This window comes from Pseudomonas sp. BIOMIG1BAC (genome assembly GCF_001705995.2).
GTDB lineage: Bacteria > Pseudomonadota > Gammaproteobacteria > Pseudomonadales > Pseudomonadaceae > Aquipseudomonas > Aquipseudomonas sessilinigenes.
On the sequence record NZ_CP049045.1, the window covers coordinates 1,371,505 to 1,486,268 of the forward strand.

Below are 114,764 nucleotides of genomic sequence, written 5' to 3' on the forward strand. Positions count from 1 at the left end.
CACGGTGTTGATCGCCGCGTCAGGCACGTAGAAGGTGTCGTAGCCCAGGCGCATCAGGCTGAACCAGCTGGACTTGTCGTCGCCGGTGAGGAACTTGAAGCGGCCCAGGCGCCAGTGTTGCAGGGAGTCGCTCTCGACGTCGGCGATGAAGTCCGGGTCGGTGACCACGGTGGCGCGAAACACCGACATGCGTCCGGTCATGGTCAGCACCCGCTTGGACAGGGCCATGGAGCACATGTTGATGTGCCGCTGGGCGAAGCGCAGCTTGTGCCACTCGCTCATGATGTAGCCGCCGCGCACTTCGCAGAATTCGTTGGTGGTCAGGCCGCCGACATTGCCGAACAACTGGAACCAGGGCACGGTCTTGCGGACCACGCCTTCGGCCAGCACGGTGTCGCCGTCGATCACCGCGACCACGGCACGTTCGTCCGGCAGGTGGCGGGAGATGGCGCGGAAGCCAAAGGCCAGGCCGTCGCGCTTGCCTGTGCCGGGAATGCGCACGAAGTCCAGCTTGACCCGCTCGGGCGGGTTCATCCGCGCCCACAGGCTCTTGATCAGCAGCTCGTCGGACATCTCCACGATCGAGCAGACCACGGTGGTGGGAAAACTGCAGTCGATGGCTTCGCGGATCACCGAGCCGTAGACCTGGGCGGTGGTCAGCGCCTCGATGCGAAAGCTGGTGACCATCAGGTACACATGGGACGGGTCGGCCGCCTTGCCGAGCTTGCGCACTTTGCGCCGCAGGTGCGGGTAGACCACGTAGAGGAACAGCATGCCGCGCACAAAATGCGTGGCGCCCATGGAGTAGCGCCAGATGCCCACGGCACCGATCAGGAAGATGAAGTCCTTGGACTGCGAGTCGAAGGTCGAGGCGGGCAACAGCAGGGCCATCCCCATCAACAGACTCAGGTAGAACAGCCAACCGGCGGCCTGGAGCAGGCAGTGTTTTAGCCTGTGCATAATCAACGTCCTAAAATCAGTTGCAAGCTCCAAGCTGCAAGCGCGGTGCTCATACTTGCGGCTTGACGCTCGGAGCTTGCCGCTGCCGTTACCAGCAAATGCCTTCGGTACGGCCCTGGGTGCAGGTGCCCTTGGACATGAAGCCCACCAGGTCGATGACCTGCTTGCCGTGGGGGACGTCCTCGACCAGGGCGCGGAACTTCTCGTCGCGGTTGCCCAGGATGATCAGATCGGAATGGTCGATCACCGCGTCGAAGTCCGAATTGAGCAGGGACGAGACGTGGGGGATCTTCGATTCGATGTAGTCCTTGTTGGCGCCGTGGACCCTGGCGTACTCGACGTTGCTGTCGTAGATGCGCAGGTCGAAGCCCTTGCCGATGAGCATTTCCGCCAGCTCCACCAGCGGGCTTTCCCGCAGGTCGTCGGTACCGGCCTTGAAGCTCAGGCCGAGCAGGGCGACCTTGCGCTTGTCGTGGCTTTCGACGATGTCGAAGGCGTTCTGCACCTGGGATTCGTTGCTGCGCATCAGCGAGTTGAGCAGTGGCGCCTGTACGTCCAGGGCACCGGCGCGGTAGGTCAGGGCGCGCACGTCCTTGGGCAGGCACGAGCCGCCGAAAGCGAAGCCCGGGCGCATGTAGTACTGGGACAGGTTGAGGGTCTTGTCCTGGCAGACCACGTTCATCACATCGCGGCCATCGACGCCCACCGCCTTGGCGATGTTGCCGATCTCGTTGGCGAAGGTGACCTTGGTCGCGTGCCAGACGTTGCAGGTGTACTTGATCATCTCGGCGACCTCGATGTCCTTGCGGATGATCGGCGCGTCGAGTTCTTCGTAGAGCGCTTGCAGCACATCGCCGGAGGCCTGGTCGAGCTGGCCGATGACGGTCATGGGCGGGAAGTCGTAGTCCTTGATCGCGGTACTCTCGCGCAGGAACTCGGGGTTGACCGCGACGCCGAAGTCGACGCCGGCCTTCTTGCCCGAGCAGTCCTCGAGGATCGGGATCACCACGTTCTTCACGGTGCCCGGTAGCACCGTGCTGCGTACCACCACCGTGTGGCGGGTGGCTTTATCGCGCAGGACGAGACCGATTTCGCGGCACACCGATTCGATGTAGTCCAGTTCCAGGTCGCCGTTCTTCTTGCTCGGGGTACCGACGCAGATCATTGACAGGTCGGTATCGCGGATGGCTTCGGCGAAGTTGGTGGTGCCGCGCAGGCGGGCCGTGCGGATTCCCTGCTCCAGGAGTTCACCCAGGCCCGGCTCGACGATCGGCGACTTGCCGGCGTTGATCAGGTCGATCTTGTCTTTGGAGATATCTACGCCAACCACTTCATGGCCCCGGGCGGACAGGCAACCGGCACAGACTGCACCGACGTAACCCAAACCAAATATGCTGATGCGCATCGCATTTACCTCTGTGTTATTCACGCCATTAGATGGCCGGAGTTAATGTTTGCCAGCTGTAGTTGTGCACTGGGAAGTACGGCGAAATACGCGGTAGTATCCTGTGCGGGCAGACTAAGTTCCGAGTGACTTAATATTTGCACTCATGTTGTGCGCAACTGATCCTTGTTGTTTGGATGTGCCCTTGAATGTTGCCGACGGCTCCTGCTGCAGGACTCCCGAAAAACCATTCGTGTTCCTGTGGATGGCTGGATGCCACGTGGTTCGTGATCTCCAATTGCTTGTTGGGAGGCCTTGAAGGCCAGCTGCTCCTTGGCTTGTTAGGGGATAGTTAGGGGTCTTATCTCCTGTTGTTATTCGGTTAGTTCAAGTTTTCGTTACGCCGCTATAAGCGGTTTCATAACTTGCTTAGTTTTTAAGCTGTCCATGTAAGTCATCTCGTACAACGTCGTTGAGAATCGTTACCGGTGGTATGAACGGTCTCCGCAGGCATAGTTCCGGTCCGCTCATCCTGTTTTCTGAAATTTCTTTGAATATTGAAAAAGATGGCACTGCTCGCAATTTGATAGCACTAAGGGTTTCGCCCTTTAGTTATGGGGAGTTAAAGCAGTGGGATATTTTTGTGCCACTACCGGATAAAAAAAGTGGTGCCACTACTGAAAAAAATCACTCTTGTCGAGTGAAAGAAAAGTCATGGAATTACATGAAATTTTTATGGCGTCATTAAAATGACGATTTTTAGCGGGGAAATGTGTACATGATCACATTCTGGCGCGCTCGCCAGGAGCCGGCGAGCGCGGTAGGGGACGCGCTTTACTCCGGTGCGTGGTCGCGCAGGAACACCAGGTTGTCGGCCTTGGATTGTTCGGCGCTGAAACGGTAGCCCTGGACGTCGAACTGCTTGAGTTGGGCCGGGTCGTTAATGCGTTCCTGGATCACGAAGCGGCTCATCATGCCCCGGGCCTTCTTGGCATAGAAGCTGATGATCTTGTACTGGCCGTTCTTCAGGTCCTTGAACTCGGTATTGATGATCCGCGCCTGGAGGGCTGTGCGCTTGACCGCCGAGAAGTATTCGTTGGACGCCAGGTTGAGCAACAGGTCGTCGCCTTGCTCGGCCAGGGCTTCGTTGAGCCATTGGCTGATGCGAGTTCCCCAGAACGCATACAGGTCCTTGCCCCGGGCGTTGGCCAGCTTGGTGCCCATTTCCAGGCGATAGGGTTGCATCAGGTCCAGGGGGCGCAGCAGGCCATAGAGGCCGGAGAGCATGCGCAGGTGCTGCTGGGCGTAGTCGAAGTCCGCCTCGCCAAGGGTCTGGGCATCGAGCCCGGTATAGACGTCGCCCTTGAACGCCAGCAGGGCCTGCTTGGCGTTGGCGGGGGTGAAGGCCGGGGTCCAGCTGCCGAAGCGTGCGGCGTTGAGGCCGCCGATCTTGTCGGAGACGTGCATCAGCTCGCTGATCTGCGCCGGGGTCAGTTCCCGCAGTTGCTGGATCAGTTCCTGGGAGTGGTCGAGGTATTGCGGCTGGGTAAAGCGCTGGGTTACCGGCGGGGTCTCGTAGTCGAGGGTCTTGGCGGGTGAAATCACCATCAGCATGGGGCGTCTCCTTTAAGCGTCGGGGGATTCTAGGGGCTCGGGCCGTCGGACTCCACCTATCGAGGCAATAGCTGACGCGTGGCGCAGGTGGGGATCGGCTATAGTGCCGCGCGGGTTCTGTTCTGGAGGCATCCCTTTTGCGTATCGCGTTTTTCTTTTCGGCCTGGCTTTTGAGTGTGAGTGCGCTGGCGACGCCCAATGATGTGGCGACCCTGGACCGCAGCACCTGGCCGGAAAAGCTCGACAGTCCGACCCTGTTCGACGTTGCCTCGCGAGCGGAGATCCTCACGTTCGCCCGTGCCTTGCTGGTCAGCGAGTCCTGGGACGAGGCCTCGTTGAAGCAGCGCCTGGGGCTGCGCATGATCAACATGGAGGCCATCGGCAGCCTGCGTGAACAGCTGTGGAAGCGCCTGTTGGAGAACTACGACTTCGCCCAGCAGAGCTGCGACCAGGACGCCTCCTTCTGTTTCCTGGTGGAGAACATGCAGCAGCTGCGCAAGCAGGCCGGTAAGTTCCAGCTGGGCGAGGATTCCTATTACGCCCGCTGGGGCGAACCGAGCCGGACCTTCCATGAACAGTACCTGGACGAATTGTTGCGCAAGGCCGCCCTGGCCCCGCAGACCAGCAGCGAGGTCTTGCGCCTGGGCGAATACGAGCGCAATGGCGACGAACTCCATGACCGGATGTTCCTGCTGACTTTCGACAGTGCCGCCAACCTGGCGCCGGACAACACCGCCTGGCTCACCGAGTACCTGCGCAAGTCCAACCTCAACGGTACCTTCTTCGTCCTGGGCAACGATGTCCAGAGCCGCCTGAACCTGGCTTCGGTGGCCAGCCTGCAGTCCTTGTATTCGCGTCAGTGCGTTGGCGTCCAGGGCTGGGAGTTCCGCTCCCATAGCCATTGGCAGGATTGGCAGTACTCGATCCAGCGCAGTGCCGACCTGGTCAAGGGCAAGCTGCCGGAAAACTACGTGCCGCTGTTCCGCCCACCCATGGGCCAGCGCCGGGCAGACGCCCAGGCCTTCTTCAATGCCCAGGGCATGCAGGTGGCGTTGTGGGACATCGATGCCCAGGACGGCCCGGGCAAGCTCAAGGCCCAGGAGAGCGGCCAGCGGGTACTGACCCTGATGCTGTTGTGGCGCCGCGGAGTGATTGCCTTCAATGCCAAGCAGGATGGGGTCAAGGTCAGCCTGCCCTGGTTGCTGGGACAGACCGCGCAAAGCGGGATCGGTTGGGAAGACTGCCAGGATGCGTTTCGCTGAAAAACGCAAAATGCCCGTAAATACGGGACAAGGGCAGGAAAACCAGGGGAAAAGGGCAAATCCGCAAGGGATTTCGAGGCAGGCGGACTTCCGACTTTAGCGGCGCCCGGGCCGCTCGCCAAGGGCTATTCGTCACTCTGAAAAATAAACATCAAAAAAGCGTCAAAGTGCTTTTTCCTGTCACGCTTTTTGGAGTATTACGGACTCAGACCGCCGAAACCTGCGACACAGGTGGCGTCTCCCAAGACTCCTTGTGTGTGCGGCTCACCTCCAACCCGGATGGGTGGATTTCGGTGGTTCTTCGAGGCGCGATACCCGATGGTATGGCGTCGACTGGCTCCCACATAAGGTGACCGAGTATGGATGACCGCGGACGCAGCCCTTCCTCCAACCAGCCAATCCTTTACGTACTCGATACCAATGTATTGATTCACGATCCCAACGCCCTGCTGAATTTCGAAGAACACCATGTCGTGATCCCGATGACCGTCCTGGAGGAGCTGGACAAGCTCAAGAGCGGGCATCACAGCGTGGCCGCCGAGTGCCGCCAGGCGATTCGCCTGATCGACAAGACCCTGGGCGAGGCCTCGCCCGAGGATGTCGAGCTGGGGGTGCCGATCCAGCGTGGCAAGGGCGATCCGAAGGGCTTGCTGTCGATCCTGATGAGCAAGCGCAACGAGCCCAACAGCCTGCTGCCGGACAACCTCAACGACAACATCATCATCAACCAGTTGGTCGATCTGCACGCGCGCAACAAGGACTTGTCCGTGGTGCTGGTGACCAAGGACATCAACATGCGCCTCAAGGCGCGGGCCTGCGGGATCGCCGCCGAGGACTACAGCACCGACCAGCTGGTGGACGACGTGGAGCTGTTGCCCAACGGCTTCCACAACATGAGCGGTTCGTTCTGGGACCGGGTGAGCAAGGTCGAGACCCGCCAGGATCACGGTCGGACCTGGCACCAGGTGCAGTTGAACGACGAGCTGCCGGTGGTGCACATCAATGAGTTCATCATCGACGAGCAGGGCTTCGTCGGCTGGGTCAAGGAAATCCGCGACGGTGTGATGCTGATCCTCGACCTGCACCAGGAGCCCCTGCTGCACCAGGAGGCCTGGGGCCTGAAGCCCCGTGATATCTACCAGGCCCTGGCCTTGTACGCGCTGCTCGATCCGGACATCCACCTGGTCAACCTGTCCGGCGCTGCCGGCTCCGGCAAGACCATCCTGGCCCTGGCCGCTGCCATCGAGCAGACCATGGTCAGCAAGCGCTACCGGCGCATCATCGCCACCCGCAGCGTGCAGGGGCTGGACCAGGAGATCGGCTTCCTGCCGGGCACCGAGGCGGAGAAGATGGAGCCCTGGCTCGGCGCGATCACCGACAACCTCGAGGCCCTGCACATGGATGACGAGAGCACCCATGGCAGCGTCGACTACATCCTCAGCAAGGTGCCGTTGCAGTTCAAATCCCTGAACTACATTCGCGGTCGCAGTTTCCAACAGAGCCTGATCCTGATCGACGAATGCCAGAACCTCACCCCGCACCAGATGAAGACCATCATCACCCGTGCCGGCGCCGGTTCCAAAGTGGTGTGCCTGGGCAACCTGGCGCAGATCGATACCCCTTACCTGTCGGCCACCAGCTCCGGGCTGACCTACCTCACCGAACGCTTCAAGGACTTCCCCAACGGCGTGCACATCACCCTGCAAGGGGTGCCGCGCTCGATCCTGGCCGAATACGCCGAAAGCCACCTGTAGTTTCCTCCCACACCTGCCACGGGCGGCCTTTGGGCCGCCCGTTTTGCATTCGCCTGCGGGGCCTGGGGTATCCTGCGTTCCCGCCGTGAACCTGGAACGCCCGGATGGCCACTGTTTCCCTGCGCAATATCGACCTGAACCTGTTGGTGGTGCTCGATGCACTGCTGACGGAGAAGCACGTGACCCGCACCGGCGAGCGCCTGCACCTGAGCCAGCCGGCCATCAGCCACTCCCTGGGCAAGTTGCGCTCGCTCCTGGACGACCCGCTGCTGATCCGCCAGGGCAACGATGTGTTGCTCAGCCCACTGGCCCGCAGCCTGCAAGCGCCGCTCAAGGAAATCCTCAGCCAGATAGAGACCCTGCTGGGCAAGTCCATCGACTTCGACCCGGCCGCTTCCCAGCGCATCTTCCACCTGGCGATGTCCGACTACGGCGCGGCGATCGTGCTGCCCCGGTTGCTGGTGCGCCTGCGCCAGGAGGCTCCGCTGATGCGGGTGGTGGTGACCCAGGGCAGCCGCCACGAAATGTTCGAGCAAGTGGTGCAGGGCAAGCTGGACCTGGCCCTGGGGGTGTTTCCCGACCTGTCGGAGGAGGTGGTCAAGGAGGTGCTGTTCGAGGAGACCTTCAGCTGCCTGCTGGATCGCACGACCCTGGGCCCCGATGGCACCCTGGACCTGGCGCAGTACCTGGCCCGGCCGCATTTGCAGGTGTCGATGGATGGCTGTTTCAACGGCGAAGTCGATCATCGCCTGCGGGATAAGGGCTTGCAGCGCCAGATCGTGGTCAGCGTGCCCCATTGGGGCACGGCGCCGGGAATGATCCGTGGCACCGACCTGATCCTCACGGTGGCCAGTCGTACCCTGGATGAGCTGGCGCTGGAGGATGGCCTGGTGCGCCTGGCGCCGCCGATGCAGGTGCCGGCGTTCAATTTTGTCCAGGTCTGGCATGGGCGCTCCCGTGACGACCCGGCCCATGCCTGGCTGCGCGAGCAGATCCGCCTTGCCAGCGTGGCCGGACCCTGAGGAGGCGTCAGCCGCGGACGGTGATCACGAAACCGCCGATCACCACCAGCACGCCGAAGAGCTTCTGCAGGCTGATGTCCTTTTGCGGCAGGCCCACCAGGCCGAAGTAATCGATGATCAGCGAGATCAGTAGCTGGCCGATGATCACCGCCATGATGAAGTTGAGCGCTCCCAGGCGTGGCGCCATCAGCAGCGCCACGGTGATGTAGAGCACCCCGGCCAGGCCCCCGAGCCAGATCCACCAGGGCCCCTGGGCGGCGGCCAGCAGGTTGGGCCGAGGCACCTTGATGAACAGCAGCAGCACGCCCAGGGCCAGCAGGCTCACCAGCAGCGAGATGCCGGTGGCCCAGAGTGGATGCCCCAGCAGGCTGCCCAGCCGGGCGTTGGTTCCAGCCTGCAGGGGCACGGCGAAACCGGCGAGCAGGCTGAGCAGGATCGGGATGAGCAAGGCCATGAAGAAGTTCCTCTGTGTCGTTGCCTGACCTTGTACGCGGATGCTGGCAGCGGCTCCAATTCGCTGTTCTGATGTGGGCCATTCGTCGGGTCGATTCCGGGCCGCAGGGCCCTGGTGGCGGCAGATTGTCCCGTGCGGAAAACTGACCGGCGGGTTTACAATCGCCCCACCTGATCAGGAGTAACGCCGTGCTGACTCATCTCGATTCCCAAGGGCGCGCCAATATGGTCGACGTCACCGACAAGGCCGTGACGTTTCGCGAAGCGACGGCCGAAGCCCGGGTGCGCATGCTCCCGCAAACCTTGCAGATGATCGTCAGCGGCGGTCATCCCAAGGGCGATGTGTTCGCCGTGGCGCGGATCGCCGGGATCCAGGCCGCGAAGAAGACCAGCGACCTGATTCCCCTGTGCCATCCGTTGATGCTCACCAGCGTCAAGGTCGAGCTGCGCGCCGAGGGCGAGGACAGCGTGCACATCGTGGCGCGCTGCAAGTTGTCGGGGCAGACCGGGGTGGAGATGGAGGCGCTGACCGCCGCCAGTGTCGCCGCGCTGACGATCTACGACATGTGCAAGGCCGTGGACCGGGGCATGATCATCGAGGGCGTGCGGGTGCTGGAGAAACTCGGCGGCAAGAGCGGCCACTACCAGGCGGAGCCGGCATGAAGATCAAGGTGAAATTCTTTGCCCGTTATCGCGAGGCCATCGGCCTGGATGAAACCCTGGTCGACGGCGAGTTCCGTACCGTCGAGGATGTGCGCCAGCACCTGCTGCAAGGCGTGGGCGCCCCGGTGCTGGGGGAGCAGAACCTGATGTGCGCGCGCAACGAGGAGTTGTGCCCGTTGGCCGAACCCCTGGCCGACGGCGATGAAGTGGCGTTCTTTCCCACCGTGACCGGAGGCTGACATGGGCATTCGGGTACAGGACGCGGCATTCGATCCCGGTGCCGAACTCAATGCCATGCACGCGGCCAATGTCGGCGTTGGCGCGGTGGTGGGCTTCGTCGGCTACGTGCGTGATTTCAACGATGGCCAGGATGTCCACGGGATGTTCCTCGAGCACTATCCGGGCATGACCGAGAAGGCCCTGGCCAAGATCGCCGAGGAGGCCGGGCTGCGCTGGCCGTTGCTCAAGCTGGAGATCCTGCACCGCATCGGCGCCCTGGCCCCGGGCGAGCCGATCGTCTTCGTCGCCGCGGCCAGCGCCCATCGCCAGGCGGCCTTCGACGCGTGTGCCTTCGTGATGGATTACCTCAAGACCCGGGCGCCGTTCTGGAAGAAGGAGCAGACCGCCGATGGCCCGCGCTGGGTCGAGGGCCGGCACAGTGACCAGGCCGCCGCCGAGCGCTGGGAAGACTGATCCAGTACACGCCTTGGCGCATTCCTGCGCCTTGCGCAACACCTGCCAAGCCGCGCGCCTGTTCCTGGTGATCACCAGGTGCAGGCGTTGCTGTGCCCCGTTGACGATGTGTACATTAAAGTCCAGTATGGATTTCAAAGTACAAAACAGCTCTGCCGTTCCACCTCTTCTTTCTGTCTTGCCAAACCAACAACAATTCGCGAGAGAACGAACATGAAAAAACTCCCCCTCATCAGCGGCCTGGTCCTGGGCCTGTTGGCGTGCACCCAGCTCTCGGCCGCCGAGAAGACCCTGCGCTTCGGGATCGAGGCCGCCTATCCACCCTTCGCCTTCAAGACCGCCGAAGGCAAGATCGGGGGCTTCGACTACGACATCGGCAATGCCCTGTGCGCGCAGATGCAGGTCAAGTGCGAGTGGACCGAGGTCGAGTTCGATGGGCTGATTCCATCGCTGAAGGTGAAGAAGATCGATGCCGCGCTGTCGTCCATGACCATCACTGCCGAGCGCCGCAAGTCGGTGGATTTCACCCACAGGTACTACTTCACCTCGTCGCGCCTGGTGATGAAGAAAGGCGCCGTGGTGGACGACCAGTACCAGAGCCTCAAGGGCAAGACCATCGGTGTGCAGCGTTCCACCACCACCGACCGCTACGCCACCGAGGTCCTGGAGCCCAAGGGCATCAAGGTAGTGCGCTACAGCAATAACGAAGAGATCTACATGGACCTGGCGGCGGGGCGCCTGGATGCGATCTTCGCTGACACCATTCCGCTGGAGGATTTCCTGTCGATGCCCCGCGGCGCCGACTATGCCTTCGTCGGCCCGGAGCTCAAGGATCCGAAGTACGTCGGCGAGGGCGCCGGGATCGCTGTGCGCAAGGGTAACGAGCAACTGGTGGGCGAGCTGGACAAGGCCATCGCCGGCATCCGCGCCAACGGCGAGTATCAGAAGATCCAGGCCAAGTACTTCAAGTCGGATATCTACGGCGACTGATGCCGCAGGCGTTTGCGAGCGATCGCTCCCAGGGGCGCTCGCTCGCCGAGGATCACTGTTCCTTGAGTTCCTTGAGGTGCTTGTACACCGTCGCCCGGCCCATGTTCAGCACGTTGGCCACATAGTTGGCGGCACTCTTGCCCTTGAATGCGCCTTCGGCGTGCAGCGCCAGCACCAGTTCACGCTTGTGGTCGCGGGTCAGCAGGTTCAGGCCCAGCTGGCGCTCGCGCAGCCAGTTGTGCAGGAAGGTGTTGATCCGTTCCTGCCAGTCATCGCGAAACAGTGAGTCCGGCTGCGGGATCAGCTTGCTCGGAGACAGGAACAGGTCCAGCGCGGCCTTGGCATTCTCGAACAGCGAGATGTTCAGGTTGATGCACAGCACCGCCAGCGGCTGGCCCTTGGTGTCGCGCAGCACGGTGCTCAGGCTGCGGATCTTCTGGCCGTCCCAGTTGAGCTTTTCGTAGGGGCCGATGTTCCGTTCATCGCTGTCGCCGCTGAGCATGTCTTCCAGGGCCGCATCGTCACCCACTTCACGCTTGGACAGATTGTTGGCGATGTAGTCGACCTTCTGCGTGCGCAAGTCGTGGAGCACCACTTCGGCGTGGGGAAAGAACAGGGTGGCAATGGCGTCGGCGATCGCCCGGAAATTGTCCAGGACAGGGTCCTTGGCGGGTGTAGTCATGGGTGTACTCCTGGCGGCTTCAGCGCCCGCCGCTGGCGGGCGCTGGGAGTGTGCCGCAATCGTCCGGGCGCGTCATCCCGGGGTGTCAGCCCAGGCGGGCAGGGGACAGCATGGCGGTGTCCAGGCCGAAATCAGCCAACTCTTGCGGCAGTGCTGCGCCACGCACCAGGGCGGCGCTGGCCTGGCCCATGGCCGGTGAGGTCTGGATGCCGTAGCCGCCTTGGCCGGCCACCCAGAACAGCCCGGGCACTTGCGGGTCGAACCCGGCCAGCAGGTCGCCATCGCTGACGAAGCTGCGCAGGCCGGCCCAGGTCCGGGTCGGCCGGCGGATGCTCAAGGTGGTGGCTTCTTCGATCTGGTGGATGCCCAGGGCGATGTCCAGCTCTTCGGGCTGTACATCGTGGGGCGGCACCGGGTCGGCATTGGCCGGTGAGCCGAGGAACATGCCGGCATCGGGTTTCATGTAGAAGGATTCGTCGAGGCTGACCAGCATCGGCCAGTGCTGGCAGTCCGGGTCTTGCGGGCCGGCGAAGATGAACGCGGCGCGGCGCTTGGGCTGCAGGCCCAGTGGCCGGGCACCGGCGAGGACGCCGACCTGATCGGCCCAGGCACCGGCGGCGTTGATCAACACCGGGGCGCTGAAGGTCTGGCCGCTGGTGCGTACCAGCCAGTGGCCCTGGGCATCGCGCTCCAGCCCCAGGACTTCGCAATCGGTATGCAGTTGGCCCTGGTTGCGCCGGATGCCACGCAGGTAGCCCTGGTGCAGGGCATCGGTGTCGATGTCGCTGGCAGTCGGGTCGTAGAGGGCGCCGTGGACCTTTTCACGGCGCAGGATCGGCAGGCGCGCGCAAGCTTCGTCGGCGTCGAGCAGTTGCATCTGCGGCACGCTGGCCTTGGCGCTCAGGTACTGGCGCTGCAACTCGTCGGGATCGTTGTCGAAGTCCACGGTCATTTCGCCTCGCGGGCTCAACAGCGGATGCTCGCAGAAGCCTTCGGGCGGTTGGTCGAAGAACGCCCGGCTGGCCAGGGTCAGGGCGCGGACCTGGGGCGTGCCATAGGCGGCGGTGTAGAGGGCGGCGGAGCGGCCGGTGGAGTGATAGCCCGGATGAGACTCGCGCTCCAGCACCAGGACCCGACCATGGGGCGACAGCCAGTAACCGGTGGAGGCTCCGGCGATTCCGCCGCCGATGATGATGAAATCTGCCTGGATCATGCAAAACTCCGAAAAATACCCATGGGCTGTTACGACTGGCGCTGCAAGTGGTACAGGGCATTGGCCAGGGCGATGTCTTCCAGGCCCAGCCCGATGGAGCGGAAGAACACATGGCGCTCGCCGTGCGGACGCTTGGCCTGGCCGCTGAGCAGTTCCGGCAGGTCGCCAAGGATCATGTCGCTGTCCCAGCCGTGCTGCTCGCTGGCGACCAGCATCTCGCCGGCCGAGCCTGGGGTGGTGCGCCGATAGTCGCAGTACACCTGCATGTCTGGCAGCGCGGCGGGTGGGACCTCATGGGCACGTGGCGCATTGGTGCTGATGGAGGTGATCAGCGCTGGCTTGTCGAGTTGGCTGGGGTCGATTACCGGCCCGGCGGATGAGGTGCAGAGCAGGATCACGTCGGCCTGCTCCAGGGCTTTGTCGCGCTGGCGGGTTATTTCAAGGCGGGGGTCGAGGGCCTTCCAGCGGGCGGAGTCTGCCTCGGACTTGTGCGCCAGGTTCGGTGAATAGACGCGGATGCTCTGCCAATCTCGCAGGCCTTGTACATAGCGCAGGTGGGCCTGGGCCACGGGGCCGCTGCCGATGATCGCCAGGCGCCGGGCCGTGGCGTCGGCCAGGGCGTCCACCGCGACTGCCGTAGTGGCCGCGGTGCGTGCGGTGGTCAGTTCGCCCGCATCGCACAACAGCAGCGGTTGGCCGCTGTCCATGGACATCAGCAAGGTCCAGGCGGTGACCAACGGGCCTTCGGCGCGAACGATATAGGGGGAGGTCTTGACCCCATAGACCCGGTCTTCGGCCATGACCCCGAGATAGTTGATGAAGTCCCCGGCGCCCTGGGGGAATTCCACCCGTTGCTGGGCGGGTTGTACGGCGTGACCGGCGGCCAGGTCGCGGAACATCTTGCGCAGGATCTGCGGCACGTCGAGCTGCTCCAGCAACTGGCGGGCCTGGGGCTGGGCAATCACGAATGGCGTACTGGACATCGCGGAACTCCGTTTTTATAAACTTATTTGTCCATTATGGACTTTTAGTTTATTCGGGCAATATCCAGGCGAAAAAAAACGCAGCCCCAAGGCTGCGTCTTTACTGGGCCAGGTCCGCTTGGACTCAGGCTTGCGGGCGCTTGCGCTCCACGGCGCGCAGCAGCTCGGTGGGCGGCATTTCGCAACTGATCTTGCGCCCCAGCAGCTCCTCGATCGCTGGCAGTTGGTAGGAGTCGTCTTCGCCGGCGAAGCTGATGGATACGCCGTCGGCACCGGCCCGGCCGGTCCGGCCGATGCGGTGCACGTAGTCGTCGGGGACTTCCGGCAGGGTGAAGTTGATCACGTGGCTGATGCCGTCGATGTGGATGCCGCGGCCGGCGACGTCAGTGGCCACCAGGACCCGGATCTTGCCTTCGCGGAAGCCTTCCAGGGTCTTGATCCTTTTGTGCTGCGGCACGTCGCCGGAGAGCTGGGCGGCGTTGACGCCGTCACGCACCAGGCGTTCCTCGATGCGCCGCACTTCATCCTTGCGGTTGGCGAAGACCATCACCCGCTCCCAGCCGTTGTCGTTGACCAGGTTGTACAGCAGCTTGTACTTGTCGGCACCGGCCACGGCGTAGATGTGCTGCTCGACGTTGGCGTTGGCGACGTTCTCGGCTTCGATCTCGACGATCGCCGGGTCGGTGGTCCACTGCTTGGCCAGGTTCATCACGTCGTCGGTGAAGGTGGCGGAGAACAGCAGGGTCTGGCGTTCGCTCTTGGGCGGGGTCTGGCGGATGATCTGCCGCACCTGGGGGATGAAGCCCATGTCGAGCATGCGGTCGGCTTCGTCCAGCACCATCACCTCGACCATGTCCAGGTGCACGTCGCCGCGCTGGTTGAAGTCCAGCAGGCGGCCAGGGGTGGCTACCAGGATGTCGCAGTGGCGGGCTTCGAGCTGCTTGAGCTGCTTGTCGAAGTCCATGCCGCCGACGAAGGTCATCACGTTCAGGCCGGTGTACTTGGTCAGGGCCGCGGCGTCCTTGGCGATCTGCACCACCAGTTCCCGGGTCGGCGCGATGACCAGCGCCCGCGGCTCGCCCATGTAGCGTTCCTTGGGCGGCGGGGTCTGCAGCAGCTGGGTGATGATCGAGATCAGGAACGCGGCGGTCTTGCCGGTGCCGGTCTGGGCGCGACCGATGGCGTCCTTGCCCGCCAGGGTGAAGCCCAGTACCTGGGCCTGGATCGGCGTGCAGTAGGGGAAACCCAGGTCGTGGATGGCGTGCATCAGTTCCGGGGTGAGCTTGAAGTCGTGGAAGCGGGTCTTGCCTTCCTGGGGCTCGACCACGAAGTCTTCCAGCTTCCAGGTGCTCACCGGCGGTTTTGGGGCGCGTGGACGACGCTGCTCGGCCTTGGGTTTTTCCGCGCGCGGCGCCTTGGGAGTGGAAGGGGCGGCCGGTGTGGTCACCGGTTCTTTATTAGTGGCGGTAGCGGGCGCGCTCCGTTCCGGCTGATGGCCGTCATGGCGGCTGCTGGAGGGGGTGATGGGGGCGCTGGGGCTTGGCGCGCTTGGCTCTGCCTCGCTTTTACCGAAGATTTTCTTGAGTGCTTTGAGCACGGTCATCTCATCAATTGGTTAAGGAATGTACGCCGGCCAGTGTAATGCAAGAAACGGGCGCGGCGTAGTCTGTTGCTCGCCATGTGAACGACGGGCGGTTTTTTAGCGCAGACGCTCGCTCAACCAGGTGCCGATGTCGCGGATTTCCTCGGGCAACACTTCATGTTCCATCGGGTATTCCTGCCAGGTGGCGCTCACGCCGTGCTGCTTGAGGTATTCATAGGCCGTGCGTCCCATGGCGTTCTGCACCACTTCGTCATATTGGCCGTGCAGCGCCAGTACCGGAATCCGTTGCTGGCTGGCCGACAGGTGCAGTTCGTCGCTGAACGTCGGGGCATAGGTCGAGAGTGCCAACACCCCGCCCAGTGGACCTTGCCATCTGAGGAAGGCGGTGTGCAGCACCACTGCGCCGCCCTGGGAGAAGCCGGCGAGGAAGATTCGCGAGGCATCGATGCCGCTGGCCCGTTGCTCCTCGATCAGGCGGATGACTTCGTCGGCGGACTCTTCGAGTTGCTCGCGGCTGATGGCCCGGGCCGGGTTCATGGCCAGGATGTCGTACCAGCTGGGCATGGCGTAGCCGCCATTGATGGTCACGGCCCGCGTGGGGGCCTGGGGCAGGACGAAGCGGGTGCTCAGCAGTGTCTCTTGCAGCGCCTCGGCCACCGGCAGGAAGTCGTAGCGATCCGCGCCCAGGCCGTGAAGCCAGATCACGCAGGCATCGGCAGGCTTGCTGGGCTGAAGAATCAGGGGCTGGGTCATGGTTGCTCCAATTGTGTGCGTACGCGCCGGCCCGGGCATGGTCCAGGGGCGCGGCTAGTTGATCGGTGAGGGTGGCGCCAGGGCCAGCGGTTGCTGGCGTAACACTAACAGGCTGGCGCCGGCCTGGGGATAGCCAGCTATGTCCTTCAACTTGCAGGATGAGGTACAGGAGGAATTGCAAGACAGAACATTGAACTCCGAGAAAAGCCTGAATACCATGTCGGGCAATTCGTCCAATGATTGGATGATACGAGTAAATGCCATGAGTGAAATGCCTCCTTTGATCAAGCGTTCCCTGGTCGACCAAGCCCTGGAGCAGTTGCGCCTGCGGATCACCCAGGGCGCCTGGGCCATCGGCCAGCGCCTGCCCACCGAGCCGGAACTGGCGGCCGAGCTGGGCATCAGCCGCAACACGGTGCGCGAGGCGATGCGGGTCCTGGCGTTTTCCGGGTTGATCGACGTGCGCCAGGGCGACGGCAGTTACCTGCGGGCGGTGGCCGATCCCCTGGATATGCTCCAGGCCTTGTCCCAGTGCTCCCTGGAGCATGCCCGGGAAACCCGGCAGATCCTCGAGGTGGAGGCGGTAGGGCTGGCGGCCCTGCGTCGTACCGAACAGGACCTCAAGGAGCTGGCCATCGCCCTGGATGACAGCAGCGGGCACTTTCATGGCGACCTGGATCGCTACATCGCCTGCGACCTGGTGTTTCACCAGCGCCTGGTGGATGCCGCGCACAACCCGACGCTCAGCCAGCTGTACCGCTATTTCTCCAGCGTGGTGGGGGCGCAGTTGCGCCAGACCCTGAATGTCACGCCTCGGCGCCAGGATATCTTCGACCGGCATCAGCACCTGCTCGATGCCATCGAACAAGGCGATGCCGAACGCGCCAAGAACATTTCCCGCCAAATGATCAACGAATCCTGAAGCCGAGACTGACCATGTCCAACCACCAGGCATCCGCCCATACCCCGCCGCCTCCGGAACTGCTGATCGACGCCGAGGCCGACGATGAAGAAGTGCAGCAGGCTCCCCCGGTGCTGCGTCGCCCCTGGCTGTTGCTGCTGGGGTTGATCCTGGTGGCGCTGAACCTGCGGCCGGCGCTGTCGAGCATGGCGCCGCTGCTCAGTGATGTATCGCAGCACCTGGGGCTGTCGGCAGCCAAGGCCGGTTTGCTGACCACCCTGCCAGTGTTGTGCCTGGGGCTGTTCGCGCCGCTGGCGCCTGTGCTGGCCCGGCGTTTCGGCGCCGAGCGGGTGGTGCTGGGGATCTTGCTGACCCTGGCCCTGGGCATCGTCGTGCGCAGTTCTTTCGGTGAGGTCGGGGTGTTCGCCGGGAGCATCCTGGCGGGCGCCAGCATCGGGGTGATCGGCGTGTTGCTGCCGGGTATCGTCAAGCGTGATTTCGCGCGCCATGCCGGGACCATGACCGGGGTCTACACCATGGCCCTGTGCCTGGGCGCCGCCATGGCCGCGGGGGCTACCGTGCCCTTGAGCCATGCCTTTGGCGACAGCTGGGCCATGGGCCTGGGTTTCTGGGTGGTGCCGGCGCTGGTGGCGGGGGTGTTCTGGCTGCCCCAGGTCGGGCAGAAGCACGGCGCCCATCATGTGGCTTTTCGTGTACGCGGTCTGTTGCGTGATCGTCTGGCCTGGCAGGTGACCCTGTACATGGGCCTGCAGTCTTCCCTGGCCTACATCGTGTTCGGCTGGTTGCCGTCGATTCTCATCGGTCGCGGCCTGAGCCCGACCCAGGCGGGACTTGTGCTGTCGGGCTCGGTGATCGTGCAGTTGATCAGCTCCCTGGCCGCTCCCTGGCTGGCGACCCGGGGCAAGGACCAGCGCCTGGCCATCGTGATCGTCATGCTGATGACCCTGGGCGGCCTGTTCGGTTGCCTGTATGCGCCGCTCGATGGCCTGTGGGGCTGGGCGATCCTGCTGGGCCTGGGCCAGGGCGGTACCTTCAGCCTGGCCCTGACCCTGATCGTGCTGCGCTCGCGTGATCCTCATGTGGCCGCCAATCTGTCGAGCATGGCCCAGGGCATCGGCTACACCCTGGCCTCCATGGGGCCGTTCGCGGTGGGCCTGGTGCACGACTGGACCGGGGGCTGGAACGCCGTGGGCTGGATTTTCGCGGTGTTGGGGAGCGGAGCCATCATCGCCGGGCTGGGTGCTGGTCGCGCACTTTATGTACAGGTGCAGAGCGAAAGAATCTGACTGGCCTCACTACCGGTATTTACAGGGTAAATGCCGGTAGTGTTCCAGCGGCTTGCGGATTATCGTGCAGGCATTCCACGTCCCTTCGGAGTCTGTCCATGAGTGATGCCCATCGCGCCCTGATCAGCGAGTTCTACCAGGCTTTCCAGCGCCTGGATGCCGAGGCCATGAGCGCCTGCTACACCGAGGATGTGCTGTTCAGCGATCCGGCCTTTGGCGAGCTGCGCGGGCGTGATGCCGGTGATATGTGGCGCATGCTGGCCTCGCGGGCCAAGGATTTTTCCCTGACATTCGACAGCGTGCGTGCCGATGAGCGCAGCGGTGGCGCGCACTGGGTGGCGACCTACCTGTTCAGTCAGACCGGGCGCACCGTGGTCAATGATATCCAGGCGCGTTTCGTGTTTCGCGACGGCAAGATCTGCGAGCACCACGATCATTTCGACATGTGGCGCTGGGCCCGCCAGGCCCTGGGCACCCAAGGCCTTCTGCTGGGCTGGACACCGCTGCTCAAGAATGCCGTGCGCGCCCAGGCGCGCAAGGGTTTGAAGGCCTTCCAGAGCGGTCGCTGAATCCATCCTCTGTTAAGATCGCGGCTTGTTATCCACAAGCCCGATGCCTTTCGTGACCAGCCCCGATCCGTCCTCCGTCGCTTGCGCCGTGCCACCGGCGCCGGCCAGCAAACCCTGGTTCGTCTACCTGGTGCGGGCGGCCAATGGCGCCTTGTACTGCGGTATCAGCGACGATCCACAGCGGCGTTTTGCCAAGCATCAAAGCGGCAAGGGCGCGCGCTTCTTCCTCTCCAGCCCGGCGGTCGCGCTGGTCTACACCGAGGCCTGTCGCGACAAGAGCGAAGCCCTGCGCCAGGAGCGGCTGATCAAGAAGCTCAAGAAGAGTGCCAAGGAGTGCCTGGTGGCGGGGGCGGCTGCATCATCAATCTGACTGATGGTTTCCCATCAGTCGAATTCGTAGGTCATCGACTGATTGCGCGCTAAGCTCAAGCCTCTTTTTCTCATGGCGGAGCCTGGTATGTCAGAGTTGATCCTTCATCACTACTCGACCTCACCCTTTGCGGAGAAAGCCCGCTTGCTGTTGGGTTTCAAGGGGCTTTCCTGGCGCTCGGTGAAGATCGCCCCGGTGATGCCCAAGCCCGACCTGACCGCGTTGACCGGTGGCTATCGCAAGACTCCGGTGCTGCAGGTCGGGGCCGACGTCTATTGCGATACGGCCATGATCGCCCGGCGCCTGGAGCAGGAAAAAGCCAGCCCGGCGCTGTTTCCCGAGGGCCAGGAGCTGACTAGCGCGACCTTCGCCGCCTGGGCCGACTCGACGGTGTTCCAGCATGCGGTGACCCTGGTGTTCCAGCCTGAATCGGCCGCGGTGCGTTTCGGCAAGCTGCCGCCGGAGGCGCGCAAGGCGTTCATGGCCGACCGGGCCGGGCTGTTCAGTGGCGGCAGTGCCAGCCGGGTACCCCTGGAGCAGGCCAGGCACCAATGGCCGACCTTCATGGCGCGCCTGGAGCAGCAGTTGCAACGCGAACCGGGGGACTTCCTGTTTGGCCAGCCGTCGATCGCCGACATTGCCATGGCCCACCCCCTGTGGTTCCTCAAGGGCACCCCGGTGACTGCGCCGCTGGTGGATGAATACCCGGCGGTCGCCGCCTGGCTGGCGCGGGTGCTGGATTTCGGCCACGGCGCCTCCAGCGAGATGAGCGCCGAAGAGGCCCTGGCGGTGGCGCACGCCGCCACACCGGCACCGCTGCCCCAGGAGGCTTTCGTCGATCCCAATGGTTTCAAGGCCGGCCAGCAGGTGGTGATTGCCGCGACCGACTATGGGGTCGATCCGGTGGCCGGGGAGTTGCTGTTCGCCGGGAGCGAAGAGCTGATCCTGCGTCGCGAGGACCCGCGCGCCGGTGTGGTGCACGTGCACTTCCCGCGTCTGGGGTTTGGCATCCAGGCCCAGTGACCTGCTGCCAAGGCCGCTACTTGGGCAGGGCGGCCATGATGGCGTCGGGGTCGTAGGTGCGGATCAGGGTACCGTTGACGTCCAGGATCGGAATCCCGGCGCCGCCCAGGTCGATGTAGGCCTGGCGCGCGCTGGGGTCTTTCTCGATATCGAACTCCCGATAGGGAATGCCCTTCTGGTCGAGAAAGCGCCGGGTGGCCTTGCAGTAGCCGCACCAGTCGGTGGCGTACAGCACCACCCTGGCCTGGCTGCGGGTGGTCTCGGAGACCGCCGCGCCAGGATCGAACAATCGCTCGATCTTGCCCCAATGCTGGTAGAGCACCACCACCAGCAGGATCAGCAGGAACTTCTTCAAGACCCCCTGGAGCATCAGTTGCGACGCTTGAGCTGGTCGGTCAACTGAGTGGGCAGGCCCTTGATGATCAGGGTCCCGGCTTCTTCGTCGTACTCGATCTTCGAACCCAGCAGGTGGGCCTCGAAGCTGATGGACAGGCCTTCGGCGCGGCCGGTGAAGCGGCGGAACTGGTTGAGGGTGCGCTTGTCTGCCGGGATTTCCGGTGACAGGCCGTAGTCCTTGTTGCGGATGTGGTCGTAGAACGCCTTCGGCCGGTCTTCGTCGATCAACTCCGACAGCTCTTCCAGGCCCACCGGTTCGCCGAGCTTGGCCTGGCTGCTGGCGTAGTCCACCAGGGCCTTGGTCTTCTCCCGCGCCGAATCTTCGGGCAGGTCCTCGCTTTCGACGAAGTCGCTGAAGGCCTTGAGCAGGGTACGGGTTTCGCCCGGGCCGTCGACACCTTCCTGGCAACCGATGAAGTCGCGGAAGTATTCCGAGACCTTCTTGCCGTTCTTGCCCTTGATGAACGAGATGTACTGCTTGGACTGCTTGTTGTTCTGCCACTCGGAGACGTTGATCCGCGCCGCCAGGTGCAGTTGGCCCAGATCCAGGTGACGGGAGGGCGTCACGTCCAGCTGGTCGGTCACCGCCACGCCTTCGCTGTGGTGCAGCAAGGCGATGGCCAGGTAGTCGGTCATGCCTTGTTGATAGTGGGCGAACAGCACGTGACCGCCCACCGACAGGTTGGATTCTTCCATCAGCTTTTGCAGGTGCTCCACCGCCACCCGGCTGAAGGCGGTGAAGTCCTGGCCGCCATCGAGGTACTCCTTCAGCCAGCCGCTGAAGGGAAAGGCACCGGATTCCGGATGGAACAGACCCCAGGCCTTGCCCTGCTTGGCGTTATAGCTTTCGTTGAGGTCGGCGAGCATGTTTTCGATGGCCGCGGACTCTGCCAGCTCCGAGTCGCGGGCGTGCAGGACGGCGGGGCTGCCGTCGGGTTTCTTGTCGATCAGGTGGACGATGCAATGACGGATCGGCATGGGCTTCTCGGCTGGTTTGAGGGGGAGGGCGGGCTCCCCGAAAAAGTGCCCAGTGTACCGCACCCACTGGTTTTGGCGGGGCTCGCCGGGCGATGAACGGCTTGTCGGTGCAGCTTATGCACTTTTTTACCGATTTAGAGCAATAAAGCTGACCAAATGGCTAGGTAGAGGCGGATATTTCCCCGTCTGTGTGCTAGTTTTGCCCCGTCTTACGCGGTGTCTCTGCGTTAAGCGTGCAGTCAGCATTTGTCGGGTCGAACCAAACCCAGATTTCGGTATCTATAACCCCGATCCGTCGTGGTTGTAACCGGGGTGCCAGATCCACAAGATCTGGCTCGATGGCTGACACTGCACTCTGCAATCCAAATGAATTTGATAGGGAAGGAACACCATAATGGCTATTACTAAAGACCAACTGATCGCCGATATCGCTGAAGCTATCGACGCGCCGAAAACCACCGCGCGTAACGCCCTGGATCAACTGGCCCAGATCGTTGCTGATCAATTGGAAAATGGCGGCGAAATCACTCTGCCAGGTATCGGCAAGCTGAAAGTGACCGAGCGTCCTGCCCGTACTGGCCGTAACCCATCGACTGGCGCTGCCATCGAAATCGCTGCCAAGAAAGTGATCAAGCTGGTTGTGGCTAAAGGCCTGACCGACGCTGTGAACAAGTAATACTTGCAGTGAAACCGTGCTCAGAGTCTTCCGGGCACGGTTTGTGTGATACCGACTCACGCAAGGTGAGTTGTCGCTGAATCCCCCGCCTCCTTCAGTTTTTCCTCGTCCAGCGTTCTTCAGCCCAGGCTTGCTGCTGTGCCTTGTCCTTGAAAGTCCAGGCAACGAAGCGGCTTTGTTTCTGTCCCTGGGACATCTCCACGACCCGACTTTCCAGGGCGCCGGCTTTTTGCAGTGCGGTTTCGATTGCTGGCAGGTTCGAGGCTTTTGACACCAGGGTGCTGAACCACAGCACTTGTTGGCCGACACCGGTGCTCTCGCTGATCAGTTGGCTGACAAAGCGGATCTCGCCGCCTTCACACCACAGTTCCCGGGCCTGGCCGCCGAAGTTCAACACTGGCAGCTTGCGCTTGGGATCGGCCTTGCCCAGGGCGCGCCATTTGCGCTGGCTGCCACGGGTGGCTTCTTCCAGGGAAGAATGGAAGGGTGGGTTGCACAGGGTCAGGTCGAAGCGCTCGGCGCTGTCGAGAAGGCCGTTCAATATCTGCTTTGGATTACCTTGTTGGCGCAGGCTGATGGCCTTGTTCAAGCCATTGGCCTGGACGATGGCCTTGGCGGCTGCCAGGGCGGTGCTATCAATGTCCGAGCCAAGGAAATGCCAGCGATAGTCGCTGTAGCCGATCAGCGGATAGATGCAGTTGGCACCAACGCCGACATCCAGTACCCGCACTGCAGCGCCCCGGGGAATCTCGCCCTGGTTGTGGTCGGCCAGCAGGTCGGCGAGAAAGTGCACGTAGTCGGCGCGACCAGGCACAGGCGGGCAGAGGAAGTCCGCTGGAATATCCCAGTGGGCGATGCCGTAGAAGGCCTTGAGCAAGGCGCGGTTGAACACCCGCACGGCGGCCGGGTCGGCGAAGTCGATGCTTTCCTTGCCGTAGGGGTTGAGGATCACGAACTGGCCCAGTTCCGGGGTGCCCTTGATCAGTTGCGGGAAGTCGTAGCGCCCCTGGTGGCGGTTGCGCGGGTGCAGGCTGGCTTTTTCCCGGGGTGCGGTGGCCTTGGCAACAATGGCGGGTTTGGGCTTCTTGCGCGGCGGCTTGGGGGTATTGGGGGCGGTCATGGAGGAATGGATTCGGGGCTGGCTCAAATTGGCGGGCATTGTCCCACAAGAGCAGCGGCAAGTTTCAAGCGGTGAGCGACAAGAGAGGAGCGGACAAGCGCCATAAAAAAGGGAGGCCCTGTGGGCCTCCCTGTTTGTCTTGCGCTGATCGCCGTTACAGGCTGGAGATCCGCGCGTGCTGCTCGGCCAGCTTGCCCAGGGCCTGTTCGGCCTCGGCCAGCTTGGCGCGTTCCTTCTCGATCACCTCGGCAGGGGCCTTGTCGACGAACGAGGCGTTGGACAGCTTGCCGCCCACACGCTGCACTTCGCCTTGCAGGCGCTGGATTTCCTTGTCCAGGCGAGCCAGTTCCGCGCCTTTGTCGATCAGGCCGGCCATTGGCACCAGCACTTCCATCTCGCCGACCAGGGCGGTGGCCGACAGCGGTGCTTCGTCGCCGGCACCCAGCACGGTGATGGACTCGAGCTTGGCCAGCTTCTTCAGCAGGGCCTCGTTCTCGGCCAGGCGGCGCTGGTCTTCGGCTCCGGCGTTCTTCAGGAACAGGGTCAGGGGCTTGCCTGGGCCGATGTTCATTTCTGCACGGATATTGCGGGTACCGAGCATCAGGCCCTTGAGCCATTCGATATCGTCTTCGGCGGCCTGGTCGATGCGTGCTTCATTGGCCACTGGCCAAGGCTGCAGCATGATGGTCTTGCCCGTGCTGCCCGCCAGCGGCGCCAGGCGCTGCCAGATTTCCTCGGTGATGAACGGCATGAACGGGTGGGCCAGGCGCAGGGCTACTTCCAGCACGCGCACCAGGGTGCGACGGGTGCCGCGCTGGCGTTCGACCGGCGAGTTCTCGTCCCACAATACGGGCTTGGACAGCTCCAGGTACCAGTCGCAGTACTGGTTCCAGATGAACTCGTACAGCGCTTGGGCAGCCAGGTCGAAGCGGAACTGGTCGAGTTGGCGAGTGACTTCGGCTTCGGTGCGCTGCAGTTGCGAGATGATCCAGCGGTCTGCCAGGGACAGCTCGTAAGCCTCGCCGTTCTGGCCGCAGTCCTCGCCCTTGTCCAGCACGTAGCGCGCAGCGTTCCAGATCTTGTTGCAGAAGTTGCGGTAACCCTCGACGCGGCCCATGTCGAACTTGATGTCGCGACCGGTGGTGGCCAGGGAGCAGAAGGTGAAGCGCAGGGCGTCGGTGCCGTAGCTGGCGATGCCGTCGGCGAATTCGGCGCGGGTCTGCTTCTCGATGGCTTTCTGCAGCTTTGGCTGCATCAGGCCGGTGGTGCGTTTTTGCACCAGGGTCTCGAGGTCGATACCGTCGATGATGTCCAGCGGGTCAAGGACGTTGCCCTTGGACTTGGACATCTTCTGGCCCTGGCCGTCGCGGACCAGACCGTGGACGTAGACAGTCTTGAACGGAACCTGCGGCGTGCCGTCCTCGTTCTTCACCAGGTGCATGGTGAGCATGATCATCCGGGCGACCCAGAAGAAAATGATGTCGAAGCCGGTGACCAGCACGTCGGTGGGGTGGAAGGCCTTGAGGAATTCGGTCTGCTCCGGCCAGCCCAGGGTGGAGAAGGTCCACAGGCCCGAACTGAACCAGGTGTCGAGCACGTCGTTGTCCTGCTGCAGGGCAACGTCCGGGCCGAGGTTGTGCTTGGCCCGTACTTCGGCTTCGCTGCGACCGACATAGACCTTGCCGGACTCGTCGTACCAGGCCGGGATGCGGTGGCCCCACCACAGCTGGCGGCTGATGCACCAGTCCTGGATATCGCGCATCCAGGAGAAGTACATGTTTTCGTACTGCTTGGGCACGAACTGGATGCGGCCATCTTCCACGGCAGCGATGGCAGGTTCGGCCAGGGGCTTGGTGGAGACGTACCACTGGTCGGTCAGCCACGGCTCGATGACGGTGCCGGAGCGGTCGCCTTTCGGTACTTTCAGGGCGTGGTCGTCGACGCTGACCAGCAGGCCGGCGGCGTCGAAGGCGGCGACGATCTGCTTGCGCGCCTCGAAACGGTCCAGGCCGGCGTATTCGGCCGGGATCTTGCCGTCGATGCTGTCGTTCAGGCTGCCGTCCAGGTTGAATACCTGGCAGGCGGGCAGGACGCTGGCGTTCTTGTCGAAGATGTTCAGCAGCGGCAGGTTGTGGCGCTTGCCGACTTCGTAGTCGTTGAAGTCGTGGGCCGGGGTGATCTTCACGCAGCCAGTGCCGAATTCGGGGTCGCAGTAATCATCGGCGATGATCGGGATGCGCCGGCCCACCAGGGGCAGCTCGACGAATTTGCCGATCAGGGCCTTGTAGCGCTCGTCTTCAGGGTTCACCGCGACGGCGGAGTCACCGAGCATGGTTTCCGGGCGAGTGGTGGCGACGATCAGGTAGTCGTTGTCTTCGGCAGTCTTGGCGCCGTCGGCCAGCGGGTACTTCAGGTTCCACAGGAATCCCTTCTCGTCGTGGTTTTCCACTTCGAGGTCGGAGATCGCGGTGTGCAGCTTGGTGTCCCAGTTGACCAGGCGCTTGCCGCGGTAGATCAGGCCGTCTTCATGCAGGCGTACGAAGGCTTCCTTCACCGCTTCCGAGAGGCCGTCGTCCATGGTGAAGCGCTCGCGGCTCCAGTCCACGGAAGAGCCCAGGCGGCGGATCTGGCGGCTGATGTTGCCACCGGATTGATCCTTCCATTCCCAGACCTTCTCCAGGAACTTCTCCCGGCCCAGGTCGTGGCGGTTCTGGCCTTGGGCTTCGATCTGGCGCTCCACCAGCATCTGGGTGGCGATACCGGCGTGGTCGGTACCCGGCTGCCACAGGGTGTTGCGACCCTGCATGCGGCGGAAACGGATCAGGGCGTCCATGATCGCGTTGTTGAAGCCGTGGCCCATGTGCAGGCTGCCGGTGACGTTCGGCGGCGGGATCATGATGGTGTAGGAGTCGCCCGCGCCTTGCGGGGCGAAATAGTTCTCTGACTCCCAGGTCTGGTACCAGGAAGTTTCAATGGCGTGCGGCTGGTAGGTCTTATCCATGCGCGGCGGGACCCTATTGGCATTTATTCAGGAAAAGCCGGGAAGTATAGCGGAGGGGGGCGGCTGCAAGCCACAAGCGGCAAGCGACAAGATGGCCAGGCCCGGCTTTTGGTCGTGGCTTACGGCTTACGGCTTACGGCTTACGGCTTGCCGCTGGTGGCTGCTGCGAGCAGGCGTTCCAGGCGGGCGTCGAGGCGGCGCTTGATCTCGGTCTCGATATGCGGGGCGAAATCGTCGATCACGTCCTGCATGATCAGTTGTGCAGCGGCGCGCAGCTCGCTGTCCAGGTGGAGCAAGGCATCACCGTTGTTGCCGGCAGGCGCAGGCTGGGCGACGGGAGCAGGAGCAGGGGCGGGTGTTTTTGCCGGAGCAGGCGCAGGTTGCGGTTTGGCTTGTGCCGCAGGGGGCGCTTGAGGGGTAGCGGGTTGCGGGTTGCCTTCAAGGTCGAACAGCAGGGGGATCTGTCCTTCGCTGGTAACGGTCTCGGTCAGCAGTGGCGGTTGCAGGTTCTCGTCGCCGAGCAGTTGACGGATGGACTCTAGGTCATCCAGCAGATGCACGGACTTTTGTAGCGGGTTGGGAGTGTCCATCGGATGCTCAGAGTCGTTGTAAGCGGTGATCTTGCAGAGAATAGCCCTGTTCGCGATAGAAACGGAAACTCTCGCGGGCGGCCTGACGAATAGTGGGTTCTTCCACCACCACTTCGGCAATCCGGGCAAAGCGCTGGGCAAAGGCGGGGACCTTCAGGTCCAGGTTCACCAGCAGGTCGTTGTGCTCGCCAGGGTCTTGGCCCAGGCCAAGGACGATCAGTCCCTCGGGCTCGCTTTCGGCTGGGCCGTGGGGCACGAAGGCCTCTCCCTTGAAGCGCCAGAGGCGGGCATCGAGCTCGTCCCGTTGTGTCGCGTCGCTACAATGCAGGTAGATGCGGTGGCCCATGCGCCAGGCCTTGTCGGTGAGCTTGCAGGCGAAATCCAGGCGCGCTGTCGGGTCCGCGCTGGGAAGGATATAGAAGTCGACTTTGGTCATCGGGGTTCCTGAACCGGGAAGGGCGCGATGTCGCGCCCTTCCGCAGTCATGGTCTTCAGGCTTTGGCGCGGTCCAGCAGGTACTGGGTCAGGAGAGGAACGGGACGGCCAGTGGCGCCCTTGTCCTTGCCGCCGCTGGTCCAGGCCGTGCCGGCGATGTCCAGGTGAGCCCAGTTCATGTTCTTGGTGAAGCGCGACAGGAAGCAGGCGGCGGTGATGGTCCCGGCTTTCGGCCCGCCAATGTTGGCGATGTCGGCGAACGGGCTGTCCAGTTGCTCCTGGTACTCGTCGAACAGCGGCAGTTGCCAGGCACGGTCGTCGGCTTGCTGGCCGGCGCTGAGCAGTTGGCCGATCAGTTCGTCGTTGTTGCCCAGCAGGCCCGAGGTGTGGGCGCCCAGGGCTACCACGCAGGCGCCGGTCAGGGTCGCGATGTCGATCACGGCCTGGGGCTTGAAGCGTTCGGCGTAGGTCAGGGCATCGCACAGTACCAGGCGGCCTTCGGCGTCGGTATTGAGGATCTCCACGGTCTGGCCGCTCATGGTGGTGACGATGTCGCCTGGGCGCGAGGCGCCGCCGCTGGGCATGTTCTCGGCGCAGGCCAGGATGCACACCAGGTTGATCGGCAGCTTGAGCTCGAGCACCGCACGCAGGGTGCCGAAGACGCTGGCGGCGCCGCCCATGTCGTACTTCATCTCGTCCATGCCGGCGCCCGGCTTGAGGCTGATGCCGCCGGTATCGAAGGTGATGCCCTTGCCTACCAGTGCAAATGGCTTCTCGGATTTCTTGCCGCCGTTGTACTGCATGACGATCAGCCGTGGTGGCTGCTCGCTGCCCTGGCCTACGGCGTAGAACGAGCCCATGCCCAGTTCCTTGATCTTCTTCTCGTCGAAGACCTCGACCTTCAGTGCCTTGAACTCCTTGCCCAGGGCCTTGGCTTGCTCGCCCAGGTAGCTTGGGTGGCAGACGTTTGGCGGCAGGTTGCCCAGGTCGCGGGTGAACGCCATGCCGCTGGCGATGGCCTGGGCGTGGGTCACGGCGCGCTCCACTTCAGCCTGGGCGGCCTTGATGGTCAGCAGGGTGATCTTCTTCAGTGGACGGGCTTCGGTCTTCTGGCTCTTGTAGCGATCGAAGACATAGCCGGCGTCCAGCAGGGTCTCGGCCAGCAGGCGGGTCTTGCCATAGCTGTCGCGGCCCTTGACCGCTACTTCGTCCAGGGCCAGCACTGCATCACCGCCGCCCAGGCCCTTGAGGGTGCCCAGCACGCCGCTGATGATCTTGCGGAACGGACGGTCGCCCAGTTCTTCATCCTTGCCGGTGCCAACCAGCAGCAGGCGTTCGGCCTTGAGCTTGGCCACGCCGTGCAGCAGCAGGCTCTGGCCCACTTTGCCCGCCAGGTCGCCACGCTTGAGCACGGCGCTGATGGCGCCACCGCTGAGTTCGTCGAGTTGCTTGGCGACGTTGCCGAGTTTGCGGCCTTCGCCGACGGCGACCACCAGGGTGGCGGTCTTCAACGTTTCCGGGCTAACGCTTTTTACAACCAGTTCCATGTCCGGGTCCCTGAATGAATGGTCAAAGCGCGCAGGAAAGACTCCAGCGCGGGGCTTATCTATATATAAGAAGGCGTCGCGTGCTGCCGACGACAAAGCCGCCAGTTTGAACCTCGGCGCTTGCGGCTGACAACCCTCGTTTGCGGCAAGTCGGGTGCTTTGCAGCACAGGGTGAGCATCCACCGTGACAGGCGCACGCATTCACAGGATAATGCGCCATCCTTTTTCGGCGTCCCTGCATCCTGGGGCCGCTCGATCGTTTGCTTGTTCGGCCGCCTTAGCCTGACAACCCTGGAGTGTCTGGTTTGATCGTCTTTCGTTATCTATCCCGCGAAGTCCTGCTGACCCTGAGTGCCGTGAGTGCGGTGCTGTTGGTCATCATCATGAGCGGACGCTTCGTCAAGTTTCTCGCGCAAGCCGCCTCGGGCGCCCTGGATCCGGGATCGTTGTTCCTGATCATGGGCTTTCGCATGCCGGGCTTTTTGCAGTTGATCCTGCCCCTGGGCCTGTTTCTGGGCATCCTCCTGGCCTACGGGCGGCTCTATCTTGAAAGCGAGATGACCGTGTTGTCGGCTACCGGCATGAGCCAGCAGCGCCTGCTGGGCATGACCATGATCCCGGCGACCCTGGTGGCGCTGCTGGTGGCCTGGCTGAGCCTGAGCCTGGCGCCGCAAGGTGCCAACCAGTTCCAGCTGCTGCTGAACAAGCAGGACGCCCTGACCGAGTTCGATACCCTGGTGGCCGGACGCTTCCAGGCGCTCAACGACGGCACCCGGGTGACCTATACCGAGCAACTGTCCGAGGATCGCACCAAGCTTGGCGGGGTGTTCATCTCCGAAAAACGCCTGAACCAGGAGAAAAAGGACCAGGGGATCTCGGTGCTGGTGGCCGAGAAGGGGCACCAGGATATCCGTCCTGACGGCAACCGCTACCTGATCCTGGAGAACGGCTACCGCTATGACGGCAACCCGGGCGAGGCCAACTACCGGGTGATCAAGTACGACACCTATGGTGTGCTGCTGGAACGGCCGGATGTCAGCGAGGAGGTCACCGACCGTGACGCCATGCCGACTGCCGACTTGATCGGCAAGGACGACCTGCGCGCCCGTGCCGAGCTGCAATGGCGTCTTTCCCTGCCGTTGCTGGTCTTCATCGTGACCCTGATGGCGGTGCCGCTGTCCCGGGTCAACCCGCGCCAGGGTCGCTTCCTCAAGTTGATCCCGGCGATCCTTCTGTACATGGCCTACCTGACGATCCTGATCTCGGTGCGAGGCGCCTTGGAGAAGGGCAAGATTTCTCCCACCCTCGGCCTGTGGTGGGTTCACGGCTTGTTCCTGGCCATCGGCCTGGGGCTGATGTACTGGGAGCCGTTGCGCTTGAAAATGGCGAGTCGTCGCAGCATGAAGGAGATGGCTCGTGGTTAAGCTCGATCGCTACATCGGTAGCAGTGTATTGATGGCCATCCTGGCGGTCCTGTTGATCATCCTGGGCCTGGCTTCGCTGTTCGCCTTCATCGATGAGATGGGCGCCGTCAGCGATACCTATACCGTGATGGATGTGTTGAGCTACGTAGTGCTCACGGCGCCGCGCCGGGTCTATGAAATGCTGCCGATGGCCGCCCTGATCGGCTGCCTGATCGGCCTGGGAACCCTGGCCAGCAACAGCGAGCTGACCATCATGCGCGCCGCTGGCGTGTCGGTGGGGCGTATCGTCTGGGCGGTGATGAAGCCGATGCTGGTGCTGATGATGGTCGGCCTGCTGGTGGGCGAGTACCTGGCCCCCGCGACCGAGACCCAGGCCCAGGCGAGCCGCGCCCTGGCCCAAGGCTCTGGCGATGCCCAGAGCTCCAAGCACGGTCTCTGGCATCGCCAGGGCGACGAGTTCATTCATATCAACGCCGTGCAGCCCAACGGCCTGTTGTACGGGGTGACTCGCTATCATTTCGACGATCAGCGCCACATGTTGTCCTCGAGCTTCGCTCGCCAGGCGCGTTTCCACGAGAACTACTGGCAGCTGACCGAAGTCACCACCACGTATTTCCGTGATGGGCATACCGAAGTCATCAATGCCCCCGAAGAGCGCTGGGATGTGGCTTTGAGCCCGCAGTTGCTGAGTACCGTGGTGATGGCGCCGGAGTCCCTGTCCATCAGCGGCCTGTGGGGCTACATCCATTACCTGGCCGACCAGGGGCTGAACAATGGCCGTTACTGGCTGGCGTTCTGGGTCAAGATCCTGCAGCCATTGGTCACTGCCGCCCTGGTGCTGATGGCGATTTCCTTCATTTTTGGTCCGTTGCGCTCCGTGACCCTGGGGCAGCGGGTGTTTACCGGGGTGCTGGTGGGCTTCACCTTCCGTATCGCCCAGGATCTCTTGGGGCCTTCGAGCCTGGTGTTCGGTTTCTCGCCCCTGTTCGCGGTGTTGGTTCCGGCCGGGATCTGCGCACTCGCCGGATTCTGGCTGTTGCGCCGGGCGGGTTGATCCGGCGTTTCTGCCTCGTTTTGGTGCAACGCCCCGGCCAGCAAGCCGGGGCGTTTTTGTGTGGGCGGGGCTGACCGGCGAGCGTGACGCTCGTGCCGAGTATCAGGTACAATTCCCGGCTATTTTTCGGCGGGCCTTGCCTGCAGCCTTTTTGAGTGTTCATCCGTGAGTGATTTGAGTCATATCCGCAATTTCTCCATCATCGCCCACATTGACCATGGCAAGTCGACTCTGGCCGATCGCTTTATCCAGATGTGCGGCGGCCTGGCCGATCGCGAAATGGAAGCCCAGGTCCTGGACTCCATGGATCTCGAGCGTGAGCGCGGGATCACCATCAAGGCCCATAGCGTCACCCTCTACTACAAGGCACGCGATGGCGTGACCTACCAGCTGAACTTCATCGATACCCCGGGCCACGTGGACTTCACCTACGAAGTCAGCCGTTCCCTGGCCGCCTGCGAGGGCGCGCTGCTGGTGGTGGATGCCGGCCAGGGCGTCGAGGCCCAGTCGGTCGCCAACTGCTACACCGCCATCGAGCAGGGCCTGGAGGTCATGCCGGTCCTGAACAAGATCGACCTGCCCCAGGCCGAGCCGGAGCGGGTCAAGGAAGAGATCGAGAAGATCATCGGCATCGATGCCGCCGACGCCGTGACTTGCAGCGCCAAGACCGGCCTGGGCGTGGACGAGGTGCTCGAGCGCCTGGTGACCACTATCCCGGCACCGACCGGCAATATCGAAGACCCGCTGCAAGCGCTGATCATCGACTCCTGGTTCGACAACTACCTGGGCGTCGTGTCCCTGGTACGCGTACGTCATGGCCGGGTGAAGAAGGGTGACAAGATCCTGGTCAAGTCCACCGGCAAGATCCACCTGGTGGACAGCGTCGGTGTCTTCAATCCGAAACACACCGCTACCGCCGACCTCAAGGCCGGTGAAGTGGGCTTCATCATCGCCGGCATCAAGGACATCCATGGTGCGCCGGTGGGCGATACCCTGACCCTGAGCTCCACCCCCGACGTGGAAGTGCTGCCAGGCTTCAAGCGTATCCAGCCGCAGGTCTATGCTGGCCTGTTCCCAGTCAGCTCCGACGACTTCGAGGATTTCCGCGAAGCCCTGCAGAAGCTCACCCTGAACGACTCCTCGCTGCAGTACACCCCGGAAAGCTCCGACGCCCTGGGCTTCGGCTTCCGTTGCGGGTTCCTCGGCATGCTGCACATGGAGATCATCCAGGAGCGCCTGGAGCGCGAATACGACCTGGACCTGATCACCACCGCGCCGACGGTAATCTTCGAGCTGCTGCTCAAGACCGGTGAAACCATCTACGTCGACAACCCGTCCAAGCTTCCGGACCTGTCCTCCATCGAGGACATGCGCGAGCCGATCGTGCGGGCCAATATCCTTGTGCCCCAGGAGCACCTGGGCAACGTCATAACCCTGTGCATCGAAAAGCGCGGCGTACAGCGCGACATGCTGTTCCTCGGCTCGCAGGTCCAGGTGACCTACGACCTGCCGATGAACGAGGTGGTACTGGACTTCTTCGACCGCTTGAAGTCCACCAGTCGTGGTTATGCTTCGCTGGATTACCACTTCGACCGCTACCAGTCGGCTAATCTGGTGAAGCTGGACGTGCTGATCAACGGTGACCGGGTCGATGCCCTGGCCCTGATCGTGCACCGCGACAATGCCCACTACAAAGGGCGTGCGTTGACCGAGAAGATGAAAGAACTGATTCCTCGGCAGATGTTCGACGTGGCAATCCAGGCCGCCATCGGCGGGCAGATTATCGCGCGGACAACCGTCAAGGCCCTCAGAAAGAACGTACTGGCCAAATGCTACGGTGGTGACGTAAGCCGTAAGCGCAAGCTGTTGGAAAAGCAGAAAGCCGGTAAGAAACGCATGAAGCAAGTGGGTAACGTGGAGATTCCACAGGATGCCTTCCTTGCTGTGCTCAGGTTGGATAGTTAGGTCCTATGTCACTAAATTTCCCGCTGTTGCTGGTCATCGCTGTCTTCGTATGCGGTTTCCTGGCGTTGCTCGACCTGGTGTTCCTGGCTCCGCGTCGTCGCGCGGCCATTGCCAACTATCAGGGCAGCGTCAGCCAGCCGGATGGGCTGGTGGTCGAGAAGCTGAACAAGGAACCGCTGCTGGTTGAATATGGCAAGTCGTTCTTCCCGGTACTGTTCATCGTCCTGGTGCTGCGTTCGTTCCTGGTGGAGCCGTTCCAGATTCCGTCGGGCTCGATGAAACCGACCCTGGATGTGGGCGACTTCATCCTGGTGAACAAGTTCTCCTATGGCATTCGCCTGCCGGTGATCGACAAGAAGGTCATCGAGGTCGGTGACCCGCAGCGCGGCGATGTGATGGTGTTCCGCTACCCGAGCGATCCGAACGTCAACTACATCAAGCGTGTGGTCGGTCTGCCGGGCGACGAGGTGCGCTACACCAGCGACAAGCACCTGTTCGTCAACGGCCAGCCGGTGGCGGAGCAGTTGGTAGGGGCCGAGCCAGGCACCCTGGGCAGCGCGGAGCTGTACAAGGAGAAACTCGGCGCCGCCGAGCACCTGATCCGCAAGGAAATGAGTCGTTACCGGGCCACCCCGGACGGTCGTTGGGTAGTTCCTGCCGGGCACTACTTCATGATGGGCGACAACCGCGACAACTCCAACGACAGTCGCTACTGGGACGATCCAAGCATTCCCAAGGATCTGCTGGGCATGGTTCCCGACAAGAACATCGTCGGCAAGGCCTTCGCAGTCTGGATGAGCTGGCCCGAACCGAAACTCAGCCACCTGCCGAACTTCTCGCGGGTTGGCCTGATCAAGTAATCACCCACGGCGCTGTTGAACACAGCGCCGAATGCTTTTCTGGCTCTTGCATAAAACGGTCGTACCCTCAGGCGACCCCTGGCCCGAAGCATGCAATCAACGATATTCAGGATGTGGATTTGAACACAGCGTTAATTGCCACCCGCACCTTGTGCGCGGCCCATAGGATGGCGAGTTTCGGTGACGAAACCAGCGTGGGTAAATCGTGAGCGTTTCTTTGAGTCGTCTCGAGCGCCAGCTCGGTTATTCCTTCAAGGACCAGGAACTGATGCTCCTGGCCCTCACTCACCGCAGTTTTGCCGGGCGCAATAACGAGCGCCTTGAGTTCCTGGGTGATGCGATCCTCAACTTCGTGGCCGGCGAGGCGTTGTTCGAGCGTTTCCCCCAGGCCCGCGAAGGCCAGCTGTCGCGTTTGCGTGCACGGCTGGTGAAAGGTGAGACCCTGGCGGTATTGGCCCGTGGTTTCGATCTGGGTGAATACCTGCGCCTGGGTTCCGGCGAGCTGAAAAGCGGTGGCTTCCGGCGCGAGTCGATCCTGGCCGATGCACTGGAGGCCCTGATCGGCGCGATCTACCTGGACGCCGGCATGGAAACTGCCCGTGACCGCGTGCTGTCCTGGCTGGCCTCGGAATTCGACAGCCTGACCCTGGTGGACACCAATAAGGACCCCAAGACCCGGCTGCAGGAGTTCCTCCAGTCCCGGGCCTGTGAACTGCCACGCTACGAAGTGGTGGATATCCAGGGCGAACCCCATTGCCGGACCTTTTTCGTGGAATGCGAAGTCACCTTACTGAATGAAAAAAGCCGGGGACAGGGCGTGAGCCGTCGCATTGCCGAACAGGTAGCGGCCGCCGCAGCACTGATTGCCCTGGGCGTGGAGAATGGCCATGACTGATTCAACTGCAACACGCTGTGGCTATGTCGCCATTGTAGGCCGCCCCAACGTGGGCAAGTCGACGCTGCTCAACCACATCCTCGGTCAGAAGCTGGCGATCACCTCGCGCAAGCCGCAGACCACTCGCCACAACATGCTGGGGATCAAGACCGAAGGTGCCATCCAGGCGATCTACGTCGATACGCCCGGCATGCACAAGAGCAACGAAAAAGCCCTGAACCGCTACATGAACAAGACTGCCTCGGCAGCCTTGAAAGATGTGGACGTGGTGATCTTCGTGGTCGATCGCACCAAGTGGACCGACGAGGACCAACTGGTCCTGGAACGCGTCCAGTACGTGCAGGGCCCGGTGATCCTGGCGATCAACAAGACCGACCGGATCGAGGACAAGGCCGAGCTGATGCCGCACCTGACCTGGTTGCAGGAGCAGTTGCCCAACGCCGAGATCGTTCCGGTATCGGCCCAACAAGGGCATAACCTGGATGCCCTGGAAGGCCTGATCGCCAAGCACCTGCCGGAAAACGACCATTTCTTCCCGGAAGACCAGATCACCGATCGCAGCAGCCGTTTCCTCGCGGCCGAGCTGGTGCGCGAGAAGATCATGCGCCAGCTGGGTGCCGAGCTGCCGTACCAGATCACCGTTGAAATCGAAGAGTTCAAGCAGCAGGGCCACACCCTGCATATCCATGCCCTGATCCTCGTCGAGCGCGATGGTCAGAAGAAAATCATCATTGGCGACAAGGGTGAGCGCATCAAGCGCATCGGCATGGAGGCGCGCAAGGACATGGAGCTGCTGTTCGACTCCAAGGTCATGCTCAACCTCTGGGTCAAGGTCAAGGGCGGCTGGTCCGACGACGAGCGTGCCCTGCGCTCCCTGGGTTACGGCGACCTGTAACCCTGCCGGCTCTTGTGTAGCGAGGGAGTTGCCGCCCTCGCCACATCCCACCTGAGAGTTGGACACCAATGCCTAGTAGCACTCCCTCTGGCCAACTTGCCTACGTCCTGCACAGCCGTGCCTATCGCGAGAGCAGTGCGCTGGTGGACTTTCTCACCCCTCAAGGTCGCTTGCGTGCGGTGCTGCGTGGTGCCCGCGGCAAGGCCGGGACGCTGGCCCGGCCTTTCGTTCCCCTGGATGTCGAGTTTCGCGGGCGGGGCGAATTGAAGAATGTCGGGCGTATGGAGAGTGCCGGAGTCGCTGCCTGGCTCAACGGCGAGGCGCTGTTCAGCGGCCTTTACCTGAATGAACTGCTGATCCGCCTGCTGCCGGCGGAAGACCCCCATCCGGCAGTGTTCGACCACTACGCTGCAACCTTGCAGGCCCTGGCCGAGGGGCGTCCGCTGGAGCCTTTGCTGCGAGCCTTCGAATGGCGCTTGCTGGACGATCTGGGTTACGGCTTCGCCCTTGACCAGGATATCCATGGCGCTCCCATCGCCGCCGACGGCTTGTATCGCCTGCAAGTGGATGCCGGGTTGGAGCAGGTGTTCCTCTTGCAGCCGGGGTTGTTCAACGGGGCGGAGCTGCTGGCCATGGCAGAGGCCGACTGGACTTCCCCAGGGGCACTGGCGGCGGCCAAGCGCCTGATGCGCCAGGCCCTGGCGGTTCATCTTGGGGGGCGTCCCCTGGTTAGCCGCGAGTTGTTCCGCAAGCCTTGAGTCCTTTCGTTAGATGGCTCGATGACCTGAGCGTTATCGGCAAATGGCAACGGACCCCGTTCTGCCCGTATGCTGTGCGCCGAATCTTCATTTATTCAGGAGCGCTTTCGTGACCACCAGCAATCGCATTCTTCTTGGCGTGAACATCGACCACGTTGCTACCCTGCGCCAGGCCCGGGGTACTCGCTATCCTGACCCGGTCAAGGCGGCGCTGGATGCGGAAGAGGCGGGTGCCGACGGGATCACCGTGCACCTGCGCGAAGACCGCCGGCATATCCAGGAGCGCGATGTGCTGCTGCTCAAGGACGTGCTGCAGACCCGCATGAACTTCGAGATGGGGGTCACCGAAGAAATGATGGTCTTTGCCGAGCGCATCCGTCCGGCGCATATCTGCCTGGTTCCGGAAACCCGCCAGGAACTGACCACAGAGGGTGGCCTGGATGTAGCGGGGCAAGAGGAGCGGATCAAGGCGGCAGTACAGCGCCTGTCGAAAATCGGCTCCGAGGTTTCGTTGTTCATCGACGCCGACGAGCGCCAGATCGAAGCCTCCAAGCGGGTCGGCGCGCCGGCCATCGAGCTGCATACCGGGCGCTACGCCGATGCCCAGACCCCTGGCGAGGTGGCGCAAGAGCTGCAGCGTATCGTCGATGGAGTGGCGGTAGGCCTGGCCCAGGGCTTGATCGTCAATGCCGGTCACGGCCTGCATTATCACAACGTCGAGGCCGTAGCGGCGATCAAGGGCATCAATGAGCTGAACATCGGCCACGCCCTGGTTGCCCATGCATTGTTCGTCGGCTTCAAGGGAGCGGTGGCGGAAATGAAGGCGCTGATCCTGGCGGCTGCCAAGGGCTGACCCACTGGCGCCCGGAGGCTGCGGCAAGGTCCGCATGACCTTCAGCGATCAGGCTATCGCCGCAGCCTCGCTGCTGTGTCGGTAGCCGATCGCTTCAGAGCGGCGGGTTCTCTTCCGGCGGCTTGGCCTTGTTGACTCCCGGCACATGCAGGTTGCCCTCGGCGACCTGGTCGCCCTCCAGCTGTGGCTGGGTCACCCAGGTGAGAATGTCGTAGTAGCGGCGGATGTTGGCCACGAAATGCACCGGTTCGCCACCCCGGGCGTAACCATAGCGGGTCTTGCTGTACCACTGCTTCTGCGACAGGCGCGGCAGCATCTTCTTCACATCCAGCCACTTGTTCGGGTTGAGCTTTTCCCGTTCGGCCAGCTTGCGCGCGTCGTCCAGATGGCCGGTGCCGACGTTATAGGCGGCGAGGGCGAACCAGGTCCGATCCGGCTCCTCGATCTTGTCGTCCAGCTGGTCCTTGATATAGGCCAGGTACTTGGCGCCGCCGCTGATGCTCTGCTTCGGGTCCAGGCGGTTGGAGACGCCCATGGCCTGGGCGGTGTTCTGGGTCAGCATCATCAGCCCGCGCACGCCGGTCTTGGAGGTCACCTCGGCCTGCCACATCGACTCCTGGTAGCCCACGGCCGCCAGCAGGCGCCAGTCGAGCTTCTCTTGCTTGGCCGAGGCCTTGAAGTGCTTCTCGTACTTGGGCAGGCGCTGCTGCAGGTGCTGGGCGAAGGTATAGGCACCGACATAGCCGAGTACGTCTACATGGCCGTAGTAACGATCCTTGAGGCGCTGCAGGGTGCCGTTCTTCTCCACCTTGTCGAGAAAGGCGTTGATCTCGTTGAGCAGGCTGTTGTCGTCGCCAGCGGCCACGGCCCAGCTCTGGCTGCGAGCGTCGCCGAGGTCGAAGGCCACTCGCACGTTGGGGAAGTACACCTGGTTCATTGCCAGCTCGTTGGAGTCCACCAGGGTCAGGTCGATCTGCCCTTCGTCCACCATGCGCAGCAGGTCCACCACTTCCACGGCGTCCGATTCTTCGTACTCGAGGCTGGGGTACTTGAGCTTGAGCTCAGCCAATTGTTCGGCATGGCTGCTGCCCTTGAGCACCATGATGTGCTTGCCCACCAGGTCCTGGGCGGTGGTGGGGCGGGATTGGCCGTTGCGATAGATGATCTGCGGCGTGACTTGCAGATACGGGTGGGAAAACCGCACTTGCTGCTTGCGCTGCTCGCTGCCCACCAGGCCTGCGGCCGCCAGGACCGGCCCCTTGGGCTGGCCCAACTGGTCGAACAGGTCGTCGAGGTTGTCGGCGGTCTCGATCTTCAGCTCGACCCCCAGATCGTCGGCGAAACGTTTCACCAGCTCGTACTCGAAGCCGGTTTCACCATTGCGATCCTGAAAGTAGGTGGCAGGACTGTTCCGGGTGATCACCCGCAGTACACCATCCTCCTTTACGCGCTCCAGGGTACTGGGTTTTTCAACACAGGCACCGAGCATCAGGAAGAGTCCGGTAACGATGAGCCACTTGGCGCAGCGCGGACGTAAAGCCATAGGGGAAAACATTGGCGCAGTATACGCAAAGCGCAACGAGCGCCATATCTCGACAGCGAGTGGCGTGTCTGCTAGCGATGGCCGACCCGTGCTGGAACCCTCAGGAATGGGGCTTTCGCGGTCTGTGTGACAATTCAAATAACCCTTGGCGATGATGTCGATCAGCCTTTGTTATAGGGCTGTAGCCCCTGGCCGACATCCGGAGGGGCGAGGGCATAGTGTTTCGGATGCCGATGCCGACGGTTTAAGTTAGAATGCACGGCCTCAAAGCACACCCCCTTCCCGAGGCTGTCCCGAAGATGTTGATCCTGCGCGGCGCTCCTGCCCTTTCTGCCTTTCGCCACAGCAAACTCCTTGAGCAACTGAGCCAGAAAGTACCGGCTGTCAGTGGCTTGTATGCTGAATTCGCTCACTTCGCCGAGGTTACCGGCGTCCTGACCGGCGACGAACAGCAGGTGCTTGCGCGCCTTCTGAAGTACGGCCCCAGCGTTCCGGTACAAGAGCCGACCGGCCGACTGTTCCTGGTCCTGCCACGCTTGGGCACCATCTCGCCCTGGTCGAGCAAGGCCAGCGACATCGCCCGCAACTGCGGCCTGGCGAAAGTCCAGCGCCTGGAACGGGGTATTGCCTTCTATGTAGCGGGCGAGTTCAGCGAGGCCGACGCCCAGCTGATCGCCAGCGCCCTGCACGACCGCATGACCCAGATCGTCGTGGCCAACCTCGAAGAGGCCGGCGGCCTGTTCAGCCATGCCGAACCCAAGCCGTTGACCGCCGTGGACATCCTCGGTGGTGGTCGCGCCGCCCTGGAAAAGGCCAACAGCGAGCTGGGCCTGGCCCTGGCCGAAGATGAAATCGACTACCTGATGACGGCCTTCCAGGGCCTGGCACGCAACCCCCACGACATCGAACTGATGATGTTCGCCCAGGCCAACTCCGAGCACTGCCGCCACAAGATCTTCAACGCCAGTTGGGACATTGACGGCCAGGCCCAGGAAAAAAGCCTGTTCGGCATGATCAAGAACACCTACCAGATGCACAACGAAGGTGTGCTCTCGGCCTACAAGGACAATGCCGCGGTGATCGTCGGCTCCGTCGCCGGGCGCTTCTTCCCGAATCCCGAGACCCGCCAGTACGGCGCGGTGCAGGAGCCGGTGCATATCCTGATGAAGGTCGAGACCCACAACCACCCGACCGCGATCGCTCCGTTCCCTGGCGCATCCACCGGCTCCGGTGGCGAGATCCGCGACGAAGGTGCCACCGGCCGTGGCGCCAAGCCCAAGGCCGGCCTCACCGGTTTCACCGTTTCCAACCTGCAGATCCCTGGCTTCGAACAGCCTTGGGAAGTGCCGTACGGCAAGCCCGAGCGCATCGTCGACGCCCTGGACATCATGATCGAGGGCCCGCTGGGTGGCGCGGCGTTCAACAACGAATTCGGCCGTCCGGCCCTGACCGGCTACTTCCGGACTTTCGAGCAGTCCATCACCACCCCCCGTGGTGAGGAAGTGCGTGGCTACCACAAGCCGATCATGCTGGCTGGCGGCATGGGCAACATCCGTGACGAACACGTGCAGAAGGGCGAGATCACCGTTGGCTCCAAGCTGATCGTCCTTGGCGGCCCGGCGATGCTCATCGGCCTGGGCGGCGGCGCCGCTTCCTCCATGGCCACCGGCACCAGCTCGGCGGACCTGGATTTTGCCTCGGTACAGCGCGAGAACCCGGAAATGGAGCGCCGTTGCCAGGAGGTCATCGACCGTTGCTGGCAGCTGGGCGACAAGAACCCCATCAGCTTCATCCACGACGTCGGTGCCGGCGGCCTGTCCAACGCCTTCCCCGAGCTGGTCAACGACGGCGGCCGTGGCGGTCGCTTCGAGTTGCGCAACATTCCCAATGACGAGCCGGGCATGGCCCCGCACGAGATCTGGTCCAACGAATCCCAGGAACGTTATGTCCTGGCAGTGGGTGCCGAGGATTTCGAGCGCTTCAAGGCCATCTGCGAGCGCGAGCGCTGCCCGTTCGCGGTGGTCGGCGAAGCCACTGCCGAGCCGCAGCTGACCGTGACCGACAGCCACTTCGGCAACAGCCCGGTGGACATGCCCCTGGAAGTGCTGCTGGGCAAGGCCCCGCGCATGCACCGTTCGGCCGTTCGCGAAGCCGAGCTGGGTGATGATTTCGATCCGAGCACCCTGGACGTCGCCGAGAGCATCGAGCGTGTCCTGCATCACCCGGCTGTGGCCAGCAAGAGCTTCCTGATCACCATTGGCGACCGCACCATCACCGGCCTCGTGGCCCGCGACCAGATGGTCGGCCCGTGGCAGGTACCGGTGGCTGACGTGGCGGTCACCGCCACCAGCTTCGATGTCTACACCGGCGAAGCCATGGCCATGGGCGAGCGCACTCCGCTGGCCCTGCTGGATGCCCCGGCGTCCGGGCGCATGGCCATCGGCGAGACCCTGACCAACCTCGCGGCCTCGCGCATCGGCAAGATCAGCGACATCAAGCTCTCCGCCAACTGGATGTCCGCTGCCGGCCACCCGGGCGAAGACGCGCGCCTGTACGACACCGTCAAGGCTGTCGGCATGGAGCTGTGCCCGGAGCTGGGCATCACCATCCCGGTGGGCAAGGACTCCATGTCCATGGCCACCCGCTGGAACGAAGAGGGCGTGGACAAGAGCGTCACCGCGCCGCTGTCGCTGATCGTCACCGGCTTCGCCCCGGTCACCGACATTCGCCAGACCCTGACCCCGCAACTGCGCATGGACAAGGGCACCACCGACCTGGTCCTGATCGACCTGGGTCGCGGCCAGAACCGCATGGGCGCCTCGATCCTCGCCCAGACCCACGGCAAGATCGGCAAGCAGGCTCCGGACGTCGATGACGCCGAAGACCTGAAGGCCTTCTTCGCGGTGATCCAGGGCCTCAATGCCGACGGCCACCTGCTGGCCTACCACGACCGTTCCGACGGCGGCCTGCTGACCAGCGCCGTGGAAATGGCCTTCGCCGGCCACTGCGGCCTGAACCTGAACCTGGATGCGCTGGCTGCCAGCGCGGCCGATATCCCGGCCATCCTGTTCAACGAGGAATTGGGTGCGCTGATCCAGGTTCGCCAGGACGCCACTCCGGGCGTGCTCGCTCAGTTCAGCGCCGCTGGCCTGGGCGACTGCGTGGCGGTGATCGGCCAGCCGGTCAACAACGGCCACATCAACATCTCCTTCAACGGCGAGAAGGTGTTCGCCGGCGAGCGTCGTCTGCTGCAGCGCCAGTGGGCCGAGACCAGCTACCAGATCCAGCGCCTGCGCGACAACGCCGACTGCGCCGAGCAGGAGTTCGACGTGGTGCTGGAGGAAGACAACCCGGGCCTGAGCGTCAAGCTGAGTTTCGACGTCAACCAGGACGTCGCCGCGCCTTACATCAAGAAGGGTGTGCGTCCCCAGGTGGCAGTGCTGCGCGAGCAGGGCGTCAACGGCCAGGTGGAAATGGCCGCGGCGTTCGACCGCGCCGGCTTCAACGCCATCGACGTGCACATGAGCGATATCCTCGCCGGTCGTGTCGATCTCAACGAGTTCAAGGGCATGGTCGCCTGCGGCGGCTTCTCCTACGGTGACGTACTGGGCGCCGGTGAAGGCTGGGCCAAGTCGGCATTGTTCAACAGCCGTGCCCGCGATGCGTTCCAGGGCTTCTTCGAGCGCAACGACACCTTCACCCTCGGTGTGTGCAACGGTTGCCAGATGATGTCCAACCTGCACGAGCTGGTCCCGGGCAGCGAGTTCTGGCCGCACTTCGTGCGCAACCGCTCCGAGCAATTCGAAGGCCGCGTGGCCATGGTCCAGGTACAGGAGTCGAACTCGATCTTCCTGCAGGGCATGGCCGGTTCGCGGATGCCGATCGCCATCGCCCACGGCGAAGGCCATGCCGAGTTCGAAAGCGAAGAAGCGCTGCTGGAAGCCGACCTGTCCGGTTGCGTGGCCCTGCGCTTCGTCGACAACCACGGCAAGGTCACCGAGCGCTACCCGGCCAACCCCAACGGTTCGCCGCGCGGGATCACCGGCCTTACCAGCCGCGACGGTCGCGTCACCATCATGATGCCGCACCCTGAGCGGGTATTCCGTGCTGTGCAGAACTCCTGGCGTCCTGACGACTGGAACGAAGATGCAGGCTGGATGCGCATGTTCCGCAACGCTCGCGTCTGGGTGAACTGAGGCAATGTACAAGCTCAGCTTCTTCGTGCCTCCCAGCCATGTGGAGCAGGTCAAGAGCGCCGTGTTCGCCGCAGGTGGCGGACGCATCGGCGCCTACGACCAGTGCGCCTGGCAGGTGCTCGGCCAGGGCCAGTTCCGCCCCCTGGATGGCAGCCAGCCATTCCTCGGGCAGACCGGCCTGGTGGAGCGGGTGGAGGAATGGAAAGTCGAGCTGGTGGTGGCCGATGAACTGATCCGCGACGTGGTGATGGCGCTCAAGCAGAGCCATCCCTACGAGACTCCGGCCTACGAGGTCTGGCGTCTGGAACAGTTCTGAGGTTATCCACAGACAAAAAGCCCGCTGAGCCGGAAACGGCCAGCGGGCTTTTTTATGGGCGTGCAGGCAAGTCCTTCAGGCGCCGGCACCCACCTTGCGAGGTATCAGCGCTTGCATGGCAGCCTGCAAACCGAGTGCTTTCTCGCCAATCAATACATGCCAGACATCCCCTTCCAGGCGCCGAGTGCCCTGGCAGCCCAGGCCTCTGAGCGCCGCCTCCGACAGGCCCTGGCTGTTGCTCAGTTGGACCCGCAGGCGGGTCAGGGCCACGCAGTCCAGTTGCAACAGGTTATCGCGGCCACCCAGGGCGTTGAGCCATTGTTGGGCTTCTTGTGCAGGAACCGGGGTTGGCGCGGGGGCCGATTCGGGGGCGGTGGATGGAGCCACCACGGGCGCCGTTGGCAGGGCCTGGCGGATTTCATCGGCGATGCTATCGGCGGTCGGGCCGACCACCACTTGCAGGCTGCAGCCCTTGCCGGGGCGTACCACGGCCATGGCACCCAGGGCCTTGAGCTCGGCGTCACGGGCCAGGTCGCGGTCGGCCAGTTCCAGGCGCAGGCGGGTGGTGCAGGCGCCCACGGTGATCAGGTTAGCGGCGCCGCCCAGGGCCTTGATGTAGGCGCTGGCGCGCTGGTCTTTGGCCAGCTCGCTCTTGCCGGCGGAGGGGCTGTCCTCGCGACCCGGGGTCTTGAGGTTGAAGCGACGAATGCAGAAATCGAACACCAGGTAGTAGATCACCGCATACAGCAAGCCTACCGGCAGCACCTTCCAGCCATTGGTGGAGCGCCCCCAGCCCAGGGCCATGTCGATGGCGCCGCCGGAGAAGGTGAAGCCCAGGTGGATATCCAGCAGGTTGGTCAGGGCCATGGACATCCCGGTGAGCAGCGCATGCACCAGGTACAGCAGCGGTGCCAGGAACATGAAGGCGAACTCGATGGGTTCGGTGACCCCGGTGAGGAACGAGGTCAGGGCCATGGACAGGAAGATCCCGCCCATCACCTTGCGCCGCTCCGGCAGGGCATTGCGGTACATGGCCAGGCAGGCGGCGGGCAGGCCGAACAGCATCATCGGGAACATCCCGGTCATGAACTGGCCGCCGTTGGGGTCGCCGGCAAAATAGCGGGTCAGGTCGCCGGTGACCACGGCGCCGGTGTTCGGATCGGTGAAGCTGCCGAAGATGAACCAGGCCATGTTGTTGAGGATGTGGTGCAGGCCGGTGACGATCAGCAGGCGGTTGAACACGCCGAAGACAAAGGCGCCGAAGCTGCCGCTTTCCAGCAGCAGTTGGCCGAAGCCGTTGATGCCATGCTGGATCGGCGGCCAGATCAGGCCGAACACCACCCCCAGGCCCACGGCGGTGAAGCCGGTGACGATGGGCACGAAGCGCCGGCCACCGAAGAACGCCAGGTACTCCGGCAGCTTGATGTCCTTGAAGCGGTTGTACAGCGCACCGGCCGTCAGCCCGCTGATGATCCCGGCGAGCATGCCCATGTTGATGCTGGCGTCCAGCACCTTGAGGGTCGAGATCATCACTAGGTAACCGATCGCTCCGGCCAGGCCGGCGGTGCCGTTGTTGTCCTTGGCGAAACCCACGGCGATCCCGATGGCGAAGATCAGCGCCAGGTTGCCGAAGATCGACTGGCCAGCATCGTGGATGATGGCGATGTCCAGCAGGTCGGTGTCACCCAGGCGCAGCAGCAGGCCGGCGATGGGCAGGATGGCGATGGGCAGCATCAATGCCCGGCCGAGGCGCTGCAGGCCCTCGATGAAGTACTGGTACATGGCGTCTCTCCTGGATTCTTATGGTTGTAGAGGCCAATGCTGCGCGCAGGCCTGGCGGACCGCGGCAGCACCCGGCAGGTCGAGCAACGTCGGGCTGAGCTGGCGGCACCGGCTGATCTCCAGCTGGCGTACCCGGTCCTTGATTTCCCCGACCTGCGGCGGGCTGACCGACAGTTCGCTGACGCCCAGGCCAATCAGCACCGGGGTCGCGAGCGGATCGCTGGCCAGGGCGCCGCAGACCCCGACCCAGCGACCGTGGCGTGCAGCCCCGGCGCAGGTCTGGGCGATCAGGCGCAGCAGGGCCGGATGCAGGGCGTCGACCCGGGCGGCCAATCCAGCGTGGTCGCGGTCCATGGCCAGGGTGTATTGGGACAGGTCATTGGTGCCGATGGACAGGAAGTCGGCGTGTTCGGCCAGTTGTTCGGCCATCAGCGCCGCAGCTGGCACTTCGATCATCACCCCCAGCTCCGGGTGCTGGCTGACTCCCAGTTCGCTGGCCAGGGTCTCAAGGCGCTGGCGGATGTGCAGCAGCTCGGCCACCTCGGTGACCATTGGCAGCATGATCCGGCAGCGTGCCACCGGCGAGACTTGCAACAGGGCCCGCAGTTGCTGGTCCAGTAGTTCGGGGCGGGCCTGGGCCAGGCGGATGCCGCGCAGGCCCAGCACCGGGTTGGCCTCGGCCGGCAGTGGCAGGTAGTCCAGCTGCTTGTCGCCGCCCACATCGATGGTGCGGATGATCACCGGTTTGTCGCCCATGGCATCCAGCACGTCCTGATAGGCCTGGCGCTGTTCCGCTTCGTTTGGTGCGTGCTGGCGGTCGACGAACAGGAATTCGGTGCGCAGCAGGCCGATGCCGTCGGCACCGCCCTGGCAGGCCTCCCGAGCCTCGTCGCTGGAGGCCACGTTGGCCGCGACCTCTATCGCCGTGCCGTCACGGGTTAGGGCCGGCTGTGCGGCCTGCTGTTGCTGCAAGGCGCGACGTTGCAAGCGGGCCCGATGGGCCTCCTGTACCTGTTGCAGGCGTTGCGGATCGGGCACAAGTTCCAGGCGCCCGCCGTCGGCATCCAGCACCACCTGACGACCGTTTTCCAGGTGCAGGACTTCCTGGCCCAGGGCCACCAGGCACGGCAGGCCCTTGCCCCGGGCCAGGATCGCCACATGGGAGGTCGCGCCGCCGGCAGCCATGCACAGGCCGGCTACGCCCTGGGCGCTCAGTTGCAGCAGGTCCGAGGGGGTCAGTTCTTCGGCGGCGACCAGCGCCCCGGGCGGCAGGTCGTAGTGCCAGGTTTCGCCCAGCAAGGCCCGCAGCACCCGCTGTTGCAGGTCGCGCAGATCGTTGGTGCGCTCAGCCAGCAAGGGGTTATCCAGGCTTTGCAGCACCTGGCACTGCTCGGCGATCGCCGCGCTCCAGGCATGGGTGGCGGCCCGGCCCTGGGCGATGGCGGCGTGGGCGGCGTCCAGCAGGGTCGGGTCTTCCAGCAGGGCCAGGTGGGCGTTGAAGATGTCCTGTTCTTCCTGGTCCCGACGCTGGCGGGCCTGATCCAGGGTCTGGCGGATATCGGCGCGTACCTGGTCCAGGGCTTTCTCCAAGGCTTGGCGCTGTTCATCAGGCTGGTGCTGGCCAAGGTCTTCCGGCAACTGCATGGCCTTAAGCCGCAGCAACGGGCCGGCGATCAGCCCTGGCGCGGCACAGACCCCATGCAATACGCCATCTTCAGCGGGGCGCCGAATGCTGGACGCGAGTGCGACAGGCGCCGGGTGGGCGTCGCTCTCCAGCGCCGTGCCCAGGGTCTTGAGCAGCGCCTGTAAGGCGGCCTGGCAATCGGCGCCCTGGCAGCTGACCTGCACTTCATCCTGTTCGCCGATGCCCAGGCCCATCAGGGCTACCAGGCTGGTGCAGGGGGCACTCTTGTCCTTGAAGCTCAGCTGCGATTGGCTGGCGAAGCCGGCGGCGCATTGACGGACCAGGGCCGCGGGACGCGCATGCAGGCCGCCGCGGTGGGCAACCCGGACCCGGGCGCTGGCCTGTTCTGCCGAGCCCGGGGCGGCAGTTGCGTGTGTAGGGGCCTGGTTGCGCTGTGTGATATGCAGCAGCGGTTCGCCGACCTTGACGGTACCCAGGCTCAGCGGACGCTGGTCGAAACCCTCGCTGTTGGTCAGGATCAGCACGCTGATCAGGCTCCGGCAGTGCTGCGCGACATAGTCCAGGTCGAAGCGCAGCAGGGGTTGGCCGGCGTTGACGCGCTGACCCTCCTGGACCAGCAACTCGAAGCCTTCGCCTTGTAGCTCGACGGTGTCCAGGCCCAGGTGCAGCAGTAACTGTGCGCCGTTGTCGGCGCGCAGGGTCACGGCGTGCCCGGTCCGGGCGACCTGGATTACCACGCCAGGGCACGGGGCGTGCAGGGTGTCGTTGAGCGGGTCGATGGCGATCCCGTCGCCCATGGCTCCGCTGGCGAACACCGGGTCGGGAACGCTACGCAGTGGCAGTACGGGCCCACTGAGTGGGGCACTGAGCGTCAGGTCATTATTGTTGTTGTGCATGGCGCAGTACTCATCGATCAAGGGGGGCTTAGTGAGTGCGGGTCACTTTGCTCAGGTGCCGTGGCTGGTCGGGGTCCATGCGGCGGGCCTCGGCCAGGCCAGCGGCCATGACATAGAAACTCTGGATCGCCAGGATCGGGTCCAGCGCCGGGTGGTTCGCCAGGCACAGCGGCAGGTCCCGTTCCTGGATATCGTCCGGTGCGGCCAGCAGTACCTTGGCGCCGCGCTGGCGCATGTCGGCGGCCAGGCTTAGCAGGCCGCCCTGTTCCGCCCCGCGTGGGGCGAACACCAACAGCGGGTAGTCGTGCTCGATCAGGGCCATCGGGCCATGGCGGACTTCGGCGCTGCTGAAGGCTTCGGCCTGGATCGCCGAGGTTTCCTTGAGCTTGAGCGCGGCCTCCTGGGCGATGGCAAAGCCTGCTCCGCGGCCGATCACCATCAGCCGCTGGCAGTCGCGCAGGGCCGCGATGGCCGGGCTCCAGTCCTGGGTGGCAGCCTGCTCCAGGCCTTCGGGCAGGGCCAGCCCGGCTTCCAGCAGGTGTGCGTCCTCATTCCAGTGGCCGATCAGGCGCGCGCTGGCGCTGAGGGTGGCGATGAAGCTCTTGGTGGCGGCGACACTCTGTTCGGTGCCGGCATACAGCGGCAGGGCGAATTCGCTGGCCGCTTCCAGTGGGCTGTTCGGCGCATTGACCAGGCCGACGGTGAGGGCGCCGCGCTTGCGCAGCAGGCGCACGCTGTTCACCAGGTCCGGGCTTTGGCCCGACTGGGAGAAGGCGAAGACCGCCTGGCCGCTGACCCGCAGTGGCGCTTGCTGCATGGTGACCACCGACATCGGCAGTGACGCCACCGGGATGCCCGCGTGCTGCATGGTCAGGTAGGCGAAATAACTGGCGGCATGGTCGGAGCTGCCCCGGGCCACGGTCATCGCCACTTGCGGCGGTTGGCGTCGCAGGCGACCGGCCACCTCCACCAGCGACGGCTCCAGGTGCTGTAGCTGGTTGCTCACGGCGGTGTGCGAGGACAGCGCCTCTTCAAGCATCTTGGAAGTCAAGCTCTTCTCCTTCGACCATGACGGCGGTCAGTTTGAGTGCGCGGTCCAGGCGCACGCTGTCGGCCCAACTGCCAGGTTGCAGGCGGCCGCGTTCGGGGAGGCCGAGGTAGTCGGCGGGAAATTGCGACAGGCGCTGCGAGGCGTCCGCCAGGGGCAGGCCGATCTTCACCAGGTTGCGTAGCGCCTGGTCCATGGTCAGGGTGCTACCGGCCAGGGTGCCATCCGGCAGGCGCACGCCACCCAGGCACTTGGTCACGGTGTGGCTGCCCAGCTTGTACTCGCCGTCGGGCATGCCCGCGGCGGCGGTGGAATCGGTGACGCAGTACAGGCATGGGATCGAGCGCAGGGCCACGCGCATTGCCCCGGGATGTACATGCAAGAGGTCGGGGATCAGCTCGGCGTACTGGGCATGGGCCAGGGCCGCACCGACGATCCCCGGCTCGCGGTGATGCAGCGGGCTCATGGCGTTGTACAGGTGGGTGAAGCTGGTGGCGCCGGCGGCCATGGCGGCCACGCCTTCTTCATAGCTGCCCAGGGTGTGGCCGATCTGCATGCGTATCCCGCGTGCGCTCAGGGCCCGGATCAGATCGTTGTGGCCCGCTACTTCCGGCGCGATGGTGATCACCCGGATCGGTGCCAGTTCCAGGTACTGCTCGATTTCGCTCAACAGCGCGGTATGGGCGAAGTTCGGCTGGGCGCCCAGCTTGCCGGGGTTGATGTAGGGACCTTCCAGATGCACGCCCAGGACTCGGGCGGACCCAGCCGGCCGCTGCCGGGCATACCGGCCGAGCTGTTCCAGCACATCGCGGATTTCCGCACTGGGCGCGGTCATGGTGGTGGCCAGCAACGAAGTGGTGCCGAAGCGCACATGGGTGCGGGCGATGGTCTCGAAGGCTTCGCTGCCCTGCATGATGTCCTTGCCGCCACCGCCGTGCACATGCAGGTCGATAAAACCGGGCAGCAGGTAGGGCAGGTCGTTGTCCGCCGGATCGCAGGGGCTGCCATCGATGGCAGTCACCTTGCCTTCATGGTGGATCAGGTGGCCGCGGATCCAGCCTTGGGGCGTGAGTATGTTGGCTTCGGACATGGGCGTTTCTCGGATTCCTGGAGACTGGTTCAGCGTCGCAGTTCGGCGACGAAGTCGTAGTAGTCGTTGCGGCAGTAGGTATCGGTGACCTCGATCGGGGTGTTGTCCTCCAGGTAGCCGACCCGGGTCATCAGCAGCATGGCGGTGCCGGGGGCGATGCCCACCAGGCTGGCGAACTCGTCCGAGGCATTGATCGCCTGGATGTGCTGCAGCGCCCGTACCACGGGGCGCTTGATGCCATCGAGGTATTCGTACAGGGAGTCGCCCACCGCTTCCGGGCGGGCAATGATGCTGGCCGGCAGGGTGCTCATCTCGATCGCCATCACCACGTCGTCGGCTTTGCGCAGGCGCTTGAGGCGCGCCACCTTGTCGTTGGGCGACAGGCCGAGGCGAATCAGTTCTTCGTGGGTGGGGGGCGTGATGGTGCGTTCCAGCCATTGGGAGCCGGGCACGAAGCCCTTGAGGCGCAGCATTTCACTGAAGCCGGAAAGCCGCGACAGCGGTTGTTCCAGGCGTGGGGTGATAAAGGTCCCCGAACCCTGGTTGCGTCGGATCAGCCCCTGCTCGAAGAGCACTTCCAGGGCCTTGCGCGCAGTCACTCGGGAAATGCCCAGCAGTTCGCTGAGGTTGCGCTCGGAGGGAAGGGCCTGCTCGGCTTTCCACTGGCCAGCATGAATCGCCGCTTCCAGGTTGCGGGCCAGTTGCAGGTACAGCGGGGTGGGTTGGGTGTCGTCCGGGCGCAGGTTCAGCAGCTGGTTCATGATCAGGTTTCCGATGCGGTTATAGGTTGTTGTCGCTCGGTAGTGCCGAAAAACTAATACCACTTAAATACCATGTCAACGCCACTGGTCCGCTGTGAGCGCACTGTGGCGGGCACTGTCGAGGTGCTGGCGAGCATAAAGGATCGAAGTGGTATTAGGCAGGTCTGGCAGCAAGGGCCAAAAGCCAGGGGGCGACCCGGGGCGGGTCGCGAAGTGGTATGGGCGTGCGGTTTTTACGTGCGGGGGAAAATATTTTTTGCAGGAGGCGGGTTAAGGGCGAATCTCGATCATGGTGCCGTCCTTGACCAGGCCCCAGATCTCGCGCATGTCGACGTTACGCATGGCGATGCAGCCGTCGGTCCAGTCCAGGGTATGGAAGTACTGCTCGGGGAATTCTTCGGTGTCCGGGGTGCCGTGGATCATGATCATGCCGCCGGGAGGCACGCCCTCGCGCCGGGAGCGGGCGGCGTCGCTGATGTTCGGGTAGGAGATGTGCATGGCCAGGTAATAACGGTCGCTGGTCTTGCGCCAGTCGAGCCAGTACAGGCCTTCGGGCGTGCGCTTGTCGCCTTCCATGAGCTTGGGCCCCTTGGGTTTCTTGCCCAGGGAGATGCGATAGGTCTTCAGCGGTTTGCCGTCATTGATCAACTGCAGTTGATGGGCGGACTTGAGTACCAGGACTTTCTCGATGACCTTGCCGTCGAGGGTTTCCACCGTGGAGGCCTGGGAAACAGCGACAAAGGAACAGCACAGCAGGGCAAGCAACCAGCGCATTGACACGATATCCCCAGGCGCGCACGGGGTCCCGTGCACGATTATTGTTTAACTGATGGCAGGCTGGGCCAGCGGCGGGATGGATTCGGTGCGCACTTGGAAGGTGCCGGCCTGCCGGTCAGCGAAGAAGCATTCTAAGGTACGGCTGACAGTGCGAAAAGCCAGCTCGGACCAAGGGATGTCGGTTTCATCGAACAAGCGCACTTCAAGGCTCTCGGGGCCGGCGGCAAAATCCAGGTCGGCCAGCTCTGCGCGAAAGAACACATGCACCTGGCTGATATGCGGGACGTCGATCAGGGTATAGAAGCTCAAGTCGCGCACACGGGCGCAGGCTTCCTCGTAGGTTTCACGCACGGCTCCCTGCTCCACGGTCTCGCCGTTCTCCATGAAGCCGGCCGGCAGGGTCCAGTAGCCAAGTCGCGGCTCGATGGCCCGGCGGCACAGCAAGACCTTGCCTTCCCAGGTGGCCAGGCAGCCGGCGACGATATTGGGGTTCTGGTAATGGATGGTCTGGCAGTGATCGCAGACAAAGCGCAGGCGCGAGTCGCCTTCGGGAATGCGCTGGGTCACCGGGTTGCCGCACTGGCTGCAAAATTTCATCGAGGCTGTCCGGAAAAGGCTGCGGCTATCTTGGCGCGCGAGGCCTGTCGTCGGCAAGTTGTCGTTCCGCGACATGCCCCAGGAACGGGGGTTGGGCCGTTGCCGGGATTGGTGCATGATGCTCGGTAGCCAACAGATCGAGATGCCTCATGCTGGACGAGCTACTTCATCGGGTAAGTCATTACACGCCGCGTACATTGGAGACCGATCGACGTTTTCCCGAGGCTGCCGTGCTGGTGCCCATCACCCGCAGCGATGAGCCGGAGCTGGTGCTGACCCTGCGCGCCAGCGGGCTTTCGACCCATGGCGGAGAGGTGGCGTTTCCCGGCGGGCGACGCGATCCGGAGGACCCGGACCTGGTGTTCACCGCCCTGCGTGAGGCGGAGGAAGAGATCGGATTGCCCCCAGGCCTGGTGGAGATCATCGGCCCCCTGAGCCCGCTGATCTCCAAGCATGGGCTCAAGGTTACGCCGTATGTCGGAGTGATCCCCGATTTCGTCGAGTACCGCGCCAACGACGCCGAGATCGCTGCGGTCTTCAATGTCCCCCTGGAATTCTTTCGCCAGGACCCTCGGGAGCATACCCATCGCATCGACTACCAGGGACGCAGCTGGTACGTTCCCAGCTATCGTTTCGGCGACTTCAAGATCTGGGGGCTGACCGCGATCATGATCGTCGAGCTGGTCAACCTGTTGTATGACGCCGGGATCAGCCTGCGTCACCCACCGAAGAACTCCGTCACCCTCTGAAGCCATCGCACGTATGGCACTCACCCACGGCTGCCTGAGCCATGAGGACAACAAGATGAAATATCGCCTGGGCGATGCCCGAGTAGAAACCCATCCACAGAGCTGGGTCGCCCCGAACGCAACGCTGGTGGGCAAGGTCAAGCTGGAGGAGGGGGCCAACGTGTGGTTCAACGCCGTGCTGCGTGGCGATAACGAGCTGATCCTGATCGGCAAGCACAGCAACGTCCAGGACGGCACCGTGATGCACACCGACATGGGGTTCCCGCTGACCATCGGCACCGGAGTGACCATCGGCCACAACGCCATGCTGCATGGCTGCACCGTGGGCGACTACAGCCTGATCGGTATCAACGCAGTGGTCCTCAACGGCGCGAAGATCGGCAAGAACTGCATCATCGGCGCCAACTCGCTGATCGGCGAGGGCAAGGAGATTCCCGATGGATCGCTGGTCATGGGGTCGCCGGGCAAGGTGGTGCGCGAACTCACCGAGCCGCAGAAGCGCATGCTCGAGGCCAGCGCCGCCCATTACGTACACAATGCCCAGCGCTATGCTCGGGACCTGGTCGAGCAGGAATCATGAGCCTTGCGGAGAAACCCGTCGCCTCGCCCTGCGTGAATATTTGCGCCCTGGACGAGCAGGACATCTGCATCGGTTGCCAGCGCACAGTGGACGAGATTACCCGTTGGGGCCGCATGGACAATACCGAGCGGTGTAGCGTATTGGCCCGCTGCCATGAGCGGGCCAAGGACAGCGGGTTGTTGTGGCTGGCGGGGGCCGAGGCAGGCAACTGATCGGTTGCGCAAGCCTTGTCGGGAGTCGAGGACTTTCTTGGCCCAATCCCCGAGCCTGAAGTAACCTGTACACCTTCCTGACAGCGACTTCTTGGCCCCCATGCTCTATCTGATCGCCTATATCAGCAGTGTCGTGCTGATCAACTACGCCTTTTCCACCGCCCCGCACCTGGACATCATTTGGTCGGCCTGGGGTGGACTGGTGTTCGTCCTGCGCGACATGGTGCAGACCCGCTTCGGCCACGGCGCCATCATCGCCATGCTGGCGGCCCTGGTGTTGTCCTATGTGACTTCCGACCCCGCCATCGCCCTGGCCAGCGCCACGGCATTCGCGGTCTCCGAATGCATCGACTGGCTGGTGTTCAGCATCACCAAGCGTCCCCTACACGATCGGCTGTGGATCAGCTCGGCGCTGAGCATCCCCCTGGATACCTTCATTTTCTTCGGTTTGATCGATGCCCTGACCCCAGGGGTGATCCTCACTGCCCTGGCCTCGAAGTTCGCCGGGGTCACGGTGGTGTGGCTGGCCATGGCCTGGCGTTTGCGCAAAGCGGCGTGCGCCGGCTGAGCCAAAGGCCACGGTTCATGTAAAATGCCGCGCTTTCCCGGGTTGCCAGCCTGGCGCTCGGCCTTCGATGATCCGCTTCCTTGAGGACCTTCAGATGACTCGTATCGGAACTCCATTGTCGCCAACCGCGACCCGCGTCTTGCTTTGTGGCTGTGGTGAGTTGGGCAAGGAGGTGGTGATCGAGCTGCAGCGCCTGGGCGTCGAAGTGATTGCCGTGGACCGCTACGCCAATGCCCCGGCGATGCAGGTGGCCCATCGCAGCCACGTGATCAACATGCTCGACGGCGCAGCCCTGCGTGCCGTGATCGAGGCGGAAAAGCCGCACTTCATCGTGCCGGAAATCGAAGCCATCGCCACGGCGACCCTGGTGGAGCTGGAAGCCGAAGGCTTCACCGTGATTCCGACCGCCCGGGCCACCCAGCTGACCATGAACCGCGAAGGCATCCGGCGCCTGGCCGCTGAAGAGCTGGACCTGCCGACCTCGCCATACCACTTCGCCGATACCTTCGAGGACTACAGCAAGGCCGTGCAGGACCTGGGTTTCCCGTGCGTGGTCAAGCCGGTAATGAGCTCCTCGGGCAAGGGCCAGAGCCTGCTGCGCAGCGCCGATGATGTGCAGAAGGCCTGGGACTATGCCCAGGAAGGCGGTCGGGCCGGCAAGGGCCGGGTGATCATCGAGGGCTTCATCGACTTCGACTACGAAATCACCCTGCTGACCGTACGTCATGTGGGCGGCACCACGTTCTGCGCGCCCGTGGGCCATCGCCAGGAGAAGGGCGATTACCAGGAGTCCTGGCAGCCCCAGGCCATGAGCCCGAAGGCCCTGGCCGAGTCCGAGCGGGTTGCCAAGGCCGTGACCGAGGCCCTGGGTGGGCGCGGGTTGTTCGGTGTGGAGCTGTTCATCAAGGGCGACCAGGTGTGGTTCAGCGAAGTGTCGCCACGGCCCCATGACACTGGCCTGGTGACCCTGATCTCCCAGGACCTGTCGCAGTTCGCCCTGCACGCACGGGCCATCCTCGGCCTGCCGATCCCGCTGATTCGTCAGTTCGGCCCCTCGGCCTCGGCGGTGATCCTGGTGGAGGGCAAGTCCACCCAAACCGCATTCGCCAACCTGGGCGTTGCCCTGAGCGAGCCGGATACCGCGCTGCGCCTGTTCGGCAAGCCGGAAGTCAACGGTCAGCGGCGCATGGGCGTGGCCCTGGCTCGTGATGAGTCCATCGAAGCTGCCCGCGCCAAGGCAACCCGCGCCTCCCAGGCAGTCGTTGTAGAACTGTAAAAACATCCGCGGGCAAGCCTCGCTCCTGCCAGGTTGCGCCGACCTGCAGGAGCGAGCGGTGATCCGACTTGCCCGCGATGATGCTCCGTCAGCCGACCTGATTCAGGTCGTTGTTACGGGTTTCCTTCAGGCACAACACCGCGATCAGGCTCAGGATCGCCGCCCCCGAGACATATCCCCCGACCCAGCTCAAGCCGCCCATCGCCACCAGTTTCTGGGCGAAGAACGGAGCGGCCGAGGCGCCGACGATTCCTCCCAGGTTGTAAGCCGCCGAAGCGCCGGTGTAGCGCACATGGGTGGGGAACAGTTCCGGCAGCAGGGCGCCCATCGGCGCGAAGGTCACCCCCATCAGGAACAGCTCGATGCACAGGAACAGCGCCACCCCGGCGGTGGAGCCCTGGGTCAGCAGCGGTTCCATGGCGAAGCCCGAGAGGATCGCCAGGATGCCGCCGACGACCAGCACGGGCTTGCGCCCGAAGCGATCGCTGGCCCAGGCCGCCAGGGGCGTAGCGGCAGCCATGAACAGTACGGCGAAGCACAGCAGGCCGAGGAAAGTTTCTCGGCTGTAGCCCAGGGTCGATACGCCGTAGCTCAGGGAAAACACTGTGGAGATATAGAACAGCGCGTAGCACACCACCATGGCGGCGGCGCCCAGCAGCACCGGCAGCCAGTATTGGCTGAAGAGCTCGATCAGTGGCAGCTTCACCCGTTCCTGGCGGGCCACGGCGTTGGCGAAGACCGGGGTTTCATGCAGCTTGAGGCGCACATAGAGCCCGACCATCACCAGCGCCGCGCTGAGCAGGAACGGAATGCGCCAGCCCCAGGCCCGGAACTGCTGGTCGTCCAGGCCCATGGCCAGGCCCAGGAACAACCCGTTGGCGGCCAGGAAACCAATGGACGGCCCCAGTTGCGGGAACATGCCGAACCAGGCGCGCTTGCCAGGTGGGGCGTTTTCGGTAGCCAGCAGCGCCGCGCCGCCCCATTCGCCACCCAAGCCCAGGCCCTGGCCGAAGCGCAGCAGGCACAGCAGGATCGGGGCCCAGGCGCCGATGCTGTCGTAGCCCGGCAGCACGCCGATCAGGGTGGTGCAGATGCCCATCAGCAGCAGCGAGGCCACCAGGGTCGACTTGCGGCCGATCCGGTCGCCGAAGTGGCCGAACAGTGCCGAGCCCAGGGGGCGGGCCAGGAAGGCGATACCGAAGGTGAGGAATGCCGAGAGCATCTGGGCGGTACCGGAGCTCTGGGGAAAGAACACCGGGCCAATCACCAGCGCGGCGGCGGTGGCGTAGACATAGAAGTCGTAGAACTCGATGGCGGTGCCGATGAAGCTGGCCGTGGCCACCCGGCTGGCGGAGTTGCCGGGATGGTCGGTCGCGCCGGTGCTGTAGGTCGTGCTGGTCGTCATGCGGATATCCCTGACAGTCATTGCTCCAGTGGAGCGAATTATTATGGTCGAGCACCCAGGGATGTGGGTTTGGTGCGGGCGTGCTCGGGATGGGAGCGACGTCGAACGGTATGCGGGTATGTGCAGGATCTCGCAGGGTGCGGGTAGCACGCGGGGCTGCGGGGCTTGGGTAAGCGTTACGATTATAGAAAGGCTGCTAACGATCCAACAAGGACTTGTCGCGGGTGTTTCCGGCTGGACAGGCCTGCCCTGAAGGCGGGCTCGGTGGCGCTTGGTGCAGTGTTCAGCGAATGGAGGGAACGCTGCTGGTGTGCCAGATCAGTACCCGGCTGATACGGTTTTCCTCGGTCTCGAGGATTTCCAGGCGGTAGCGGCCGATCTTCAGGCACACGGCGCTGTCGGGAATGGTTTCCAGGGCTTCGGTGACCAGGCCGTTGAGGGTCTTGGGGCCATCGCTGGGCAGGTGCCAGCCCAGGCTCTTGTTCAGCTCACGGATCGAGGCGGCGCCCTCCACCACATAGCGGCCATCGGCCTGGGGGTGGATGTGCGGGTTGTCGAGGCTGTGCTCGCTTTCGAATTCGCCGACGATCTCTTCCAGGATGTCTTCCAGGGTCACGATGCCCTGCACTTCGCCGTATTCGTCCACCACCATGCCCAGGCGTCGCTGCTGCTTGTGGAAGTTGAGCAGCTGCAATTGCAGCGGGGTGCTTTCGGGAACGAAATAGGGTTCGTGGCAGGCCGCCAGCAGCGCTTCCTTGGTCAGGCTGGCGTCGGGCAGCAAGTGGCGGATCTGGCGGGTATTGAGCACCGCCTCGACCTGGTTGATATCGCTGTGGAACACCGGCAGGCGGGTACGCCGGTTCAGGCGCAGCTGGGTGATGATCTGCTCGATCGGCTCGTCCAGGTTGATGCCGTCGACTTCGCTGCGGGGCACCAGGATGTCGTTGACGGTGATGTTGTCCAGGGCGTGGATGCCGGGCAGTGCGTGCTGTTCCTGGGGAGCCGGCTCGTCGTCCAGCAGGGTGGGGTCGTCATCGCTGTGCTTGACCACACTGGCCTTGCTGGCGAAGGGACGCAGCAGCAGTTGGCCAATGGCGTCGAGCAGCCAGGCCAGGGGGTAGACGAACTTCATGGGGATGGCGAGCAGGCCGTTGCCGAAGCTCAGGGTGCCCTCCGGATAGCGCACGGCCACGGCTCGCGGCAGGTACTCGGCCAATACCAGCAGGCCGCAGGTGCTGGCCAGGCAGGCTAGCCACGGGCCGTTCTCTGTCCAGTAAAACAGGGCCAGCAAGGTACTGATGATGACCGCCAGCACCCGGCACAGGGTGTTGCACAGGATCAGGCTTTCCTTGGGGAAGGCCAGTCGGGCTGCTGCTTTGTCACCCGAGCGCGAGCTGCTGCGCAGGGCCAGCAGGTGCAGCTGGGCGGCATCGATGGCGGTGAACAGTCCCGACCAGACGATCAGCAGGGCGATTACCGCGAGCATCGGGCCGGTGGGCAGGGAGTCGGTCATGGCCGGTGGTCAGATATGCAGGATGTATTCGCGGACCAGCTTGCTGCCGAAGTACGCCAGCATCAGCAGGCAGAAGCCCGCCAGGGTCCAGCGGATCGCCTTGTGCCCGCGCCAGCCCAGGCGGGTGCGACCCCAGAGCAATACGCTGAACACCACCCAGGCCAGGCAGGCAAGCAAGGTCTTGTGGACCAGGTGTTGGGCGAACAGGTTTTCGACGAACAGCCAGCCGGATATCAGTGATAGCGACAGCAGGGTCCACCCGGCCCAGAGGAAACCGAACAGCAGGCTCTCCATGGTCTGCAGGGGAGGGAAATTCTTGATCAGCCCGGAAGGGTGCTTGTTCTTCAGTTGATGGTCCTGGACCAGCAGGAGCAAGGCCTGGAACACCGCGATGGTGAACATGCCGTAGGCCAGAATCGAGAGCAGGATATGGGCCAGGATGCCCGGTTCTTCGTCGATCACCGGCACTGTGCCGGTCGGTACGAACTGCGCCAGCAGGGCTGTCAGGGCGCCCAGGGGGAACAGCAGTACCAGCAGGTTCTCCACGGGAATCCGCCAGCAGGCCAGCAAGGTCAGGGCAATGACGGCCGCGGCGATCAGGCTGGCGGCGCTGAAGAAGTCCAGGCCCAGGCCGACCGGGGTCAGCAAGTGGGTCAGCAGGCTGACGCCATGGGCCACCAGGGCCAGGACGCCAAGCGTAACCAGCAGGCGCTTGTTCGCCTTGGCGCCTGTGGCCAGGCGGGAGCCTTGATAGAGGGTCGCAGCGGCATAAAGGATGGCGGCGGCGAGGGTGGGTAGCAAGCTGGGTGACAAGGGGAGCATAAATCCTGTTAGGCAAGCCCGAAAGTCGTTGAGTTTGGCATAGAACCCAGAGCCCTGAAAGACCACGCGAGCAGACGGCGAGGTGTGCGCCACGCACAGTCTTCGCTATAATCCGCGACCTGCCCACGCCGCGGGCTCATCGAGCACCTGTTTATCACGCTCTGGGCCGCCATTACCCCGGTCTACCCTGGGCCTGAAAGGATCGAGCATGTTTGAAAACCTAACCGAACGTCTCTCGCAGACGCTGCGCCATGTCACCGGCAAGGCCAAGCTGACCGAGGACAACATCAAAGACACCCTGCGCGAAGTGCGCATGGCGTTGCTCGAGGCCGACGTCGCCCTGCCGGTGGTCAAGGATTTCGTCAACTCGGTGAAGGAGCGTGCGGTCGGCACTGAAGTGTCGCGCAGCCTGACCCCGGGCCAGGCCTTCGTGAAGATCGTCCAGGCCGAGCTGGAAAGCCTGATGGGCGCAGCCAACGAAGACCTGAACCTCAGCGCGGTGCCTCCAGCGGTGGTGCTGATGGCCGGTCTGCAGGGTGCGGGTAAGACCACGACTGCCGGCAAGCTGGCGCGCTTCCTTAAAGAGCGCAAGAAAAAGAGCGTGATGGTGGTGTCCGCGGACATCTACCGTCCTGCGGCGATCAAGCAGCTGGAAACCCTGGCCAACGATATCGGCGTGACCTTCTTCCCGTCGGACCTGAGTCAGAAGCCGGTCGCTATCGCTGAAGCAGCTATAAAGGAAGCCAAGCTCAAGTTCATCGACGTGGTGATCGTCGATACCGCCGGTCGCCTGCACGTCGACAGCGAGATGATGGACGAGATCCAGGCGCTGCACGCGGCCATCAAGCCGGTGGAAACCCTGTTCGTGGTCGACGCGATGACCGGCCAGGACGCGGCCAATACCGCCAAGGCCTTTGGCGATGCGCTGCCGCTGACCGGCGTGATCCTGACCAAGGTCGACGGTGATGCCCGGGGCGGTGCCGCACTGTCGGTGCGGGCCATTACTGGCAAGCCGATCAAGTTCATCGGCATGGGCGAGAAGACCGAGGCCCTGGATCCTTTCCACCCTGAGCGTGTCGCCTCGCGGATCCTGGGCATGGGCGACGTGCTCAGCCTGATCGAGCAGGCCGAGCAGACCCTCGATAAGGAAAAGGCCGACAAGCTGGCCAAGAAGCTGAAGAAGGGCAAGGGCTTCGACCTCGAGGACTTCCGCGACCAGCTGCAACAGATGAAGAACATGGGCGGTCTGGGTGGCCTGATGGACAAACTGCCGAATATCGGTGGGGTCAACCTGTCCCAGATGGGTAACGCCCAGAACGCTGCGGAAAAGCAGTTCAAGCAGATGGAAGCCATCATCAATTCCATGACTCCGGCCGAGCGTCGCGATCCCGAGATGATCAGCGGTTCGCGCAAGCGCCGGATCGCCATGGGCTCCGGTACCCAGGTGCAGGACATCGGCCGCTTGATCAAGCAGCACAAGCAGATGCAGAAGATGATGAAGAAGTTCTCCGCCAAGGGCGGGATGGCCAAGATGATGCGCGGCATGGGCGGTATGTTGCCCGGCGGCGGTATGCCGAAGATCTGAGAATCCGCGCCGGCCATCATGCCGGCGCTCTTTTCCACGGGGACGTGGAAGCGGGCAGGCCTCCGATAGAAGCCTGTCCTTCCTGCTGCCGCTTGCGGCAGCTCCATGGCGAATCTGGATGGCAGCCGACGGGCGCCGGAAAAAGTCATTTGCAAAAGTCCGGATATTCCTTAGAATATGCGGCCTTTCGGGCACCCATGCCCGCTGTGCATTTAGATTTGCAGCACCGACTACAGGAACGATGTTCACATGCTAACAATCCGTCTTGCCCTTGGCGGCTCCAAAAAGCGCCCGTTTTACCACCTGACTGTGACCGACAGCCGTAACCCACGCGACGGTTCGCACAAAGAACAAGTTGGCTTCTTCAACCCGATCGCTCGTGGTCAAGAAGTTCGCCTGTCCGTGAACCAAGAGCGCGTAGCCTACTGGCTGAGCGTTGGTGCACAGCCATCTGAGCGTGTTGCTCAGCTGCTGAAGGAATCGGCTAAGGCTGCAGCCTGAACCTATGAACGCGACGCCAGCCCCTGCTGATGATTTGATCGTTGTCGGCAAAATTTATTCTGTTCATGGCGTTCGCGGCGAAGTGAAGGTCTTTTCCTTTACTGATCCGATTAAAAACCTGTTGCAGTACAAGGCCTGGACGCTCAAGCGCGAAGGCAGTGTGAAGCAGGTTGAGCTGGTCAGCGGACGAGGGAACGATAAGTTCCTGGTCGCAAAGCTCAAGGGTCTTGATGATCGCGAAGAAGCACGTCTTCTGGCCGGTTACGAGATCTGCGTGCCGCGCAACCAATTCCCCGAACTGACCGACGGCGAGTACTACTGGTACCAGCTGCAAGGTCTCAAGGTCATCGACACCCTCGGGCAATTGCTCGGGCAGATCGATCACCTGCTGGAGACCGGCTCGAACGATGTAATGGTGGTCAAGCCTTGCGCTGGCAGCCTGGATGATCGCGAACGCCTGTTGCCCTATACCGAGCAATGCGTGTTGGCTGTCGACTTGGCCGCGGGCGAGATGAAGGTGGATTGGGACGCGGATTTCTAAGCGTGGCTAACTTGCGCGTAGAAGTGATCAGTCTGTTTCCCGAGATGTTTTCCGCCATCAGCGAATACGGCATAACCAGCCGCGCGGTGAAACAAGGGCTGTTGCAGCTCACCTGTTGGAATCCGCGAGACTACACCACGGATCGACATCACACTGTGGACGATCGCCCATTTGGCGGTGGACCGGGCATGGTGATGAAGATCAAGCCCCTGGAGGATGCACTGGTTCAGGCCAGGAGCGCAGCCGGGGAGGGTGCGAAGGTGATTTACCTGTCGCCCCAAGGCCGTCAACTGAATCAGTCGGCGGTACGCGAGTTGGCGAATGAGGATGCATTGATCCTGATTGCTGGTCGTTATGAAGGCATCGACGAACGCTTTATAGAAGCCCATGTCGATGAAGAGTGGTCGATTGGTGACTATGTACTGTCTGGGGGCGAGCTTCCGGCAATGGTCCTGATCGATGCGGTTACACGGCTGCTGCCCGGAGCTTTAGGGCATGTGGACTCCGCGGAGGAAGACTCCTTCACGGATGGTCTGCTGGATTGCCCGCACTACACCCGACCTGAGGTGTATGCGGATCAGCGTGTTCCCGACGTGTTGCTAAGTGGCAATCATGCACATATCCGGCGTTGGCGTTTGCAGCAGTCCCTTGGTAGGACCTACGAACGACGCGCTGATCTTCTGGAAAGACGCTCGCTTTCTGGAGAAGAGAAGAAGCTGCTCGAGGAATATCTCCGCGAGCGGGACGATAGTTAACAACGTATCGATGGTAGATCCGACGATTTACCTTAGGAGCACAGCATGACCAACAAAATCATCCTTGCACTCGAAGCAGAGCAGATGACCAAAGAGATCCCAGCCTTTGCCCCGGGCGACACCATTGTCGTTCAGGTGAAAGTGAAGGAAGGTGATCGTTCCCGTCTGCAGGCGTTCGAAGGCGTAGTTATCGCCAAGCGCAACCGCGGTGTGAACAGCGCGTTCACCGTACGTAAAATCTCCAACGGCGTTGGCGTAGAGCGTACTTTCCAGACCTACAGCCCGCAGATCGACAGCATGGCTGTCAAGCGTCGCGGTGACGTGCGTAAAGCCAAGCTGTACTACCTGCGCGACCTGTCGGGTAAAGCAGCTCGCATCAAGGAAAAACTGGCCTGAGTCCAGCTTCCGATGCAGAAAAAAGCAGCCTACGGGCTGCTTTTTTGTTGCCCGTCATTTATTTCTCCCCAGTGTTTCAGGCAGTAGATCCATGTCCCCTCGCGAGCAAGAAATCCAGCGCCGTACCGAGCTGTCGGTCACCCGCGTGACCAAGGCGGTATTCCCCTCCACCACCAACCATCACAACACCCTGTTCGGCGGCACTGCCCTGGCCTGGATGGATGAGGTTTCGTTTATCGCCGCCACGCGTTTTTGCCGGCTACCGCTGGTAACGGTGTCCACCGACCGCATCGACTTCAATCATCCGATCGCTGCGGGCTCCATCGTCGAGTTGGTTGGGCGGGTGGTGAAGGTGGGCAATACCAGCCTCAAGGTCGAGGTCGAGGTGTTCGTCGAGAGCATGAGTTGCGATGGTCGCGAGAAGGCCATCCATGGCCTGTTCAGCTTTGTTGCCATCGACGATGACAAACGCCCGGTTCCAGTGCTGCCGGGCTTCGCGGCGTAGATCGTTACTGGTTGTCCGGCTGGATCAGCGCGAGCAAGGTCCAGCCTGGTGCTGGCTTGAGGCTGCTTTCGGGTGTCAGTACATGGACCCAGCCCCCGGTATCGCGGGCAAACAGCAAGGTGGCGCGGTCGCCATGCAGCGCTTGGTAGTCCTCCCAGCCGAAGGCTTCCGTCAGGTGGGTGCTATAGAGCTCCGCGCCCTGGCCCAGCAAGCTGGCCAGCTTGGTGTAGGTCAGGGCTTCGCTCCCCAGCAATTGGCCGCGATGTTCATGACTGGCGCGGTGCTTGTCGGAGCGCCGGCTTTCCTGGCTATTGGCCAGGGCATGCAGGCGTTGATGGCCGAAATCATGGCGAAAACGCATGGCGGCCAGGGTGTTCAGCTCCCCTGATGGCGATAGCGCCAGTAGATGCCCAAGCCCTACCAGGTCCAGATGGGCATCGGCGTGTTGCGAGGCCGGGTTGCCGAAGTAGGTGGGCAGCCCCTCCATGCGTGCCGCGCGGATATTTTCCCAGCTGGAATCCGTCAGCAGTACCCGGCTGCCCAGTTGTTGCAGGGCCTTGGCGATGATTCGTGCCGGGCCATTGGCTCCGACGATCAGGAAGCCACTGGGCGCTGGTTCGGCCACTTTCAGCAGGCGTGCCAGGGGGCGTGCGGTTGCGCTTTGCAGAACCACGGTGCCAATGATCACGGCGAAGGTCAGGGGCACCAGCAGCAGGGCGCCTTGATGCCCGGCCTCATCCAGGCGAATGGCGAAGATCGCCGAGACCGCGGCCGCGACAATGCCCCTTGGGGCGATCCAGGCCAGCAGGGCTCGTTCGCGCCAGTTCAGGTTCGAGCCGGCGGTGGAGAGCATCACGTTCAATGGTCGGGCGATGAACTGGATCACCAGCAACAGGATCAGCACCAGCGGGCCGAGGGCGATCAGTGCCTTGAGGTCCAGGCGGGCCGCCAGCAGGATGAACAGTCCGGAAATCAGCAGCACGCTGAGGTTTTCCTTGAAGTGCAGGATATGCCGGACGTCCACGCCCTTCATGTTGGCCAGCCACATGCCCATCAAGGTTACCGCCAGCAGTCCCGATTCATGCATGACCCGGTTGGAGGCGATGAAAATCCCCAGCACACCCGCCAGGGTCGCCAGGTTGTGCAGGTACTCGGGCAGCCACTGGCGGCGCATGATCTGGCCCAGGACCCAGCCGCCAGCGATACCGAACAGGCTGCCGCACAGGATCACCCCGCCGAAGGTCATCAAGCTGTGGCTCAGGCCTGCGCCCTCGGCACTGGCGATGATGAAGCTATAGACCACCACCGCCAGCAGGGCGCCGATGGGGTCGATGACGATGCCTTCCCAGCGCAGGATATTGGCCACGGAGGCCTTGGGACGTACGACCCGCAGCATGGGGACGATCACCGTCGGCCCGGTAACCAGGGTCAGGGTGCCGAACAGCAGCGCCAGCATCCAGTCGAAACCCAGTAGCCAGTGGGTGGCCAGGGTAATGACCGCCCAGGTAGACAGTGCGCCGAGAGTGACCAGGCGGTGCACTACGCTACCGATCTCGCGCCACTCGGAGAGGTGCAGGGTCAGGCTGCCCTCGAACAGGATCAGTGCCACCGCCAGGGAAACCAGGGGCATCAGCAGCGGGCCGAACATCTCCTGGGGATCGAGCCAGCCCAGCACAGGTCCGGCAAGAATGCCGCTGAGCAACAGGAACAGGATGGCTGGCAACTTCAGTCGCCAGGCCAGCCATTGGCAGCCCAGTGCGGCAGCACCAATGCCGCCAAAGGCCAGCAGAATCTGTTGTTCGTTCATTGATGCACCCTGTTCCTTGAAATGGCTGGCTATGAAAGACTAGCGACCCTCCACGCAGTTCACTATTTTTTTGCGCAGCCTTCCAAGCTGTGCTTTTCGAGTCTTTATGCCTGCCATCGACCATCCCCTTATCGACCGTTTTCTCGACGCCTTGTGGCTGGAGAAGGGCCTTGCTGAAAACACCCGGGATGCCTATCGCAGTGATCTGGCGCTGTTCAACGGCTGGTTGCAGGAGCAGGGGGTGGAGTTGCCGCGCGCCGGTCGCGAACTGATCCTCGATCACCTGGCCTGGCGCGTCGAGCAGGCCTACAAGCCGCGCTCCACCGCCCGCTTCCTCTCTGGGGTACGCGGTTTCTATCGCTACCTGCTGCGCGAGAAACTGATCGACGTCGACCCGACCCTGCAGGTGGATATGCCGCAGCTGGGGCGCCCGCTGCCCAAGTCGCTGTCGGAAGCGGATGTCGAGGCCTTGCTGGCAGCGCCCGACCTGGGCGAAGCCATCGGCCAGCGCGATCGGGCCATGCTGGAAGTGCTCTACGCCTGTGGCCTGCGGGTTACCGAGCTGGTCAGCCTGACCCTGGAACAGGTCAATCTGCGCCAGGGCGTGCTGCGGGTCATGGGCAAGGGCAGCAAGGAGCGCCTGGTGCCCATGGGCGAGGAAGCCATTACCTGGGTGGAGCGTTATCTGCGTGGGGCTCGTTCCGAGCTGCTGGGTGGGCGTCCCAGCGACGTGCTGTTTCCCAGCCTGCGGGGCGAGCAGATGACCCGGCAGACCTTCTGGCACCGGATCAAGCACCAGGCCAAGGTCGCCGGCATCGGCAAGACCCTGTCGCCGCACACATTGCGTCATGCCTTTGCCACCCATCTGCTCAATCATGGTGCAGACCTGCGGGTGGTGCAGATGCTACTGGGCCATAGTGACCTGTCCACGACCCAGATCTATACCCATGTGGCCCGTGCACGCTTGCAGGACTTGCACGCCAAGCACCATCCACGGGGCTGATCGGGGCTTGCTTGCTTTGCATCGCCCGTAGTCGGTGCAGGCAAACAGATGTGGTAGGCTTTGCCGGTTCGCCAAACGGGCGCTGGCGAGTCGTTGCTGCAGCGACCGCTCCCATTGCCCATTTGCCCGCCTTCAGGAGTTCCCATGCGCTTGACCCAGATTTTTGCCGCCGCTTCCCTGGCGTTGCTCAGCACTTTCGCCATGGCCGATGACAGTGCCGAGAAAGCCATTCGCAAGAGCCTCGAGACCCTGCAGCTCGAGGTCCCGGTGGAGAGCATCACCGCCAGTCCTCTTTCCGGGCTGTATGAAGTCAAGCTCAAGGGCAGCCGGGTACTGTACGCCAGCGCCGACGGCCAGTTCGTGGTCCAGGGCTATCTGTTCCAGCTCAAGGACGGCAAGCCGGTCAACCTCACGGAAAAAACCGAGCGCCTGGGTATTTCCAAGTTGATCAATGGCATTCCAGTCGCTGAAACTGTGGTCTATCCGGCCGTTGGCGAGACCAAGACCCATATCACCGTATTCACCGACACCACCTGCCCGTACTGCCACAAGCTGCACGCCGAGATCCCGGCGTTGAACAAGCTGGGCGTCGAGGTGCGCTATGTCGCATTCCCGCGTCAGGGCCTGGGCTCGCCGGGCGACGAGCAGCTGCAGGCAGTATGGTGTTCGGCGGACAAGAAAGCCGCCATGGACAAGATGGTCGATGGCAAGGAAATCAAGGCCGCCAAGTGCGCCAACCCGGTTTCCAAGCAATTCGCCCTGGGCCAGTCGATCGGTGTCAATGGCACGCCAGCCATCGTCCTGGCCGACGGTCAGGTAATTCCGGGCTATCAGCCTGCACCGCAGATCGCCAAACTGGCACTGGGTGCGAAATAATCCTGCATCGTCACGCTAGCCTTTGACGATCATGGCCCGTCGGTTGCAGCCGGCGGGTCATTAATAGAGAGCCGCGCTGTTTGCGGCTGATTTCCACGGCCGGCCTAGAGTCGGCCGTTTTATGGGGAGTTCAGAGTGAATCCGGTCAAAGTAGGCATCTGTGGGCTGGGTACTGTCGGTGGCGGTACCCTAAACGTACTTCAGCGCAACGCCGAGGAGATTGCCCGTCGTGCCGGGCGTGGAATCGAAGTAGCGCAGATTGCTACCCGTACGCCAAAGCCTCAGTTCCAGACGACCGGTATTGCGATTACCAACGATGTCTTCGCCGTGGCCACCAACCCTGAGATCGATATCGTCATCGAGCTGGTGGGTGGCTACACCGTGGCTCGCGAGCTGGTGCTCAAGGCCATCGAGAACGGCAAGCATGTGGTCACCGCGAACAAGGCGCTGATCGCCGTGCACGGTAACGAAATCTTCGCCAAGGCCCAGGAGAAGGGCGTGATCGTCGCCTTCGAAGCCGCGGTGGCCGGTGGCATCCCGGTGATCAAGGCGATCCGCGAAGGCCTCTCGGCCAACCGCATCAACTGGCTGGCGGGAATCATCAACGGCACCGGCAACTTCATCCTTTCGGAGATGCGCGAAAAGGGCCGGACCTTCGAAGACGTGCTGGCCGAGGCCCAGGCCCTGGGTTATGCCGAGGCCGACCCGACCTTCGACGTGGAAGGTATCGACGCTGCCCACAAGCTGACGATCCTGGCCTCCATTGCCTTTGGTATCCCGTTGCAGTTCGACAAGGCCTACACCGAAGGCATCACCAAGCTGACCACGGCCGATGTGAACTACGCCGAGGCCCTGGGTTATCGCATCAAGCACCTGGGCGTGGCTCGTCGTACCGAATCCGGCATCGAGTTGCGGGTGCATCCGACCCTGATCCCTGCCGATCGCCTGATCGCCAACGTCAACGGCGTGATGAACGCGGTCATGGTCAATGGCGATGCCGCCGGTTCGACCCTGTTCTATGGTGCGGGCGCCGGCATGGAGCCCACCGCTTCCTCGGTGGTGGCCGACCTGGTGGACGTGGTCCGCGCCATGACCAGCGATTCGGAGAACCGCGTGCCGCACCTGGCCTTCCAGCCTGATTCGCTGTCCGACCATCCGATCCTGCCGATCGAGGCCAGCGAGAGCGCCTATTACCTGCGTATCCAGGCCAAGGATCATCCGGGCGTGCTGGCCCAGGTGGCGAGTATTCTTTCCGTACGCGGCATCAACATCGAGTCGATCATGCAGAAGGAAGTGGAAGAGCAGGATGGCCTGGTGCCGATGATCCTGCTGACCCACCGGGTCCTGGAGCGCCACATCAGCGATGCGATCACCGCGCTGGAGGCCCTGCAGGGCGTCGTCGGCCCAGTGGTGCGTATCCGCGTCGAACATCTCAATTAATGCAGCGGCAAGCTGCAAGTAGCCAGTGGCCAGTCAGAAGCGGATCTGCTTTGACTTGTCGCTTGTAGCTTGCAGCTTGCAGCTCAAACCGAAGGTTTGCTCTTATGCGTTACATCAGCACCCGCGGCCAGGCACCGGCCCTGAATTTCGAAGATGTACTGCTGGCCGGTCTGGCCAGCGATGGCGGTCTCTATGTGCCGGAGAACCTGCCGCGTTTCACCCAGGAAGAAATCGCCTCCTGGGCTGGCTTGCCGTATCACGAGCTGGCGTTCCGGGTCATGCGCCCATTCGTCAGCGGCAGCATCGCCGATGCCGACTTCAAGAAGATCCTCGAGGAAACCTACGGCGTCTTCGCCCATGGCTCGGTGGCACCGCTGCGCCAGCTCAATGGCAACGAATGGGTGATGGAGCTGTTCCACGGCCCGACCCTGGCGTTCAAGGACTTCGCCCTGCAACTGCTGGGTCGCCTGCTGGATCACGTCCTGGAGAAGCGCGGCGAGCGCGTGGTGATCATCGGCGCCACTTCCGGCGATACCGGCTCGGCGGCCATCGAAGGCTGCAAGCGTTGCGATAACGTCGACATCTTCATCCTGCACCCGCACAACCGGGTTTCGGAAGTGCAGCGTCGGCAGATGACCACCATCCTGGGCGAGAACATCCACAACATCGCCATCGAAGGCAACTTCGACGACTGCCAGGAGATGGTCAAGGCCAGCTTCGCCGACCAGGGCTTCCTCAAGGGCACTCGCCTGGTGGCGGTCAACTCCATCAACTGGGCGCGGATCATGGCCCAGATCGTCTACTACTTCCATGCGGCCCTGCAGCTGGGTGGCCCGGCGCGTTCCGTGGCGTTCTCGGTGCCCACCGGCAACTTCGGCGATATCTTCGCCGGTTACCTGGCGCGCAACATGGGCCTGCCGATCAGCCAACTGATCGTGGCGACCAACCGCAACGACATCCTGCACCGCTTCATGAGCGGCAACCAGTACGTCAAGGAAACCCTGCACGCAACCCTGTCGCCGTCCATGGACATCATGGTTTCGTCGAACTTCGAGCGCCTGCTGTTCGACCTGCACGGTCGCAATGGCGCAGCTATCGCTGGCTTGATGGATAACTTCAAGCAGGGCGGCGGCTTCAGCGTCGACCAGGACCGCTGGACCGAAGCGCGCAAGCTGTTCGACTCCCTGGCGGTGAATGACGAGCAAACCTGCCAGACCATCGCCGAAGTCTTCGCCCAGACTGGCGAGGTGCTGGACCCGCACACCGCCATTGGCGTGCGGGCGGCCCGCGAGTGCCGTCGCAGCCTCGATACACCGATGGTCACCCTCGGTACGGCGCATCCGGTCAAGTTCCCGGATGCGGTAGAGAAGGCCGGCGTCGGCAAGGCCCTGGAGCTGCCAGCGCACCTGGCTGACCTGTTCCAGCGTGAAGAGCGTTGCACGGTCCTGGCCAACGACCTCAAAGCAGTGCAGGCTTTTGTCAGCCAGCACGGCAATCGCGGCAAGCCACTCTGATCTACCGGTCTTGCCGATCACGAAGCCCGTCTCCTGACGGGCTTTGTTTTTTTGCGCACCTGTTGCCCAGCACAGGCAGGGAGCCCGGATGATGCCCCATCGAACCTCTCGCAGTCGCTTTGCGCTGTCCTGGCTGCTCGTCGGCCTGCTGGCCTGGGCCATGCTCCACGCCTTGCCGGCCAGCGCAGCGAAGAGCCTGCCCTTCAAGCTGGTGCCGGCTTTCATCGACCTCGAGCCGCTGGACCTGAAGCCTGCCGAGCGCCAATGGCTGGCGGCGCACCCGACCCTGCGGGTAGGCATCGCCATCGACGACTACCAGCCCATCGATATCACCCGCGACCGCAACCGTTACCAGGGCATCAGCGCCGATTACCTGGGGCTGGTGGGCGAACGACTGGGGGTGAGCATGGAGGTGCTGGGGTTTTCCGAGCGGGAACAGGCGGTCGAGGCCCTGCGCAACGGCACCATCGATATCCTCACCAGCGCCAACGGTTATGAGCGCGGTGTGCCGGGGCTGCGTTTCACCAGTGACTACATGCCGGACAAGGCCGTGGTGGTCGTGCGCCGTGACGAGCTGGAGCCCGATGACGACCTGGCCGGCAAGCGCTTGGTGCTGCTCGATGGCTATGCCAATGCCGCGCAGGTCCATGCGGCCTACCCGGACAGCCAGATCATGCTCTCGCCCAACCTCTACAGCGGCCTGGAAGCCCTGAACCAGGGCGATACCGATGTCTTTATCGGCAACGAGATCATCGTCCGCGCCTACAAGGCCCTGCGACCCTACCTGGCGGTGCAGATCCATGAACAAAGCCGCTTGCCGCCCACTGGCTTCGCCTTCGCTACCCGTGATGACAACCCACGCCTGGCGCAATTGCTGGAAGAGGCGCTGCAGAGCATCGACGAATCGCTGCGCCGGGAAATCCAGGCGCGCTGGACCACGGGCCTGGGCACCAACTCCGGCGAGCGCATCGAGCTGAGCGCCGAGGAGCAAGCCTGGATTCTCCAGCATCCCCATGTCCTGGTGGCGTCCCAGTCCTATCCGCCCCATGTGTTCAAGGACAAGGAAGGACGCTGGGTCGGCCTGAACATCGACCTGCTCAACCGGATCGCGCGCATGACCGGGCTGCATTTCGTCCACAAGCAGAGCGCGTCCACCGCCCAGACCCTGGAGTTGCTGGAAAGCGGTCAGGCGCAGATGAACACCACCCTGACCGACAGCGAGGACCGGCGGCTGTTCCTGAACTTCTCCCACGCCTTCGGTGGCGCCTCCTGGGTGTTCGTCGTTCGTCCCGAGGATCGTCGCCTGGGCAGCCTCAAGCAGATGGCGGGCGAGGTGTTGGCGCTGCCGGCCCGGCATACCCTGGAAAGCTATATCCGGCGCAACTATCCCGATATCCGCCTGCGCAGCGTGGCCAACTACGAGGAGGCCCGGGCCCTGGTCAAGAGCGGCGAAGCCCTGGCCACCATCCAGAACGAGATCCAGGTACAAGCGCTGGACCTGGCCTATGAAGGGTTGCGGGCAGGGCGCAGCGTCGAGGGGACCTGGTCCGCCGACGAGTTCGCCGTGCGCAAGGACCAGCCTGAATTGCTGAGCATCCTGAACAAGGCCCTGGAGGCCCTGCCAGTGGCCGAGCTCAGTGCCACGCGCCTGAAGTGGCTGGGCTCGACCCCGGTGCCGATGCCCGTCTGGCAACGGGTGCCGGATTGGGTCTACTGGGCCATCTGTACAGCGCTGCTGTTCGGTCTGCTGTCGCTGGCCTGGAGCAGCCGGCTCAAGCGCCAGATCCAGCAGCGGCTGGAGGCCGAGCAGCGCTTGAACGACCAGCTGGCCTTCAAGCGCGCGTTGCTCGATGGCATGCCCAACCCGGTTTTCGTCCGCGACCTGCAAGGGCGCCTGATCACTTGCAACAAGAGCTACGAACAGCAACTGGGCACTCGCCTGGAGCGGATCCAGGGGCGCCGGTTGATCGACCTGGACCTACTGCCGGCAGACACCGCCCGCCAGCTGCATGACGAACTCATGCAGCTGCTGGCCTCCGAGCAGTCGGTGTTCGCCGACCGGCAAGTGGAAACCCGCCACGGGCCGATCCACGCCTACCAATGGACGGTGCCGTTCTACAGCGCCGAAGGGCAGTTACAGGGGCTTTTGGGCGGTTGGATCGATATCACCGAGCGCAAGCGCCTGGAGAACCAGCTGGTCCAGGCGCGCCAGGCCGCCGACCAGGCCAATGCGGCCAAGAGCGCCTTTCTCTCCACCATGAGCCATGAAATCCGCACGCCGATGACTGCGATCATCGGCCTGCTGGAGCTGGAGAAGGAACAGGCCAGGGTGCGCGGCGCGCCGTTCTCCGAAGCCCTGCGGGTGGCGTACCAGTCCGCCCAGGAGCTGATCAGCCTGATGGGCGACAGCCTCGACCTGGCCAAGATCGAGGCCGGCTACATGCAACTGGCGCCACAAGCCACGGCCCTCAAGCCGTTCTTCGAGAGCATTCGCCAGCTGTTCGACGCCACTGCGCGCAGCCGCGGTGTGCAGTTGCAACTGGTGTTCGACGAACAGGCCAGGGGTCGCTACCTGTTCGATCCGCTGCGCCTGCGCCAGGTCTTGCACAACCTGTTGAGCAATGCCCTGAAGTTCACCAGCGAAGGCCAGGTGCGCATCCAGGTCGAGCGCCTGGAGGTGGACTGTGCTCTTGCCAGCCTGCGTATCAGCGTCGCGGATACCGGGCCGGGGATCAGTCCCGAGCAGCAGGAGAAGCTGTTCACGCCCTTCGTCCAGGCCGATACCACGACTTCCCAGGCCCATGGCGGCACCGGCCTGGGGCTGAGTATCTGCCGCCAGTTGGTCGAGCTGATGGGTGGGCGCATCGAGCTGCACAGCGCCCCGGGTGCCGGGACAGTAGTGACCATCGAACTGGCGCTGGAACAGCTGGACGAGGACTCCACAGCCTCGGCCACGGCGGCCGAGCGCCCGCCTAGTCGCAGCATCGAAGTGCTGGTGGTGGATGACCTGAGCGCCAACCGCATGGTCCTCAGCCAGCAGCTGATGTTCCTCGGACATCGGGTGGTAGCCTGCGACAACGCCCGGGAAGCGCTGGAGCTCTGGCAGGACGGCGGGTTCGACTTGGTGATGACCGACTGCCAGATGCCGGGCATGAGCGGTTATGCCCTGGTCGAGGCGATCCGGCGGTTCGAGGCGCAGCAGGGGCGCGACGCTTGTCCGGTGATCGGTTGCACGGCCAATGCCTTCGAGGATGAGCATGAGCGTTGCGAGCGGGCGGGCATGGACCTGCTGCTGGTCAAGCCGGTGACCCTGGATCAGCTGGCGCAGACGCTGGCGCGGTTCCTGCCGCCGCCCTCCTTCGATATCCAGACCCTGCGAGCGATGACCCAGGCCGACGAGCAGATACTGCAGCGCATGCTGCAGGAGTTGCAGCGCAACCTGGCCCAGGAGCGCCAGGCCCTGGAGGTGGCCATGCAAGATCGCCATCCAGGGCGCCTGGGCGCCACCTTGCACCGGCTCAAGGGCGTCTGTTGCCTGATCGATGCCTTGCCACTGGCCAAGGCCTGCATCGAGGCGGAGGCGCGGATCAAGGCCGGGGAAGGGATCGAGGAGCGGTGGCCGGCGTTACGGGAGGCCATCGATAATTTGCATGGTGATATCCAGGCAGCCTTGGACGTTTAGGACTTGTCCTATGTGTGATTAAGGTTTGCCTGGTTACCGTGTCGACCCCTTAGTGGACTGTTCCCGCTTGTGTCGTACCGGAGGTTGCCCCATGCATTCGCTTAAAGTGCTGATTCTCGAAGACAACTCGTTCCAGCTGATGGCCCTGCACCAGATGCTCAACGCCAATGGCGTGTACAACGTGCTGGCCGCCGAGAACCTGGAGTCCGCACGGCGTTCGCTGGTGAGCAAGGGGCCGGTGGATATCGCCATCTGCGATCTCTACCTGGAAGAGGCCGATGGCCTGGAGTTGATCCGCGAACTGGCCCGGGAGCGGCAGGCCGAGGCCCTGATCATCCTCAGCGACGCCGAACCGGATGTGCTCGAAGGCGCCGCGGGCATGGCCCGGGAACTGGGGCTGAAAATCCTCGCCTGCCTGCCCAAGCCAGCGTCGGTGGCGGTGATCGGCGAGCTGCTCACGACCTATCAGCAGTTCTCTCGCCAGGGGCCGGCACTCAACCAGGCCTTGCTCCGGGACTTGCTGGCCCTGGATCTGTTCGCCCCAGAGGATGTCTCCCCAGAAGAAGGCGTAGCGGCGATCCTGGGCCACGGGGTGGCGCACTTTCAGCCAGTCATCCAGCGGTGTGGCGGGTTGCATGGCGTCGAAGCGCTGGCGCGCTGGGAGCATCCGGAGCGCGGGCTGTTGATGCCGGCCGAGTTCCTGTCGTTGATCGAGTTCGCCGGCCTGCAGGAAGTGTTCACCTGGCACATGCTGGAGCAGGCGCTGGAGCTGGCGGCGGGAGTGAGGCTGGTGATGGGCCATGCGCTGCCGGTGGCGGTGAACATTCCGGTGGGCATCCTCGAGCGACCGCTGTTCCCGCGTCAATTGGAGGTCTTGCTGCGGCGCTTCGAGATTCCTGCGCGGCTGTTGACCCTGGAGATCGTCGATACCACCCGCCTGCAGACCGATACCGCTCATGTGGAGGCCTTGCTGCGCCTGCGGATGATCGGCTGCAAGTTGTCCATCGGTGATTTCGGCGTTGGCGGTACCAGTTTGCAACGCCTTTTGGAGTTGCCTTTCACCGAGCTGAAGATCCCTCCGGCATTCGTCGCCGGCATGGCCATGGATGAGCGCAAACAAGCGCTGGTCGGTAGTGCAGTGGGCATGGCCCGGCGCATCGCCTTGGGCGTGGTGGTGGCGGGGATCGAGACCGAAGCCGAGTACCAGGTGGCCAAGACCATGGGCGCGGCCCATCTGCAAGGGTGCTTCATGGCGCCGCCGATGAGCGCCGCGGACATGCGCCAATGGCTGGCGCAAACCCTGGGGCGCGAGTCCGCGCAATCGGCGGTGCGGGCCGCCGGGATGTGTGCCTAGGCCAGCCCGTGTTCCTGGACGTAGATATACAAAGCCGCCTCGCTGGAAAGGCCCAGCTTGCGCATGGCACTGACCTTCTGAGCGCTGACGGTTTGTTTGCTGCGGTTGAGCTGGGCGGCGATCTCGCCCACCGCATGGCCGGCGGCGAGCAAGCGGATCACCTCCAGTTCCCTGGGCGATAGCTGTTCCTTGGAGGCCAGGCGGTCGGGCCCCACTTCACCGGCCAGGCTCAGGGCCCGCTGGATGGCCTGGGCTACGTAGGGCTTGTGCTGGCGTGCATGGGCAATGGCGCTGGGCAGCTCCTGGGCCAGGCTGGCCTTGCTCAGCAGGCCCATGACACCAAGGTCGAGGATCGAGCGGAACAGCCCGGCGTGGTTGAGCATGGTCACCACTACGATGGGCATTCCGGGATGATGCCGGCGTAGCTGCTCGAGCAGGCGCAGGCCATCGTTCTGCTGCTCCTCGGGCATCATGAAATCGGTCACCAGCACATCGCATGGCGTGTCCTGCACCAACTGAAAAAGAGCGGATGGTGAGCTGGCTTCACCGACGATGACCAGGCTGTCGTCCTGTTCCAGCACGGCGCGCAGGCCGATCAGGAAGATCGGGTGGTCGTCGGCGAGGATGATGCGCAATTTGTTGTTCGGCGTTGCTTTCAAGGCTGGGCTCCAATGCAAAGGCAGCGTGGGCGGCCGTTTTCTGCCTGTCATATTACCCGTGCATGCTCGATTGACTCAGATCGGTAGCTGTAGGTGTGACGAACTTTCCTCTCTGAGCAACGGTCACTTGAATGTCAGAAAGCTACCGACATTTTTGTTTTCGAACCTTAATTCGAGCTATTGAGTGGTGATCTAGATGGAAAGTATCAGTCTTTTGTTGAGCGAGGCACTGAGTCCGTACCAGGTAGCCCTGACCCCCTGCGGAGCCCATGGCGAGTGCCTGGTGAGCTTGAGCGATACCTCGGGAACCCTGGTGGTGGAGCGGGAAGTCAACCAGGCCCAGCTGACCGACAAGCGTTTGCTGACCGATGTCGTAGACGGCCTGCATCGGGATGTACTGATTGCCGAAGGCCGGCTGGAGCCCTGCGTGATCGCTGCATTGCGCCATGCCGCCGAAGGCAAGGCATTCGAACATCGCACATGAACGGATTTTCACGGAACCTTCCGTCAATCCCGTTAGTCAGAGTCATTGCCATCAGGAACAGGCATTTTGCTCCGATGCTTGCCAACCTGTTGGTACGGGTCGTATAGACCACGTTTAACCCCGAGTCGCTTCCCCACTTCTCGGGGTTTCTTTTGCCCGGCGTTTAATCAGCGGCCCTCGTGGCTCTGGAAAAACGCCCGGGCGTCGGCGCGGTACTCATCGCGAAGTCCCGGCTCCAGCCAGGCGGCATACCGCTCCACCAGGAAGTCTTCGCGCAGCTTGAGCAGGGCCTGGTCGATCCGAGTGATGGCTTGTTGGCCCTGGGGGGTATTGGAGCAGCCGATGTGCAACTCCTGGTACTTGTCGGTTCCCTGGATCGGATAGAAAAGCAGGTCCTGCGGGTCGATGCCTTGCTGCGTGGCCTGGTAGCGGATTTCCGGCCAATAGCCCAGTAGCCATTGCAGGCGTCCCAGGCGCTGCATCTGCAGCAGGCTGCCCAGGGCATCGTTGCCGTAGTGGGCGCGAATACTGCTTTCGGGGACCTGTTGCAGCAGCTTGTCGAGTTGCTGGCCGTAGCTGCGTTCGGCGACCACTCCAAGCGGGCTCTTGCCACTGGCGAGCAGGGCCGGCAGGTCGACCTTGCCGTCCTGGATGAACTGCGCCAGTGACGCGCGATCGGCGCGGCGGACCGCCAGGCCGTTGCTCAGGACTCGAACGCTGGTGATGGAGTAGGTCACCCATTGCGCCCGCTCCTTGCTCCAGAGCAGCGATGGGTCGCACGTGAAACTGGGTTCACGGAGCATCTGCAGGCCCCGTGCACGGTTGACCCTTACCAGTTCGTGCTGGTACTCCGGCAGTTCGGCCATCAGCCGTGGCATGAGCAGGTCGACCACGCCCTGGCCTTTTTGCTCGCCTTCGAAAATGCTCAGCGGTGGCAGGTCTCGCAGCAGCCAGGTCAGCATCTCTGCGTGGCCCGGAGGGCTGGGCAGCCAGAGCAGCAGTAGCGCCAATGGCATCGCCCGCCAGCGGCCGCTTCTGGTGCGCTGGCGGTCCAGTTCAGATCGCTCCGCTGCTGCGCAAGTCGCGGATCTGTTCGGCGCTGTAGCCCAGGCCCGTCAGAACTTCGCTTGAATGTTCGCCCAGTTGCGGCCCGACCCACTCGGTGCTGCCCGGGGTTTGCGAGAGCTTGGGCACGATCCCCGGCATCTTGAAGGGCTTGCCGTCCGGCAACTTGGCCTGGAGGAACATTTCCCGGGCCAGGAACTGCGGGTCGTGGAACATATCTTCGGCGCTGAAAATGCGGCTGGCTGGTACTTCGGCCTGGTTCAGGCGCTCCAGCACCTGCTCCAGGGGCAGGGAGGCCACCCAGCGATCGATCACGCCGTAGAGTTCGTCGCGACGGTTGTCGCGCCCGTCATTGCTGGCCAGGGTCGGGTCGTTGGCCAGGTCCTCGCGGCCGATGATCAACATGAAGCGCTTGAAGATCGCGTCGCCATTGGCACCGATCTGTACATGGCGGCCGTCGGCGCTGGTGTGGATGGAGGAGGGGGTGATGCCGGGCATGATGTTGCCGGTACGCTCGCGGATGAAACCGAACACATCGAACTCCGGAACCATGCTTTCCATCATGGCGAAGATCGCTTCGTACAGCGCCACGTCCACCACCTGCCCGAGGCCGCCGTTGACTTCGCGATGACGCAGGGCCATCAGGGCGCCGATCACGCCCCACAGGGCGGCGATGGAGTCGCCGATGGAAATCCCGGTGCGCACTGGCGGACGATCCTCGAAGCCGGTGATATAGCGCAGCCCGCCCATGGACTCGCCTACGGCACCGAAGCCGGGCTGGTCCTTCATCGGCCCGGTCTGGCCGAAGCCTGACAGGCGCACCATCACCAGCTTGGGGTTCAGGGCGTGCAGCACGTCCCAGCCCAGGCCGAGCTTCTCCAGCACACCGGGGCGGAAGTTCTCGATCAGGATGTCCGCCTCGCCCAGCAGTTGCTTGAGGATCGCCTGGCCGTCGGGGTGCTTGAGGTTGAGGGTCAAGGACTTCTTGTTGCGCGCCTGCACGAACCACCACAGCGAAGTGCCTTCATAGAGCTTGCGCCATTTACGCAGCGGATCGCCGCCGTCCGGGGACTCCACCTTGATCACCTCGGCGCCGAACTCGGCACAGATGCGCGAGGCGAAAGGGCCGGCGATCAAGGTGCCGAGTTCGATCACTTTCAATCCGGCGAGGGGCTTGCTGAGACTGTTCATGAGGCGTCCGCTGGGCTGGAAAATCCGCCTAGCCTAGACCATTGGTCGGCATTAAGGCAGCGGTCAGGCTGCTGCCTGGAGGTATTTTTTCGGCACGGGTGTGCCAATGATTGTGCTTCTCATCCGCTGGGCGAGCGGGTCTAATGACGCGCTTGAATGAAATGTCACGCCTGGACGATCTGTGCCTGTCAGGGTTTTTGAGGGCGTGGGGTGATGTTTCATTCTGAATGATTTTGTTACAAATACCCTTCATATAAATTACATGTGATGAATTGCGAATATTACATGTGATGTTTTAGTCTGTGCGCCATGGAAAACAAATCCTCAGCCCATTACCAACGTTTATTCCGCCAGCGCCTGCGTGACCAGGGCCTGGTGAAAAAGGAAGTCTGGATACTGCCGGAGAACGCCAAGGCGTTGCTGGCGGTTGAACGCCAACTGCGCCAGCCCTGCGAGGGGCTGGTTTCTGTGGAAAAGGATGGAGAAATGAGCATGCCGCAGATCTGGAATGCCCGATCGCTGTGCCAGGCCCTGGCGGCCACCGAGTTGTTCACTGGCGGTGAAGCCAGCGTCGAGTTGCTCGAAGGCGCCGAGCCGAGCTTGCACGTGACCATGCGCGAGTACGGCGACCTGCCGTTGTTCGTCGCCGTGTCCGGCGAGCAGATCCTGGTGGAAGCACTGCTCTGGCCGCAGAGCGAAGTCACCGACGTAGCCGCGTTCAACGAGGAAGTGCTGCTCAGTCGCCAACTCTTCCCGTTGTCGAGCATTGGCCTGGAGACAGGCCCTGGAGGCGAGCGTTTCTACATGATGTTCGGCGCCCTGAGCGCCACCTCGATCCTCTCCAATGTGCTCTACGAGATCGAAACCCTGGCCGGCAACGTGATCAGGGCCACCGAGGCCTATGAAGGCTACCTGAAGGCTCAGGCCTGACCTGGAGGAATGCACATGAACGTATGGAGCAAGCTGCTCACTGCCCTGCGCGGTGGCGCCAACGAGGCGGGCGAAGCCCTGGTGGACAGCCAGGCACTGCGGATTCTCGATCAGGAAATCCGCGACGCCGACCAGGAACTGCGCAAGTCCAAGGAGGCCCTGGCCGAGATCATGGCCCGGCAGAAACTCGCCGCCGAGCGCGCCGACGCCACCGCGTCCAAGGTCGCCGAATACGAGAGCTATGCGCTCAAGGCCCTGGAAGCAGGCAATGAAAGCCTGGCCCAGGAAGTGGCGCAGAAGATCGCCAACCTGGAAAACGACCTGGTGGTGGAGCGCGAGCAGGCCGACGGTTTCGCCGCCAGCGTCGCCCAGTTGCGCAAGGCCGTGACCCAGGCCGAAGGCAACATTAAGCATTTGAAACAACAGGTCGATACCGTAAAGGCTACCGAAAGCGTGCAGAAGGCCCAGCAGGCCGTAGCCCAGCGCTATGGCGGCTCGCAGAGCAAGCTGCACACCGCGGTGGAGTCGCTGGAGCGGATCAAGCAGAAGCAGGCCGAGCGCGCGGCGAAAATGGAAGCCGCGGCCGAACTGGCCAGCACTGGCAACCCGGACGATGCCCTGGATGCCAAGCTGCGCGAAGCCGGAATCGTCGCCGGCAGCACCAGTGCCGACAACGTGCTGGCGCGTTTGAAGGACCGTAGCAAGTCCTGATTCATCGTTGTGTGTCAGGGGCGGGGCCGATGGGCCTTGCCCGGCTTTTTCAGGGATAGGAAAGCAATGGAAATCTTCCTGCGGACAGTCTTGTCGTTCCCCACGGTGCTGTTCAGCTTCATGCTCTGCCTGGCAGTGATCTACTGGGCCGTGGTCGCCATGGGGTTGCTCGAGGTGGACCTCCTGGATTTCGAGGCCGACTCGCTGCTCGACGGCGCCCACACCACCGAAGGCCTGGCCGGGCTGCTGATCAAGTTCAAGCTCAACGGCGTACCGGTCACCCTGGTGCTGACCCTGCTGATGTTCTTCAGCTGGTTCCTGACGTATTTCACCGAACTCTACATTTTCAGCCAGTTGCCCCTGGGTTGGCTGCGCTATCCCCTGGGCCTGCTGCTGGCGGTGCTCGCACTGTTCCTGGCGGCGCCCGTCAGTGCGGCGATCTGTGCTCCGTTGCGCCCGCTGTTTCACAAGATGGAAGCCACCAGCAGCAAGTCGGTGCTGGGGCAGACTGCCGTAGTGCGCAGTGGCCGAGTCACCCTGGAGCATGGCGAAGCCGTGCTCGAGGATGGTGGCGCGGGGCTGATCCTGCGGGTGCGTGCCGATGAGGCGCGGGCATTCAAACGCGGCGACCGAGTCGTGTTGCTGGAGTATCTGGAGGCGCAACACGCCTATCGGGTCATTACCGAGGACGAGTTTCGCGGCCTCTGAGCCCGGACTCCCTCAGAATCAAAGGAGATTGATTGCATGAACTTACCGTCGCTGCTGCCCATCCTGCTCGGGCTCGGCCTTGTCGTCCTGGTGGTCTTCGGCCTGCTGGCCCTGTTCAAGGCCTTCTACATCAAGGTCCCCCAGGGCACAGCCCTGATCGTCAACGACATGTCTTCCACGCCCAAGGTGCATTTCACCGGTGCCCTGGTGTATCCGGTGATCCACCTCAAGGAATTCATGCGTATCTCGCTGATCACCCTGGAGGTCGATCGTCGGGCCAAGGACGGGCTGATCTGCCGCGACAACATGCGTGCCGACATCACCGTGGCCTTCTACCTGCGGGTCAACGAAACCCAGGAAGACGTGCTCAAGGTGGCCAAGGCCATCGGCGTCGACCGTGCCTCCGATCGTGCGGCGGTCAATGAGCTGTTCAACGCCAAGTTCTCCGAAGCCCTGAAGACCGTGGGCAAGCAGTTCGACTTCGTCCAGCTGTTCGAGAACCGCCAGGACTTCCGCGATCGGATCATCGAGATCATTGGCAACGACCTTAACGGTTATGTGCTCGAAGACGTGGCCATCGACTACCTGGAGCAAACCGCCAAGCATTCCCTGGACCCGAGCAACATCCTCGACGCCGAGGGTATCCGCAAGATCACCGAGCTGACCGCGACCCAGAACGTCATCACCAACGAGCTGGAGCGCAACCAGGAGCTGGCGATCCAGAAGAAGAACGTCGAGACCCGCGAGGCATCCCTGGCCCTGGAACGCCAGCAGGCCGATGCCGAGGCCCGGCAGAAGCGCGAGATCGAGACCATTCGTGCCCGCGAGGAAGCCGAGACCGCCAAGGTCAAGGAAGAAGAGCGGCTGAAGGCCGAGCAGGCGCGGATCCAGTCCCAGCAGGAAATCGACGTGCGCACCGAGAACCACCAGCGCGAAGTCGAAGTGGCCCAGCAGAACCGCCAGCGTGCCGTGGTCATCGAGGTGGAGAAAGTCACCCGCGCCAAGGACCTGGAAGTGGTGGCCCGCGAGCGCGAAGTGGAGTTGCAGCGCATCGAGAAGGAAAAGGCCCTGGAAGAACAGCGCAAGAACATCGCCACGGTGATCCGCGAGCGCGTGGCGGTCGAGAAGACCGTGGCCCAGGAAGAAGAGCGGATCAAGGAAGTGCGCGATGTGTCCGAAGCCGAGCGCGCCAAGCAGGTGGTGGTGATCCAGGCCCAGGCCGAAGCCGAGCAGGACCTGGTGCGCCAGGTCAAGCAGGCCGAAGCTGACGAAACCCGTTCCAAGCACAAGGCCGTGGAAATCAACAACCTGGCCCAGGCCGAGCTGGAAGCCGCGGCCAAGCAGGCCGAGGCCAAGAAGCGCCTGGCCGAAGGCCTGGAAGCCGAGCGCGCAGCGCCTGGCCTGGCCGATGCGCGGGTGCTGGAAGTCTCCGCTGCAGCCCAGGAGAAAGAAGGCCTGGCCCTGGCCCGGGTACGTGCCGAGCAGTTGATCGCCGAGGCCCGTGGCGACCAGGAAAAAGGCTTGGCCGACGCTCGGGTGCTGGAAGCCCAGGCTGCTGCCAAGGAAAAAGACGGCCTGGCCGACGCCAAGGTCCTGGAAGAGAAACTCGGTGCCCAGGCACGCGGTGAGGAACAGCTGGGCGCGGCCAAGGCCAAGGCCACCAAGGACCTGGGTTCGGCCGAAGCCGAAGTGCTGCTGCAGCGCCTGAACGCCGAGGCCGAAGGCCTGGGCAAGAAGTTCGGTGCCCTGGATGCCCTCAGCGACAGCGCTCGCCAGCACGAAGAGTTCCGCATGCAACTGGAGAAGAACTTCGAGGAAGCGATGGCCGCCATCGCCGCCAACAAGGACATCGCCAAGGAGCAGGCCGAAGTGCTGTCCGCCGCCCTCAGCAAGGCCAAGATCGAGATCGTCGGAGGCGAGGGCGACTTCTTCAACTCCTTCGCCAAGTCGCTGTCGGTGGGCAAGGCCATCGAGGGCGTGGTGGGCAAGAGCCCGGTGGTCCAGGACGTCCTGGCACGCCTGCTCAACGGCAAGACCGCACCGGCCGTAGCCGCCGAGCTGGCTGCCGCCGCCGCGCGCAAGGTCGAGGCACCCTCTGCCGAAGCCTGAAATACCTGAACTCACCTGCTGATGCACCGGTAGCCGCTGTCTTGGGCAGCGGCTACCGGGTGGGCTCCAGGGGTTGAGTCCGGGTACCGGGAGCCGGGTTCCAGGCTCCCGCTTTTTTTGCACACCGCCGTAGATCCAGGAAGGCCACGATGTCGGACGCTCAAGTCGCAACTCCCCCGCAGGACGTATTGGACAAGGCTGTCGCCGAAGGCGGCGCCTATGAGGTGCTGCAAAAGCGCCTGCAGGACCAGGGCCAACGCCTGCGCACCACCACGGACAGCCTCAACCAGAAGCGTCTGGACGAGTTCGGCAACAGCCGCATGGAAGTGGTCGGGCGGGCGCGCATCCGCACCGAGAACAACTGCATCGCCCGGGACATCGTCCAGGTCGGCGACTGCCTGTTGTTTGGCTACAACGTGTTCATGGGCCTGAAGAAGGAAACCAGCGTCGCCGACGTGTTTTCCCTGTACCGGCTGGTGGAGGAGGGCGAGGGCTACGAAGCCGAGTCCGTGCCCCTGGAAGGCAGTTTCCTGGGGGCCCAGGGCTTCCTCAACGATTTCAACGAGCTGTACACCTATTACAAGAACACCCGCCTGCTGCAGCTGGCGATTCGCGATGGCAAGCTCCTGGCCAGTTTCCAGATCGGCGAGCGAGTCACCGATGTGCGGGTGTTCCGCTGGTCGATCTCGGCGGATGGCCGGGACGTGCGCTACATCGACAACCGTGGTGAACGGGACATCGCCCTGCCGGCACCCTTCGATTTCGAATGGAAGAAGGCCACCCGCGAGATGGTGGTCGAGGGCCGTTTCCCGCACCTGAACATCCTCGACACGGTGTTCGTCGAGACCATCGGCGGCGACCTGACCATCAAGGTCGAGAACAATACCGAGTCGGGCCTGGGCATCTACCGTGAAGAGGTACTGGACAAGACCCAGTCCCTGGACGACTCGCAGATCGAGTTCGCCCGCCTGGGCAGCCTGATCCTGCTCAAGGTGCTGCCGTATCGCGAGGAGCACTGGCGCTACCTGGTGTTCAACAGCCTGACCCGCCAGGTGGAGCGCATCGACGCCATGGGCCTGGCCTGCGTCCAGCTGCCGGAGGACCACGGGATCATCTTCCCCGGTGGCTACTACCTGCAAAGCGGCGAGTACAAGACCTTCGAGCAGTCCATGGAAGGCATGCGCTTCAAGCGCTCGGTCCGTTCGCCCAATGGTGAAGATGTGCAGTACATCTTCTACCACCCCGAGCAGGGGCGCTCGGTACTGCTGACCTACAACATGATCAACCGCCAGCTGCAGAACCCGCTGTTCGGTCATGGTTATGCGCGCCTGGAAGACGGGCGCATGGTGATCTTCGCCGCCGAGGGCGACGAGCCGACCCGGGTCCACCCGATGCAGGTCTGGCAGACCCCGTTCTTCACCGAAGAATACGCCGCGCGGCAACCGGCCCGCAGCGGCTTCCTGGGGCGCATCGGCAATGCCGAGCTGGTGCGCAGTGTTTCCGATCTCTATGACCTGTGCCGCGAGATCGACACCCCGGCGGTCTCGGTCCAGCGCTACTCGCTGCTGTGCCAGAACACCCGGCGCCTGTTCGACGTGTACCACTGGCTGGGCAGCGCCGAGCTCGATGGCCTGGCGCCGCTGCTGCGCGAAGTGGCCGCCACCTCGGAACTGGTGCTGGACGAATACGAGAAGGTCGAGAGCATCCGGCTCCAGTCGGAGCAGGCCATGGTGGCCGCCGAGGCCAAGCAGAAAGCCCTGCTCGATGGCTTGCTGGTGGACAGCTGGGACCAGGTACAGAGTTTCGTCGATGCCCTGAACGGCATCACCGCCCAGCGCGGCCTGCTGCTGACCATCCGCGACTATCGCTATATCGACGTGGTCCGCATCGACGCCATGGAGGCCGAGCTGCTCAAGGCCCAGGAGCGTACCGCCGCTGGCACCGCGACCTTCCTGGCCAGCGAGCAGGCCCTGCTGCCCTTGGTCAGCCAGCTGGAAAACCTCGATGCCCAGGCCCAGAAGGCCGAGACCGTGGCCCAGCTCGGCGAGCCCCTGGGTGCCCTGCAAGCCATGGCCGGCGACCTGGACATGCTCTCCAGCCTGATGGCTTCGCTGCAGATCGACGATGCCACCCAGCGCACCCGGATCATCGAGTCCATCTCGCAGATCTACGCCCGGCTGAACCAGGCCAAGGCCCGCGCCGAACAGCGGCGCAAGGGCCTGGGCTCGACCGAGACCGTGGCGCAGTTCGGTGCCCAGTTCAAACTCTTCAGCCAGGGCATCACCAACGCCCTGGCCCAGGCCCAGGACCCCGAGCGTTGCGACGAGCAACTGTCACGGTTGCTGGTGCAACTGGAGGAGCTGGAAAGCCGCTTCGGCGACCATGAGCAGTTCCTCGGCGACATCCTCGGCAAGCGCGAGGAGTTGCTGGAAACCTTCGAGGCCCACAAGCAGTCGCTGCTCGATGAGCGCCAGCGCAAGGCCCAGGGCCTGCTGGACGCAGCGCGGCGGATTCTCGATAGCCTGGGCCGGCGCACCGCCCGCTTCACCCAGGCCGAGGAGCTCAACGCGTTCTTCGCCGCCGACCCGCTGATCCTCAAGCTGCGGGAGTTGGCCGAGCGCCTGCGCGAGCTCAAGGACAGCGTCAAGGCCGATGACGTCGAGGCGCGCCTCAAGGGCGCCCGGGACCAGGCCGTGCGCGCCCTGCGGGACAAGACCGAGCTGTTCGAGGAAGGCGGCAATGTCATCAAGCTGGGGCCGCGCCATCGTTTCAGCGTCAACACCCAGGAGCTGGACCTGACCCTGATGCCCCGGGGCGACGAGCTCTACCTGCACCTGACCGGCACCGATTTCCTCGAGCCCCTGCAAGACCCCGAGCTGGAAGCCCTGCGCGACTTCTGGCAGGTGGCCCTGGAGTCGGAATCGCCACAGCTGTATCGCGCCGAGTACCTGGCCGGACAGGTGCTGGACGCAGCGGACCGTGGCCAGGAAGGCCTGAGCCTGGAAAACCTCAAGCCACTGCTGGCCCACCCTGAGGAACTGGCCCGGGTGATCCGCGACTTCGCGGCGCCACGCTACAAGGAAGGCTACGAGAAGGGCATCCACGACCACGACGCGGCGGCGATCCTCCTGCAATTGCTGCCCCTGCGCGACAGTGCCGGACTGTTGGCCTATGGCCCGGCGGCCCGGGCCTTTGCCGCGCTCTTCTGGGACCGCCAGCAGGCCGAGCCGCAACCCCGGCAATGGGTGGAACGTGCCCGTACCAGCCGGCACATCCAGCAGCTGTTCGGTCGGCGCGAGGGGTTGCTGCAATTGCAGGCGGAAATCCTCGTGGCCCTCGAAGACTGGCACCGGATTCAGGGCTTCGCCGTGTCCACCGAGCTGTTGCCCGAGGCCGCCGAATACCTGGTACAGGAGCTGGCAGCGGACCGCGTGGAGTTCACCTTCAGCAAGTACGCCCGGCAATTGCAGGAGGCCCTGGCCCTGCGCCTGCAAGGCGCGCGGATGTGGGACGACTACCAGCAGGCCCTGGCGCGCCTGGCCGAGCGCCCCGCAGCGCAGTGGGCGTTGACCGGCAACTGGCTGGCGGCCTTGTGCGCCGAGGGCGAGTTCGCCCCACTGGCCGGCTACGTGCTCGAGGCCGTGGCGCTGTCGCTGCTGGGCGAAGGCTGCGCCCGACGGCTCACCGAGGTCGACCTGCGTTTCACCGTGGACAACCTGATGGGCGAGCACCCGCGCATCGAGGAGCGCAGCCTGGCGCTGACGGTGGATGGTTTCTTTGCCCGCCTGCGCGCTCATCGCGAAACCTTCCTGCCAGGCCTGCAGCGTTACCAGAACCTGCGCCAGGGCATCGTCGTTCGTGAGCGTTCGGCCCTGCGCTTGAGCGAGTTCAAGCCACGGCCACTGAGCTCGTTCGTGCGCAACAAGCTGATCAACGACGTCTACCTGGGCTTCATCGGTGACAACCTGGCCAAGCAGATGGGCACCGTGGGCGAGAACAAGCGCACCGACCTGATGGGCCTGTTGATGCTGATTTCGCCACCGGGCTACGGCAAGACCACCCTGATGGAATACGTGGCCCACCGCCTGGGCCTGATCTTCATGAAGATCAACGGCCCGGCCCTGGGCCACCAGGTGCGGTCCCTGGACCCGGCCCAGGCGCCGGACGCCACTTCGCGCCAGGAGCTGGAGAAGCTCAACCTGGCCCTGGAGATGGGCAACAACGTGATGCTCTATGTCGACGACATCCAGCACACCCATCCCGAGTTCCTGCAGAAATTCATCTCGCTGTGCGATGGCACCCGGCGCATCGAAGGCGTATGGAAGGGCGGGACCAAGACCTACGACATGCGCGGCAAGAAGTTCTGCGTGGTGATGTCGGGCAACCCATACACCGAGTCCGGCGAGGTGTTCAAGATCCCCGACATGCTGGCTAACCGGGCCGACATCTATAACCTCGGCGACACCCTGGGCGGTATGCAGGAAGCCTTCTCCCTGAGTTACATCGAGAACGGCCTGACCTCCAACCCGGTACTGGCGCCGCTGGCCACCCGCGATATGGCCGACGTCTACCGTTTCGTCGCCAAGGCCGAGGGCAAGGCCTTCTCCAGTAACGAGCTGAGCCACAGCTACAGCGGTGCCGAGATCAACGAGATCACCACCACCCTGCAACGCCTGATGCAGGTGCGCGACGTGGTGCTGCGGGTCAACCAGCAGTACATCGCCAGCGCCGCCCAGGCCGACCAGTACCGCACCGAGCCGCCGTTCAAGCTGCAGGGCAGCTACCGCAACATGAACAAGATGGCGGAGAAGATCTCGGCGGTGATGAACGATGCCGAACTCCTGCAACTGATCGCCGACCACTACCAGGGCGAATCCCAGCTGCTGACCACCGGCGCCGAGGAGAACCTGCTCAAGCTCGCCGAGCTGCGTGGCAACCAGACCCCCGAGCAGGGCGAGCGCTGGACGCAGATCAAGCGCGACTTCGTGCGCAACCGCTCCATGGGCGGCAGCGACAGCGATGTCGGCACCCGCGTGGTGGCCCAGCTCAACGACCTGGTGGATGGGGTTCGTGGCCTGGCCCGGCCCACGGAGCAGCACAGGGTGCGCGAGGTGCTGGAGAGCCTCTCCGAGCAGTTGCAGAGCAGCTTCCTGCCGCTGGTTCAGGTGATGCATAAGAAGATCGATGTCGACCTGCACAGCCATCAGCGCATCGGCGATATCGCCCAGCGCCTCGATGAGCTGAGCCGCATGCTCAGCAATGGTGAAGTACCGACGCTCAAGGACCCTCAACCCTAGCCTGCCCAGCCACCGGTTCGCTGGTGGCGGCCCAAGGAAAACCACATGGATTTCGCCCATCTGGACCGGCAACTGCGCGACAGCCTGCTGGACTTGAAACTGAGCAACGAGGAGCGCGACGAGCTGCGCCAACTGGGCAGCGAGCTCAGCGCCGACCAGGTGCGCTACTTGCGCAACCGCGCCTTTGACCTGGTGCGCGAGCTGAGTCTGGCGGACAGCGCCAACGTGCTGCCGGCCCTGAAATGGCTGGAGCAGGTGGTCAAGACCCTGGATGTCAACGTCGCGCCGGTGCGTGACATGGCCAGCGCCCACTTCAGCCCCGGCGAGGATTGCCGGCGCAAGATCCGCGAGCTGTGCCGCCAGGCCCGCGCCTCGGTGGATATCTGCGTGTTCACCATTTCCGATGACCAACTGAGCGACGAGATTCGCGCCTGCCACCAGCGCGGCGTGGCGGTGCGGGTGATCAGCGACAGTGAAAAGCAGTTCGATGTCGGCAGCGATATCGCTGCGCTACGGGAGGCCGGAGTGCCGGTGCGGATCGACGACACGCCGTTCCACATGCACCACAAGTTCGCCCTGTTCGATGGCCGCACCTTGCTCAATGGCAGCTTCAACTGGACCCGCAGCGCCACCACCGGCAATGAGGAAAACCTGCTGGTGATCGACCACCCGCAACTGGTGGCCAGCTACCTCAAGGAGTTCAACGAGCTCTGGGAGCGCTACGCGCCTCGTTGAAGGCGCGCAGCGGGAGCTTGTCGGTCAGCTCGTCTGGGAGGGGCGCCAGGCCAACTCGCTGGAAAACCGCTCCATCAGCTGTTGCTGGAGTTCGCTGGCCCGCTCCGGGGAGCGCTGGTGCAGCTCCTCCAGGGCTTGATACAGGCGTGACAGGGGCTTCTTGTCGCTGAGCAAGGTGCTCAGGTTCAGGGCCTCGATGGCTTCGGCAAAACGCTGGTGCTCGATGTGGTTGAGCAGCAGGTCTTCTTCCAGGGTCCGGCTACCGGCCTCCAGGGCGTTCAGGCGGTCTTGCAGGGCTTGGGCCTGCTGCACCTCGTCGATGTCCAGGTAGGCGCTGGCGATATCCTCCAGGTAGAAGGTCTTATCCATCTCGTCCAGCTCCGGCAGGCTGTCGCTGTCCAGCAGCTCCAGGGCCTGCTCCAGCAACGTCCTGGCCTGTGCGGTCTGGCCCAGGGCGTGCAGCAGGCTGGTCTGTTCGCGAAGGCAGAGCAGTTGCTGCTCGCCTTCTTGCTGCTGGCGCAGCTTGTGCATTTCCTCCAGGCCGCTACGCACCAACCAGCTGTCCCGGCGATGGGCCGGCAGGCGGCTTTGGATCTGCAACTGCGTCTGCAGGGCCTGCATGCGCATGCCGCTCCAGAAGTCGTGGTCGTCCCGGTAGCCATCGATCTGTTGCAGGGCCTTGGCCAGCAAGGATTCGCTCCATTGCGGTTGTGCAGCATGGTGCTGCTCGCAGAGAGTGAGCATGAGCCCCGGATGCTGGCTCGGCTCTGTCTCCAGGGTCTGGAGCATGGTTTCGGCTTCGGCCATCCGGCCTTGGGCGGCCAGGTGGTTCAACAGGATCAGCAGCAGGCCATGACGATGCAGGTCCGGGGCGCTATCCAGCAGGCGCACGGCATCGTCGATCGACGGCCGTGCCAGGGCCAGGTCCATCAGTTCGCTGTACGTGGTGTAGTAGAGGTCGTTGCCCAGTGCCGCCAACAGGCCGAGGGCCGAGTCCAGTTGGCCGGCACCGATCAGCGCGGCGATTGCCTGGGCCTGCTCTTCTGCGGGCAATGCTGCGGCCCGGGTGAGGATCGAGTCGAACCGGCCTTGGGCCGCACACGCATCGAACAGGCTGCGCAGTACGCTCTGGCGATAATTTTCATCGGACTCCGCGAACGCCGTCCAGGCCTGTTCGAGGCTGGCCTGTGCGGCATCCTGCTGGCCGGCCTGATGCAGCAAGCGAGCGAGCACCAGCAGGTTGCCGACGCTCTGGCGTTCGTGAGCGGCAGGCTGTCGTGGATCGCTCAGTTCCTGGAGCAGTACCAGGGCCTGGTCGTGTTCGCCACGGGCCTGGAGTATCTGGGCTTGCAGCAGCGGCCAGCTGGGCAGGGACAGCTCCCAGGCATCCAACAGTTCCAGGCACGCCTGGGTCTGGCCAGTGTCGAGCAGTGTTTCGACCAGGGTATTGAGGGCGTATTCCTGGGCGTAAGGCGGCAGTTGCTCGTACACCTTCCGGGCCTGGGCCTTTTGTCCTGCCAGATAGAGTTCGCTGGTCACCAGTTGCAAGGCCAGTAGCTGGGCCTCGCCAGGCAGGCGTTCTGCCAGTTTCAGCGCCAGCAGCGGTTCGGCCTTGCTCAGCAGCAGGGTCTGGCCGATCTGGGCGCTGATCTCGCCAGTCTCTGGCAGGCCTTGGTTGTACTTTGCGAGTTTCTGGCGGGTGTACAAGATCAGTGCGATGAACATCAGCACGATGACAAGCAGGGTGACAAAGAGGGTCATGGACTTCCTTTTCTACTGGGCTACGGCTCTGGCGCGGAGCGCGCCTGCCGACTCGCGGGGGGTTATAAAGCCGTGGGGCGGGCCTGGCAACCGACTTTACCCAGGCCATGCACCTGGGAGAGCGTTGCCCTGGAGCCAGGCAGCGGGCCAGCGGTCGGGCAGGGCGGCGGGTTTCGGGTTAGACTTGCCGCCTTTTCGCATACTCAAGAAGCCCGCACATGGCCCAGCCGTCCACCACCTACAAATTCGAACTGAACCTGACCGACCTCGACCGCGGGGTCTACGAAAGCGTCAAGCAGACCATCGCCCGCCACCCTTCGGAAACCGAAGAGCGCATGACCGTGCGCCTGCTGGCCTATGCCTTCTGGTACAACGAGCAGCTGTCGTTCGGGCGCGGCCTGTCGGAAGTGGACGAGCCGGCCCTGTGGGAAAAGAGCCTGGATGACCGCGTGCTGCACTGGATCGAAGTCGGCCAGCCGGACGCCGAGCGCCTGACCTGGTGCTCGCGCCGTACCGAGCGCACCAGCCTCCTGGCCTACGGCAGCCTGCGGGTCTGGCAGACCCGGGTGGTGGACGCGGTGAAGAACCTGAAGAATCTCAATATCGCCGGCGTGCCCCAGGAGGTGCTGGAGACCCTGGCCAAGGACATGCCACGGGTGATCAAGTGGGATGTGATGATCAGCGAAGGCACTCTCTTCGTCACCGACGATCGCGGCCAGCATGAAGTGCAGCTGGAATGGCTGCTGGGCGAGCGCGGCTGATTGCCCGCGCCGCTCCTGAACGACCCACCGTCCCCCAAGAGAAGTTGCTGTTAGCCCATGCGTATCGAACCCCGTGAGTTACCCGCCGTCCTGCCCTTTCTCGGCGACCTGCCGCCGTTGCTGACCCGTCTCTACGCCGCCCGAGGCGTGCAGACGGTGGATGAGCTGGACAAGAGCCTGGCGCGGCTGATCCCGTTCCAGCAGCTCAAGGGCATCGACGCCGCGGTGGACCTGCTGGTGACCGCCCTGGACCTGCGCCAGCGCATCCTCATCGTCGGCGACTTCGACGCCGACGGCGCTACCGCCAGTACCGTGGGCTTGCTGGGCCTGCGCCTGCTGGGCGCGGCCCATGTCGACTACCTGGTGCCCAACCGCTTCGAGTACGGCTACGGCCTGACCCCGGAAATCGTCGCGGTGGCCCTGCAGCGCCAGCCGCAGTTGCTGATCACCGTGGACAACGGCATCTCCAGTGTCGATGGCGTGGCCGCAGCCAAGGCCGCGGGCTTGCAGGTATTGGTCACCGACCACCACTTGCCGGGCCCGGAGCTGCCAGCGGCGGACGCCATCGTCAACCCCAACCAGCCGGGCTGCGAGTTTCCCAGCAAGGCCCTGGCCGGGGTCGGGGTGATCTTCTATGTGCTGATGGCCCTGCGTGCGCGGCTGCGTAGCCTGGGCCGCTACGAGAGCCGGCCGCAGCCGAATATCGGCGAGCTGCTGGACCTGGTGGCCCTGGGCAGCGTGGCGGACGTGGTGCCGCTGGATGCCAACAACCGCATCCTGGTGCACCAGGGCCTGGAGCGGATTCGCGCCGGTCGCGCCCGGCCGGGGCTCAAGGCGATCCTGGAAGTGGCCAAGCGCGACCATTCGCGCATCACCTCCACCGACCTGGGGTTCATCCTCGGGCCTCGGCTGAACGCCGCCGGGCGCTTGGACGACATGAGCCTGGGCATCGAGTGCTTGCTCAGCGACGATGCGTCGGCGGCGAGGGCCATGGCCGCCCAGCTCGATGAGCTGAACCAGGACCGCAAGTCCATCGAGCAGGGCATGCAGCGCGAAGCCCTGGCCCAGCTCAAGGAGCTGCCGGTGGAATCGATGCCGTTCGGCCTGTGCCTGTTCGATGCCGATTGGCACCAGGGGGTGATCGGAATCCTCGCCTCGCGCCTGAAGGAGCGTTACCACCGGCCAACCATCGCTTTTGCCGACGCTGGCGACGGCATGCTCAAGGGCTCGGCGCGTTCGGTGCCGGGCTTCCATATCCGTGACGCCCTGGACGCGGTGGCCGCCCGCCATCCACAACTGATTAGCAAGTTCGGTGGCCATGCCATGGCCGCCGGCCTGTCGCTGCCGGAGCAGAACTTCCCGGCCTTCGCCGAGGCTTTCGATGAGGAGGTGCGGCGTCAGCTCAACGAGGAAGACCTCACCGGGCGCCTGCTGTCGGACGGCACCCTGGCCGTGGAGGAATTCCACCTGGAACTGGCCCGCGCCCTGCGCCATGCCGGCCCCTGGGGCCAGCACTTTCCCGAGCCGATGTTCCATGGGGTGTTCGAGCTGGTGGAGCAGCGCATCGTCGGCGAACGCCACCTGAAGGTGGTGCTGCGCAGCGAATGCGGTTCGCTGAAGCTGGACGGCATCGCCTTCGGCATCGATCGCGAAGTCTGGCCCAACCCGACTATCCGCTGGGTGGAGCTGGCCTACAAACTCGACCTCAACGAGTTCCGTGGCCAGGAAACCGTGCAACTGATGATCGCCCACATCGAGCCCCGCTGACGCACCCTGTAGCCGCTGCCGAGCCTGCGAGGTTGCGACCGGTCGCGCAGCGGCCGCAGAAGCCTGCTGCACGGTCATGCATAGCCTGCGGCAGCGGCGGCATGGAGCGCTGCCTGGGATTTTCGCTTGGCGAGTGATCAGGAACCCTGCTTCGGCCAATGTTGTCGACTAGTCTGTTAGGACTGTCTGATTGGCCTTGTGACGTTTTGTCCTTTTCTCTTCCCGCGGGGGCGGGCGCTTCAACTTCGCAGTCACTCGTCGACCGTTCAAACAGATCCCTGGAGCCTGACCACTGACCGAGAGGTGCCCCATGAGTCTGCTGCTTGAACCCTATACCCTGCGTCAACTGACCTTGATCAATCGCATTGCCGTGTCGCCCATGTGCCAGTACTCGTCGGTGGACGGACTGGCCAATGACTGGCACCTGGTGCACCTGGGCAGCCGTGCCGTGGGCGGAGCCGGGCTGATCTTCACCGAGGCCACGGCGGTCACCGCCGACGGCCGGATCACCGCCCAGGACCTGGGGCTGTGGAACGACGACCAGATCGAACCCTTGCGCCGCATCACCCGTTTCATCAGTGCCCAGGGCGCAGTCGCCGGCATCCAGCTGGCCCATGCCGGGCGCAAGGCCAGCACCCACCGGCCCTGGCTCGGCAAGTCCGGCAGCGTCAAGCCCGAGGACGGGGGCTGGGTGCCGGTAGGGCCGTCGCGGATCGCCTTCGACCCGCAGCACACGCCACCGACGCCACTGGACGAGCACCAGATCGCCGACGTCATCCAGGCCTTCGTCGCCGCTGCCAAGCGGGCCCTGGAGGCCGGCTTCAAGGTGGTGGAGGTGCACGCCGCCCACGGCTATCTGCTGCACCAGTTCCTCTCGCCTCTGAGCAATCAGCGCCAGGACCGCTACGGCGGTTCGTTCGAGAACCGTATCCGCCTGGTATTGGAGGTGACCGAGGCGGTGCGCCAGGTCTGGCCGCAGGAGCTGCCGCTGTTCGTGCGGGTCTCGGCCACCGACTGGGTGGAAGACGGCTGGAATCCCGACGAAACCGTGGAGCTGGCCAGGCGCCTCAAGGACCTGGGGGTGGACCTGATCGACGTGTCGTCCGGTGGTACGGCGGCCAATGCCGAGATCCCCACCGGCCCCGGCTACCAGACGCGCTTCGCCGAGCGCGTGCGCAAGGAGTCGGGAATCGCCACCGGCACCGTGGGCATGATCACCGAGCCGGCCCAGGCCGAGCACATCCTGCGTACCTGCCAGGCGGACATCATCCTGCTGGCCCGGGAGCTGTTGCGCGATCCTTACTGGCCGCTGCATGCGGACGACGACCTGGGCGGGCGCAACGCCACCTGGCCGGCGCAGTACCAGCGGGCGACCCACAGGGACCAGCCGATCCACGAATCGGACCTGCGGGACTGACCGTATGCAGGCAAGAAAAACCGGCCAGTCAAGGAAATGGTAGGGGCACCTCACCGGTAGGGCATCAAGGGTACTTGCGTTTCTCCGGGGCCGGAGGGAAGTACTGGTACAACCAGGTTTCGCTCAGGGTGCGATCGTTGGTGCGGATGAACAGCCGCAGTTCCACCGGGTCCACGCTGTCGTTGGTGGGGTACCAGTCGAAGAGGATGCGGTAGCCCTTGATCTCGTCCAGCACCAGTACGCTGAAGTCCTTGACCTGGCCGTTGGAGGCGGTGACCACCGGTTCGATGCCGGTGCCCGCCGGCAGGCGATCGAGGCCGCCGCCGGTGAAGTCCACGGCGAAGCGCCGCGCCCAGACGGGCGGATAGTGTTCGCCCGGGGCCCAGCCCTCGACGAAGCCGCCCATGCCCGAACGGGTGGCGTGGACCCGCGCCAGGGGCGTGCCCACCGGCGGTAGGGCGCTCCAGTAGAGCTTGTAGCCGTAGTTCAGCGAGTCGCCGGCGGCCACCGGCTTCTTCGGTGTCCAGAAGGCCACGATGTTGTCCATGGTCTCGCCAGTGGTGGGGATCTCCAGCAGGTCGACGCTGCCCTCGCCCCAGGCGGTGGTGGGCTCGACCCACAGGCTCGGGCGACGGCTGTACCAGTCCACGGTGTCCTGGTAGCTGGCAAAGTCATGGTCGGTCTGCACCAGGCCGAAGCCTTTCGGATCTTTGTCGGCGAAGGCGTTGAATTGCAGGGTCGCCGGGTTGTTCAACGGCCGGCAGATCCATTCGCCGTTGCCGCGCCACATGGCCAGGCGGTCAGAGTCGTGGATCTGCGGGTGGATGGTGTCGCACATGCGCCGCTCGTGGGTGCCGCAGCTGAACATGCTGGTCATCGGCGCGATGCCCAGTTGCTCGATGGCCGTACGCGCATTGACGTGGGCATCGACCTCCATCACCACGCGCTCGGCCTGGCAGTCGATGTCGAAGCGGTAAGCACCGGTGGCGCTCGGCGAGTCCAGCAGGGCATAGACCACGAAGCGGGTGCTGTCCTTGTCCGGGGTCTCGAACCAGAACTGGGTGAAGTCGGGGAATTCCTCGCGATGCTTGGCGTAGGTATCGATGGCCAGGCCCCGGGCCGAGAGGCCGTACTGGCCGGTGGCGTCCACCGCGCGGAAGTAGCTGGCGCCGAGGAACGACACCACGTCGTGTCTATCCAGCTCCGGCGCCTTGAACAGCTTGAATCCGGCGAAACCCAGGTCGCCCTTGAGCTGCGAGGTGTCTACGCGGGTGTTCTGGTAGTTGAACAGCGGCGGACGGAAGTGCACCTCCCGCGACAGGCGGGTCTTGGGGTCGACGCTGTGCATGCGCACCGGCTGGCGAAAGCCCATGCCCACATGGAAGAACTGCACGTCCAGCTGGCCGTTCAGGTCATTCCACAGCGAGTGTTTGGCGTCGTACTGGATGGCATTGAAGTCCTGCGGGGTCATCTGCGCCAAGGTCGGCGGCAGCACCTGCTTGGTGTCCACGTACTGCTTGGCGGCCAGTTGCCTGGCCTGGGCCTTGAGGCGCTCGAAGTCGAATGCCTGTGCCTCGCCATCGGCGGCACCGGTACCGGCCCAGGCTCGGGCGGCCAGCAGGCCGCTGGCCGAAAGGCCGGTATAGGCCGCCAGGGCCATGGACGCTTTGAGGAGATTCCTACGATGCATGGTTAAGCCTTGTACAGGGAAAGATCCGCAGCCGTTCTTGGCCGCTCGGGGGATCGCGTGGATGAGGTCCGGCCATGCCGTTGGCCGGACCCGTCTGACCTTAAACAGATGCTGCGTAGAATAATCGGTTCGCCCAGGGCAGAAAAATGATTAGCTTGTGTCCATAGGTAACGACTTAACCAGCCCTAGGAAATTGCCCCATGCTGCGCCTGCGACCACTTGTCGAAGACGAAATCGCCTTGCTCAAGACCATCGACCGTGCCGAGATCATCGAAGCGTTCTACCGCCTGCAGGATGGAGGGCTGGTGCGTTATGCCCAGCATGAAGTGGTGACCGGTTGGCCGGTCGGAGAAGCCGAGCATGACGAGGTGATCTTGCAGCAGTGTTACCAGCGTGGCGGGTGGCTGCATGGGGCCTTCGACGACACGCGGCTGGTGGCGGCGGCGGTGGTGGATTGCCTGCCGATCGCCAACGCCGGGCTGGACCTGCGCCAACTGAAGTTCCTGCATGTGAGCCAGGACTGGCGTGGTCATGGCCTCGGTCGGCAGTTGTTCGCCTTGGCCCGGGAGCAGGCCCTGGCCATGGGCGGCCAGGGTTTGTATGTGTCAGCCACGCCGTCGCGGCATACGGTGGATTTCTACCAGGGCCTGGGTTGCCAGTTGCTGGACGTCCCCGACCCGGAGCTGTTGCGCCTGGAGCCCGAGGACATTCATCTGTACCTGCGCCTGGCCTAGGCCTGGCGGGGTTTGCTCCAGTTCGGCCAGGCGCCGATGGTCACCGCGCGCAGCAGCCATTCGCAAGGGCCGTACTGGTGATGGCGCAGCCACAGGGCACTGAGTTGCATCTGCACCAGGTAGATGGCGATCACCACCAGCGGTAAGGCCAACGGTGGTAAATGGTTGACCAGCCCCAGCCCGTAACCGGTGAACAGCAGGCAGAGGATCACTGATTGCAGCAGGTAGTTGCTCAGGGACATGCGTCCCAGGGGCGCCAGGCGCCGGCACAGGCGCTGGCCCAGGGATGAGTCGAAGGCCTTGAGCAGTAGCATGGCGTAGCTGGCCGAGAGCAAGGGCGCGGTCAACTGGCTGAGGCCATAGCCGATCAATTCCAGGCCACCCCCCGGGGCATAGGCGGCCCAGTAGCCGTAGAGCAGGGCGCCGCCCAGGCCGAGGGGCAGGGTGAACGCCAGCAGCCATGGCAGCCTGGGCTCGAAGCGATAGGGCGCCACCAGCAGCTCCTTGCGTCCGGCCACGTAGCCCAGCAGGAACATCGCCAGGGTGCTGGGCCCTTGCAGCAGCCACAGGGCCGAGGCGGTTTCCAGCAGGTGCGAAGCGTTGTAGGCCAGGGTCTCCAGCGCACTGCCGCCCAAGGCCATGTCCTTGAGCACCGATTCGCCGTCGGCCGTGCCGGTGTAGAGGCCGATCTCCAGCAGTTCGCCCCCCAACAGCAGGAACATCAGCGTGCTGGCGATGACCAGCAGCAGCGCCAGCACCGCCGCCGACTTGGCCGATAGCCCACGCAGTGCCAGCAGGATCAACCCGAGCAAGGCATACAGCGAGAGGATCTCGCCATAGAACAGCAGCGCGCCGTGCACCAGGCCGATGACCAGCAGGGCCAGTTGCCGGCGCCACATGCGCGGCACGAAGGACGCCCCCGAGCGTTCGGCGGAGCTCATCTGCAAGGTGAAGCTGTAGCCGAACAGGAAGGAGAACAGCAGGTAGAACTTGGCCTCGAAGAGGACCGACACCAGCCAGCGCACTAGGTGATCGAGGGCGCTGGAGTACGCCGGGTTGCTGGTTGGTGAAGCGTAGTAGGGGTCGGCGAAGGACCAGATGTTCACCGCCAGGATGCCCAGTAGGGCGAAGCCTCGTAGGGCGTCCACATGTTGCAGGCGTGCCGGTTGCGTGCCGGAAATACGCGCGGGGGTCATGTTCGGTTTCCTTGTAGCAGGTGCAGAGCCAGTTCTTGCAGGACAGGGCCCTGGGTCTGGGGAGCGAATTGCGGATCGACGGCAACCCGGGCGAACAGGCCATCGATCATGACGGCAAGCCAGTTGGCGATTTGCTCGGCACACAGCCCTGGGCGGACCAGCCCCAGGTCGTTGGCCTGGCGCACGAGGGCGGCGAGTCCTTCACGCAAAAGCAGATCGTTGTGACGTGCCAGTTTGCAAACCTGTGGATCACGGTGGCTGAGGGCGGCGATCTCCAATGCCAGGCCGGTGTAGTGCGGGTCCTCGGCGAGCTGGCAGAGGTGCAGGAGAAAGCCCATCAGGGCCTCCAGAGGCTGTTGCTCCTGCAGCAGGTGTTCCATCTCCTGCTGGATCTGCTGGCCTTCGCGAGCGATCAGTGCCAGCAGCAGCGCCTGCTTGCTGGGGAAGTAATGAAACAGGTTGCCGGCACTCATCTGCGCGATCAGGCAGATGTCCGCGGTTCGGGTAGCCATGTAGCCATGTTCGGCGATGCAGCGGGCGCCAGCGTCCAGCAGTGCGTTGTACCGTGCTTCGCGTTGCACATGGTTGGCGGGACGCATGCAGGTGGGCCTCTTGAGTTAATTGAGCGGCTGCTCAATTAACTGCAATGGGCTGGGGCGGGGCAATGCAATTCTTGTTAAAAAGAGTCAAGAAATGTTGGCCAGGGGGCTAATGCCCTTCAGTTGAGCGAGGTGATCCCCTGTGGGCGCGAAGCGTGCTCGCGATGGATTTCAGGGCGCTCGCGCTACCGTCAATGAGCATCGCGGGCAAGCCTCGCTCTTAGGCTGGGTTTCGTCTTTGGCTTCAACCTGATGCTTTCGGCGAAGCCTCCAGGCATTGCGCCTCTTGGGCCGGCAGGCCCTCGGCAGTCAGCCTGGTCAGTGTCCCGAGCGCCGACAGGTGGTCACGCTGGATCGCCTCTTTGTAGCAGGCCAGGGCCCGAGCCTTGTCCGTGGTGCCCCAGCGCCCGCTGGACAGCGCGTCCGCCAGGATGTCGTAGAGCATGCCCGAGTCCAGCTTGCGCAGGGCCTGGAGGACGGCGGCCTCGGCCTTGCCCGGGTTCACACAGCTCTCGAACGAGCCATCGCCTTTCGGATCGCAGTAGTACATGGACAACATCACTGCCGCATCGGCATCCGCTTGGGCATAGGGCAGCAGCAGCTCCTCGGCCTCACCAGGCTTGAGTTCCGGCGCCATGCCCGAATAACCCAGGCTCACGGCTTGCACGGCGGCCTTGGCCGACCCATGTCTAGCGGCATCCACCAGGATGCGCTGACCCAGCTCGAAGAAGTACACCGTCAACGGATACTGCTCGCGTCCGCCATATGCCAGGAACAGGTCGGCCTTGCGCGACTGACGCTGCAGGGCGGTTTCATCGGCGGGGGCTTGTTGATCGAGCAGGCCGTCCATCGACCATTGCTCGATACGGGTAAGTTGCCAGCAGGCGCTCCGCTCGAAGACGAAGGCCTGGACCACGTCGCCCTGGGGGTCGTGCACCACCAGGGTATGGTCCTCCCAGAAGGTCTGCAGCCCCGACCGGGCCTGGGCCTTGGGGTCGAGCAGGGCCAGCAGGTGGCGGTTGTCGCCAGTGAGCTTGTGTCGCGTGGTGGCGACGCGGCCAAAGTCGTCATAGACCAGGCGCTGTTCGACCAGGGGGGAGTCACTGAACGCCAGTTGCAGTTCAGGGTCCGTGGCGAAGGCCTGGACAAAGGTCGGCAGGTCGCTGGACGGGCAGGTGGGGGCGGCAGCCTGGACGACCTGTGCGCTGGTGCCGAACAACAGGCAAACGAACAACTGGCGCAGCAGGTGGCGAGAAACGGGCATCGGCGAACTCGTTGGGAGTGAAGGCAGAAAGAAGGTCATGGCGTATCCGGGACGAACCAGCGACACCCGCGTTGGGCCAGCCAGATCGCCAGCAGCGAAGGCACTCCCATCAGCAGGCAATAGGCATAGCCGCGTATCGGGTGCTCGGGAAACATCGCCCAGGCGCTGAACGCCACCAAGGCGCCAATCAGGACCAGCTTGAGCTTGAGGTTGGAAATCATCGCCAGCAGCCAGCCGCCGACGATCAGCAGGTAGAACAGCAGGTCCACCATCATGCCCAGGCCGAAGCTTCGAGCCGTGGCGCCGAACAGCTGGCGATACAGTGGAATGCCCCAGATATGCGCCAGGTAGAACAACAGTACCGGCAACGAATGGGCCACCAGGCCGGTGGTAATCCGCACCACATGGTAGTGGCCAGCAGCGTTCTGGCTCATGGGCGGCACCTGTTGGCCATGGCTAAGGTGGGGTGGGGCATGGGCGCATCCTTGCTGCCGGAGGGCAATTGTGGTCAGTGAAACCGGTGCTTTTCTGGCCGCGGATAGTGCCGCAACTGCGGATGCTTATCCAGTCGTCCTGCCTTTGCGCGACTGGCCGGCGAGCAGCTGTCGAAGGCTCCGTCAGCAGCACGCACCGTGGCGCCCACCTGGGGCTCGATGGTTTCGTTGATATGTACCCGCACGCTGCCTTGCGTCGGGTCGTACACCGGTTGGGCCGGGTCTTCGCCAGCTACCAGCTGGCCGTTGACCAGCCATTTGGTTTGTATGGGATAGTCCGTTTTGAGATCGACGCGATGGTGGTGACTGGGGGCGGATGAAGCAAGCAACCGACGGCCAAGCTTGGCTTTTGCCCTCCACGGGGCCAGTCCACGCGCCCTTAGGATGTTTCGGCAAAATCGAGGTTCAAGCCTGGGTCGAGCTTGTCCAGGCATTGAAGAGCCAAAGCAACATTCAGAAGCATTATCGCCCCCTGGAGCTGGGCACTTCTCTCTAGTCTTGAGGCCTCAGGTGTCGAGGTGACACTGGTTTTTGCGGAGGTGGCAGATGAATACCCGTGGATTGCTCGACCAACTACTCAAGTCCGGCCAAGAGCTCCTGCAGAACAAGGCTGGTAATTCGCCACAGGCCAGGCCGACGGCCGATTCGGTCGGTCTGGGCAGCTTGCTCGGGGCCAAGACCGGGGGCCTGGGCGGGTTGCTCGCTGGCGCCGGTGGTGGTGCCCTGGCTGCCGGAGCCATGGGCTTGTTGCTGGGCAACAAGAAGGTGCGCAAGTTCGGTGGCAAGGCCCTGACCTATGGTGGTTTGGCCGCGCTCGGGGTGCTGGCCTACAAGGCTTATGGCAATTGGCAGGCGCAGCAGGGCAGTGCGCCGGGTACCGAGCCCCAGACCCTCGACCGGTTGGCCCCGCAGCAAGTGGAGCAACACAGCCAGGCGATCCTCAAGGCGCTGGTGGCGGCCGCCAAGGCCGATGGCCATGTGGATGAGCGCGAGCGTGAGTTGATCGAGGGCGAGTTCCGCAAGCTCGATGACGATCCACAGCTGCAGCAGTGGCTGCACGGTGAGTTGAACAAGCCCCTGGACCCTGCCGATGTGGCCCGGGCCGCCAGCACCCCGGAGATGGCCGCCGAGATGTACCTGGCCAGCGTGATGCTGGTGGATGAGCAGCACTTCATGGAGAAGGCCTACCTGGAGGAGTTGGCGCGCCAACTGCAGCTGCCGGCAGGGCTCAAGGCGGAACTGGAGAACCAGGTACGCCAGGTCCAGCCCTGAGAGACGTGTCGAGCCTCTTGGCGATTCTGTCCTGTGCAATTGCCGAAATGCCTTTGTGCGACCGGTGAAGTCCTCTACAGGCCCCTGGCCAGAGCGGTTGCACAAAACCACTAAAAGTCCTGCCTGAGTCGTTAAGCCACCCGTAAAACCTGCATCGTCCTCAGCTATACTCCCTCCATTTTTGAATGGGTTCGAGGGCTGACTGTGAAGAACTGGACGTTGCGCCAACGCATTTTGGCGAGCTTTGCGGTGATTATCGCCATCATGCTGCTGATGGTCGTCGTCTCGTACTCACGGCTGCTGAAGATCGAGGCCGGCGAGGAGCGCATGCGCAACGATGCGGTGCCCGGTGTCTATTTCAGTTCGATGATCCGCAGTGCCTGGGTCGACAGCTACATCCAGACCCAGGAGATCATCGGGCTCAAGCAGAATCAGGACATCAGCGCCGAGGACGTGGCTGACTTCAAGTCCTTCGAGCAGCATCTGGTCACCCAGATGGGCAACTACAAGCAGACCATCAACAGCCGCGAAGACCAGAACGAGTTCGATGCCTTCGAAAAGGATCACCAGGACTTCAATCGCATCCAGGCGGCGGTGCTCGACCTGCACCAGCGCAAGCAGGAAGCCGAGGCGATCCGCCTGTTCAACGAGCAACTGACGCCGGCCTGGACCAAGGGCCGCCTGAAGCTCAACGACATCATCAGCGAGAACAAGGCAGTAGCCGACTCTGCTACTGCCGCCATCGACGATGCCGTGGCGGCAGCCAAAGTCAGCATGGGCGTGTCCCTGTTGCTGGCGGTACTGGCGGCCGGACTTTGTGGCCTGCTGCTGATGCGGGCGATCATGGCGCCGATGAATCGGATCGTGGAGATCCTGGAGGTCATGCGTACCGGCGATCTTAGCGGTCGCCTCAACCTGGAGCGCAAGGACGAGTTCGGTGCGGTCGAGACCGGCTTCAACGACATGATGACCGAGCTCACGGCCCTGGTGTCCCAGGCCCAGCGCTCCTCGGTACAGGTCACCACGTCGGTGACCGAGATTGCCGCCACGTCCAAGCAACAGCAGGCCACGGCCACCGAGACCGCCGCCACGACCACGGAAATTGGTGCCACATCGCGGGAAATCGCCGCGACTTCGCGGGATCTGGTACGGACCATGACCGAAGTGTCCAGCGCCGCCGACCAGGCCTCGGTGTTGGCAGGATCCGGCCAGCAGGGCCTGGCGCGAATGGAAGACACCATGCATTCGGTCATGGGCGCGGCAGACTTGGTGAATGCCAAGCTGGCGATCCTCAACGAGAAGGCCGGCAACATCAATCAGGTGGTGGTGACCATCGTCAAAGTCGCCGACCAGACCAACCTGCTGTCGCTCAATGCTGCCATCGAGGCCGAGAAGGCCGGTGAATACGGCCGCGGTTTTGCCGTGGTAGCCACGGAGGTGCGCCGCCTGGCGGACCAGACGGCGGTGGCGACCTACGATATCGAGCAGATGGTTCGCGAGATCCAGTCGGCGGTATCGGCCGGGGTCATGGGCATGGACAAGTTTTCCGAAGAAGTGCGCCGCGGCATGGCCGAGGTACAGCAGGTGGGTGAGCAGTTGTCGCAGATCATCCACCAGGTCCAGGCCCTGGCGCCGCGGGTGTTGATGGTCAACGAAGGCATGCAGGCCCAGGCCACCGGCGCCGAGCAGATCAATCACGCGCTGGTGCAATTGGGCGATGCCAGTAGCCAGACCGTCGAGTCCCTGCGCCAGGCCAGTTTCGCCATCGACGAACTGAGCCAGGTGGCCGTGGGGCTGCGTAGCGGCGTATCGCGTTTCAAAGTCTGATGGATGAGCTCGCGCACAAGCGCAATGGCGCAGCCTCGGTGAAGACCGTGCTGTTCCTGGTTTTCCGCATCGGCGAGGAGCGGTATGCGCTGCGGGCCGTGGATGTGGTCGAGGTGCTGCCGCGCCTGCAACTCAAGCCCATTGCCCAGGCCCCGAGCTGGGTTTCGGGAGTCTTCGCCTACCGTGGCACGGTGGTGCCAGTGATCGACCTGTGCCAACTGACCTTTGGCCGGCCGGCGCAATTGCGTACCAGCACGCGCCTGGTGCTGGTGCACTATCGTGGCGAGGCCGAGCAGCCCGTGCGGGTCCTGGGGTTGTTGCTGGAGCAGGCCAACGACACCCTGCGCTGCGATCCGCAGCAGTTCCAGCCCTATGGCCTGGACAACGCCCAGGCCCCGTACCTGGGGCCGGTGCGCGAGGATGCCCAGGGGCTGTTGCAGTGGGTACGGGTCGATGACCTGCTGCGGCCCGAAGTGCGCGAGTTGTTGTTTCCCAGCCCGCCGCTTGACCTGGCTGCGCTCGAGGAGCCTCGATGAGCGGCGAACAACGGTTTTTCGATTTCCTCAAGGAGCGAATCGGCCTGGATGTCGCCTCCGTGGGGCCGGCGATCATCGAGCGTGCGGTGCGCCAGCGCTGCAATGCGTTGTATATCCATGGCAACGATGAGTACTGGCATCGGTTGCAAGGCTCGCAGGAGGAGCAGCAGGCGCTGATCGAGGCGGTGATCGTCCCGGAGACCTGGTTTTTCCGTTATCCGGAGTCCTTCGCCACGTTGGTCAAGCTGGCCTCGGCCCGCCTGGCCCAGATCAAGGGCATGCGTGCCCTGCGCTTGCTGAGCCTGCCGTGTTCCACCGGCGAAGAGCCTTATTCGATCGCCATGGCCCTGCTGGATGGCGGCCTGGCGCCCCATCAGTTCAAGATCGACGGCCTGGATGTCAGCCCGCTATCGGTGGAGCGGGCCCGGAATGCGGTCTATGGCAAGAATTCCTTTCGTGGCCAGGACACGGATTTTCGAGAGCGTCACTTCGTGGCCGAGGGTGATCGCTATCGCTTGAACGAGCGGGTCCGTGAGCAGGTGCGGCTACAGGTCGGCAATGTGATGGAGCCGGGGTTGCTGGCCTCCGAGCCGGCCTTCGACTTTGTCTTCTGCCGCAACCTGCTGATCTATTTCGACCAGCCCACCCAACGCCAGGTGTTCGAAGTGCTCAAGCGCCTGACCCATGAAGAGGGTGTGCTGTTCATCGGCCCGGCCGAGGGCAGCTTGCTGGGGCGCTTGGGCATGCGCTCGATCGGCATTCCCCAATCCTTTGCCTTCAGCCGCCACAGCGAACCTGCCCCGGCACAGCCCTTGGCCCCGCTGCCGCAGCCCTTGCCCCTACCGATGCCGCCACGCAGTGTGGCTCCCCCGGCGCCACGCCAGCGTCCCTTTGCCAGTCGCGTGGCGGCCCCGGCGCCCACCAACAGCGTGGTCCCGGCCAGCGATGGCGCGGGCCTGCTGGCAAGCATCACGGCGCTGGCCAATGAGGGCAAGAGTGGTGAGGCCCGGGCCGCTTGCGAGCGCTATTTGCAGCAACATGAGCCGGTAGCCCAGGTGTTCTATTGGTTGGGTTTGCTCAGCGATGTGGCGGGTAACGCCATCGAGGCCCAGGGCTTCTATCGCAAGGCCTTGTACCTGGAGCCGCAGCATCCCGAAGCCCTGGCGCACCTGGCGGCATTGCTGGCGTCCCAGGGCGACTTCGCCGGCGCCCAACGATTGCAGGAGCGTGCCGCCCGTAGCTCGCGCACTGCCGACAGTGAGTTGAAACGATGAGCCATTCATATTCATTGGACGTGACCCGTGAAGATGCACAGGCCATCGATGACTGCTGGAATCGCATCGGCATCCTTGGCGACAAGTCCTGCCCCTTGTTGGCCGAACATGTCCATTGCCGCAATTGTTCTGTTTATTCCGCTGCGGCTACGCGCCTGCTCGATCGTTATTCGTTGCGCCAGGAGGATCGCGAGCACTCGGTGGTCCAGGAGGCCGACAGTGATGTGGTCACCCGTTCGCTGCTGATGTTCCGTCTGGGTGAGGAGTGGCTGGCATTGGCGACCCGTTGCCTGCTGGAAGTGGCGCCGCAGCAGGCGATTCACTCCCTGCCGCATCAGCGATCACGGGCATTGCTGGGGGTGGCCAATGTCCGTGGGGCGCTGGTGGCCTGCCTGTCGTTGACCGAGTTGCTGGGGCTCGATAGCACACCGGGCACCGCCCCCTCGGGGCGGGTGATGCCGCGGATGCTGATCATCGGCGCCGAGGGCGGCCCCGTAGTGGTGCCGGTGGATGAGGTGCATGGCATCCATGCTATCGACGAGCGGATTCTCAACGGCGCCTCGACTTCCGGTGAACAAGCCACTGCCAAGTACACCCGTGGCGTGCTGCAATGGCAGGGACGCAGCTTGCGCTGGCTGGATGAAGAGCAGCTGCTCTCGGCCGTGACCCGGAGCCTCTCATGACCCCCGATCAAATGCGTGATGCCTCGTTGCTGGAACTGTTCAGCCTGGAAGCCGAGGCCCAGACCCAGGTGCTCAGTGCCGGGCTGCTGGCGCTGGAGCGCAATCCGACCCAGGCCGACCAGCTGGAGGCTTGCATGCGTGCCGCCCACTCCCTCAAGGGGGCGGCGCGGATCGTCGGGGTCGATGCTGGCGTGAGCGTCGCCCATGTCATGGAGGACTGCCTGGTCAGCGCCCAGGAAGGGCGCCTGTACCTGCAGCCTGAGCATATCGACGCTTTGCTCCAGGGAACCGACCTGCTGACGCGCATTGGCACGCCCGGTGGCGCAGAACTCGTAGCGGCGGATATCCAGGTCTATGTGGCGCTGATGGAGCGCCTGCTGGACCCGGGGGCGACAGCCGGCGGAGTATTGCCGGTGGCGCCCGGGTCGCCGCCGGACCTGCCGGATGCACCACTGGCGTTATCGCTGGACGCGCCCTTGGAGCCCATGCCCGAATCCCTGGTGGAGGTCGAGCCAGAACCTTCGCTGGACGCCGTGGTGGCCGCTGCACGTCCCAACAGGCGTATCACCGACGGTGGCGAGCGCGTACTGCGGGTCACTGCCGAGCGTCTCAACGGACTGTTGGATCTGTCCAGCAAGTCACTGGTGGAGACCCAGCGGCTCAAGCCTTACCTGGCCACCATGCAGCGGCTCAAGCGAATCCAGAGCAATAGCCTGGCGGCCTTGGAAAACCTCAATCTGCACCTCAAGGAGCATGCCCTGAGCCTCGAAGCCCAGGAGGCCTTGGAGGATGCGCGGCGACTGCTGGCGGAGTCCCAGCAATTGCTGGCGGAAAAAACCGCCGAGCTCGATGAGTTCGGCTGGCAGGCGAGCCAGCGCGCCCAGGTGCTCTACGACACGGCCCTGGCTTGCCGCATGAGGCCCTTTGCCGATGTGCTCGGTGGCCAGGTCCGCATGGTGCGTGACCTGGGGCGCAGCCTGGGCAAGCAGGTACGCCTGGAGATCGAGGGGGAAAAGACCCAGGTCGACCGCGATGTGCTGGAGAAGCTCGAGGCACCGCTCACCCACCTGTTGCGCAACGCTGTCGACCATGGCATCGAACTGCCCGAGCAGCGGCTGCTGGCGGGCAAGCCCGCCGAAGGGGTGATTCGCCTGAAGGCCTCCCATCAGGCCGGCTTGCTGGTGCTGGAACTCAGTGACGATGGGCACGGGGTGGACCTGGAGCGCTTGCGCCTGAGCATTGTCGAGCGCCAGCTCTCCCCGGCCCCGACAGCGGCACAACTTAGTGAAGAAGAATTGCTGACGTTCCTGTTCCTGCCAGGTTTCAGCCTGCGCGACAAGGTGACTGAAGTTTCCGGTCGCGGCGTTGGCCTGGATGCCGTGCAGCACATGGTGCGCCAGCTGCGTGGGGCTGTGGTGCTGGAGCAGACCACCGGCCAGGGCAGTTGTTTCCACCTGGAAGTGCCGCTGACCTTGTCGGTGGTGCGCAGCCTGGTGGTGGAGGTCGGCGAGGAAGCCTATGCCTTCCCCCTGGCTCATATCGAGCGCATGTGCGACCTGGAGCCGGAGGCAATCGTCCAGGTGGAGGGGCGCCAGCACTTCTGGCATGAGGGCCAGCATGTGGGCTTGGTCGCGGCCAGCCAGCTGTTGCAGCGACCGGCGAGCCAGAATGACGCCTCGACCTTGAAAGTCGTGGTGATCCGCGAGCGCGATGCCGTGTATGGCGTCGCCGTGGAGCGCTTTATCGGTGAGCGGACCCTGGTGGTGCTGCCGCTCGACGACCGCCTGGGCAAGATCCAGGATATTTCTGCCGGCGCTTTGCTCGACGATGGACGCGTGGCCTTGATCGTCGATGTCGAGGACATGCTGCGGTCGGTGGACAAACTGCTCAACACCGGTCGCCTGGAACGCATCGCCCGGCATCATCAGCAACATGCACAGGCTGCGCGCAAGCGGATCCTGGTGGTCGACGACTCCCTGACGGTGCGCGAACTGCAGCGCAAGTTGCTGATCAATCGCGGCTACGACGTGGCCGTGGCCGTGGACGGCATGGACGGCTGGAACGCCTTGCGTTCGGAAAGCTTCGACCTGCTGATCACCGATATCGACATGCCGCGAATGGATGGAATCGAATTGGTCACACTCTTGCGCCGCGACAATCGCCTGCAGTCGCTGCCGGTGATGGTGGTGTCCTACAAGGATCGTGAGGAAGACCGGCGCCGCGGTCTGGATGCCGGTGCCGACTATTATCTAGCCAAAGCCAGTTTCCATGACGACGCCCTGCTGGATGCGGTGGTGGAACTGATTGGAGGAGCGCGGGCATGAAGATAGCGATAGTCAACGATATGCCCATGGCCGTGGAGGCCTTGCGCCGGGCGCTGGCTTTCGATCCCAGCCACGAGGTGGTCTGGGTCGCCACCAACGGTGCCGAGGCGGTGAAGTATTGCGCCGAACTGACCCCGGACCTGATTCTCATGGACCTGATCATGCCGGTGATGGACGGCGTTGAGGCCACGCGGCGAATCATGGCCGAGTCGCCGTGCGCCATCGTGATCGTCACCGTCGATCGGCAGCAGAATGTCCACCGTGTGTTCGAGGCCATGGGCCATGGAGCCCTGGACGTGGTGGACACCCCCGCCGTGGGCGCGGGCAATGCCCAGGAGGCGGCGGCCCCGCTGTTGCGCAAGATCCTCAATATCGGTTGGCTGATCGGCCAGCGTGGCAGCCGCGTGCGTTCTGTGCCGCTGCCGCTGCGCAGCGGCATGCCACGCCAGAGCCTGGTGGCCATTGGCTCCTCCGCAGGCGGGCCGGCGGCACTCGAAGTATTGCTCAAGGGCTTGCCAAAGGACTTTCCGGCAGCCATCGTGCTGGTCCAGCATGTCGATCAGGTGTTTGCCGCGGGCATGGCTGAATGGCTCAGCAGCGCATCGGGCCTGCAGGTACGCCTGGCGCGCGAGGGCGAGCCACCGCAAAGCGGCACGGTGCTGCTGGCGGGAACCAACCACCATATCCGCTTGTTGAAGAACGGAACGCTGGCCTATACCGCCGAGCCGGTGAACGAGATCTACCGTCCGTCCATCGATGTATTTTTTGAAAGTGTCGCCAGTTACTGGAGTGGCGATGCGGTGGGTGTGCTACTGACCGGCATGGGGCGCGATGGCGCCCAGGGCTTGAAGCTGATGCGCGATCAGGGTTATCTGACCATCGCCCAGGACCAGAACAGTAGCGCGGTGTATGGCATGCCCAAGGCAGCCGCTGCCATCGGCGCCGCCGCAGAGATTCGCCCACTGGACAAGATCGCTCCACGTTTGCTGGAGATATTTGCCAAATGACTGATAAACGCAGCTGTCCTGGCCAGGTAGCACTTCAGGTGACAACCCATGAATGATTTACAGCTCGACGAATTCAAGACCGATGAAAACGCTGCCATGGTGTTGCTGGTGGACGACCAGGCCATGATCGGCGAGGCGGTTCGGCGTGGGTTGGCGAATGAGGAAAACATCGACTTCCACTTTTGCGCCGATCCGCACCAGGCCATTGCCCAGGCGATCCGCATCAAGCCCACGGTGATCCTCCAGGACCTGGTGATGCCGGGCCTCGATGGCCTGACCCTGGTGCGCGAGTACCGCAACCACCCGGCCACCCAGAACATTCCGATCATCGTCCTGTCCACCAAGGAAGACCCGCTGATCAAGAGTGCGGCCTTTGCCGCCGGGGCCAACGACTACCTGGTCAAGCTCCCGGACAACATCGAGTTGGTGGCGCGTATCCGCTATCACTCGCGCTCCTACATGACCCTGTTGCAGCGGGACGCCGCCTACCGGGCGTTGCGGGTCAGCCAGCAACAGTTGCTCGATACCAACCTGGTGCTGCAACGGCTGATGAACTCCGACGGCCTGACCGGCTTGTCCAACCGCAGGCACTTCGACGAATACCTGGAGCTGGAATGGCGCCGGGCCATGCGTGAGCAGAGCCAGTTGTCGCTGCTGATGATCGACGTCGACTACTTCAAGACCTACAACGACACTTTCGGCCATCTGGAGGGCGACGAGGCCTTGCGCAAGGTGGCCGCGGCAATCCGTGAGGCCAGCAGCCGGCCATCCGACCTGCCGGCGCGCTACGGTGGCGAAGAGTTCGTCCTGGTGCTGCCCAACACCTCACCGGGTGGCGCGCGCCTGGTGGCCGAAAAGCTGCGCCAGACCGTCGAGGCCCTGAAAATCCCCCATATCGCACCAGTGGAAGGGGCCAGCCTGACCATCAGCATCGGCCTGTCGACCATGACTCCGCAGCCCAATAGCCATTGCCGGCAGTTGATTTCGGCCGCGGACAAGGGCCTGTACCTGGCCAAGAACAATGGGCGCAATCAGGTAGGGATCGAGTAGCCGTCTTCGCTGGCAGGCTGTTGGTCCCCGGATATTTCGATAAAGGTATCGGGGAACAGGTGGTAGCAGTGGCTCGAGGTTTGTGGGCAAGTCAGCAGCACGGCTTCGACTCTGTACTGGGCATGGATGTTGAGTTTTCCAGCGCTGAACAGATTGTCGATCAGGTTGCTGGCGGCGATGGGGTAGTCACCGAAGACATAGCGCCAGTGGCCATTGCGGTGGGCGTTGACCCAAGTGGCGCTGAACTGCGCCTGCAACCATAGGGTGTGCGTGCCCACGGTGTTTTCCATGGCGCGGGTACGGTAATAGATCCACCACCAGAGAAACACCGCCAAAGGTACGGCCAGGGCCCAGGCCAGCAGCGTGTGGATGAACAGGCCGACGCCCAACAGCGCTATGGCGGCGAACAGGCCGAGGATGAAGTACACCATCGCCTGCGAGCCCCTCAGGTTGCGCCTTTCCCGGGCGAGGATGTCGCGGATTTCTGCATCAGTGAGGGTTCTTTCCATGGAGGCTCGCTTGCGCTTTCTGCTGGCAGTGGGGCATGGGGATGAAGCGTGAGCCCGGATTATAGAGGGCCCGGCATGCGTGTTGGCGTGGCTATTCACTGTTAAAGCCGCCAAGCGGGCTGCCGCCATTCAGTGATTCCGTTATAATCGTCGGCTTTCAAAAGTTCGCCAACGAGTGCTGCCATCCATGGAAATCAACCCGATCCTGAATACCATCAAGGACCTGACCGAGCGTTCCCAGTCCATTCGGGGGTATCTTTGACTACGATCAAAAGCATGACCGCCTGATCGAAGTCAACCGCGAACTGGAAGACCCCAACGTCTGGAACAAGCCCGAATACGCCCAGGCACTAGGGCGCGAGCGCTCCATGTTGGCGCAGGTCGTCGAGACCCTGGACAAGCTGTCCGGCGGCCTGGCGGACTGCAAGGACTTGCTCGACATGGCCGTCGAGGAGAATGACGAAGGCGCCGTGAGCGACGTCGAGACCGAGCTGCAGGGGCTGGAAGAAGCCCTGGCCCAGCTTGAGTTCCGTCGCATGTTCAGTGGCGAGATGGACATGAACAACGCCTACCTGGACATCCAGGCCGGCTCTGGTGGCACCGAGGCCCAGGACTGGGCCAACATCCTGCTGCGCATGTACCTGCGCTGGGCCGACAAGCGCGGCTTCGACGCCACCATCATGGAACTGTCCGAGGGTGACGTCGCCGGCATCAAGGGCGCTACCGTGCACATCAAGGGCGAGTACGCCTTTGGCTGGCTGCGTACCGAGATCGGCGTACACCGCCTGGTGCGCAAGAGCCCGTTCGACTCCGGCGCCCGTCGCCACACCTCGTTCTCGGCGGTATTCGTTTCGCCCGAGATCGACGACAAGGTCGAGATCGAGATCAACCCGTCCGACCTGCGCATCGATACCTATCGTTCCTCCGGCGCCGGCGGCCAGCACGTGAACACCACCGACTCGGCGGTGCGGATCACCCACGTGCCGACCAACACCGTGGTCAGCTGCCAGAACGAACGTTCCCAGCACGCCAACAAGGACACCGCCATGAAGATGCTGCGGGCCAAGTTGTACGAGCAGGAAATGCAGAAACGCAACGCCGCCTCGCAGGCCTTGGAAGACACCAAGTCGGACATCGGCTGGGGCCACCAGATCCGTTCCTACGTACTGGATGACTCGCGCATCAAGGACTTGCGTACCGGCGTCGAGCGCAGCGACTGCCAGAAGGTCCTGGACGGCGACCTCGACCAATACCTGGAAGCGAGCCTCAAGCAGGGGCTGTAAACCGCACACCACCGCCGCGATACCGGCCGTTGCCGGTATTGCGCGCCCTGCCCGACAGGGGCAATGAACACCTGATGGAAAGAATGACGACATGAGCGACCTCAAGACCGAAGCGCAAGACCTGCAACAGGAAGAAAACGCCCTGATCGCCCTGCGCAAGGAAAAACTTGCCGCAGAGCGTGCCAAGGGCAATGCCTTCCCCAACGACTTCCGTCGCGACAGCTACTGCAACGACCTGCAGAAACAGTACGCGGACAAGACCAAGGAAGAGCTGGAAGCAGCGGCGATCCCGGTCAAGGTGGCAGGTCGCATCATGCTCAACCGTGGCTCGTTCATGGTGATCCAGGACATGACTGGCCGCATCCAGGTCTACGTCAACCGCAAGACCCTGGCGGAAGAAACCCTGGCCGCGGTGAAGACCTGGGACCTGGGCGACATCATCAGCGCCGAAGGCACCCTGGCCCGCTCCGGCAAGGGCGACCTGTACGTCGAGATGACCAACGTGCGCCTGCTGACCAAGTCGCTGCGCCCGCTGCCGGACAAGCACCACGGCCTGACCGACACCGAGCAGCGCTACCGCCAGCGCTACGTCGACCTGATGGTCAACGAGGAAACCCGCCACACCTTCCGTGTGCGCTCCCAGGTGATCTCCCATATCCGCAGCTTCCTGGCCAAGCGCGACTTCCTCGAAGTCGAGACGCCAATGCTGCAGACCATTCCTGGCGGCGCAGCGGCCAAGCCGTTCGAAACCCACCACAACGCCCTGGACATGGCCATGTTCCTGCGTATCGCGCCGGAGCTGTACCTCAAGCGCCTGGTGGTTGGTGGCTTCGAGAAAGTGTTCGAGATCAACCGCAACTTCCGTAACGAAGGCGTCTCGACTCGTCACAACCCTGAATTCACCATGCTCGAGTTCTACCAGGCCTACGCCGACTACAACGACAACATGGACCTCACCGAGGAACTGTTCCGCGAGCTGGCGCAACTGGTCCTGGGCACCACCGACGTGCCGTACGGCGACAAGGTGTTCCACTTCGGCGAACCGTTCGTGCGCCTCTCGGTGTTCGACTCGATCCTCAAGTACAACCCGGAGCTGACCGCCGCCGACCTGCAAGATGTCGACCGCGCCCGCGAGATCGCCAAGAAGGCTGGTGCCAAGGTGCTGGGCCACGAAGGCCTGGGCAAGCTGCAGGTGATGATTTTCGAAGAGCTGGTGGAGCACAAGCTGGAGCAGCCGCACTTCATCACCGAGTACCCGTTTGAAGTGTCTCCGCTGGCTCGTCGCAACGACGACAACCCGGCCGTGACCGACCGCTTCGAGCTGTTCATCGGTGGCCGCGAGATCGCCAACGCCTACTCCGAGCTCAACGATGCCGAAGACCAGGCCGAGCGCTTCCTGGCCCAGGTGGCCGAGAAGGACGCCGGTGACGACGAGGCCATGCACTACGACGCCGACTTCGTCCGTGCCCTGGAATACGGCATGCCGCCAACCGCCGGTGAAGGCATCGGCATCGACCGCCTGGTGATGCTGCTGACCAACTCGCCGTCGATTCGCGACGTGATCTTGTTCCCGCACATGCGGCCGCAAGCCTAAGATGTCGTGAATAAGAAGCCGCCTTTACCAGGCGGCTTTTTATTGTCTGGTTGGAACTGACGTACCGCTTTTGATTCTGTGTAATTGATAAGAGGAATACCTGTCGTGAACCGTGCAATTGCTCAAGAAGGTGCAGCTGGCATCGCCACTGCGGTGGCTGAAAGTGTTCAGTACCAAGGCCGCAAGGCCAGCCGCCAGGGCAGTGAACAACGCCGACAGGAGATCCTCGATGCCGCCATGCGCATTGTCGTGCGCGACGGCGTGCGGGCCGTGCGCCATCGCGCGGTAGCCGCCGAAGCCGGTGTGCCGCTGTCGGCCACGACCTACTACTTCAAGGATATCGATGACCTGCTCACCGATACCTTCGCCCAGTATGTCGAGCGCAGCGCGGCGTTCATGGCCAAGCTGTGGACCAGTAACGAAGGGTTGCTACGGGAAATGGTGGCCTATGG

The 114,764-nt window shown here is 63.5% G+C and carries 101 protein-coding genes (2 of these 101 only partly in view); 62 read left to right on the forward strand and 39 right to left on the reverse strand.

Features of this window, described 5'->3' with window-relative positions; translation table 11 throughout:
• The 3 genes from alg8 to yaaA all read right to left on the reverse strand — a co-directional run.
• A protein-coding gene (gene alg8 / locus ATY02_RS06255; RefSeq protein ID WP_068583202.1) for a mannuronan synthase crosses the window boundary here: on the reverse strand, positions 1-960 show its 5' portion. 522 nt of this gene lie to the left of the window's left edge; the window shows 960 of its 1,482 coding nt (coding positions 1-960); it begins with the start codon at positions 958-960; its stop codon lies beyond the left edge, outside the window.
• Positions 961-1,048: 88 nt separating this feature from the next.
• Positions 1,049-2,365, reverse strand: a complete 1,317-nt coding sequence (locus ATY02_RS06260; RefSeq protein WP_068583199.1) for a nucleotide sugar dehydrogenase — start codon at positions 2,363-2,365, stop codon at positions 1,049-1,051.
• Positions 2,366-3,178: 813 nt separating this feature from the next.
• A complete protein-coding gene (gene yaaA / locus ATY02_RS06270) occupies positions 3,179-3,958 on the reverse strand; it encodes a peroxide stress protein YaaA (RefSeq protein ID WP_068583196.1) in 780 nt (259 codons plus the stop codon).
• 137 nt (positions 3,959-4,095) lie between these two features.
• On the opposite strand from yaaA, the gene ATY02_RS06275 reads away from it, so the two are divergent.
• From ATY02_RS06275 to ATY02_RS06285, 3 genes are all read left to right on the forward strand, one after another.
• A complete protein-coding gene (locus ATY02_RS06275) occupies positions 4,096-5,220 on the forward strand; it encodes a polysaccharide deacetylase family protein (protein WP_068583193.1) in 1,125 nt (374 codons plus the stop codon).
• Between the two features lie 359 nt (positions 5,221-5,579).
• Positions 5,580-6,974, forward strand: coding sequence for a PhoH family protein (locus ATY02_RS06280; RefSeq protein ID WP_068583191.1), 1,395 nt, complete (start codon positions 5,580-5,582; stop codon positions 6,972-6,974).
• Positions 6,975-7,078: 104 nt separating this feature from the next.
• Positions 7,079-7,996, forward strand: coding sequence for a LysR family transcriptional regulator (locus ATY02_RS06285; protein WP_022642444.1), 918 nt, complete (start codon positions 7,079-7,081; stop codon positions 7,994-7,996).
• Between the two features lie 7 nt (positions 7,997-8,003).
• Here ATY02_RS06285 and ATY02_RS06290 read toward each other — a convergent pair whose 3' ends face one another.
• Positions 8,004-8,450 carry a DMT family transporter gene (locus tag ATY02_RS06290; RefSeq protein WP_022642445.1) on the reverse strand — a complete coding sequence of 149 codons (447 nt, stop codon included), beginning with the start codon at positions 8,448-8,450 and terminating at the stop codon, positions 8,004-8,006.
• Positions 8,451-8,638: 188 nt separating this feature from the next.
• Here ATY02_RS06290 and moaC point away from each other — a divergent pair, with 188 nt between their 5' ends.
• The 4 genes from moaC (at position 8,639) to ATY02_RS06310 (ending at position 10,795) form a co-directional block, all read left to right on the forward strand.
• A complete protein-coding gene (gene moaC, locus ATY02_RS06295; RefSeq protein ID WP_068583260.1) occupies positions 8,639-9,112 on the forward strand; it encodes a cyclic pyranopterin monophosphate synthase MoaC in 474 nt (157 codons plus the stop codon).
• Positions 9,109-9,351: a MoaD/ThiS family protein gene (locus tag ATY02_RS06300; RefSeq protein ID WP_068583265.1), complete on the forward strand. Its 243-nt coding sequence runs from the start codon at positions 9,109-9,111 to the stop codon at positions 9,349-9,351. The genes moaC and ATY02_RS06300 overlap by 4 nt, the downstream gene beginning before the upstream one ends.
• A 1-nt stretch (position 9,352) precedes the next feature.
• Positions 9,353-9,805, forward strand: a complete 453-nt coding sequence (gene moaE, locus ATY02_RS06305; protein ID WP_068583267.1) for a molybdopterin synthase catalytic subunit MoaE — start codon at positions 9,353-9,355, stop codon at positions 9,803-9,805.
• A gap of 213 nt (positions 9,806-10,018) precedes the next feature.
• The gene (locus ATY02_RS06310; RefSeq protein ID WP_068583269.1) at positions 10,019-10,795 is read left to right on the forward strand and encodes an ABC transporter substrate-binding protein; all 777 of its coding nucleotides are present in this window, start codon (positions 10,019-10,021) and stop codon (positions 10,793-10,795) included.
• Positions 10,796-10,847: 52 nt separating this feature from the next.
• Here ATY02_RS06310 and ATY02_RS06315 read toward each other — a convergent pair whose 3' ends face one another.
• From ATY02_RS06315 to ATY02_RS06335, 5 genes are all read right to left on the reverse strand, one after another.
• On the reverse strand, positions 10,848-11,477 hold the full coding sequence (locus tag ATY02_RS06315) for a helix-turn-helix transcriptional regulator (protein ID WP_068608077.1): 630 nt from the start codon (positions 11,475-11,477) through the stop codon (positions 10,848-10,850).
• An 85-nt stretch (positions 11,478-11,562) separates the two neighbouring features.
• A complete protein-coding gene (locus ATY02_RS06320) occupies positions 11,563-12,690 on the reverse strand; it encodes an NAD(P)/FAD-dependent oxidoreductase (RefSeq protein ID WP_068583471.1) in 1,128 nt (375 codons plus the stop codon).
• Between the two features lie 29 nt (positions 12,691-12,719).
• Positions 12,720-13,673 (reverse strand): ornithine cyclodeaminase family protein, encoded by a 954-nt coding sequence (locus tag ATY02_RS06325; RefSeq protein ID WP_068583475.1) that lies wholly within the window; start codon positions 13,671-13,673, stop codon positions 12,720-12,722.
• A gap of 124 nt (positions 13,674-13,797) precedes the next feature.
• A complete protein-coding gene (rhlB, locus tag ATY02_RS06330; RefSeq protein ID WP_068583478.1) occupies positions 13,798-15,276 on the reverse strand; it encodes an ATP-dependent RNA helicase RhlB in 1,479 nt (492 codons plus the stop codon).
• 96 nt (positions 15,277-15,372) lie between these two features.
• Entirely contained in the window at positions 15,373-16,029 is a 657-nt protein-coding gene (locus ATY02_RS06335; RefSeq protein WP_068583482.1) for an alpha/beta hydrolase, read from the reverse strand.
• A gap of 262 nt (positions 16,030-16,291) precedes the next feature.
• Here ATY02_RS06335 and ATY02_RS06340 point away from each other — a divergent pair, with 262 nt between their 5' ends.
• From ATY02_RS06340 to ATY02_RS06360, 5 genes are all read left to right on the forward strand, one after another.
• The gene (locus ATY02_RS06340; protein WP_068583486.1) at positions 16,292-16,951 is read left to right on the forward strand and encodes a FadR/GntR family transcriptional regulator; all 660 of its coding nucleotides are present in this window, start codon (positions 16,292-16,294) and stop codon (positions 16,949-16,951) included.
• A 14-nt stretch (positions 16,952-16,965) separates the two neighbouring features.
• Positions 16,966-18,237: a CynX/NimT family MFS transporter gene (locus ATY02_RS06345; protein WP_068583490.1), complete on the forward strand. Its 1,272-nt coding sequence runs from the start codon at positions 16,966-16,968 to the stop codon at positions 18,235-18,237.
• Positions 18,238-18,335: 98 nt separating this feature from the next.
• Positions 18,336-18,806 (forward strand): nuclear transport factor 2 family protein, encoded by a 471-nt coding sequence (locus tag ATY02_RS06350; protein WP_068583492.1) that lies wholly within the window; start codon positions 18,336-18,338, stop codon positions 18,804-18,806.
• Between the two features lie 52 nt (positions 18,807-18,858).
• Entirely contained in the window at positions 18,859-19,176 is a 318-nt protein-coding gene (locus ATY02_RS06355) for a GIY-YIG nuclease family protein (RefSeq protein ID WP_068583765.1), read from the forward strand.
• 87 nt (positions 19,177-19,263) lie between these two features.
• On the forward strand, positions 19,264-20,199 hold the full coding sequence (locus tag ATY02_RS06360) for a glutathione S-transferase family protein (RefSeq protein WP_068583495.1): 936 nt from the start codon (positions 19,264-19,266) through the stop codon (positions 20,197-20,199).
• 16 nt (positions 20,200-20,215) lie between these two features.
• Here the strand turns inward: ATY02_RS06360 and ATY02_RS06365 are convergent, their stop codons facing one another.
• Together ATY02_RS06365 and yejK are read right to left on the reverse strand one after the other, a co-directional pair.
• Positions 20,216-20,569 carry a glutaredoxin family protein gene (locus tag ATY02_RS06365; RefSeq protein ID WP_068583499.1) on the reverse strand — a complete coding sequence of 118 codons (354 nt, stop codon included), beginning with the start codon at positions 20,567-20,569 and terminating at the stop codon, positions 20,216-20,218.
• On the reverse strand, positions 20,569-21,573 hold the full coding sequence (yejK, locus tag ATY02_RS06370) for a nucleoid-associated protein YejK (protein ID WP_022642461.1): 1,005 nt from the start codon (positions 21,571-21,573) through the stop codon (positions 20,569-20,571). The genes ATY02_RS06365 and yejK overlap by 1 nt, the downstream gene beginning before the upstream one ends.
• 394 nt (positions 21,574-21,967) lie before the next feature.
• On the opposite strand from yejK, the gene ATY02_RS06375 reads away from it, so the two are divergent.
• A complete protein-coding gene (locus ATY02_RS06375) occupies positions 21,968-22,249 on the forward strand; it encodes an HU family DNA-binding protein (protein ID WP_003440137.1) in 282 nt (93 codons plus the stop codon).
• 94 nt (positions 22,250-22,343) lie between these two features.
• On the opposite strand, the gene rlmF is transcribed toward ATY02_RS06375, so the two are convergent.
• From rlmF to ATY02_RS06400, 5 genes are all read right to left on the reverse strand, one after another.
• Entirely contained in the window at positions 22,344-23,369 is a 1,026-nt protein-coding gene (gene rlmF / locus ATY02_RS06380; RefSeq protein WP_068583768.1) for a 23S rRNA (adenine(1618)-N(6))-methyltransferase RlmF, read from the reverse strand.
• A 154-nt stretch (positions 23,370-23,523) separates the two neighbouring features.
• Entirely contained in the window at positions 23,524-26,370 is a 2,847-nt protein-coding gene (locus tag ATY02_RS06385) for a valine--tRNA ligase (protein WP_068583503.1), read from the reverse strand.
• A gap of 140 nt (positions 26,371-26,510) precedes the next feature.
• The gene (locus tag ATY02_RS06390) at positions 26,511-26,960 is read right to left on the reverse strand and encodes a DNA polymerase III subunit chi (protein WP_068583505.1); all 450 of its coding nucleotides are present in this window, start codon (positions 26,958-26,960) and stop codon (positions 26,511-26,513) included.
• 7 nt (positions 26,961-26,967) lie between these two features.
• Positions 26,968-27,396, reverse strand: coding sequence for a DNA polymerase III subunit chi (locus ATY02_RS06395; protein WP_068583509.1), 429 nt, complete (start codon positions 27,394-27,396; stop codon positions 26,968-26,970).
• A gap of 55 nt (positions 27,397-27,451) precedes the next feature.
• Complete coding sequence (locus ATY02_RS06400) at positions 27,452-28,942, reverse strand: leucyl aminopeptidase (protein ID WP_068583512.1); 1,491 nt, start codon at positions 28,940-28,942, stop codon at positions 27,452-27,454.
• 305 nt (positions 28,943-29,247) lie between these two features.
• Here ATY02_RS06400 and lptF point away from each other — a divergent pair, with 305 nt between their 5' ends.
• The 8 genes from lptF to pdxJ all read left to right on the forward strand — a co-directional run bounded on the left by lptF (position 29,248) and on the right by pdxJ (position 37,646).
• Positions 29,248-30,366, forward strand: coding sequence for an LPS export ABC transporter permease LptF (gene lptF / locus ATY02_RS06405; RefSeq protein ID WP_068583515.1), 1,119 nt, complete (start codon positions 29,248-29,250; stop codon positions 30,364-30,366).
• The gene (gene lptG / locus ATY02_RS06410) at positions 30,359-31,420 is read left to right on the forward strand and encodes an LPS export ABC transporter permease LptG (RefSeq protein WP_068583518.1); all 1,062 of its coding nucleotides are present in this window, start codon (positions 30,359-30,361) and stop codon (positions 31,418-31,420) included. The genes lptF and lptG overlap by 8 nt, the downstream gene beginning before the upstream one ends.
• A 165-nt stretch (positions 31,421-31,585) precedes the next feature.
• Positions 31,586-33,385: a translation elongation factor 4 gene (gene lepA / locus ATY02_RS06415; protein WP_053134309.1), complete on the forward strand. Its 1,800-nt coding sequence runs from the start codon at positions 31,586-31,588 to the stop codon at positions 33,383-33,385.
• A 5-nt stretch (positions 33,386-33,390) separates the two neighbouring features.
• Positions 33,391-34,245 (forward strand): signal peptidase I, encoded by an 855-nt coding sequence (gene lepB / locus ATY02_RS06420; RefSeq protein WP_016967828.1) that lies wholly within the window; start codon positions 33,391-33,393, stop codon positions 34,243-34,245.
• 205 nt (positions 34,246-34,450) lie between these two features.
• Positions 34,451-35,140: a ribonuclease III gene (gene rnc, locus ATY02_RS06425; protein ID WP_031320944.1), complete on the forward strand. Its 690-nt coding sequence runs from the start codon at positions 34,451-34,453 to the stop codon at positions 35,138-35,140.
• Entirely contained in the window at positions 35,133-36,035 is a 903-nt protein-coding gene (gene era, locus ATY02_RS06430; protein WP_068583522.1) for a GTPase Era, read from the forward strand. Before rnc ends, era begins: the two co-directional genes overlap by 8 nt.
• A 68-nt stretch (positions 36,036-36,103) precedes the next feature.
• Positions 36,104-36,793, forward strand: a complete 690-nt coding sequence (gene recO, locus ATY02_RS06435; protein ID WP_068583524.1) for a DNA repair protein RecO — start codon at positions 36,104-36,106, stop codon at positions 36,791-36,793.
• A gap of 109 nt (positions 36,794-36,902) precedes the next feature.
• Complete coding sequence (gene pdxJ, locus ATY02_RS06440) at positions 36,903-37,646, forward strand: pyridoxine 5'-phosphate synthase (RefSeq protein ID WP_068583527.1); 744 nt, start codon at positions 36,903-36,905, stop codon at positions 37,644-37,646.
• Between the two features lie 94 nt (positions 37,647-37,740).
• On the opposite strand, the gene mltF is transcribed toward pdxJ, so the two are convergent.
• On the reverse strand, positions 37,741-39,201 hold the full coding sequence (mltF, locus tag ATY02_RS06445; RefSeq protein WP_068583530.1) for a membrane-bound lytic murein transglycosylase MltF: 1,461 nt from the start codon (positions 39,199-39,201) through the stop codon (positions 37,741-37,743).
• A 287-nt stretch (positions 39,202-39,488) separates the two neighbouring features.
• On the opposite strand from mltF, the gene purL reads away from it, so the two are divergent.
• The gene (purL, locus tag ATY02_RS06450) at positions 39,489-43,385 is read left to right on the forward strand and encodes a phosphoribosylformylglycinamidine synthase (RefSeq protein WP_068583533.1); all 3,897 of its coding nucleotides are present in this window, start codon (positions 39,489-39,491) and stop codon (positions 43,383-43,385) included.
• A 4-nt stretch (positions 43,386-43,389) separates the two neighbouring features.
• The gene (locus ATY02_RS06455) at positions 43,390-43,701 is read left to right on the forward strand and encodes a YqfO family protein (RefSeq protein ID WP_068583537.1); all 312 of its coding nucleotides are present in this window, start codon (positions 43,390-43,392) and stop codon (positions 43,699-43,701) included.
• A 75-nt stretch (positions 43,702-43,776) separates the two neighbouring features.
• Here ATY02_RS06455 and nagE read toward each other — a convergent pair whose 3' ends face one another.
• The 7 genes from nagE to ATY02_RS06490 form a co-directional block, all read right to left on the reverse strand.
• Entirely contained in the window at positions 43,777-45,483 is a 1,707-nt protein-coding gene (gene nagE / locus ATY02_RS06460) for an N-acetylglucosamine-specific PTS transporter subunit IIBC (protein WP_068583541.1), read from the reverse strand.
• Positions 45,484-45,501: 18 nt separating this feature from the next.
• The gene (gene ptsP, locus ATY02_RS06465) at positions 45,502-48,024 is read right to left on the reverse strand and encodes a phosphoenolpyruvate--protein phosphotransferase (RefSeq protein ID WP_068583543.1); all 2,523 of its coding nucleotides are present in this window, start codon (positions 48,022-48,024) and stop codon (positions 45,502-45,504) included.
• 28 nt (positions 48,025-48,052) lie between these two features.
• Complete coding sequence (locus ATY02_RS06470; RefSeq protein ID WP_124345819.1) at positions 48,053-49,075, reverse strand: SIS domain-containing protein; 1,023 nt, start codon at positions 49,073-49,075, stop codon at positions 48,053-48,055.
• A complete protein-coding gene (gene nagA, locus ATY02_RS06475; protein WP_068583549.1) occupies positions 49,056-50,162 on the reverse strand; it encodes an N-acetylglucosamine-6-phosphate deacetylase in 1,107 nt (368 codons plus the stop codon). The genes ATY02_RS06470 and nagA overlap by 20 nt, the downstream gene beginning before the upstream one ends.
• Before the next feature lie 29 nt (positions 50,163-50,191).
• Positions 50,192-50,923, reverse strand: a complete 732-nt coding sequence (locus tag ATY02_RS06480; protein ID WP_068583552.1) for a GntR family transcriptional regulator — start codon at positions 50,921-50,923, stop codon at positions 50,192-50,194.
• 270 nt (positions 50,924-51,193) lie between these two features.
• Positions 51,194-51,697 (reverse strand): L,D-transpeptidase family protein, encoded by a 504-nt coding sequence (locus ATY02_RS06485; protein WP_068583555.1) that lies wholly within the window; start codon positions 51,695-51,697, stop codon positions 51,194-51,196.
• A 48-nt stretch (positions 51,698-51,745) separates the two neighbouring features.
• Complete coding sequence (locus ATY02_RS06490) at positions 51,746-52,297, reverse strand: NUDIX hydrolase (RefSeq protein ID WP_068583558.1); 552 nt, start codon at positions 52,295-52,297, stop codon at positions 51,746-51,748.
• Between the two features lie 149 nt (positions 52,298-52,446).
• On the opposite strand from ATY02_RS06490, the gene ATY02_RS06495 reads away from it, so the two are divergent.
• The 5 genes from ATY02_RS06495 to purT all read left to right on the forward strand — a co-directional run bounded on the left by ATY02_RS06495 (position 52,447) and on the right by purT (position 55,682).
• A complete protein-coding gene (locus ATY02_RS06495) occupies positions 52,447-53,046 on the forward strand; it encodes a CoA pyrophosphatase (RefSeq protein ID WP_068583561.1) in 600 nt (199 codons plus the stop codon).
• Between the two features lie 55 nt (positions 53,047-53,101).
• Positions 53,102-53,626, forward strand: a complete 525-nt coding sequence (locus ATY02_RS06500) for a gamma carbonic anhydrase family protein (RefSeq protein WP_068583772.1) — start codon at positions 53,102-53,104, stop codon at positions 53,624-53,626.
• Positions 53,623-53,838: a DUF1289 domain-containing protein gene (locus ATY02_RS06505; protein WP_068583564.1), complete on the forward strand. Its 216-nt coding sequence runs from the start codon at positions 53,623-53,625 to the stop codon at positions 53,836-53,838. Before ATY02_RS06500 ends, ATY02_RS06505 begins: the two co-directional genes overlap by 4 nt.
• A 100-nt stretch (positions 53,839-53,938) precedes the next feature.
• The gene (locus ATY02_RS06510; RefSeq protein ID WP_068583567.1) at positions 53,939-54,406 is read left to right on the forward strand and encodes a VUT family protein; all 468 of its coding nucleotides are present in this window, start codon (positions 53,939-53,941) and stop codon (positions 54,404-54,406) included.
• Between the two features lie 94 nt (positions 54,407-54,500).
• Complete coding sequence (gene purT, locus ATY02_RS06515; RefSeq protein ID WP_068583570.1) at positions 54,501-55,682, forward strand: formate-dependent phosphoribosylglycinamide formyltransferase; 1,182 nt, start codon at positions 54,501-54,503, stop codon at positions 55,680-55,682.
• 88 nt (positions 55,683-55,770) lie between these two features.
• Here purT and ATY02_RS06520 read toward each other — a convergent pair whose 3' ends face one another.
• From ATY02_RS06520 to ATY02_RS06530, 3 genes are all read right to left on the reverse strand, one after another.
• Complete coding sequence (locus ATY02_RS06520; RefSeq protein WP_068583573.1) at positions 55,771-57,087, reverse strand: MFS transporter; 1,317 nt, start codon at positions 57,085-57,087, stop codon at positions 55,771-55,773.
• A 283-nt stretch (positions 57,088-57,370) separates the two neighbouring features.
• A complete protein-coding gene (locus ATY02_RS06525; protein WP_068583576.1) occupies positions 57,371-58,600 on the reverse strand; it encodes an HlyC/CorC family transporter in 1,230 nt (409 codons plus the stop codon).
• Between the two features lie 9 nt (positions 58,601-58,609).
• Entirely contained in the window at positions 58,610-59,422 is an 813-nt protein-coding gene (locus ATY02_RS06530; protein WP_068583580.1) for a cytochrome C assembly family protein, read from the reverse strand.
• A gap of 208 nt (positions 59,423-59,630) precedes the next feature.
• Between ATY02_RS06530 and ffh the strand changes: the two genes are divergently transcribed.
• The 6 genes from ffh (at position 59,631) to ATY02_RS06560 (ending at position 63,705) form a co-directional block, all read left to right on the forward strand.
• Positions 59,631-61,007 (forward strand): signal recognition particle protein, encoded by a 1,377-nt coding sequence (gene ffh, locus ATY02_RS06535; protein ID WP_068583582.1) that lies wholly within the window; start codon positions 59,631-59,633, stop codon positions 61,005-61,007.
• A gap of 249 nt (positions 61,008-61,256) precedes the next feature.
• Positions 61,257-61,508: a 30S ribosomal protein S16 gene (rpsP, locus tag ATY02_RS06540; RefSeq protein WP_007927680.1), complete on the forward strand. Its 252-nt coding sequence runs from the start codon at positions 61,257-61,259 to the stop codon at positions 61,506-61,508.
• Positions 61,509-61,512: 4 nt separating this feature from the next.
• Positions 61,513-62,049: a ribosome maturation factor RimM gene (rimM, locus tag ATY02_RS06545; RefSeq protein ID WP_068583586.1), complete on the forward strand. Its 537-nt coding sequence runs from the start codon at positions 61,513-61,515 to the stop codon at positions 62,047-62,049.
• Positions 62,050-62,051: 2 nt separating this feature from the next.
• The gene (gene trmD, locus ATY02_RS06550; protein WP_068583589.1) at positions 62,052-62,804 is read left to right on the forward strand and encodes a tRNA (guanosine(37)-N1)-methyltransferase TrmD; all 753 of its coding nucleotides are present in this window, start codon (positions 62,052-62,054) and stop codon (positions 62,802-62,804) included.
• A 45-nt stretch (positions 62,805-62,849) separates the two neighbouring features.
• Positions 62,850-63,200, forward strand: coding sequence for a 50S ribosomal protein L19 (rplS, locus tag ATY02_RS06555; protein WP_009047143.1), 351 nt, complete (start codon positions 62,850-62,852; stop codon positions 63,198-63,200).
• A gap of 91 nt (positions 63,201-63,291) precedes the next feature.
• The gene (locus tag ATY02_RS06560; RefSeq protein WP_022642499.1) at positions 63,292-63,705 is read left to right on the forward strand and encodes an acyl-CoA thioesterase; all 414 of its coding nucleotides are present in this window, start codon (positions 63,292-63,294) and stop codon (positions 63,703-63,705) included.
• Between the two features lie 4 nt (positions 63,706-63,709).
• On the opposite strand, the gene ATY02_RS06565 is transcribed toward ATY02_RS06560, so the two are convergent.
• Positions 63,710-65,512: a cation:proton antiporter gene (locus ATY02_RS06565; protein ID WP_068583592.1), complete on the reverse strand. Its 1,803-nt coding sequence runs from the start codon at positions 65,510-65,512 to the stop codon at positions 63,710-63,712.
• A gap of 106 nt (positions 65,513-65,618) precedes the next feature.
• On the opposite strand from ATY02_RS06565, the gene xerD reads away from it, so the two are divergent.
• From xerD to ATY02_RS06595, 6 genes are all read left to right on the forward strand, one after another.
• A complete protein-coding gene (xerD, locus tag ATY02_RS06570; protein WP_068583594.1) occupies positions 65,619-66,515 on the forward strand; it encodes a site-specific tyrosine recombinase XerD in 897 nt (298 codons plus the stop codon).
• Positions 66,516-66,659: 144 nt separating this feature from the next.
• Positions 66,660-67,391, forward strand: coding sequence for a thioredoxin fold domain-containing protein (locus tag ATY02_RS06575; protein WP_068583598.1), 732 nt, complete (start codon positions 66,660-66,662; stop codon positions 67,389-67,391).
• 135 nt (positions 67,392-67,526) lie between these two features.
• Positions 67,527-68,831 (forward strand): homoserine dehydrogenase, encoded by a 1,305-nt coding sequence (locus ATY02_RS06580; RefSeq protein ID WP_068583601.1) that lies wholly within the window; start codon positions 67,527-67,529, stop codon positions 68,829-68,831.
• Between the two features lie 104 nt (positions 68,832-68,935).
• Positions 68,936-70,345: a threonine synthase gene (gene thrC / locus ATY02_RS06585; RefSeq protein ID WP_068583604.1), complete on the forward strand. Its 1,410-nt coding sequence runs from the start codon at positions 68,936-68,938 to the stop codon at positions 70,343-70,345.
• An 88-nt stretch (positions 70,346-70,433) separates the two neighbouring features.
• Positions 70,434-74,027, forward strand: coding sequence for an ATP-binding protein (locus ATY02_RS06590; RefSeq protein WP_068583607.1), 3,594 nt, complete (start codon positions 70,434-70,436; stop codon positions 74,025-74,027).
• Positions 74,028-74,118: 91 nt separating this feature from the next.
• Positions 74,119-75,381, forward strand: a complete 1,263-nt coding sequence (locus ATY02_RS06595) for an EAL domain-containing protein (RefSeq protein WP_068583609.1) — start codon at positions 74,119-74,121, stop codon at positions 75,379-75,381.
• On the opposite strand, the gene ATY02_RS06600 is transcribed toward ATY02_RS06595, so the two are convergent.
• Positions 75,378-76,040: a response regulator transcription factor gene (locus ATY02_RS06600; protein WP_068583611.1), complete on the reverse strand. Its 663-nt coding sequence runs from the start codon at positions 76,038-76,040 to the stop codon at positions 75,378-75,380. The genes ATY02_RS06595 and ATY02_RS06600 overlap by 4 nt on opposite strands.
• A gap of 196 nt (positions 76,041-76,236) precedes the next feature.
• Between ATY02_RS06600 and ATY02_RS06605 the strand changes: the two genes are divergently transcribed.
• Positions 76,237-76,524, forward strand: coding sequence for a DUF3509 domain-containing protein (locus tag ATY02_RS06605; protein ID WP_068583615.1), 288 nt, complete (start codon positions 76,237-76,239; stop codon positions 76,522-76,524).
• Between the two features lie 167 nt (positions 76,525-76,691).
• On the opposite strand, the gene ATY02_RS06610 is transcribed toward ATY02_RS06605, so the two are convergent.
• Complete coding sequence (locus ATY02_RS06610) at positions 76,692-77,540, reverse strand: TIGR02285 family protein (protein ID WP_068583618.1); 849 nt, start codon at positions 77,538-77,540, stop codon at positions 76,692-76,694.
• Between the two features lie 40 nt (positions 77,541-77,580).
• Entirely contained in the window at positions 77,581-78,780 is a 1,200-nt protein-coding gene (locus ATY02_RS06615) for a CaiB/BaiF CoA transferase family protein (RefSeq protein ID WP_068583622.1), read from the reverse strand.
• Positions 78,781-79,089: 309 nt separating this feature from the next.
• Between ATY02_RS06615 and ATY02_RS06620 the strand changes: the two genes are divergently transcribed.
• The 6 genes from ATY02_RS06620 to ATY02_RS06645 all read left to right on the forward strand — a co-directional run bounded on the left by ATY02_RS06620 (position 79,090) and on the right by ATY02_RS06645 (position 89,270).
• On the forward strand, positions 79,090-79,710 hold the full coding sequence (locus tag ATY02_RS06620; RefSeq protein ID WP_068583624.1) for a YjfI family protein: 621 nt from the start codon (positions 79,090-79,092) through the stop codon (positions 79,708-79,710).
• Between the two features lie 15 nt (positions 79,711-79,725).
• Complete coding sequence (locus tag ATY02_RS06625; protein ID WP_068583625.1) at positions 79,726-80,421, forward strand: PspA/IM30 family protein; 696 nt, start codon at positions 79,726-79,728, stop codon at positions 80,419-80,421.
• 66 nt (positions 80,422-80,487) lie between these two features.
• Positions 80,488-81,129 (forward strand): OB-fold-containig protein, encoded by a 642-nt coding sequence (locus tag ATY02_RS06630; RefSeq protein WP_068583628.1) that lies wholly within the window; start codon positions 80,488-80,490, stop codon positions 81,127-81,129.
• A gap of 36 nt (positions 81,130-81,165) precedes the next feature.
• A complete protein-coding gene (locus tag ATY02_RS06635) occupies positions 81,166-83,238 on the forward strand; it encodes a flotillin family protein (RefSeq protein ID WP_068583632.1) in 2,073 nt (690 codons plus the stop codon).
• Positions 83,239-83,387: 149 nt separating this feature from the next.
• Positions 83,388-88,535: a DNA repair ATPase gene (locus ATY02_RS06640; RefSeq protein ID WP_068583635.1), complete on the forward strand. Its 5,148-nt coding sequence runs from the start codon at positions 83,388-83,390 to the stop codon at positions 88,533-88,535.
• A gap of 45 nt (positions 88,536-88,580) precedes the next feature.
• Positions 88,581-89,270 (forward strand): phospholipase D-like domain-containing protein, encoded by a 690-nt coding sequence (locus ATY02_RS06645; RefSeq protein WP_068583638.1) that lies wholly within the window; start codon positions 88,581-88,583, stop codon positions 89,268-89,270.
• Between the two features lie 24 nt (positions 89,271-89,294).
• Here ATY02_RS06645 and ATY02_RS06650 read toward each other — a convergent pair whose 3' ends face one another.
• Positions 89,295-91,031 (reverse strand): tetratricopeptide repeat protein, encoded by a 1,737-nt coding sequence (locus tag ATY02_RS06650; protein WP_068583641.1) that lies wholly within the window; start codon positions 91,029-91,031, stop codon positions 89,295-89,297.
• A 218-nt stretch (positions 91,032-91,249) separates the two neighbouring features.
• Between ATY02_RS06650 and ATY02_RS06655 the strand changes: the two genes are divergently transcribed.
• The 3 genes from ATY02_RS06655 (at position 91,250) to ATY02_RS06665 (ending at position 94,976) form a co-directional block, all read left to right on the forward strand.
• Positions 91,250-91,792, forward strand: a complete 543-nt coding sequence (locus ATY02_RS06655; RefSeq protein WP_068583643.1) for a YaeQ family protein — start codon at positions 91,250-91,252, stop codon at positions 91,790-91,792.
• Positions 91,793-91,849: 57 nt separating this feature from the next.
• Positions 91,850-93,559 (forward strand): single-stranded-DNA-specific exonuclease RecJ, encoded by a 1,710-nt coding sequence (gene recJ / locus ATY02_RS06660; protein WP_068583646.1) that lies wholly within the window; start codon positions 91,850-91,852, stop codon positions 93,557-93,559.
• 310 nt (positions 93,560-93,869) lie between these two features.
• Positions 93,870-94,976: an NADH:flavin oxidoreductase/NADH oxidase gene (locus tag ATY02_RS06665; RefSeq protein ID WP_068583649.1), complete on the forward strand. Its 1,107-nt coding sequence runs from the start codon at positions 93,870-93,872 to the stop codon at positions 94,974-94,976.
• A 64-nt stretch (positions 94,977-95,040) separates the two neighbouring features.
• On the opposite strand, the gene ATY02_RS06670 is transcribed toward ATY02_RS06665, so the two are convergent.
• Positions 95,041-96,666, reverse strand: a complete 1,626-nt coding sequence (locus tag ATY02_RS06670; protein WP_068583652.1) for a glucan biosynthesis protein D — start codon at positions 96,664-96,666, stop codon at positions 95,041-95,043.
• 200 nt (positions 96,667-96,866) lie between these two features.
• Here ATY02_RS06670 and ATY02_RS06675 point away from each other — a divergent pair, with 200 nt between their 5' ends.
• Positions 96,867-97,400 carry a GNAT family N-acetyltransferase gene (locus ATY02_RS06675; protein ID WP_068583655.1) on the forward strand — a complete coding sequence of 178 codons (534 nt, stop codon included), beginning with the start codon at positions 96,867-96,869 and terminating at the stop codon, positions 97,398-97,400.
• Here the strand turns inward: ATY02_RS06675 and ATY02_RS06680 are convergent.
• The 5 genes from ATY02_RS06680 to ATY02_RS36525 form a co-directional block, all read right to left on the reverse strand.
• Positions 97,397-98,596 (reverse strand): DUF418 domain-containing protein, encoded by a 1,200-nt coding sequence (locus tag ATY02_RS06680; RefSeq protein ID WP_068583658.1) that lies wholly within the window; start codon positions 98,594-98,596, stop codon positions 97,397-97,399. The genes ATY02_RS06675 and ATY02_RS06680 overlap by 4 nt on opposite strands.
• Positions 98,593-99,195, reverse strand: a complete 603-nt coding sequence (locus ATY02_RS06685; protein WP_068583660.1) for a TetR/AcrR family transcriptional regulator — start codon at positions 99,193-99,195, stop codon at positions 98,593-98,595. The genes ATY02_RS06680 and ATY02_RS06685 overlap by 4 nt, the downstream gene beginning before the upstream one ends.
• A gap of 244 nt (positions 99,196-99,439) precedes the next feature.
• Positions 99,440-100,459: a hypothetical protein gene (locus tag ATY02_RS06690; RefSeq protein ID WP_124345835.1), complete on the reverse strand. Its 1,020-nt coding sequence runs from the start codon at positions 100,457-100,459 to the stop codon at positions 99,440-99,442.
• A gap of 35 nt (positions 100,460-100,494) precedes the next feature.
• Positions 100,495-100,893 (reverse strand): hypothetical protein, encoded by a 399-nt coding sequence (locus ATY02_RS06695; RefSeq protein WP_068583666.1) that lies wholly within the window; start codon positions 100,891-100,893, stop codon positions 100,495-100,497.
• 74 nt (positions 100,894-100,967) lie between these two features.
• Positions 100,968-101,282, reverse strand: a complete 315-nt coding sequence (locus tag ATY02_RS36525) for a hypothetical protein (RefSeq protein WP_124345837.1) — start codon at positions 101,280-101,282, stop codon at positions 100,968-100,970.
• A 217-nt stretch (positions 101,283-101,499) separates the two neighbouring features.
• On the opposite strand from ATY02_RS36525, the gene ATY02_RS06705 reads away from it, so the two are divergent.
• The 8 genes from ATY02_RS06705 (at position 101,500) to ATY02_RS06740 (ending at position 110,926) form a co-directional block, all read left to right on the forward strand.
• Positions 101,500-102,225 (forward strand): tellurite resistance TerB family protein, encoded by a 726-nt coding sequence (locus ATY02_RS06705; RefSeq protein ID WP_068583675.1) that lies wholly within the window; start codon positions 101,500-101,502, stop codon positions 102,223-102,225.
• A 204-nt stretch (positions 102,226-102,429) separates the two neighbouring features.
• Positions 102,430-104,052, forward strand: coding sequence for a methyl-accepting chemotaxis protein (locus ATY02_RS06710; RefSeq protein ID WP_068583676.1), 1,623 nt, complete (start codon positions 102,430-102,432; stop codon positions 104,050-104,052).
• On the forward strand, positions 104,052-104,588 hold the full coding sequence (locus ATY02_RS06715; RefSeq protein WP_068583679.1) for a chemotaxis protein CheW: 537 nt from the start codon (positions 104,052-104,054) through the stop codon (positions 104,586-104,588). The genes ATY02_RS06710 and ATY02_RS06715 overlap by 1 nt, the downstream gene beginning before the upstream one ends.
• Positions 104,585-105,862 carry a CheR family methyltransferase gene (locus tag ATY02_RS06720; protein ID WP_068583681.1) on the forward strand — a complete coding sequence of 426 codons (1,278 nt, stop codon included), beginning with the start codon at positions 104,585-104,587 and terminating at the stop codon, positions 105,860-105,862. Before ATY02_RS06715 ends, ATY02_RS06720 begins: the two co-directional genes overlap by 4 nt.
• Positions 105,859-106,545 (forward strand): chemotaxis protein CheW, encoded by a 687-nt coding sequence (locus tag ATY02_RS06725; RefSeq protein ID WP_068583684.1) that lies wholly within the window; start codon positions 105,859-105,861, stop codon positions 106,543-106,545. The genes ATY02_RS06720 and ATY02_RS06725 overlap by 4 nt, the downstream gene beginning before the upstream one ends.
• Positions 106,542-108,869, forward strand: coding sequence for a hybrid sensor histidine kinase/response regulator (locus tag ATY02_RS06730; protein WP_068583686.1), 2,328 nt, complete (start codon positions 106,542-106,544; stop codon positions 108,867-108,869). Before ATY02_RS06725 ends, ATY02_RS06730 begins: the two co-directional genes overlap by 4 nt.
• Positions 108,866-109,876: a chemotaxis response regulator protein-glutamate methylesterase gene (locus ATY02_RS06735; protein WP_068583689.1), complete on the forward strand. Its 1,011-nt coding sequence runs from the start codon at positions 108,866-108,868 to the stop codon at positions 109,874-109,876. The genes ATY02_RS06730 and ATY02_RS06735 overlap by 4 nt, the downstream gene beginning before the upstream one ends.
• A gap of 48 nt (positions 109,877-109,924) precedes the next feature.
• Positions 109,925-110,926: a response regulator gene (locus tag ATY02_RS06740; protein WP_068583692.1), complete on the forward strand. Its 1,002-nt coding sequence runs from the start codon at positions 109,925-109,927 to the stop codon at positions 110,924-110,926.
• On the opposite strand, the gene ATY02_RS06745 is transcribed toward ATY02_RS06740, so the two are convergent.
• Entirely contained in the window at positions 110,908-111,435 is a 528-nt protein-coding gene (locus tag ATY02_RS06745) for a hypothetical protein (RefSeq protein ID WP_068583695.1), read from the reverse strand. The two genes, ATY02_RS06740 and ATY02_RS06745, sit on opposite strands and share 19 nt — an antisense overlap.
• Positions 111,436-111,622: 187 nt before the next feature.
• Between ATY02_RS06745 and prfB the strand changes: the two genes are divergently transcribed.
• From prfB to ATY02_RS06760, 3 genes are all read left to right on the forward strand, one after another.
• A protein-coding gene (prfB, locus tag ATY02_RS06750) for a peptide chain release factor 2 (RefSeq protein WP_103324112.1) occupies positions 111,623-112,718 on the forward strand; the annotation gives its coding sequence in 2 pieces (ribosomal slippage) (positions 111,623-111,694 and positions 111,696-112,718; 1,095 coding nt in all).
• Between the two features lie 91 nt (positions 112,719-112,809).
• Positions 112,810-114,312 carry a lysine--tRNA ligase gene (lysS, locus tag ATY02_RS06755; protein WP_068583697.1) on the forward strand — a complete coding sequence of 501 codons (1,503 nt, stop codon included), beginning with the start codon at positions 112,810-112,812 and terminating at the stop codon, positions 114,310-114,312.
• Between the two features lie 105 nt (positions 114,313-114,417).
• Positions 114,418-114,764 carry the 5' portion of a TetR/AcrR family transcriptional regulator gene (locus ATY02_RS06760; protein WP_068583701.1) on the forward strand. It continues 370 nt past the right edge of the window, so the window shows 347 of its 717 coding nt (coding positions 1-347); it begins with the start codon at positions 114,418-114,420; the stop codon falls past the right edge of the window.

Excerpts from the sequence above, each read along its gene's own strand:
- ATY02_RS06260 (WP_068583199.1), bottom strand. The coding sequence starts at position 2,365 with ATGCGCATCAGCATATTTGGTTTGGGTTACGTCGGTGCAGTCTGTGCC.
- yaaA (WP_068583196.1), bottom strand. The coding sequence starts at position 3,958 with ATGCTGATGGTGATTTCACCCGCCAAGACCCTCGACTACGAGACCCCG.
- ATY02_RS06280 (WP_068583191.1), top strand. The coding sequence starts at position 5,580 with ATGGATGACCGCGGACGCAGCCCTTCCTCCAACCAGCCAATCCTTTAC.
- ATY02_RS06285 (WP_022642444.1), top strand. The coding sequence starts at position 7,079 with ATGGCCACTGTTTCCCTGCGCAATATCGACCTGAACCTGTTGGTGGTG.
- ATY02_RS06290 (WP_022642445.1), bottom strand. The coding sequence starts at position 8,450 with ATGGCCTTGCTCATCCCGATCCTGCTCAGCCTGCTCGCCGGTTTCGCC.
- ATY02_RS06300 (WP_068583265.1), top strand. The coding sequence starts at position 9,109 with ATGAAGATCAAGGTGAAATTCTTTGCCCGTTATCGCGAGGCCATCGGC.
- moaE (WP_068583267.1), top strand. The coding sequence starts at position 9,353 with ATGGGCATTCGGGTACAGGACGCGGCATTCGATCCCGGTGCCGAACTC.
- ATY02_RS06310 (WP_068583269.1), top strand. The coding sequence starts at position 10,019 with ATGAAAAAACTCCCCCTCATCAGCGGCCTGGTCCTGGGCCTGTTGGCG.
- ATY02_RS06315 (WP_068608077.1), bottom strand. The coding sequence starts at position 11,477 with ATGACTACACCCGCCAAGGACCCTGTCCTGGACAATTTCCGGGCGATC.
- ATY02_RS06320 (WP_068583471.1), bottom strand. The coding sequence starts at position 12,690 with ATGATCCAGGCAGATTTCATCATCATCGGCGGCGGAATCGCCGGAGCC.
- ATY02_RS06325 (WP_068583475.1), bottom strand. The coding sequence starts at position 13,673 with ATGTCCAGTACGCCATTCGTGATTGCCCAGCCCCAGGCCCGCCAGTTG.
- rhlB (WP_068583478.1), bottom strand. The coding sequence starts at position 15,276 with ATGACCGTGCTCAAAGCACTCAAGAAAATCTTCGGTAAAAGCGAGGCA.
- ATY02_RS06335 (WP_068583482.1), bottom strand. The coding sequence starts at position 16,029 with ATGACCCAGCCCCTGATTCTTCAGCCCAGCAAGCCTGCCGATGCCTGC.
- ATY02_RS06340 (WP_068583486.1), top strand. The coding sequence starts at position 16,292 with ATGAGTGAAATGCCTCCTTTGATCAAGCGTTCCCTGGTCGACCAAGCC.
- ATY02_RS06345 (WP_068583490.1), top strand. The coding sequence starts at position 16,966 with ATGTCCAACCACCAGGCATCCGCCCATACCCCGCCGCCTCCGGAACTG.
- ATY02_RS06350 (WP_068583492.1), top strand. The coding sequence starts at position 18,336 with ATGAGTGATGCCCATCGCGCCCTGATCAGCGAGTTCTACCAGGCTTTC.
- ATY02_RS06360 (WP_068583495.1), top strand. The coding sequence starts at position 19,264 with ATGTCAGAGTTGATCCTTCATCACTACTCGACCTCACCCTTTGCGGAG.
- ATY02_RS06365 (WP_068583499.1), bottom strand. The coding sequence starts at position 20,569 with ATGCTCCAGGGGGTCTTGAAGAAGTTCCTGCTGATCCTGCTGGTGGTG.
- yejK (WP_022642461.1), bottom strand. The coding sequence starts at position 21,573 with ATGCCGATCCGTCATTGCATCGTCCACCTGATCGACAAGAAACCCGAC.
- ATY02_RS06375 (WP_003440137.1), top strand. The coding sequence starts at position 21,968 with ATGGCTATTACTAAAGACCAACTGATCGCCGATATCGCTGAAGCTATC.
- rlmF (WP_068583768.1), bottom strand. The coding sequence starts at position 23,369 with ATGACCGCCCCCAATACCCCCAAGCCGCCGCGCAAGAAGCCCAAACCC.
- ATY02_RS06385 (WP_068583503.1), bottom strand. The coding sequence starts at position 26,370 with ATGGATAAGACCTACCAGCCGCACGCCATTGAAACTTCCTGGTACCAG.
- ATY02_RS06390 (WP_068583505.1), bottom strand. The coding sequence starts at position 26,960 with ATGGACACTCCCAACCCGCTACAAAAGTCCGTGCATCTGCTGGATGAC.
- ATY02_RS06395 (WP_068583509.1), bottom strand. The coding sequence starts at position 27,396 with ATGACCAAAGTCGACTTCTATATCCTTCCCAGCGCGGACCCGACAGCG.
- ATY02_RS06400 (WP_068583512.1), bottom strand. The coding sequence starts at position 28,942 with ATGGAACTGGTTGTAAAAAGCGTTAGCCCGGAAACGTTGAAGACCGCC.
- lepB (WP_016967828.1), top strand. The coding sequence starts at position 33,391 with ATGTCACTAAATTTCCCGCTGTTGCTGGTCATCGCTGTCTTCGTATGC.
- era (WP_068583522.1), top strand. The coding sequence starts at position 35,133 with ATGACTGATTCAACTGCAACACGCTGTGGCTATGTCGCCATTGTAGGC.
- recO (WP_068583524.1), top strand. The coding sequence starts at position 36,104 with ATGCCTAGTAGCACTCCCTCTGGCCAACTTGCCTACGTCCTGCACAGC.
- mltF (WP_068583530.1), bottom strand. The coding sequence starts at position 39,201 with ATGTTTTCCCCTATGGCTTTACGTCCGCGCTGCGCCAAGTGGCTCATC.
- purL (WP_068583533.1), top strand. The coding sequence starts at position 39,489 with ATGTTGATCCTGCGCGGCGCTCCTGCCCTTTCTGCCTTTCGCCACAGC.
- ATY02_RS06455 (WP_068583537.1), top strand. The coding sequence starts at position 43,390 with ATGTACAAGCTCAGCTTCTTCGTGCCTCCCAGCCATGTGGAGCAGGTC.
- nagE (WP_068583541.1), bottom strand. The coding sequence starts at position 45,483 with ATGTACCAGTACTTCATCGAGGGCCTGCAGCGCCTCGGCCGGGCATTG.
- ptsP (WP_068583543.1), bottom strand. The coding sequence starts at position 48,024 with ATGCACAACAACAATAATGACCTGACGCTCAGTGCCCCACTCAGTGGG.
- nagA (WP_068583549.1), bottom strand. The coding sequence starts at position 50,162 with ATGTCCGAAGCCAACATACTCACGCCCCAAGGCTGGATCCGCGGCCAC.
- ATY02_RS06480 (WP_068583552.1), bottom strand. The coding sequence starts at position 50,923 with ATGAACCAGCTGCTGAACCTGCGCCCGGACGACACCCAACCCACCCCG.
- ATY02_RS06485 (WP_068583555.1), bottom strand. The coding sequence starts at position 51,697 with ATGCGCTGGTTGCTTGCCCTGCTGTGCTGTTCCTTTGTCGCTGTTTCC.
- ATY02_RS06490 (WP_068583558.1), bottom strand. The coding sequence starts at position 52,297 with ATGAAATTTTGCAGCCAGTGCGGCAACCCGGTGACCCAGCGCATTCCC.
- ATY02_RS06495 (WP_068583561.1), top strand. The coding sequence starts at position 52,447 with ATGCTGGACGAGCTACTTCATCGGGTAAGTCATTACACGCCGCGTACA.
- ATY02_RS06500 (WP_068583772.1), top strand. The coding sequence starts at position 53,102 with ATGAAATATCGCCTGGGCGATGCCCGAGTAGAAACCCATCCACAGAGC.
- ATY02_RS06505 (WP_068583564.1), top strand. The coding sequence starts at position 53,623 with ATGAGCCTTGCGGAGAAACCCGTCGCCTCGCCCTGCGTGAATATTTGC.
- ATY02_RS06510 (WP_068583567.1), top strand. The coding sequence starts at position 53,939 with ATGCTCTATCTGATCGCCTATATCAGCAGTGTCGTGCTGATCAACTAC.
- purT (WP_068583570.1), top strand. The coding sequence starts at position 54,501 with ATGACTCGTATCGGAACTCCATTGTCGCCAACCGCGACCCGCGTCTTG.
- ATY02_RS06520 (WP_068583573.1), bottom strand. The coding sequence starts at position 57,087 with ATGACGACCAGCACGACCTACAGCACCGGCGCGACCGACCATCCCGGC.
- ATY02_RS06525 (WP_068583576.1), bottom strand. The coding sequence starts at position 58,600 with ATGACCGACTCCCTGCCCACCGGCCCGATGCTCGCGGTAATCGCCCTG.
- ATY02_RS06530 (WP_068583580.1), bottom strand. The coding sequence starts at position 59,422 with ATGCTCCCCTTGTCACCCAGCTTGCTACCCACCCTCGCCGCCGCCATC.
- ffh (WP_068583582.1), top strand. The coding sequence starts at position 59,631 with ATGTTTGAAAACCTAACCGAACGTCTCTCGCAGACGCTGCGCCATGTC.
- rpsP (WP_007927680.1), top strand. The coding sequence starts at position 61,257 with ATGCTAACAATCCGTCTTGCCCTTGGCGGCTCCAAAAAGCGCCCGTTT.
- rimM (WP_068583586.1), top strand. The coding sequence starts at position 61,513 with ATGAACGCGACGCCAGCCCCTGCTGATGATTTGATCGTTGTCGGCAAA.
- rplS (WP_009047143.1), top strand. The coding sequence starts at position 62,850 with ATGACCAACAAAATCATCCTTGCACTCGAAGCAGAGCAGATGACCAAA.
- ATY02_RS06560 (WP_022642499.1), top strand. The coding sequence starts at position 63,292 with ATGTCCCCTCGCGAGCAAGAAATCCAGCGCCGTACCGAGCTGTCGGTC.
- ATY02_RS06565 (WP_068583592.1), bottom strand. The coding sequence starts at position 65,512 with ATGAACGAACAACAGATTCTGCTGGCCTTTGGCGGCATTGGTGCTGCC.
- xerD (WP_068583594.1), top strand. The coding sequence starts at position 65,619 with ATGCCTGCCATCGACCATCCCCTTATCGACCGTTTTCTCGACGCCTTG.
- ATY02_RS06575 (WP_068583598.1), top strand. The coding sequence starts at position 66,660 with ATGCGCTTGACCCAGATTTTTGCCGCCGCTTCCCTGGCGTTGCTCAGC.
- thrC (WP_068583604.1), top strand. The coding sequence starts at position 68,936 with ATGCGTTACATCAGCACCCGCGGCCAGGCACCGGCCCTGAATTTCGAA.
- ATY02_RS06590 (WP_068583607.1), top strand. The coding sequence starts at position 70,434 with ATGATGCCCCATCGAACCTCTCGCAGTCGCTTTGCGCTGTCCTGGCTG.
- ATY02_RS06595 (WP_068583609.1), top strand. The coding sequence starts at position 74,119 with ATGCATTCGCTTAAAGTGCTGATTCTCGAAGACAACTCGTTCCAGCTG.
- ATY02_RS06605 (WP_068583615.1), top strand. The coding sequence starts at position 76,237 with ATGGAAAGTATCAGTCTTTTGTTGAGCGAGGCACTGAGTCCGTACCAG.
- ATY02_RS06610 (WP_068583618.1), bottom strand. The coding sequence starts at position 77,540 with ATGCCATTGGCGCTACTGCTGCTCTGGCTGCCCAGCCCTCCGGGCCAC.
- ATY02_RS06615 (WP_068583622.1), bottom strand. The coding sequence starts at position 78,780 with ATGAACAGTCTCAGCAAGCCCCTCGCCGGATTGAAAGTGATCGAACTC.
- ATY02_RS06620 (WP_068583624.1), top strand. The coding sequence starts at position 79,090 with ATGGAAAACAAATCCTCAGCCCATTACCAACGTTTATTCCGCCAGCGC.
- ATY02_RS06625 (WP_068583625.1), top strand. The coding sequence starts at position 79,726 with ATGAACGTATGGAGCAAGCTGCTCACTGCCCTGCGCGGTGGCGCCAAC.
- ATY02_RS06630 (WP_068583628.1), top strand. The coding sequence starts at position 80,488 with ATGGAAATCTTCCTGCGGACAGTCTTGTCGTTCCCCACGGTGCTGTTC.
- ATY02_RS06635 (WP_068583632.1), top strand. The coding sequence starts at position 81,166 with ATGAACTTACCGTCGCTGCTGCCCATCCTGCTCGGGCTCGGCCTTGTC.
- ATY02_RS06640 (WP_068583635.1), top strand. The coding sequence starts at position 83,388 with ATGTCGGACGCTCAAGTCGCAACTCCCCCGCAGGACGTATTGGACAAG.
- ATY02_RS06645 (WP_068583638.1), top strand. The coding sequence starts at position 88,581 with ATGGATTTCGCCCATCTGGACCGGCAACTGCGCGACAGCCTGCTGGAC.
- ATY02_RS06650 (WP_068583641.1), bottom strand. The coding sequence starts at position 91,031 with ATGACCCTCTTTGTCACCCTGCTTGTCATCGTGCTGATGTTCATCGCA.
- ATY02_RS06655 (WP_068583643.1), top strand. The coding sequence starts at position 91,250 with ATGGCCCAGCCGTCCACCACCTACAAATTCGAACTGAACCTGACCGAC.
- recJ (WP_068583646.1), top strand. The coding sequence starts at position 91,850 with ATGCGTATCGAACCCCGTGAGTTACCCGCCGTCCTGCCCTTTCTCGGC.
- ATY02_RS06665 (WP_068583649.1), top strand. The coding sequence starts at position 93,870 with ATGAGTCTGCTGCTTGAACCCTATACCCTGCGTCAACTGACCTTGATC.
- ATY02_RS06670 (WP_068583652.1), bottom strand. The coding sequence starts at position 96,666 with ATGCATCGTAGGAATCTCCTCAAAGCGTCCATGGCCCTGGCGGCCTAT.
- ATY02_RS06675 (WP_068583655.1), top strand. The coding sequence starts at position 96,867 with ATGCTGCGCCTGCGACCACTTGTCGAAGACGAAATCGCCTTGCTCAAG.
- ATY02_RS06680 (WP_068583658.1), bottom strand. The coding sequence starts at position 98,596 with ATGACCCCCGCGCGTATTTCCGGCACGCAACCGGCACGCCTGCAACAT.
- ATY02_RS06685 (WP_068583660.1), bottom strand. The coding sequence starts at position 99,195 with ATGCGTCCCGCCAACCATGTGCAACGCGAAGCACGGTACAACGCACTG.
- ATY02_RS06690 (WP_124345835.1), bottom strand. The coding sequence starts at position 100,459 with ATGCCCGTTTCTCGCCACCTGCTGCGCCAGTTGTTCGTTTGCCTGTTG.
- ATY02_RS06695 (WP_068583666.1), bottom strand. The coding sequence starts at position 100,893 with ATGAGCCAGAACGCTGCTGGCCACTACCATGTGGTGCGGATTACCACC.
- ATY02_RS06705 (WP_068583675.1), top strand. The coding sequence starts at position 101,500 with ATGAATACCCGTGGATTGCTCGACCAACTACTCAAGTCCGGCCAAGAG.
- ATY02_RS06715 (WP_068583679.1), top strand. The coding sequence starts at position 104,052 with ATGGATGAGCTCGCGCACAAGCGCAATGGCGCAGCCTCGGTGAAGACC.
- ATY02_RS06720 (WP_068583681.1), top strand. The coding sequence starts at position 104,585 with ATGAGCGGCGAACAACGGTTTTTCGATTTCCTCAAGGAGCGAATCGGC.
- ATY02_RS06725 (WP_068583684.1), top strand. The coding sequence starts at position 105,859 with ATGAGCCATTCATATTCATTGGACGTGACCCGTGAAGATGCACAGGCC.
- ATY02_RS06730 (WP_068583686.1), top strand. The coding sequence starts at position 106,542 with ATGACCCCCGATCAAATGCGTGATGCCTCGTTGCTGGAACTGTTCAGC.
- ATY02_RS06735 (WP_068583689.1), top strand. The coding sequence starts at position 108,866 with ATGAAGATAGCGATAGTCAACGATATGCCCATGGCCGTGGAGGCCTTG.
- ATY02_RS06740 (WP_068583692.1), top strand. The coding sequence starts at position 109,925 with ATGAATGATTTACAGCTCGACGAATTCAAGACCGATGAAAACGCTGCC.
- ATY02_RS06745 (WP_068583695.1), bottom strand. The coding sequence starts at position 111,435 with ATGGAAAGAACCCTCACTGATGCAGAAATCCGCGACATCCTCGCCCGG.
- lysS (WP_068583697.1), top strand. The coding sequence starts at position 112,810 with ATGAGCGACCTCAAGACCGAAGCGCAAGACCTGCAACAGGAAGAAAAC.